Origin of the sequence: Pseudarthrobacter sp. NamB4 (genome assembly GCF_005796185.1) — a bacterium.
In the GTDB taxonomy this organism is placed as follows: domain Bacteria; phylum Actinomycetota; class Actinomycetes; order Actinomycetales; family Micrococcaceae; genus Arthrobacter.
The window spans coordinates 1-93,695 of sequence record NZ_VAHM01000016.1; the positions used below are offsets into that span (position 1 = coordinate 1).

Below are 93,695 nucleotides of genomic sequence, written 5' to 3' on the forward strand. Positions count from 1 at the left end.
GGTCCCGCTCGGACGCCGTTGCCTCGAACGGAATCAGGTCGTTGTCGTGAAAGGTGATGCCGTACGCGCCGAGTTCGCTGAGCCGGTGTACGGCCTCAACCGGATCCAGCGCCGCACGGGTGGCGACGCCGAACGGGTCGGCGCCCGTCCAGCCAACGGTCCAGAGGCCGAAGGTGAACTTGTCAGCGGGAGTGGGGGAGAGAGCCATGATGCATCCTTGCAGTCAGTGCCGCGGTTGCGACGATTAGTTTATTGCCTGAACTATATGCGGGAAGTAGGGTGGGGTCAAGACCCCTGGGCCCCCGCGGCCCGAAGTATTGGCAAGGAGAGCTGTAATGGTGATGCCGGCATCTGCGGTGGCGGTGCCTGAGTCCGGAGTGCCCGGCAGTATGGGCGATGTCCGCCGGAGCAATCTCTCATTGGTGCTGGGCAGGATCGCGGAGGCGCCTCCCGGTGTCCATCCAAGCCGGGCGCAGGTGGCCGCTGCGACGCGGCTCACCAAGGCCTCGGTTTCGAGCCTCGTGCTGGACCTTTTGGAGGCCGGACTGCTCCGGGAAGTGGGGCTCAACCAGCAGGGACGCGGCCGGCCCAGCGTCGGACTGGAACTGAATCCTGCCCGGTCCGTCATGGGCATGGAAATCAATGTCGACTACATTTCGGCCGGCGTTACGGACCTCGCGGGCAACCTGCTTGTGCGCGAGACGCAGGAGAGGGACAACCGGTCCGGCGGCCACGTCCCGGTGCTGGCAGCACTTGCCGGACTCGCAGCAAAGGTGCGCGCCGCGGCGGGAGATGGGGGTGTCCAGGTGCTGGGGGGAGGGCTGGCAGTGCCCGGGTTGGTGGAGCCCGCGGCCGCGCGCGTCCTGACCGCCCCCAACCTGGGCTGGACCAACGTGGACCTTGACCTCGGCGCACTGCTGCCCGATGTGCCGCTGGGCGTTGAGCTGTTCAACGAGGCGAACGCCGCTGCCCTGGCTGAGCTGCGGCACCGTCCGGACGGCGCGTCCGACTTTGTTTTCGTCTCGGGCGAAGTAGGCGTCGGTGGCGGGCTGGTTGTTGGTTCTGAACTCTTCACCGGTCCTGGAGGGCATGCCGGCGAAGTTGGCCACGTCGTGGTGGATCCCGAGGGCGTCCGCTGTTCCTGCGGCGGAACGGGCTGCCTGGAAACAGTGTCGGGCCAGGATGCCATTCTTGCCGCTGCCGGCATTGCGGCGGGGTCCCGGACGCGGTCCGAATCCATTGAGGCGCTCGTGCAGGCACTTCACGAGGGGCAGCCGCGCGCGCTGTCGGCGGTGGAACGCGCCGGGCAGTACCTCGGTGTTGCCCTGGCCTCAACCGCCCGCGTGATGAATGTTGGTTCGCTGGTGCTCGGCGGCCACTTTGCGGTCCTTGACCCGTGGCTAAGGGCCCCCCTTCTGGACAGCCTGGAGCGGTATGCCCCCGGCAGGTTCGCTCCGGAACAGGTGGGGCTTTCCGCGGTGGGGCAGGCCGGGGCGCTCCTTGGTGCGGCCGGGAGCGTGGTCCGGTCCCTGGTGGATGCGCCGCACCGGCTGCAGTACTAGGCGTCGGGGCGTCCGCAGTTGCCGCTGTCACCCATCGTTGCTTCCATGACGTTAGGGACGGCAGCTGATAGGGCATTGAAGGAGAAAGCCGCGCCCCGGTCCATCGACCGGGGCGCCAACCCACGTGGTGCCCCAGGAGGGAATCGAACCCCCGACCGGCGGATTAGAAGGCCGCTGCTCTATCCCCTGAGCTACTGAGGCAGTGGTTTCCGGAGCTGAAATCCGGCGCCTCAAAAAGTCTACATTGCCCGCACTGCGGGCGCTGTCATTGACTCCACGCTCCACTGATCCTCCACAAGCGGCTACAGCTGCGGGTTGTGCACATAGACCCATTGCTACCTCCCCGGGGGTTGTCGTCGGCGCGAAGCTGGTCTTGCCTGCAAAGGCATAACCATTGAAGACAGGACGTAGAGATGAGCGACACCATAACGATCCGGGGCTTTGTTGCCACCGAGATCAAAAGCACTACAACGACAGGGGGAGTGGCCACCGCCTCTTTCCGGATAGGATCCACCACCCGGCGCTATGACAGGGCAACCGGCACCTGGGCAGACGGCCATACCAACTGGTTCCTGGTCCAGGGCTACCGCCACCTTGCGGGCAGCATGGGCTGCAGCATCAGGAAGGGCCAGCCCGTCATCGTGGTGGGCAAGCTGAAAATCCGCAGCTGGGAAAGGGACGGCAGGGTCTACTACTCACACACCATTGATGCCGAGGCCGTAGGCCATGACCTCACCTGGGGCACGGCCAACTTCATCCGGTCCTCCACCAAGCCCCTGCTCTCGCTGGTGGAACAGGAACCGTCCTTCGACGGCGGCCATCAGCCCGGCCCGGACGGAACCTTCGAGGAGCCTGAGGACACTGGAGAGGAAGGGGCCGAGGGCGACGATCCGGCTGCAGCGTACGTCGAGGACAGAAACGGTGACTTGGTAGCCCTGGACCTCGAAACGGGGGAACTGGCCGAATCCGGAGTTTAGCGAATCCACGTCCCGATCCGGACTCTTGGACATCTGATCCGGAGTAAGGCAAGTCCTGCTGTCAACGCTTACTGGTTTCCTGGCGGGCAGGGGGCGGCATCCCCCCGGCCGCGACCTGCCCGCGCAGGATGTAACCGGCTACAGGTCCGCGTGGCAGAATGGCACCATGCGGCGCACCCCCGACCACCGGCAGAACACTGCGGCCGGTGCCCCACCCGCTGCTTCTTACGCTTCCAATATATTTTTCGCACCCCGCCTCCTGGCGATGCTGGCCGGAGCCGTGCTGGTCACCTCCCTGGCCGGCTGCGGCGGCGGGATCCCTTTGGATAACCGGGCAGCGCCGGCTGGGCGGGAAACGGCAGCCCCATCTGGTGACGTCCCGGCCACGGATACTGCTGCGCCCGGAGCTCAGCCTGCAGGCCCTCTGGTGGACACCTCTCCGACCGCGCCAGTTTCGGGCGGCGCAGCCGACGGCGGCGCGTCCGGTGCCGGAGCCGCCGCCGCTGAAGCTGCCGCTAGCGAAACAGTGCGGCAGACGGTGACGGAAACGCTCGGCAGGCTGGCGGCCGGTACGCCCAAGCCGTCCACGGCACAGGTAAGTGAAGCGCTGACTGGAGCGGGGATCGCGCCCGGAGTACTTGAGGTGTCGCAGAGCCGGACACCCACCGGCCTGGAGGCGGACGCGATCGAGGCGGCCGTGCTGCAGGGGAGGGACTGCGTAATCGGCCAGGTGCGCGACGGCGCCGTGGCAGTGACGGTCCTTCCGGTACTGGCGAGCGGCAAGTGCTTTGTAGGCTCGTGAGCCTGCTGGCCGGAATGTGAGATATGCCCGCCAACCCACTAGATTTGGAATCATGGCGGAATTTATCTACACAATGACCAAGGCCCGCAAAGCCGTTGGCGAAAAACTTATTCTTGATGACGTAAGCATGTCCTTCTTCCCCGGTGCCAAGATCGGCGTCGTGGGCCCGAACGGTGCCGGTAAGTCCACCATCCTAAAGATCATGGCAGGGCTGGACACCCCCTCGAACGGCGAGGCGCGGCTCAGCCCCGGGTACACGGTGGGCATCCTGCTCCAGGAACCCCCGCTCAACGAAGAAAAGACCGTCCTGGGCAACGTCCAGGAAGGCGTGGGCGAGATCTACGGCAAGATCCAGCGGTTCAACGAAATCTCCGAGGAGATGGCCAGCCCCGACGCTGACTATGACACCCTCCTTGAAGAGATGGGCAAGCTTCAGGAAGCCATCGACGCTGCCGACGCCTGGGACCTCGACTCCCAGCTTGAACAGGCCATGGATGCACTTCGCTGCCCGCCGGCAGACGCCGACGTCACGAACCTTTCCGGCGGTGAGCGCCGGCGCGTCGCACTCTGCAAACTCCTCCTGCAGAAGCCTGACCTGCTGCTGCTGGACGAGCCCACCAACCACCTGGACGCAGAAAGCGTTCTGTGGCTGGAGCAGCACCTCTCCAACTACCCCGGCGCAGTCCTCGCCGTGACCCACGACCGCTACTTCCTTGACCACGTGGCGGAATGGATCGCCGAGGTTGACCGCGGCCACCTGTACCCCTACGAAGGCAACTACTCCACTTACCTGGAGAAGAAGCGTGCCCGCCTGGAGATCCAGGGCAAGAAGGACGCGAAGCAGGCCAAGCGCCTCGCGGAAGAACTCGAGTGGGTGCGCTCCAACGCCAAGGGCCGCCAGACCAAGTCCAAGGCCCGTCTGGCCCGGTACGAGGAAATGGCCGCGGAGGCGGACCGGACCCGCAAGCTGGATTTCGAAGAAATCCAGATCCCGCCGGGACCCCGCCTGGGCGGTCTGGTCCTGGAAGCCAAGAACCTGCAGAAGGGCTTCGAAGACCGGGTCCTGATCGACGGTCTGTCCTTCAGCCTGCCCCGCAACGGCATCGTGGGCGTTATTGGCCCTAACGGCGTCGGCAAGACCACCCTGTTCAAGACCATCGTCGGCCTGGAACCGCTGGACGGCGGCGACCTGAAGATCGGCGATTCGGTCAAGATCTCCTATGCGGACCAGAGCCGCGGCGGCATCGACCCCAACAAGACCCTCTGGGAGGTCGTGTCCGATGGGCTCGACTTCATCCAGGTGGGCAACGTTGAAATGCCGTCCCGCGCCTACGTTGCCGCCTTCGGCTTCAAGGGCCCCGACCAGCAGAAGAAGGCCGGGGTGCTGTCCGGTGGTGAGCGCAACCGCCTGAACCTCGCCCTGACCCTTAAACAGGGCGGTAACCTCCTGCTCCTTGACGAGCCCACCAACGACCTCGACGTTGAAACCCTCAGCAGCCTGGAAAACGCGCTGCTCGAGTTCCCCGGCTGCGCCGTGGTGGTCTCGCACGACCGTTGGTTCCTGGACCGCGTGGCCACGCACATCCTGGCCTACGAAGGCGACGAGGAAAACCCCTCCAAGTGGTACTGGTTCGAGGGCAACTTCGAATCCTACGAGGAGAACAAGGTGGAACGGCTGGGACCGGATGCAGCCAAGCCGCACCGTGTCACGCACCGCCGCCTGACCCGCGACTAGGACATAGATCGGCCAGGGAACAGCGCAGGGAAAAACCGGAGGCGGGCACCCCATCCATGGGGTGCCCGCCTTTTGCGTAATCTGCTAGTTCCGGCCCGCCTTGCGGATCTGGTGCTCCATCACCTTGGACTGGAAGGCACCCACTACCTTGCTCTTCACATCCGTGGGCACCCGGACCATGCCCTCCTGGGCAACCGATGCAACGTGCTGGCCCGCCTGGTTGAAGATTTTGCCTGTGGCCAAGCCGCGGGCACCCTGGGCGCTGGGCGATTCCTGGACGTACAGCAGCCACTCGTCCACCCGGGCGGGGCGGTGCCACCACATTGCGTGGTCAAGGCTGGCAACGGTCATCCCCGGCGTGATCCAGCTCAGCCCATGGCGCCGCAGGACGGACTCAAGCAAGGTGTAGTCACTCGCGTATGCTAGGGCGGCCCGGTGCAGGTTGGGGTTGTCCGGCATGGGCCCAAAGGTCTTCATCCAGACAGCGTTGCGGGCTTCTTTCGGCCCTTTGGCTGAAACGTACAGCGGGGCATCCACGTGCCGAATGTCGAAGGGCCGCTCGTAGGCCCAGTGCCGTGCCACGGGGTGGTCGAACTTGCCCAGGAGGTCGGCGGTGCTGGGCAAGGATTCGGGGTCGGGAATGCCGGCGGGCATCTCGGATTCGTGCTCGATGCCTTCGTCCTCGCCCTGGAACGAGGCGATCATGGACAGGATGGGAAAACCTTCCTGGTAGGCGTGCACACGGCGGGCGGAAAAGGAGCGGCCGTCACGCAGGCGCTGGACGCCGAAGGTGATGGGCTTGTTCGCATCGCCCGGGCGGAGGAAGTATCCGTGCATAGAATGCACAAAACGCCCGGGGTCCACTGTCCTCATGGAAGCGATCAGTGACTGGGCCAGTACCTGGCCGCCGAAGACCCGGTGGTGGGGCTGCTGCTGGGAAGGACCAAGGAAGATGTCCTCGTCCGTCCGGGCTCCCTCCAGCTGGCCGAGGTCGAGGAGCGAGATAAGCGAGGCAGTGGGGTCTGCGCTGGGTAGCGCCAGGAGTTCGGCGTCGGCTTCAGTCATGGTTCGACTCTAGACGGCACCCCCGGACTGCTCAACAAAGCTCCAGCCGGTAGTGTTCTTGGTGTGACTGACTTACTCACCTCGTCTTTCCGGTTCGCCGATCCGCGGGACCTCGCTGATCTTCGAACATTCGCCACCCGGGCGAAGGCCATCGACGACGGCGCCATCCGGCTCCAGGCTGCGGGTTCCGTTCTCGCCGCGTACGTCTGCGTCCTGAGGCCAAGAGTGCTGGGTGAGTCGACCCCCACCATCCTCGGGCTTCGCACGATGGCACTGGCAACGCCCTCCGGGACGGATGTCACGGTGGCTTTGTCCGCCGTCCTGGACCGCCTGGCGCGCTCCGCCGGGGACGACGTGGAACTGCCGGTGCCGCCGTCGACCGTCACCGAATCGTGGACAGGAGTGGGTGCCCCCCGGAGTGGGTGGGAGCTCGTGGGCCAGCGAAGCGACGCAGGACTCCGGAAGGCCGCCGAGGCAGGGATCGCGGAAGTGGCAGGAATCGTACCGGACAAGCCGGGCGCGCTGATCGTCAACAACGCCCGTGCCGCTGTATGGGGGAGGGAGCTGGACGAGTCAGGCCTGCCGGCCGGAGCCGCTTTCGCCGCCCTGGCCCTGGGGTTCCTCGCCGACGGGGACCAGAAGCTCTACCGGGCCGGCCGCTGGTTCCGGCTCAGCGGCACCCGCGGCCACGTGCTCGCGCGCACCGGGAGCGGGCTGCTCTAAGGCCGGGCGCCATCAGCAGCGGTGTCCAGGGACAGCTGCTGCACGAGCGGTTAGGGCGTTGACGGGCTGTTCACCATGGACAGTGCTGCGCGCTCCATGTAGTCCCACAGCGTTCCCTCGTAGAGCGGCGGCAATTCCAGGGCGTCGACGGCGGCACGCATGTGGAAGAGCCAGCGTTCCTTCGCCTCGGGCGTCACTTTGAAGGGCATGTGCCGCATGCGCAGCCGTGGATGCCCGCGCTCTTCGCCATATGTGGTGGGCCCGCCCCAGTACTGTTCCAGGAACATCAGGAACCGGCGCTTCGCCGGCGCCAGGTCCTCCTCGGGGTACATGGGACGCAGCAGCGGGTCTGTTGCAACCCCGTCGTAAAAGACGTCGATCAGCTTCACGAACGTCTCATGGCCGCCGACGGCCTCGTAGAAGTTGTCGGTGTAGCCGGGCTTGCTGAACGGATCGTTCTGCATCAGCTGCGGGCGCTGCGGCTCGATGGGGATGGTCATGGTCAGTCTCCGGCCTTCTGCTCGGTCTTTTTGGTTTCGGCGCCCTGGTCACTGCCCTGGTCCGTGGTCCCGTCCGGCAACTCGTGCGATGGGGTGTAGTTCCCCTGTGAGCGGTTGCCCACCCGCAGGATCTCCCCGTTGCGCAGGTACCAGATGGCGCCGTCGTCGGAGCGTACCCGGGTGATGCGCAGCCCCATGGATTCCACCACGCCCACAACCTCGCTGGTTTCAATGACGTCGCCGATTCCGTACTGGTCTTCAATGGTAATGAAGATTCCAGCCAGGAAGTCGCGGATCAGCTGCTGGGCACCGAAACCGATGGCGACACCCAGGATGCCTACGCTGGTGAGGAGGGGTGCGATGTTGATGTCCAGGTTCTGGAGTACGTACATGCCCGTGATGATGACCACCAGTACTCCGACGACGCTGTTCAACAGGGAACCGATTGTCTCGGCGCGCTGGACGCGCCGTTCATGGTCCAGGGCACGCAGCGCCGGGGCCACCCACTTGAACGTGGGCCTCTTGAACAGGCTGCTGCCCGAGGCCACCCGCCGGGTGATGCGGGAAATGATGAACGTGGCTACAAGCCAGACCGTGACGCCCACGCCGAGGCTGATCACGATGCCCGTGATGCTTACGCCGCCCGGATCACTGGCGGCGGAAGGAAGGACTGACAACATGCTGACCATAAGGGGGAAATACTCCTGGGTTCTCCGGCCGGTGCCGGGGATCGTACACCGCCGCGCAGGCTAAGCCCGGCGCGGAAGCTCTGTTCTCTTTTAACCCTAGCGCCGTAGCGTGTTCACATGCGCATCCTGGTCCTAGGCGGAACCGCCTTCCTGTCAGCAGATGTAGTCCGCCAGGCGGTGGCAGCCGGCCACAAGGTCACGTGCCTGGTTCGGGGTTCCGCGGCTGAACCACCGGCAGGCGTGGTGTGGCTGAAGGCCGACCGTGCATCGGGCCGTATCGCCTACGAAGGTGCTGGCGGTGAGTGGGACGAAGTGGTTGGCAACCATCAGCTCCGGAGAATTACGGCGAGTCCAAGGCTGCGATCGAGGTAGCCACGCTACGGGCTGCAGCCGGGAAGGCACATCTGTGCCGTGCCGGACTCATCGGCGGCCCCGGCGACGGTTCCGACCGCTACTGCCGCTGTGGCTCCCGCCGGCGCACGAAGGCTTCACGGCACGGAGCAACCGGGCCGCCGTCGGGGCCGGTCTCCAGCTCCGGCCGTGGCAGGACACTCTGGCGGACGACCGCCGCCGCGGACGACCGCCGCCGCGGACTGGACCGGGCCCGAAAAGCCGGGTGTGACCCCGGAACCGAGGCAAGACTCGTTGCGCTCCTGCAGCCAGGAGCCTGAGTCGGCCGGGCTACAGCCGTCCAACCACCGTCACCGGCTGGTGCTCCACGGGAAAATTGACGCTGCGGGCAATGAAGCAGAGCCGGTTCGCCTCATGGTGCATCTGCCCGGCCAGCTCCACGTGGTCCGCGTCCGTCACCGCCACCTGCGGGCGCAGCGTCACGCGCTCGAACTGGCCGCTTCCGTCCCGGTTCAGGCTCATGATCCCGGAGGCATCGTCGCGGTACTCCGTCACCACCACCCCGTGCTTCACCGCCACGTGCAGGAACGAGAGCATGTGGCACTGTGCCAGCGCGGCCAGGAGCAGCTGCTCCGGGTTGTAGCGCTCCTTGTCGCCGCGGAAGGTGGGGTCCGCGGAGCCCTTGAGCACCGGCAGTCCGGGAATCAGGATGTCGTGGTCCCGGGAATAGCCGCGGTAGGACGAGGTCCCGCCACCCAGGTTTCCCGTCCACTGGACCGCCAGCGCATAGCGGTGTTCACCCAGGCCCATGCGTCCCGCCTACGCTTCCCCGGGAAGGACATCCGCTGCACGTGCCCGCAAAGCCCGGGCTACGCCGTCGCGGTTTTCCAGCATCATCCGCCGCAGCGCGGCACTCGCCGGCGGAAGCGCCGCCAGGAAGCCGTCCGTCCGGTCGATGGTCGCCTGGGTGGTCAGCAGCGCGGGGTAAAGCCCGACGACGATCTGCTGGGCCAGCGCGTGCGTGCGGTTCTCGACGATCCCGGGTACCGCCTCGAAGTACTTTTCCGCGTACGGCTCAAGGAGGGACCGGTCCAGCACCCGCATGAAGCCGGTGACAGCCGAACCCTGCAGGGCGTTGGAGAGCTCGCCCTTGACCACGATGGACTCCCAGGCAGCCGCTTTCGCCTCAGGAGTGGGGATGGCAGCCTTGGCCAGGGCAGCGGCGTTCTGCCCGCTGGAAGTGTTGTCCCGCGCGAGCTCGGCGTCAATGCCGTCCTGTCCCATCCGCCCGCCGGCAACCAGGGACGCCACCAGCTCCCACCGCAGATCCTGGTCCACAGCCAGCCCGTCCAACGCCAGCGAACCATCGAGCAGCCCGGCTACCCTGTCCAGCTGGGACTCGCTGCGGGCCAGCAGCGCGAAGGACTTAACGAACTGCAGCTGGGCGTCAGAGCCCCCGGGAACCCCGGACGCGAGGTCCCATAGCCTGTCCACCGCTGCCACCGTTGTTGCGTGCCGGTGTTCCTCAGCCACGTAGAAGTTCAGCGTGGTGGCCAGCTGGCGGAGCTGGACCAGGATCACAGAGGAGTCGGACTCTGCGCCCACATTGGCCAGGATCAGTTCCACGTGCTTCCTCGCCGGGGTCTCTCCGTCCCTGGCGGCGTCCCACGCCGAGTTCCAGACAAGTGTCCTGGGCAGGCTCTGGCTGAAGTCCTTCAGGTGGGCCGTTGCGGTTGCCAGAGATTTTTCGTCCAGCCGCACCTTCGCGTAGGCAAGGTCGTCGTCGTTGACCAGGACCAGGTCCGGCCGGACCATGCCCACCAGCGCAGGCACCTCAGTGCGTCCGCCGTCGACGTCCAGTTCCTCCCGGTGCACCCGCTCAAGCCTGCCGGCGCCGGTCAGGTTGTAGAAGCCCACGGCCAGGCGGTGCGGCCGGATGGTGGGCCACTCGTCCACCGCGGACTGCAGGATCGAGAAGGAAGTAAACCGGCCGCCGCCGTCCACCTCGAACTCCGGCTTGAGCGTGTTGACCCCGGCAGTTTCCAGCCACTGCCTTCCCCAAGTGTCCAGGTCGCGGCCGCTGGCCTTTTCCAGCTCCACCAGCAGGTCGCTGAGTTCGGTGTTCTGCCAGGAATGCTTGGCGAAATACTCGCGCACGCCTGCCATGAACTGCTCCGGACCCACCCACGCCACCAGCTGGCGGAGCACCGAAGCGCCCTTGGCGTAGGTGATTCCGTCGAAATTGACCTCCACGTCCTGCAGGTCATTGATCTCCGCGAAGATCGGATGCGTGGTGGGCAGCTGGTCCTGGCGGTAGGCCCAGGACTTTTCCACTGAGGCGAACGTGGTCCAGGCACTGGTGAAGGACGTGGCCTCCACGGCGGCGAGGTGCGACATGTACTCGGCAAAGGACTCGTTGAGCCACAGGTCATTCCACCAGCGCATGGTCACCAGGTCGCCGAACCACATATGGGCCAGCTCGTGCAGCACGGTGATGGCGCGGCGCTCGATCTGGGCATCCGGGACCTTGCTGCGGAAGACGTAGCCTTCCAGGATGGTCACGGCCCCGGCGTTTTCCATGGCACCGGCGTTGAATTCCGGCACGAAGAGCTGGTCGTATTTCTCGAACGGGTAGGGGCAGCCGAACTGCGCCTCGAAGAATTCGAAGCCCTGCCGGGTCAACTCGAAGATGTTGTCTGCGTCCAGGTACTGCATCAGCGACCTGCGCGCGAAGACCCCCAGCGGGATGGTCCTGCCGTCCGAACTGGCCACCTCGCTGCGCACGCACTGGTACGGACCGGCGATCAGGGCAGTGACATAGGAGGAGAGCCGCGGGGTGGGGGAGAAGGACCAGACGGAGCGCGCGCCGCCGTCGCCGCCCGGGGTGGTTTCCTGCTGCACCGGGGTGGGGGAGTTGGAGACGACGTCCCAGTGCGAGGGCGCCGTGACGGTGAACGTGAAGGTTGCCTTCAGGTCGGGCTGTTCAAAGACGGCGAACATCCGGCGTGAGTCCGGAACCTCGAACTGGGTATAGAGGTAGACCTCGCCGTCCACCGGGTCCACGAAGCGGTGCAGGCCCTCACCGGTATTCATGTAGGGCGCATCAGCCACGACGGTCAGCTCGTTGTGCTCCGCAAGCTGCGGCAGCTGGATCCTGACGCCGTCCGCCACAGTGGCAGGGTCAAGGCTCCGGCCGTTCAGGGTGACGCTGTGCACCGCCTGCGTCACGGCGTCGATGAAAGTGGAAGAGCCCGGCCTGGCACTGAACTTCACCGTGGTGGTGCTGCCAAAGACCTCCCCGCCACGGGTGAGGTCCAGGCTGACGTCGTAGGACTCGACGGCGATCGTTTCGGCACGTTCACGGGCTTCGGCGCGCGTCAGATTCATACCTGGCAAAGTGGGGCCTCCAGAAAGATTGCGTCTGCCGGCTGGCGGTGCCCAGCGGCGGCTCTGATCATTCTTGCATTCCAGCACCCCCGGCAAGTAGCGCGGCTCACAGTGGGTAGGGAAAGGGGTAGGAACACAGCGGCAGCGGCGGGAGTAGCGTTAAATCATGGGCAAGTTCATGGGATCGGTGGACAGCAAAGCCCTGCGTTTTGTTGCGGGCTTTCCGGTGGTTGTGGCGGCAGCCTTCGTGGTGTGCGCCTTCCTTCTGCGCCCGGACCTTCCCGAGCCGCTCGCCGTCCGCTGGACGGACGACGGCGGTGCCTCCTTTGCGCCCTTCGGCGCCTACGTCAGCGTTGGCGCCGTGATGATCGTGGCTGCCGGATGGCTGATCCTCTATCAGGCGGTGCCTATTAACAGGCCCGTCCTGATGCGCCGGATCATGATGGGCGCCGGGCTGTTTGTCACCCTTTTCGTCACCACGGTACTCGCTGCCGGCCTCCTGGGTCAGACGGGACTGGCGGACGCCCGGGAATCCCGGGTGGACACTACTGTCCTGGCCCTGGGCAGCGGTGCGGCTGTGTCGCTGGGGGTAATCATGTCTTTCGTCTTCAAGGCCGACGAGCAATGGTCTCCGGATGACGACCGGGCGCTCCAGCTCGCCATTGCCAGGGAAGCGGACCCGGACCTGGCGCGGGACAACATCCGGCTCTGGGTCCATGCACGCAGCTCGGTGTTTGTCATGATCGCCATCGCGTCCGTGTTTCCCTCGGCGCTCATCGCCATTGTGGTGCCGTGGCTCGGCGGGCTGCTCGTCGTCGTTGCCATCGTGGGGGCAGCGTTCCTGTGCGCCCGTGTCAAGGCCGACCGGGCCGGCCTGAAAGTCCTGCTGGCGGGCCTCGTGCCTGTCATGAACGTCCCGGCGGGAGCCATCTCCGAGGCCACCGCCGCGGACATCAAGGCCGCAGACTACGGCGGGTGGGGCTACCGGCACCACGACGGAACCGCGGCGATGCTGGTCAGCAGCGGCCCCGCCGTCGTGGTCAGCAAGACGGACGGCCAGCGCCTTGCGGTGAGCGGCGGCAGCCCGGCGTCGGCTGCCAGGCTCGCTGAAGTCCTGACCCGGGTCTCCGCCCGGGCGCGGCGGACGGGTGGCCCCTCAGAAGCCCCGGGCCAGCCCGAGTCCTAGTATTCTTTACCCTGTTGTCCTGACCCTGCCTTCGCCTTAACGGACGGCAGCCGGCGCCCCCAACCGAACGGATTCTTGCTCGTGACTTCTTCCCCTGCCTTCCCGCGGGTCCACATCGCCACCGACCACGCTGGCATGGAGCTCAGCGCCCACCTGGTATCCCACCTGACTGGCAAGGGGTACGAAGTGGTGGACCACGGACCCAAGGTCTACGACGCCCAGGACGACTACCCGTCCTTCTGTATCAATGCCGCTTTGGCAGTGGTTGCTGACCAGCAGGCAGGGGTCCACGCCCTGGGCATCGTCCTCGGCGGCTCGGGCAACGGCGAGCAAATCGCGGCCAACAAAGTTAAAGGCGTCCGGGCTGCCCTGGTTTGGAACCACTCCACGGCCACCCTGGCCCGGGAGCACAACGACGCGAACGTCGTAGCCGTCGGCGGCCGCCAGCACACGGTGGAGGAAGCCACCGAACTGATCGAAGCCTTCCTGACGGAGCCGTTCAGTAACGACGAGCGCCATGTCCGCAGGATCGGCAAGATCGCCGCCTACGAAACCACCGGCGAGGTCATCGAGTAGTGCCTGAAGGGCACTCCGTCCGGCGCCTGGCCCGGCAGTTCGATGACGTTTTCACTGGCCGGCAGCTTGCCGTGTCCAGTCCGCAGGGCAGGTTCAGCGCGGGGGCGGCGCTCCTGGACGGGCACACGATGGTGGGCGCGGAAGCCCACGGAAAACACCTCTTCCTGAACTTCGACAACGCCCTGGTGCTGCACGTCCACCTGGGCCTCTACGGCGCCTGGAGCTTTGGCGGCGACAGCACCTTCACCGGGTCCTCCAGCATTGGCGCGCCGCGGCGGGTGGGGGAGCGGGAGAGCTTTGCGGAAGAGGATGACGACGGCGGCGTCCCCTACGCCGGACCGCCCGCCCCTGTGGGCGCGGTCCGGGTGCGGCTGGCCTCCAGCAATGGCTGGGCGGACCTCCGCGGCGCCACCACCTGCGAGACGATCACCGGCGCAGAGGCCCAGGCGGTGCTGGCGCGGCTCGGCCCCGACCCCCTGCGCAACCTTCGTGGCGACGCCGGCCGCTTCACCCGGAACCTGCAGCGCCGCAACGTTCCTGTGGCCGCGCTGCTGATGGACCAGAAGATTATTGCGGGCGTTGGCAACGTCTACCGCGCAGAGGTTCTCTTCCGCCTGCGCCTTGACCCCTGGCTGCCCGGAACAGCCGTGCCGGACACCTCGGCACGCAAGCTGTGGCGCGATATCGTCAGCGTCATGAACGACGGCGTGGCCCACGGAAGGATCATCACCACGCCGCCCAAGTACTGGACGCTCGATGGCACTACGGCAGCCAAGGCGGCTGCCGCCGGACTGCCCGTCCCGCCCACAAGCGAAAGCTTCCCGGCGCGGGATGACGCCCATTACGTGTACAAGCGGCAGGGGCTGCCGTGCCGGGTCTGCCGCACGGCTGTACTGACCGCGGAGCTGGCGGGACGCAACCTCTACTGGTGCCCTTACTGCCAGCAGAAGTGAGACGAAAAAAGCCCCTCATTCGAGGGGCTTTTTTAGTTTATTGGAGGGGACGACGGGAATCGAACCCGCGTAATCAGTTTGGAAGACTGAGGCTTTACCATTAAGCTACGTCCCCGAAAGAAGCTGCATCTGCAATATTAGCAGGCCGGCGACTTCGGGCTGGCTGTCCAAGCCGGATACAACTAAACCTAATCCATGGCCTACGTGTCAAATGTGCAAACACGGCGCGTATCACCGTAGACTTGCCTGTGCACTAACGGGGTGTAGCTCAGCTTGGCTAGAGCGCCTGCTTTGGGAGCAGGAAGTCGCAGGTTCAAATCCTGTCACCCCGACTCTGCGGCCCGGACCACTCGGCCTGGACAAAACATTGCGTTTGCAGAAATCCATCCCACAAACCCAGGAGTACTTAGACCGTGAAGAGCGCTGTCGAGAACCTCACCCCCACGCGGGTCAAGCTCAACGTTGAGGTTCCCTTTGAGGAACTGAAGCCCAGCATCGACTCGGCTTACAAGACTGTTGCTTCGCAGATCCAGGTCCCTGGGTTCCGTAAGGGCAAGGTGCCCGCCAAGCTCATCGACCAGCGCGTCGGCCGCGGCTACGTTCTCGAGACCGCCATCAACGATGGCCTCAACGGCTGGTACCAGGCAGCCGTGCAGGAGTCCGGCATCCGCCCGCTGAGCCGTCCCGAGGTTGAGATCACCGAGGTTCCGGACCCGTCCGCCACCGACGGCGGCCTGAAGTTCGCCGCCGAGGTCGACGTCCGCCCCGAGATCGAACTCCCGGATTACGCCGGCATCAAGGTCGAGGTTGCCGCTGCCCAGTCCTCCGAGGAAGATGTGGACAAGGCCCTGGACGAGCTGCGAGGCCGCTTCGGTACGCTCAAGTCCGTTGACCGTCCGGCCGCCGAGGGCGACTTCCTCACCATCGACATCACCGCCACCATTGACGGGGAAGAGGTGGACTCCGCTTCCGGCCTGTCCTACCAGGTTGGCGCCGGCACCATGCTCGAAGGCATGGACGAGGCCGTCACCGGCCTCAGCGCTGAAGAGGACGCCATCTTCAACACCACCCTGGTTGGTGGCGACCACGCCGGTGAAGCCGCGCAGGTCAAGGTGGTTGTGAAGGCCGTTAAGGAGCGCGAGCTCCCCGAGGCGAACGACGACTTCGCCCAGCTCGCATCCGAGTTCGACACCCTTGCCGAACTCCGCGAAGACCTGGCCAAGCAGGCCGCCGACTCCAGGATCGTGGAGCAGGGTGTGGAAGCCCGCGACAAGGTCCTGGACAAGCTCGTTGAGATGGTAGAGGTTCCCGTGCCGGATTCCGTTGTCGAAGAGCAGCTCGAAGCCCACTTCAAGGAGGGCAACGGCCACGGCGAGGGCGAGCACGACACCGAGGAACACCGCGAAGAGGTCCGCGCCAACACCGCCCGTGCCTTCCAAAACGAGATTATCCTTGACGCGATTGCCGAGAAGGAAGAAGTCAACGTCAGCCAGAACGAGCTGATCGACTACATTGTCACCACCGCCAGCCAGTACGGCATGGACCCCAACCAGTTCGCCCAGATCATTGATCAGAGCGGCCAGGTTCCCATGATGGTTTCCGAGGTCCGCCGCCGTAAGGCCCTGGCTGTTGTGCTGGGCCAGGCCGAGGTCACCGACACCGAGGGCAACAGCGTTGACCTGAGCGACTTCGTGCGCCCCGGCGGCGAGGAGGAAGCCCCGGCAGCGGAGCCCGTTGAAGCGGAGAAAGCTGGCGCCGGCGCAGCAGAGGCAGAAGGTGCCGAAACCCCTGCCGAGGACGACAAGGCCGAGGCTAAGGCCTAGTCCTTCCACGTTTGATGAACGGCCCCCGGATCCAACGATCCGGGGGCCGTTCGCGTCTGACAGGGACCCCGCGTCCGGCGGTTCGGCGGATCGTGCGCCGTCAGCGAACAGCCGCAGGGGCGCGAACAAATTGCCGCTGAAACCGGTTAGTGTCCAAGTAGTGATTTTCAGTGATGTCACCGTCACCAGCGAGAGGTAAGTAAACATGTCACAGCACCCAGAGGCCCCCCGGATGGCGACCGTCGATCCTGCAACCCAGGACAACTACATTTACAACCGCCTTCTCAAGGAGCGGATCATCTGGCTCGGCTCGGAGGTGCGCGACGACAACGCCAACGCCATCTGCTCGCAGCTGCTGCTCCTGTCGGCGGAAAACCCGGACAAGGACATCTACCTCTACATCAACTCCCCTGGCGGTTCAGTGACCGCCGGCATGGCCATCTACGACACCATGCAGTTCATCCCCAACGACGTCGTCACCGTGGCCACCGGCCTGGCGGCCTCCATGGGCCAGTTCCTGCTGTCTTCCGGCACCAAAGGCAAGCGTTACGCCACGCCCAACGCCCGTGTCCTGATGCACCAGCCCTCCGGCGGCATCGGCGGCACCGCCTCGGACATCAAGATCCAGGCTGAACTGATCCTTCACATGAAGAAGGTCATGGCCGAGCTGACTGCCGAGCAGACCGGCCAGACCGTTGAGACCATCCTCAAGGACAACGACCGCGACAAGTGGTTCACCGCAACCGAGGCACTCGAGTACGGCTTCTTCGACAAGATCGCCGCGCATGCAGGCTCCGTGTCCGGCGGCGGCGGAACCGCCAACGGCACCTCCGGCGAGACTGCCTCGCAGAACTAGACCCGGCATCAAAGAACACTCAGATCAGGAGCAATTAACATGAACTACAACTTCGGGTGGTCTGCCGGTAATCTTCCGTCCAGCCGCTACGTCCTGCCGCAGTTCGAAGAGCGCACCCCGTACGGCTTCAAGCGCCAGGACCCCTACACGAAGCTGTTCGAGGACCGCATCATCTTCCTCGGCGTGCAGGTGGACGACGCATCGGCCGACGACATCATGGCCCAGCTGCTGGTGCTTGAGTCCACGGACCCGGACCGCGACATTACGCTGTACATTAACTCGCCGGGCGGCTCCTTCACCGCCATGACGGCGATTTACGACACCATGCAGTACATCCGGCCGGAGATCCAGACCGTGTGCCTCGGCCAGGCCGCCAGCGCCGCTGCTGTACTGCTGGCTGCCGGTACGGCCGGCAAGCGGCTGGCCCTGCCCAACGCCCGTGTCCTGATCCACCAGCCTGCGCTGTCGGGCGGCCAGGGCGGGCAGGCCTCTGACCTGGAAATCCAGGCCGCAGAGGTGATGCGCATGCGTTCCTGGCTCGAGGACACCCTGGCCCAGCATTCCGGCCGTACGTCGGAGCAGGTCAACAACGACATCGAGCGCGACAAGATCCTCACCGCCGACGAAGCGCAGGCCTACGGGCTCATCGACCAGGTGCTGGATTCACGCAAGATCAAGCCTCAGGCAATCACGAGGTAGCAGAACGGGAAGCCGGTGCAGGCCAGTTCATTTGGCCGCACCGGCCTTTTCTTTCCACCCTTGGGGGCGAATGTGACCTAGAGTGGAAGATGTCACAAACCGGGCCGCTCTGGCCGGTGAAGATTTCAGCGACGGTGCAAGGCTGCCTGGCAGCAGGATACTAAGGGGTTCACATATGGCTCGGATTGGCGAGAGCACGGATCTGCTGAAGTGCTCTTTCTGCGGAAAGAGCCAGAAGCAGGTGCGCAAGCTCATTGCCGGGCCCGGTGTCTACATCTGTGATGAATGCATCGAGTTGTGCAACGAAATCATTGAAGAGGAGCTGGCGGAGGTAGCTGACCTGGGCAGCTTCGAACTGCCCAAGCCGCGCGAGATTTTCGACTTCCTGCAGGAATACGTCATCGGCCAGGAGCCCGCAAAGCGTTCCCTCGCCGTCGCGGTCTACAACCATTACAAGCGCATCCAGGCGGGCCACGCGCCCAAGTCCGGCAGCCTTGGCGATGGCGGGCACCACGACGACGTCGAGATCGCCAAATCCAACATTCTCCTGATCGGCCCCACCGGCTGCGGCAAGACCTACCTTGCGCAGACGCTCGCGCGGCGCCTGAACGTGCCGTTTGCGGTGGCGGACGCAACAGCCCTCACCGAAGCCGGCTACGTGGGCGAGGACGTGGAGAACATCCTCCTGAAGCTCATCCAGGCAGCTGACTACGACGTCAAGAAGGCCGAGCAGGGCATCATCTACATCGATGAGATCGACAAGATCTCGCGCAAGAGCGAGAACCCCTCCATCACCCGGGACGTCTCGGGCGAAGGTGTCCAGCAGGCGCTCCTGAAAATCCTGGAAGGAACCGTCGCCTCCGTGCCGCCCCAGGGTGGCCGGAAGCACCCGCACCAGGAATTTATCCAGATCGACACCACAAATGTCCTGTTCATCGTGGCGGGCGCCTTTGCCGGGCTCGAGGAGATCATTGGCTCCAGGTCCGGGCGGAAGGGTATCGGGTTCGGGGCACCCCTCAACGAGGCCAGCAAGAAGGTGGACTCCTACGGCGAAGTGATGCCCGAAGACCTGCTGAAGTTCGGGTTGATACCGGAATTCATCGGCCGCCTTCCCGTCATCACCACTGTCTCGAACCTTGACCGCGATGCGTTGATCCAGATCCTGTCTACGCCGAAGAACGCGCTGGTCAAGCAGTACCAGAAGATGTTCCAGATCGACGGCGTAGAGCTGGTCTTCGACGACACCGCGCTCAATGCCATCGCGGACCAGGCTTTGGAACGCGGCACCGGCGCCCGCGGACTGCGGGCCATCATGGAGGAAGTGCTGCTTCCCGTGATGTTCGATCTTCCCAGCAGGGAAGATGTGGCCAGCGTGGTGATCACTGAGGACGTGGTGCTCAAAGGCGCGGAGCCCACCATGATCCCGCACGTCACCAAGCGCCGGAAGTCCGCCTGACCGCCAGGATCGTCCTGGCCCCGGCCTTGCCCCGCACGTTGTGGCTGCCGCATGCGCAGCCGACCACCCGGAAGGATTTTCCATGACTGAAGCCGCCACGACCGAAGCTGTAAAGAACAGGGCCGACTTCTGGTTTGACCCGCTGTGTCCCTTCGCCTGGATCACCTCGCGCTGGATCGGCGAGGTGGAGGAAGTCCGCGAGATCGAAACGGTCTGGCATGTGATGAGCCTGGCCGTTCTTAATGAGGGCCGCGACCTCGAACCAGCCTACCGTGAATCCATGGACAACGCCTGGGGCATGGTCCGCGTAATCATCGCGGCCCAGCAGCAGCACGGCCAGAAAACGGTCAAGGCGCTGTATGACGCCATGGGCACCCTGATCCACGAGGGCGGTGAAAAGGACCGCGACGTCGTGATCGGCAAAGCACTCGCCGATTGCGGTCTTCCCGCCTCGCTGGCGGAGGCTGCAAGCATGGACGCCCATGATGACCAGCTCCGGGCCAGCCACGAGGAGGGGATCTCCCTGGTGGGCCAGGACGTCGGCACACCCGTTGTGGCCTTCAACGGAACAGCGTTCTTTGGCCCGGTCCTCACCCGGATTCCCCACGGTGAGGAAGCGGGCAGGCTGTGGGACGCCACCACCGCCATCGCCTCCTACCCGCACTTTTTCGAGCTGAAGCGCAGCCGGACCGAACGGCCTGAATTCAACTGAAGCTGACACTGCCGCAGTGCCGGCAGGAGTGTGAAGAGCCCCGGCAGAACTACTCACTTGTAGTTCGGCCGGGGCTCTTGCGCTCCAGGACGGGCAGGACAAAAATTGGATTTACCCACTTCGAAAGAAGCGGGACGCAGAAACCAAGGATTCAGTGATAGGCAACTGGCGCAGCCACCGGCAAAGTCAGTATGCGGCTACCAGTGACGAGGTAGGAAGACCTGAAAGTCTGAGGATTCTGCCAGACCATCAAGGCGTCACCAGATGGCCGAAAAGTCGAAGCCCCACCAACGGCAAAACGCTGATGGGGCTTCCCCTTTGCCCGAAAACAGTGCGAAGGGCCTGTTTTTCGCGGATCTGTCCGGCTACGCCTTCGCAGGCTCCTCGGTGGCGGCCAGTGCCACGTCGCTGACGCTGAGCTCGCCCTCACCCACCAGCAGGGAGATCTCGCGGGCGTTGGACGCGGCCTTCAGGTCGGCAAGGCCGGCCCTCAGCTGGCTGATCTGCGCTTCCGTCGCTGTGATGGCGGCGGAAAGTACCTCGGTGCGCTGCTTGACCTTGGCTTCGGACTTGGCCTTACGCACGCCGCTGAGCGCGACGCCTACGGTGGCGAGCATGGCGGTGTCCCCGCCCGGCACTTCCAGCGCAGAGGGCCACTCGGCGCGGTGGACCGAGCCCTTGCGCCACCAGCTCCACACCTCTTCAGTGGCAAACGGCAGGAAGGGCGCGCAGAGCCGCAGCAGGGTGTCCAGGGTGGTGGCCAGTGCCGCCAGCACGGATGCCTGCTCGGTTTCACCGGAGGCTCCGTACGCCCTGTCCTTGATGAGCTCCACGTAGTCGTCAGTGAACTGCCAGAAGAAGCTTTCCGTGATCTGGAGTGCCCGCGCGTAGTCGTAGTTTTCAAAGGCCTTGGTGGACTGGGCCACCACCTCGGAGAGTTGCGCCAGTACCGCCCGGTCCAGGGGATTGGTCAGCACTGAAAGGTCAGCGGACACCACCGAGTCCTCCGTAGCGCCCAGGTTCAGCACGAACTTGGAGGCGTTGAGCAGCTTGATGGCCAGGCGGCGGCCGATTTTCATCTGGGCAATCTCGTAGGCCGTGTCCGCACCGAGCTTTGCGGACGCTGCCCAGTAGCGGACGGCGTCGGAGCCGTATTCCTCCAGCACGTCGGTGGGGACCACCACGTTGCCCTTGGACTTGGACATTTTCTTGCGGTCCGGGTCCAGGATCCAGCCGGAAATTGCGGCGTGCTTCCACGGCGCGCTGTTCTCCAATGCATCCGCACGCACCACGGATGAGAAGAGCCATGTCCGGATGATGTCGTGGCCCTGCGGCCGGACGTCAAACGGGAACACCTTGGCGAAAAGGTCCTCGTCCCGCTTCCAGCCGCCCACGATCTTTGGAGTCAGCGAGGACGTGGCCCACGTGTCCAGGATGTCGGCGTCACCGGTAAAGCCGCCGGGAACATCGCGCTGGGCTTCCTCGAACCCGGGTGCGGCGTCAGCTGCCGGATCCACAGGCAGCTGGTCGTCAGACGGAACGATGGGGGAGTTGTAGTCGGGGTTGCCGTCGCCGTCGAGCGGGTACCAGACCGGAATGGGCACGCCGAAGAAGCGCTGGCGGGAGACCAGCCAGTCGCCGTTGAGGCCGGCAATCCAGTTCTCGTAGCGGGAGCGCATAAAGGCGGGGTGGAAGTCGATCTCGTGTCCGCGTGCAATGAGCCGTTCCCGGCGGTCCTCGTCGCGGCCGCCGTTGCGGATATACCACTGGCGTGACGTGACGACTTCCAGGGGCTTGTCGCCCTTTTCGTAGAAGTTCACCGGGTGCATGATCTTCTTGGGTTCGCCGTCAAGCAGCTCGGCCTCGGTGAGGAGCTTGACTACCTCTTCCTTGGCGCTGAAGACGGTCTTGCCGGCGAGCGCGGCGAAGGCTTCGCGTCCGATGTCCGTGGTGATCCACGCGGGTGTCTCGCTGACGATCCTGCCGTCCCGGCCCACGATGGCGCGGGTGGGCAGCTGGAGTTCGCGCCACCAGGTGACGTCGGTGAGGTCGCCGAAGGTGCACACCATGGCAATGCCGGAGCCTTTGTCCGCCTTGGCCAGCGGGTGGGCCATAACCTCAACCTCGACGCCGAACAACGGGGACGTCACCTTCTTGCCGAACAGCGGCTGGTACCGTTCGTCGTCGGGGTTCGCCACCAGGGCGGCGCAGGCCGCCAGGAGTTCGGGACGGGTGGTCTCGATATAGATCTTTTCCCCGTCCTCGGTGAAGAACGGGTAGCGGTAGTAGGCACCCGGCATCTCGCGGTCCTCAAGTTCCGCCTGTGCCACTGCAGTGCGGAACGTGACATCCCACAGGGTGGGGGCCTCGGCCATGTAGGCGTCGCCCGCTGCAAGGTTGGCAAGGAACGCGCGCTGGGAAACCGCACGCGAGTTGTCGTCGATGGTCCGGTAGGTCAGCTCCCAGTCCACTGACAGGCCGAGCGTCTGGAAGAGGTTTTCGAAGACCTTCTCGTCCTCGACCGCCAGCTCTTCGCACAGCTCGATGAAGTTCCGGCGGGATACGACGTCGAAGTCACGCTGGTTCTTTGCCGGTTGTGCAGGCGGCCGGTACTCAGGGTTGTAGGGAATGGACGGGTCGCAGCGGACACCGTAGAAATTCTGCACCCGGCGTTCGGTGGGCAGGCCGTTGTCGTCCCAGCCCATGGGGTAGAAGACGTTCTTGCCGGTCATCCGCTGGTAGCGTGCCAGCACGTCGGTCTGGGTGTAGGAGAACATGTGCCCCACGTGCAGCGATCCGGAAGCGGTGGGAGGGGGAGTGTCGATCGAGTAGACCTGGTCCCTGGTGGTCTCGCGGTCGAACTTGTAGGTCCCCTCGGCAAGCCAGCGCTGCGTGAGGGCGGCCTCCAGGCCTTCGAGGGCCGGCTTGTCCGGGACGTTGATGGGGGTGGTGGTGGGCGTGTCTGTACCCTGATTGTCTTCAGCCATCTGCCAATTGTTTCATGTCCAGCGGCTTCCCTTGGCCCGGGGCCCCAGCGGCCGGCTTTGTCCCGGTTCATTCACGGACCTGCGTGCGGCCAGCCCCGCTAGGGTGGTGCCATGACAGACGTTTCGCAGAAAAAAGCAGCTTTGGTGACCGGCGCAAGCAGCGGGATCGGGGAGGCGACCGTCCGTGCCCTGGCAGCGGACGGGTGGACAGTTTTCGCAGTGGCGCGCCGTGCAGAAAGGCTCGCCGCACTCGGGAAGGAGACAGGCGCCGTCGCAATACCTGCCGACATCGCCGAGGACGACGACGTGTCCCGGCTGGCGGCGCAGGTTGCCGAGGCGGGGGGCATGGACACGCTGATCAACATCGCCGGCGGTGCCAGGGGCGCCGACACGGTGGGCTCAGCGAGCACCGATGACTGGGAGTGGATGTACCGGGTGAACGTGCTGGGCACCATGAAACTCACCAGGGCTTTCCTCCCCATGCTCCGCGCCAACGGCGAAGGGACCGTCCTCAATTTGACCTCCACGGCAGGGCTCGCGGCGTATGAAGGAGGGGGCGGCTACAACGCGGCCAAGTTCGCCCAGCACGCCATGACCGTGGCGCTCCGCCTCGAGGAGGCCGAACACAACGTGCGTGTGATCGAGGTGGCGCCCGGACTGGTCCAGACCGAGGAGTTCGCGCTGAATCGGCTCGGCGACCGGCAGGCCGCGGACAAGGTGTACCAGGGCGTGGAGAAGCCGCTCACGGCCGAGGACGTGGCTGATGTTGTCCGGTACGCGGTCAGCGCCCCGCACCACGTCAATCTGGACCAAATCGTGGTCCGGCCGGTGGCCCAGGCAGCCAACTACAAGCTCATCCGGAAGGGCTAGCGCTTACCGCGGACCACGCCTACGCCACCCTGATACTAAGGGTGGCCAGTACTGCAGCGTGGTCCGTTCCCGCCACCCTGCGGACAGCGTAGTCGGAGCCGGTGATGTCCGGACTCGTGACCAGATGGTCCAGCGTCACGCCGGGAAGGCTGTAGCCGTGCATCGGCCAGGTAGGGACCAGCCGGCTTCCCACTGCCGTGGCCACGTCCACCAGGGGTCGCCTTCCGCTGCCTCCTGCCAGCAGCTCCCGGAATTCCCTGTGGTCGAAGGTGGCATTGAAGTCGCCGGCCAGCAGCAGCGGCCCGGACCCGGCGTCGATCCGGTCCAGCGCTGCGAGGTCATTGCGCCATTGCTCCAAACCGTCTTCTACCGGTGCGAGGGCATGGACAGCGACCACCCGCAGGGCCGCCTCCTGTCCAGCCTGCGACAGATCCACGCTGACCACAGGCATGCTGAACGGGGTATCGGGGACGACTCCCACCTCACGCAGCCCCAAAGAGGAATAGACGGCTGCGCCTCCCGCCCCGCGTTCGGGATGCGCCACCTGGTGGGGGAGCAGAGCAGGCAGCCCCGCGGCGGAAAGCCTGTCAGCCAGTTCCTGCGTATATTCCGCGATGACCAGCAGATCCACCCGGTGTTCGCGGACCAGCTCCACGATCCCTTCGGCGTCCGCTCCGCCCAGCTCCGCATTAACGGCCATCGCCTTCACCTGTACCGCGGGCTGGCCGGCGTGCGCTGCTTCAGGAATGGCTGGGGCCGGCGGGAACAGCCACAACACCTGGAGGACGAGCAGCGCCGCAGTCAGCAGTTGCAGCAGCCTGCTACGTGCGGGAAGGGACAGCAGGAACGCCGCGATGGCCGGCACGGTAAACCACGGAACAAAGGCCAGCAGCTGCACGGCCAGGACAGGCCAGTCAGCGGGCGCAGCGCGCAGAAAGGCGATCCCGGTCACGGGTGCGGCGGCCACGCCCGACAGCCAGCGGAATGCCAGGACCTTCCGCGTGGGAGCTTTGCGGGTATTACGACGGCGGAGGCCGCCCCGGGGGCGGCCGGCTGGATGCATCAGACCTCCCCGGCGAAGACGCGGTGCCGCCGGGGCCGGGAACCATGCAGTCATGCCTTAAGATTCTAGGCAGCGGCGCCTTGAAGTGGGCAGGGCTGAATGGAAACCTGTGCGGGAAAAATAGTAGAATCGAAACCGGCTATGACCCGGCAATCACCGGTGAGCTTCCGGAAGAACACGCGAACTCCCATATCGCACCGATCCATGGGGTACGCGCCAGTAGAACCGGACGGGTAAGCCCGTCACAGCAGTAATGAGTGGCCGTCGTCGCGCCCGTTCCTCCGGGGACGCGCAACGCGGTAAGTGAGGTGGTACCGCGGTGAGCGTGGAGTCCGGCGGACGACACGGTAACCGTCCTCGCATCCTGAACGGAACAGAAGGCGCAAGCCGGCAGTTCGCCAAGCTCAACCCAGGATGTCGATATGACGTATTACCCGAAGGCCTCAGCCAGTACTTCCACCAGCGCGCCATCAAGCGGCGGTGCCGCTGTATCCGCCTCCGTGAAGTTCCCGGAGATTGAAGAGCGCATCCTGAAGTACTGGGACCAGGACGGCACCTTCCAGGCCAGCATCGACCAGCGCAGCCCTGACGCTCCCGGCGGTGAGCCCGGCAGCAACGAATTCGTCTTCTACGACGGCCCACCCTTCGCCAACGGGCTGCCGCACTACGGCCACCTGCTGACCGGCTACGCGAAGGATCTGGTGGGCCGTTACCAGACCCAGCGCGGCAAGCGCGTGGAGCGCCGCTTCGGCTGGGACACCCACGGCCTCCCCGCCGAGCTCGAGGCCATGAAGCAGCTGGGCATGACGGACAAGACCCAGATTGAAGCCATGGGCATTGACAAGTTCAACGACGCGTGCCGTGCCTCCGTGATGAAGTACGCCGATGAGTGGCGGAACTATGTCACGCGGCAGGCGCGCTGGGTGGACTTCGACAACGACTACAAGACGCTCAATGTCGAGTACATGGAATCGGTCCTCTGGGCCTTCAAACAGCTGCACGAGAAGGGCCTGACCTACAACGGCTACCGCGTGCTTCCATACTGCTGGAAGGACGAGACGCCGCTGTCCAACCATGAGCTGCGGATGGACGACGACGTCTACAAGAACCGCCAGGACCAGACCGTCACCGTGACTTTCCCCATCAAGGCCGGGGAGTCGGAGCTGTCCAGGCAGCTCGCAGGCGTCCAGGCCCTCGCCTGGACCACCACGCCCTGGACCCTGCCCACCAACGCCGCGCTCGCCGTCGGGCCGTCCATCACGTATGCCGTGCTGCCGGCCGGGCCGAACGGGATCAAGGCCTCCTCCGCGGATGCACCGGTCGCGGGAAGCTTCCTGCTGGCCGCGGACCTGATCGGCAATTACGCCAAGGACCTGGGCTACGACGATTTCGAGGCAGCCCAGGCCGCCGTGGTATCCACCCACACAGGCAGTGAACTGGAGGGCCTGGCCTACGAGCCGCTGTGGCATGACTTTGCCGACAACGAAAAGTACGGCATGGAGAACGCCTGGCGGTTCCTGGTAGCTGACTACGTGACCACCACCGACGGCACCGGCCTCGTCCACCAGGCCCCGGCCTACGGCGAGGACGATCAAAAGGTCTGCGAGGAAGCCGGCATCCCCGTCATCCTTTCCGTTGACGAGGGCGCCAAGTTCCTCCCGCTCTTCAAGCATGGCGACCTGCACGACATCGTGGGCCTGCAGGTGTTCGAAGCCAACAAGCCCATCACGCAGGTGCTGCGCGCGCAGGGCCGGCTGGTGCGCCAGGCCAGCTATGAGCACAGCTACCCGCACTGCTGGCGCTGCCGCAACCCCCTGATCTACCGCGCCGTGTCCTCCTGGTACGTGGAGGTCACCAAGCTCAAGGACCGCATGTCCGAGCTGAACCAGGAGATCAACTGGATCCCCGGAAACGTTAAGGACGGCCAGTTTGGCAAATGGCTGGAGAACGCCCGCGACTGGTCCATCAGCCGCAACCGCTACTGGGGCAGCCCCATCCCCGTGTGGCAGTCCAGCGACCCCGAATACCCGCGCACGGACGTGTACGGATCCCTCGCCGACATCGAGGCCGACTTCGGCCGGCTGCCGCGGAACAAGGACGGCGAGGTGGACCTGCACCGGCCGTTCATCGATGACCTGACCCGCCCCAACCCGGACGATCCCCGCACCCCGGAAGAAGGCCAGTCCGTGATGCGCCGCGTGGAGGACGTGCTGGACGTCTGGTTCGACTCCGGCTCCATGCCCTACGGCCAGGTGCATTACCCATTCGAGAATGAAGCCTGGTTCGATACCCACAACCCGGCCGACTTCATCGTGGAGTACATCGGACAGACCCGTGGCTGGTTCTACATGCTGCATATCCTGTCCACCGCGCTGTTCGACCGGCCGGCGTTCCGCAACGTCATCAGCCACGGCATCGTGCTGGGCTCGGACGGGCAGAAGATGTCCAAGAGCCTGCGCAACTACCCGGATGTATCCGAGGTCCTGGACCGTGACGGCTCCGACGCCATGCGCTGGTTCCTGATGTCCAGCCCCATCCTGCGCGGCGGCAACCTGGTGGTGACGGAGCAGGGCATCCGTGACGGTGTCCGCCAGGTCATCCTGCCGCTGTGGAACGTGTACAGCTTCTTTTCGCTTTACACCAACGCTGCCAACGGCGGGGCCGGCTACGATGCGCAGCTCCGCTATGACGGCTACGGCGACACCCTTGACCAGTACCTGCTGGCGAACACCGGCGAGCTCGTTTGCACCATGACCGAACGCCTGGACGAGTACGACATCTCGGGAGCCTGCGACGCCCTGCGCAGCTACCTGGACATGCTCACCAACTGGTACGTGCGCCGCAGCCGCCAGCGGTTCTTTGACGAGGACCGGGACGCCTTCGACGCGCTCTTCACGGCGCTGGAAACCGTCTCCCGGGCGGCCGCCTCGCTGCTGCCGCTGGTTTCCGAGGAAATCTGGCGAGGCCTCACCGGCGGACGTTCAGTGCACCTGGCCGACTGGCCGGACGCGGCGCTGTTCCCCGCCAACGCGGACCTGGTCCAGGCCATGGACAAGGTCCAGCAGATCTGCTCCACCGGCTCCTCGCTGCGCAAGGCCGCAAACCTGCGCGTCCGCCTGCCGCTGCAGGAACTGACGGTGGTGGCACCCGGCGCCGACGCGCTGGAAGGTTTCGCCGCCGTCGTCGCGGACGAGCTCAACCTGCGCTCCGTTCGGCTGCTGGATGCTGCCACGGCGTCACCGGAGGAATTCGGCATCCAGCAGAAGCTGGTGGTCAACGCCCGTGCCGCCGGCCCGCGGCTCGGCAAGAACGTCCAGCTGGCCATCAAGGGTTCCAAGTCCGGCGACTGGTCACTGGACGACGACGGTGTGGTCACCGCCGGCGGTCTGCAGCTCGAACCGCAGGAGTACACGCTGGAGACCGTAGTGGCAGAGTCCGAAGGCGGTGAAGCCTCCAGCAAGGCCGTGGCAGTCCTGCCCGGCGGCGGCTTCGTGGTCCTGAACACCGAGGTCACCCCCGAACTGGAAGCGGAGGGACTGGCCAGGGACATGGTCCGCGCCATCCAGCAGGCACGCAAGGACGCCGGGCTCAACGTGAGCGACCGCATCCGGACGTCCGTCACTGCCCGGCAGAACGTCGTCGACGCCCTGCTCGCCAACGCCGGCCTCGTAAAGGGCGAAACTCTGACCGTGGACCTCACGGCGGAACCTGCAGACGTCGCCGAGCCCGCCGTCGCCGTGGAAAAAGTGGAGGCGGCAGCATGACCGATCATTTCTCGGTGGAAAGTGTCTACGCCGAACTGCTGGGCAGGGCGCCGGAGAACAAGATGGAGCCGCGGCTCGCACCGCTGTTCCGGGCCATGGATGTGCTGGGGGAGCCGAACAAGGCGTTCCCGATCATCCACGTGACCGGGACCAACGGCAAGACCTCCACGGCGCGCATGATCGAGTCCGTCCTCCGCGCCCACGGGCTGAGCACCGGCCGGTACACCAGCCCGCATCTGTCCAAGGTCACTGAACGGATCAGCATCGACGGCCACCCGGTCTCCGACGAGACATTCGTCCGCATCTGGGACGAGATCCGTCCCTACCTGCAGATCGTGGATTCGGAGCTGGAGGCCGAGGGCCAGCCGCGCCTCACCTACTTCGAATGCCTCACCATCCTGGGTTTTGCCATCTTCGCGGACCAGCCGGTGAACGTGGCCGTCATCGAGGTCGGTTTGGGCGGCATCACCGATGCCACCAACGTGGGGGACGGCCAGGTATCCGTGATCACGCCGATCTCCCTGGACCACACCGACCTGCTGGGTGACACCACAGAAGACATCGCTTACGAGAAAGCCGGCATCATCAAGCCCGGCGGCTACCTGATCAGTGCCGCCCAGCCGCTGGACGCCGCCCAGGTCCTGCTGGAGAAGGCCAAGGACGTGGGCGTGCCCTTCCGCTTCGAAGGCGTGGAATTCGGCGTCGAGTCCCGGACCGTCGCGGTAGGCGGCCAGATGGTCACTGTTCAGGGGATCGCGGGACGCTACCCGGATCTCCTGGTGCCGCTGCACGGAGCCCATCAGGCCCAGAACGCCGCGGTGGCCGTGGCTGCCCTGGAAGCCTTCTTCGGCGGCGAAAAGGAACTCGATTTCGCGGTCCTGCAGGAAGGCTTCGCCAACGTGTCATCGCCGGGCCGGCTGGAGGTGGTGCGGACCGCGCCCACCATCATCGTTGACGCTGCCCACAACCCGGACGGCATCAAGGCCTCCGCCGCCGCCCTCCAGGAGGCCTTCACGTTCACCAGGCTGGTCCCGGTGGTGGGGGTACTCCAGGAGAAGGATGCAGAAGAGATCCTCCGCCAGCTAAAGGAATCCCTGGGAGGGGTGGCCGAAGAGTTCTGCTTCACGCAGTCGAACTCTCCGCGCGCGGTCCCGGCGGCCGAACTCGCCGAACTGGCGGTCGACCTGGGTTTCGGCGAGGACAACGTCCACATCGCCGAAAACCTCGACGATGCCCTGGAATGGGCGGTGGAACGGGCCGAAGCCAACGACGACCTCTCCGGCGGCGTGCTGGTGACAGGCTCCATCACCCTCGTGGCGGAAGCGCGGATCCTGCTCGGAAAGACGGAGGCGTAGGCAATGGCCAGGCTGACCAAGGCCCAGCGCGAATGGCGCCCGGGCATGCCGAAGAAGCGCCGCTCCACCAAGGTCATGTTCGCTTCCACGGTGCTCCTCCTGGAAGCCTTCGTCATGTTCTTCGCCACCCTGGTGGTCTTCGGACTGCGCCGCGGTGAGTTCCCGCCGTCGGTCATCCTGGGGGTTGGCCTTGCGCTGAGTGCGGTGATGGTGGTGGCGTGCGCCTTCCTCACCAGACCCTGGGGCATGGGGCTGGGCTGGATCCTGCAGCTAGTCCTGATCCTGACCGGCATCTTCGAGCCCGCCATGTTCCTGGTGGGGGCCCTCTTCGCCGCCGCCTGGTGGTACGGGATCCGCACCGGAATCCGACTGGACCGTGAAGCCGGGGAACGCGCCCGCGAGCAGGCCGAGTGGGAGGCAGCGCATCCGGACCAGGCCGCCGGGCCGGGCGAGCAGCAGCAATCCCCGTAAGGCGAAGTCCACGTAGACTTGTCCCCGAAACCCAACCCAACGCATTGGAGCAGTTGTGACCACTGAGCGCACCCTCGTCCTGATCAAGCCTGACGGCGTCGCCCGTAACCTCACCGGCGCCATCCTGGCCCGCATCGAGGCCAAGGGGTACACCCTCGCTGAGCTGAAGAAGGTTGACGCCTCCCGCGAACTGCTGGAGCAGCACTACTCGGAGCACGTGGGCAAGCCCTTCTACGAGCCGCTGGTGGAGTTCATGCTGAGCGGTCCTGTCGTCGCGGCCATTTTCGAAGGCCACCGCGTCATTGAGGGGTTCCGTTCACTGGCCGGCACCACCGACCCCACCACTGCCGCTCCCGGCACCATCCGCGGCGACTTCGGCAGGGACTGGGGGCTGAAGGTGCAGCAGAACCTGGTTCACGGCTCCGACTCCAGCGATTCCGCAGAGCGCGAGATCAAAATCTGGTTCCAGGAGTCCTGACCACGCAGGGAATCCGCGGTTTGGAATTGCGGGCTAGAACCCTGACGTTCCCGCGAACACCTGGATGAACGCGAAGAAGATGGTGGCAATGACCGCAACGTACAGCAGCGCGGTGATGATCCAGCCGGAGTCGCCGAGGACACGGGCGGCCTTGGCGGGAACCGGGATGACGCCGGCCGTGATGTTCCGGATGGTCACCCAGACGAAGAGCGGAATCATGGCTGCCCAGACGATCATGCAGAACGGGCACAGGATGTGGATGTCGTAGAGTGCCTGGGACCAGAGCCACACCACGAAGACGAAACCAAGCGTGACGCCCGTCTGCAGACCGATCCAGAACCAGCGGGCAAAGGTTGCACCCGACAGCAGCGCCATGCCCACGGTGATAATGACGGCGAAGGCAACGATCCCGATGAACATGTTGGGGAACCCGAACAGCGAACTCTGCCAGGTCTTCATCACGTCGCCGCAGGAAATCCACGGATTCACGTCGCACACTGTGGTGTGGTTGGGATCCTGGAGTACGGCCAGTTTTTCCAGGACCAGGGTTCCGGACGCGAGCCAGCCGATGGCGCCGGTAATAACGAGCAGCCAGCCGAAGGGCCGGTTCCGGGTCATCGCCGGGACAGAGCCTGCCGCACCGGCCGCGGGACCGGTGTCCTGGTTCAGGCTCCGTTCCGGGGCCGAAGTGCCGCTGGGTGGGGAAATGCTGGGCATGGGCTAGGCGTCCTTTTCATCGGGTGCTCCTTGCCTGATTGTAACGCCGGTGGCTGGGAAGACCTTCCAGGCAGGGGAACAGGTGCAGCAGCCTCCGCCGCTAAATAGCCCTTGTATGAGAGAATGAACGTGGCTGGAAGCCGAACCACACTTCGGACTCCGGTCCGGTGGCTTGTTTGCAAGACCGCCAATGATGAGCAGGGCAGGCATCGGCTTCACCGACGCAGCCTCCCGCACTCCATTGGGCGGCACCTGGTTGTGGCACTTCGAACAACGGGTTTCAGAACATCCCGCCGGCCTCCACGGGCTGCCGCACCCCACTGCCGGTGCGAACCTGGAGGTATCCACTTGACTTCTGTCAACGCCTGCGGGTTTTGACAATATGTGCCCCAATGGGTGCCGGATGTGGCGGTACGTCAGGGGCAGGAGCGTTGCCACATATGGATAATGAACACGTTTTAGCCGTTAACGATGAAGCAGCGGGTGCGGAAGCTGCTACCGCGCCGAAGAAGGCCACGAGGAGCCGGCGGAAGCCGGCAGGGAAGGCCGACGACGGCCTGACCGCCCCAGCAGTGGCCGGCACCGGAGCGGACACTTCGTCAGAAAACCTTCCGGCAGGGGAGGTGCCCGCAGACCAGGCCACGGCCGAGAACGCCGAGGCCGCTGCTGCAGAAACGAAAGCACCTGCCCGGCGCACCCGTGCCCGGAAGAAGGCGGAAACCGCCGAGCCGCTGCCGGCCTTTGCGGACGAAGCAGCAGCCGCTGACGCAGATGTCGCAGCGGACGCAGGCCGAGCACAGGACAGCGCCGAGGGTGCGAACCCCGCAGTGGAACCGGAAACGGAAACAAAACCGGTCCGCCGCCGCCGCGTTGCCACCCGGAAGGCGTCAGCCCCGGTTGCGGCTCCCGAGGTCGCAGCGCCGGCCGCAGAGCCGCTGCCCTTGGAACAGCCGGCCCCGGCCGCAGCCGGAGAAATGGCCGAAACGCCGGCTGCGGGGGAAGAGCCAGCCCCGGAAGAACAGGCAGTTGCCGAAGCACCTGCGCCGTCCGGGGACCAGCCAGCCGCGGCAGTAGCTCGAACGGAAGATCCAGTACCCGCCGCCGCGGCAGAAGCTCCGGAGACCGCGAGCGTGACTCCGGAAGCCGGACAAGCGCCGTCGGCCCCCGCCACAGCAGCACCTGAAGCTTTTGCTGCTCCCGCCAGCCCCTTCGGGTCGCTGTTCATGGAGCCCGGTTCGCCCACATCCGTGCTGTTCCAGGCTCCCGACCTCAGCACCGTTGTGCGGCCCGCGCCGGCCCCGGCGGAAGAAGCTGACGAAGACGATACGGAAGATGATTCGGAGGACGCCGGCAGCCGCCGGAGGCGCCGGGGCCGCGGCCGCCGGAGCCGCAGCCGGCTGGGCGAGCGTGACGTTGAGGCCGACGCGGAAAGCAGTGACGACGCCGATGTCGATGCCGCTGACGAGACTGACGGGGAGTCCCCCGGTCAGGCGGACGACGTCGTGACGTCCCGCCGTCGCCGCCGCCGCCGCCGCGGAGACCAGGACCTCGAACTGACGGGCGGGGCTGAGGATGATCCGCCCAACACGGTGACGCGCGTCCGCGCACCGCGGACTGTGAGTGAGGCGCCCGCCAGCAACCGCGTCACCAGCGTCAAGGGTTCCACCCGCCTGGAGGCAAAGAAGCAGCGCCGCCGCGAATCGCGCGACACCGGCCGCCGCCGCACCGTTATTACCGAAGCGGAGTTCCTGGCCCGCAGGGAGTCCGTTGACAGGCAGATGATCGTCCGCCAGCGTGACGACAGAATCCAGATCGCCGTCCTCGAGGACGGCGTCCTGGCCGAGCATTTTGTCTCCAAGACGCAGCAGGACTCGCTGATCGGCAACGTCTACCTGGGCAAGGTCCAGAACGTGCTGCCGTCCATGGAAGCTGCTTTCGTGGACATTGGACGCGGGCGCAACGCCGTCCTGTACGCCGGCGAGGTCAACTGGGAGGCCGTGAACCTCGAGGGCAAGCAGCGCCGGATCGAAAACGCGCTCAAGTCCGGGGACACCGTCCTGGTCCAGGTCACCAAAGACCCGGTGGGACACAAGGGCGCACGCCTCACCAGCCAGATCTCGCTGCCTGGCCGCTACCTCGTCTACGTACCCGGCGGCTCCATGACCGGCATCTCCCGCAAGCTGCCCGACGTCGAACGCAACCGCCTCAAGCGGATCCTCAAGGACCGCCTCCCGGAGCAGGCAGGCGTGATCGTCCGCACCGCTGCCGAAGGCGCATCCGAGGAAGAGCTGACCCACGACATCAACCGGCTGCGCGCGCAGTGGGAGGGCATCGAAAGCCAGTCCAAGTCCACCAAGGTCCTTGCCCCTGAGCTGCTCTACGGTGAGCCGGACCTCACCATCAAGGTGGTCCGCGACGTCTTCAACGAGGACTTTTCCAAGCTGATCGTTTCCGGCGAGGAAGCCTGGGACACCATCGAGGCCTACGTCACCTACGTGGCCCCGGACCTGGTAGGCCGGCTTGAGAAGTGGACCAAGGACCAGGACATCTTCGCAGCGTGGCGGATCGACGAGCAGATCCACAAGGCCCTGGAGCGGAAGGTCTTCCTCCCCTCCGGCGGCTCACTCGTGATCGACCGCACCGAAGCCATGACCGTGGTGGACGTCAACACGGGCAAATTCACCGGCAGCGGCGGCAACCTCGAAGAGACGGTAACCAAGAACAACCTTGAGGCCGCCGAGGAAGTGGTGCGCCAGCTTCGCCTGCGGGATATCGGCGGCATCATCGTCATCGACTTCATCGACATGGTCCTCGAATCCAACCGCGACCTGGTGCTGCGCCGCCTGGTGGAATGCCTGGGCCGGGACCGCACCAAGCACCAGGTTGCCGAGGTCACGTCCCTGGGCCTGGTCCAGATGACCCGCAAGCGCATGGGTACCGGGCTCCTGGAAGTGTTCGGCGAGCAGTGCGAGGCCTGCGCCGGCCGCGGTGTGGTGACCCATGACGATCCCGTGGAACACCGCCGTGCCAACATTGTTGCGGCCGAGCACCACGTGCAGCGTTCGGACAGCAGGCCGGAGGCACGCGCCGAAGTCTACCGGAACGAGGGCCAGCGGACCGACAGCAGCCAACCGGGCGGCCGTCCGGACCGGAAACGGCGCCGCGGCCGCGGCGGCCAGCAGCCCGATGTTGCCCCGGCCCCCGCAGTCCAGGTGCACACGATCCACCCGGACCCAGCCGACGCCGAGCGGCATGCGAAAGCAGAAGCCACCAGGCTGGCCCTTGCCAACATCGCTGCGGCTGCACATGCTGCCCACCTGCATGACGACGAGGTGGCCGCGGCCCGCCAGGCGGCGCCTGCCCAACCGGCAGTTCCCGCCGAGGCAGCGGCGCCGGCGCTAGAGAAGCACGACGGCGAGGCCCCCCGGCCTGCCGCAGTCCTGACCTTCGGCGGGGAGAAAGTGGTCCTGCCATTCGTGGAGCATGCCGGGGAGCAACAGCCGAAGCCGGCCCTCACACTCGACCGGCTCGCCGAAGCCTTCGCCCACCTGGGCGAGCCCGCTGCCGCCGAAGAGAAGGCTGACCAGCCCGCCGAGCGGGAACCGGGGCAGGTCCGGGCCACACAGGCGGAGCCGGATCAGGCGCAGCGGGACCAGCCGCAGCAGTGGACGGCTCCTGCCGTGGCGGCTAAGGACTATTCCGACCACACCCTGGAGCAGTCCCGCCCACGCCGGGCACGCCGCAACCGCAGTGCCAGCCGTGCGCAAGGGGCAGCCAACGAGACGGCGGTGGAGCAGCACGAGAATGTTCCGGCAGCGGCAACCGGACATTCCCACTCTGCGAAGGCACCTGAGCCTGACCAGGCGGCTGCCGCCAAGGCAAGCAGCAGCAAGCCCGCAGATGCGCCCATCATCCTCGGTGTCGGGGTTCCTGCCTCGGAGCTTTAAAGCCGCAAATATCCGGAATGCCCGGCCGGCCACGAAATAGTGGACGGCCGGGCATTCGGGTTTGAGGGAGCAGGCAGCGGTGCGGTAGCAATCCGTCACTTTCGCCGCGCCCTGGCAAAAGAGCTAGGCTGGGAAACGACACGGGGTGCCGCGCACAGGGCGGCTGAGATCCAGACCCGTTGAACCTGTCCGGTTAGCACCGGCGAAGGGATGTCTCTTGTCTTCGACTCTTGAAATGCCCACTGCCATGAAACAGGCGATTGCCATCCAGGGCAAGCCTGCACCCGCCGCATCAACCCAGGGCCGCCAGGGCCGGGATGTACCCCGGGTCCTCTCCATTGCCGGCTCCGATCCTTCCGGCGGCGCCGGCGTGCAGGCAGACCTCAAAAGCATCGCTGCCCACGGCGGTTACGGCATGGCTGCCATCACCGCACTCACCGCGCAGAACACCTGCGGCGTGCGTGCCGTCCACGTTGCGCCCGCCGCCTTCCTCACCCAGCAGCTTGAGGCCATCAGTGAGGACATCAGCATCGACGCCGTGAAAATCGGGATGCTGGGCGGCACCGAGGTGATCGAAGCTGTCCGGGCCTGGCTCGACAAGGTGCGTCCCGGCGTCGTGGTCCTGGACCCTGTCATGGTAGCCACCAGCGGGGACCGGCTCCTCCAGGAGTCCGCGGAGGAGGCGCTTCGCGGGCTGCTTCCACTGGCCAACCTCATCACCCCCAACCTTGCTGAACTTGCCATGCTGGCCGGCGGGAAGGTGCAGGAGAACTGGGAAGGCGCACTGGAACAGGGCAGGCAGCTTGCCGCTGCCACTGGAACCACCGTCCTGGTCAAGGGCGGCCACCTGGCGGGGGAGGAGTGCCCCGACGCGCTGGTCAACACTTCCGGCCTGCTTAGCCAGGAAGTCGTGGTGGTTCCCGGCAAACGGGTGGCCACGCGGAACAGCCATGGCACGGGCTGTTCCCTTTCCTCGGCCATGGCCACCGTGCAGGCGCGGGTGGGGGACTGGGAAGCAACCCTTCGGGAGGTCAAGCCCTGGCTCGCAGGCGCCCTGGACGCCTCCGGACGGCTGGAGGTGGGACAGGGCAGCGGGCCCATCCACCACTTCCACCACCTGCACACGGATGCTGGGGAGGGCAGCTTCGCAGCACAGCTGTGGACTGAAGCGGAAAAGGAACTCGAGGCGATTTACGGCCTGGCCTTCATCCAGGACCTGGCCTCCGGCAGCCTGCCCGAACACCAGTTTGCCTACTACCTGGCCCAGGATGCCATCTACCTCAACGGCTATTCCCGAGTCTTGGCGCGCGCAAGTGCGCTCGCGCCGACGGAGGCAGAGCAGCTGTTCTGGGCCCGTTCCGCACAGCAATGCCTGGAAGTCGAGTCGGAACTGCACCGCTCCTGGCTGAGCACCCGCCCTGCCCGGACGGAACTGGGCCCCGTTACCAAGTCCTACGTCGACCACCTGATGGCGGCTTCGGCGTCGGGCAGTTACGCAGTGCTGGCCGCGGCAGTCCTGCCCTGCTTCTGGCTTTACGCCGAAGCCGGCACCACACTGCATGCGCAGTTCCTCGCTGCAGGCGAACCGGCGAGTCACGCCTACGCCGACTGGCTGCGCACCTACGCCGACGAAGGCTTCGCCGAGGCAACCCGGACGGCGATTGCCATCGTGGACCGGGCCGGGCGGGCGGCATCGGATGACCAGAGGGCCGCCATGACCACGGCGTTCAGGCAGTCCTGCCGCCTGGAAACGGAATTTTTCGACGCGCCGCGCCTTCATTCCTGACGGCTGGACCGATGCGCTGCCGGTAATATGGTGGGGCGCCCTCCGGGGATGGTGAAGTCCTGTGGTTCTTATCACAGACCACCCGCCGGAACCAGCCTCATTTGCGGCCGAAGACAAAACTAGCGTATTCTGGATCTTCGGTGCTTACGCCAACACTTGGGTTTATGACCCCACGGCGTTGAGGCACAGCGAGAGCCCAGCCAATTATTGAGCAGGGTTCCGCACGCAAATTTGTAATAAACGTCGAGAGAAGTGAGTTCCCAAGTGGTGTACGCGATTGTCCGCGCAGGCGGCCGCCAAGAGAAGGTTTCTGTTGGAGACTTCGTTACCCTGAACCGCGTCGCCGGTGGAGCTGGCAGCACCATTCAGCTGCCCGCACTGCTCCTGGTAGACGGTGACAAAGTCACCTCCGCCGCTGCTGACCTGGCCCAGGTAACCGTTACGGCTGAAATCCTCCAGGACCTCCGCGGTCCTAAGATTGTCATCCAGAAGTTCAAGAACAAGACCGGTTACAAGAAGCGCCAGGGTCACCGCCAGGAACTGACCAAGGTCAAGATCACCGGCATTCAGTAACTTCCGGTTACTGTTCAGGTTTTTCAGCAAATTCCCCAGAATTTAGAGGCAGGCATTTCAGATGGCACATAAAAAGGGCGCGAGCTCCACTCGCAACGGCCGTGACTCCAACGCTCAGTACCTCGGCGTCAAGCGCTTCGGCGGCCAGGTAGTTTCCGCCGGCGAGATCATCGTCCGCCAGCGCGGCACCCACTTCCACCCGGGCGCCGGCGTTGGCCGCGGCGGCGACGACACCCTGTTCGCACTGACCCCGGGAGCCGTTGAATTCGGCACCCGCCGCGGTCGTCGCGTCGTCAACATCGTTGCTGCTGCAGCTGCAGAGTAACAACCAGTTCTGAAGCGGTGGAGCGGACCTGATGGTCCGCTCCACTGTTCTTTAACCGCACTACAATCGATGTGGCGTCCCTGCACGCCGCGAATAACAGCACTGAGGAGATCCACGTGGCCAGCTTTGTAGACCGGGTAGTACTGCACGTATCCGGCGGTACCGGCGGCCACGGGTGCGTCTCGGTCCACCGGGAGAAGTTCAAGCCGCTGGGCGGTCCCGACGGCGGCAACGGCGGCAATGGCGGCGACGTCATCCTCCGCGTTGATCACCAGACCACCACCCTGCTTGACTACCACCACGCACCGCACCGCCACGCAACAAACGGCGGCCCCGGCATGGGTGACTGGCGGGGCGGCAAGAACGGCGAGACCCTGGTCCTGCCCGTCCCCGACGGCACCGTGGTCAAGTCCAAGGACGGCGCGGTCCTGGCTGACCTCGTGGGTGAAGGCGCCGAGTACGTTGCTGCAGCCGGCGGCATCGGCGGCCTGGGCAACGCGGCCCTCTCCTCCCAGAAGCGCCGCGCTCCGGGTTTCGCGTTGCTGGGCATCGAAGGTGAATCCAGGGACATCGTCCTGGAACTGAAGTCCATCGCCGATATTGCACTGGTCGGCTTCCCGTCTGCAGGCAAGTCAAGCCTCATTGCCGCCATGTCCGCCGCCCGGCCCAAAATTGCCGACTACCCGTTTACCACGCTGGTTCCCAACCTTGGCGTGGTCCAGGCCGGCGATATCCGGTTCACCATTGCCGATGTGCCCGGCCTCATCGAGGGCGCCAGCGAGGGCAAGGGCCTGGGGCACCACTTCCTGCGGCACGTGGAGCGGTGCGCCGCGCTGGTCCACGTCCTTGACTGCGGAACGCTCGAATCGGACCGTGACCCCCTCTCGGACCTCGCCGTCATCGAGGCCGAGCTGGAGAAGTACGCCGTGGACATGAGCTACGCCGGCCAGGACGGTGAAGTGGTTCCGCTGAACCACCGCCCCCGCCTGGTGGCGCTGAACAAGGTGGACCTGCCCGATGGCAGGGACATGGCCGATTTTGTCCGGCCGGAGCTGGAATCCCGTGGCTACCGCGTGTTCGAGGTCTCGGCCACCAGCCATGAAGGCCTCCGCCAGCTGGGCTTTGCCATGGCCGAGATCGTCAAGGACGCCCGTGACGCCGTGGCTGCCGCTCCGCCGAAGGTGCAGCCCGCCGTGCTGCGGCCCCGTGCTGTCAACGAGACAGGGTTCAAGATCCGTCGCGAGGAGAAGAACCTCGAGCCGCTCTTCCGCGTCCTCGGGGAAAAGCCCGAGCGCTGGGTCAAGCAAACAGACTTCACCAACGAGGAAGCTATCGGCTACCTGGCTGACCGGCTGGCCAAGCTGGGAGTTGAAACCGAACTGTTCAAGATGGGAGCCAAGCCCGGCGATACCGTCGTGATCGGCGAAGACGACGGCGTGGTTTTCGATTGGGAGCCCACCATGATGGCCGGTGCTGAACTCCTGGCTTCGCCGCGCGGCACGGACGTCCGCTTCGCCGACATTGGCGACCGGCCGACCCGGAGCCAGAAGCGTGAGGAACAGCAGGAGCGCCGCGAGGCCAAGGCTGCCGCCCGCGCCGAGCTTGAGGCTGAGCGGAAAGCCGGCATCTGGACTGAGTCCGTCAGCGGCCGGCGTGCTGCCAAGCCCCTCAAGGAGAGCGGACTGGACGTCGACGATGACTTCTAGGACTGCAGCCGCGGCACCGCTGACCCGGGGCGTGGACAGGAGCGTGCTGGCAAGCGCGCGCCGGATTGTGGTGAAGGTTGGCTCGTCGTCGCTGACCAGCATCAAGGGCGGCATCTCGGAAGAATCGCTGACTGCCCTTGCGGACGCCCTGGCTGCCAAGCGCAACACCGGGACGGAAATCATCCTGGTTTCGTCCGGCGCCATTGCCGCCGGCCTCGCCCCGCTTGGCCTTGCGAAGCGTCCCCGCGACCTTGCCACCCAGCAGGCTGCTGCGAGTGTGGGCCAGGGCCTGCTGATGGCCCGGTACACCCAGGCTTTCGGCGCGCACGGCGTCACCGTCAGCCAGGTATTGCTGACGGCAGAAGACCTGATGCGGCGAAGCCAACACACCAACGCCTTCCGCGCCCTGGACCGGCTGCTCAACCTCGGCGTGGTCCCTGTGGTCAACGAGAACGACACCGTGGCCACCCACGAGATCCGCTTCGGCGACAACGATCGGCTGGCCGCACTGGTGGCCCACCTGGTCCGCGCCGACGCGCTCGTGCTGCTTTCCGACGTCGACTCCCTCTACGACGGCCCGCCGGCCCAAGGCGCACAGCGGATACCGCTGGTTGAGGGTCCGCAGGATCTTGAGGGCGTTTCCATCGGCAAAACCGGCAAGGCCGGCGTCGGCACCGGCGGCATGGTCACGAAGGTGGAAGCAGCCACCATGGCTGCCGGCAGCGGCATCCATGCCCTGGTCACCTCCACACCCAACGCCGCTGCGGCGCTTAACGGCGAGGACGTGGGCACATGGTTCACCGTCAATGGCGCCCGCAAGCCAGTACGCCTGCTGTGGCTGGCACACGTCGCCTCCGTCCAGGGGCGCCTGGTCCTCGACGACGGCGCCGTCCGGGCAGTGCGGCACCACCGCACTTCGCTGCTCCCCGCCGGCATCTCCGCCGTTGCCGGCGAGTTCGAAGCGGGCGACGCCGTTGAAATTGCCAGTGCGGATGGCACAGTGGTGGCGCGCGGCCTGGTGAATTACTCATCGCAGGAACTGCCGCGGATGCTGGGCAGGTCTACGCGCGAGCTTGGTGAGGAACTCGGCACCGGCTATGACCGCGAAGTTGTTCATGTTGACGACCTGGTGCTGGTCTCAGTCCCGCCCTCGCCTAAACTTGAACCATGACTGAGGCCTTGATTCACACAACTGCTGAAAATTCCGGAGACACTGTTGCCGCCTCCGGGGCGCAGCAGCCAGCCCCCGCAGCAGTGCCGGGATCAGCAGCCGGTGCCCTGTCCGAGGCTGGAATCCAGGACGCGGTCCATGCGATTGCAGACCGTTCCCGGCAGGCAGCCCGGCGCATGTCGATGGCCAACAGGGCCTGGAAGGACCGGGCGCTGCGCGCCGTCGGTGCTGCCCTGCAGGAGAGCACCCAGGCCATCCTGGCTGCCAACGCCAAGGATGTCGCTGCCGGTAAGGCGAACGGTACCTCTGCAGCCCTGCTGGACCGGCTCACGCTGACCGAAGCCCGGATCGCCGGGCTGGTGGCCGCCCTGGAAAACCTGGCCAACCTGCCCGACCCCGTCGGCAACGTAGTCCGCGGCCAGACCCTGCCCAACGGCCTGCGCCTCCGGCAGGTCAATGTGCCCATGGGCGTGGTGGCCGCCATCTATGAAGCGCGCCCCAACGTCACCGTGGACATCGCCGGCCTGGCCCTCAAGAGCGGCAACGCCGTGATCCTGCGCGGCGGCAGCGCTGCCGAGGCCACCAACGGCGTACTGGTCCGGGTGCTGCGCGAGGCCCTGGAATCGGTGGGCCTGCCGGCCGACGCAGTACAGACGGTGGACCAGTACGGCCGCGCCGGCGCCAACGCGCTCATGCGCGCCCGTGGCCGGGTGGACGTGCTCATTCCCCGCGGCGGCCGTGACCTCATCCAGACCGTGGTCAATAACTCCGCCGTCCCCGTCATCGAAACCGGCGAGGGGAACGTTCATATCTTCATTGACGAGTCCGCGGGCGAGGACATGGCCGTGGAGATCCTCCTCAACGCCAAGACGCAGCGGCCAAGTGTCTGCAACACGGTGGAGACACTCCTGGTCCACTCGGGATCCACGGTGTTCCCTGCCGTGGCAACTGCCCTTGCGAAGGCCGGTGTCAGGCTGCACGTGGACGAACGCATCCGGGCCGCGCTGCCCGCCTCCATCGAGTCCTCGCCTGCCACGGACCAGGACTGGGGAACCGAGTACATGGACCTCGACCTCGCTGTGGCCATGGTGGACAGCCTGGACGAGGCCGTCAAGCACATCCGCACCTGGACCACAGGCCACACCGAGGCGATCCTGACCAACAATCTCGCGAATGCCGAGCGGTTCATCGCCGAAGTCGATTCCGCAGCTGTCATCGTCAACGCTTCCACGCGGTTTACCGACGGCGGGGAGCTGGGCCTGGGTGCCGAAGTGGGTATTTCCACCCAGAAACTGCATGCGCGCGGGCCCATGGGGCTCACGGAGCTCACCACCACCAAGTGGATCGTGCAGGGCGAGGGCCAGGTCCGCGGGTAGCGCGCGGTACCATAGACCAGAAGCCATAAGCAGCGGGAACTTCCGCTGCCACAAACTTTTCAACCCTAGGGGAGAACATGCTGTTCCAGCAGATCGCCATGACCGTCGCCGAAGGCGAAGAACACGAACTCGCGCCGCTGTGGGCTGAGCCGTGGGTCTTCGGCGTCGTCATTTTCGCCATCCTGCTGGTACTGATGTTCATCACCCTGTCCTACTCCAACCTGGGCAACCGGCATGCGGCCACCGAGGAACACGCGGACCCGCACCGCCAGCACCCGAACAAGCACGATCACGGGCAGGGCCACTAACATTTCCCGCGTTCTGCACCGTAACGGTGCCAAAGGCAGGCTGCGGCTTGGCGTGATGGGTGGGACCTTCGATCCCATCCATCACGGCCACCTTGTCGCGGCCAGTGAAGTGGCTGCCGAGTTTGACCTGGATGAAGTCGTTTTCGTTCCTACTGGACAGCCGTGGCAGAAGTCGCACAAAAAGGTCAGCGAGGCCGAACACCGGTACCTCATGACGGTCATTGCTACGGCCTCCAACCCGCGCTTCACCGTGAGCCGGGTGGACGTTGACCGTCCAGGGCCCACCTACACCATCGACACGCTGCGGGACCTTCGCGCCCAGCGCCCGGACGCGGACCTGTTCTTCATCACCGGTGCGGACGCGCTGGCGCAGATCCTGTCCTGGAAGGACATCGACGAACTGTGGTCGCTGGCCCATTTCGTCGGGGTCACGCGGCCCGGCCACGAGCTGGACGGGATGGGGCGCGACGACGTCAGCCTCCTGGAAGTGCCGGCCATGGCCATCTCCTCCAGCGACTGCCGCGCCCGCGTGGCAGCAAATGATCCCGTCTGGTACCTGGTGCCGGACGGCGTGGTCCAGTACATCGCCAAGTACGGCCTTTATATCGAGGCGCCGGCAGCCGGGAATGAAGTACTTTCCGAAGCACGTGAACCAGCCAGTACTGAATGAGTTCTCAATGAGTCAGGAACAGCCCCCCATCCGCAGCCGCCGGGAACTACGGAAGGCCAGGGATGCCCAGCAGGCCTCCGTGCCTACGGGCGCGGAACAAGTTTCCCCTGCCGCAAAGTCGACGGATGCCAAGCCTTCCGTCGCAACCACGCCTGCGGCAACGCGGCCGGCAGGAACGCCGCCTGCTGCAACGCCGCCGGGGCCCCGGGCAGCCGGCGCCGCGGCCGGGCAGGCCGCCGCCCAGCGGTCCTCCCAGATCCGGGCACGTGACCGGGCAGCCCTTCGCACCATCAAGGAGCTGGAGGAAAAGGAGGGCCAGCTTGCTGCCGGAGGGCCGCCCACCCGCCGCCAGCTACGCCTGCAGCAGCTCAAGGAACAGGCGCTGACTGCCGCCAATCCGATTGTCCCCCCTGCTTCCGGTGCTTCGGATTCCGCACCGGCTTCAGCTCCCGCCGCCCCTGCGGCCTCTGGCGCTCCGGCGGAACCGCGAAAGAGCAAGCCCCGGTCCGGAGGGAAGAAGGGCGACGGCGCCGGGGAGGCCGGGTCCCAGGACGGCAAGCTCCCCTCCCAGCTTGGAGCGGGTTCCCCGGCTCCCGAAGGCATGACGGTGGAGCAGGCCTTGGCGGCGCGGGCGCTGATCGCAGAGCAGGCCAAGAACCAGATTGCCAAGATGGAGCACATCGCCTCCCTGGACCCGGAAGCTGTTGATCCGGAGATCCTGGCTGAGCAGATTGCACTGGCCGAACGGGCGGCCGTCATGAACCGCCGCGCCATGGCCAAGCAGAAACTGGCAGAGCAGGCGGGGGCTCCACTGCCTGCCAAGGATCCTGCCCCGGCCCCTGGCCGGGAAGCGGGTAAGAAGGACCAGCGCAGTAGCACAGCCCCGGGTGCAGGTCAGCGGCCGGGTCCCTCCACGGCCAACAACCTGGCCATGGTCACCCCGCTGGAGTTCGTGCAGGTTCCAGGAATTGACCGGCCTGTCATGAAACGGCCTGCCACCTCGCACGTGCCGGTGACTACCCGTCCCGGAACCAAGGTGACGCCGTCCGCCACCAGGAAGCCGCGCCCCTCAGCGCCCAAGCGCCCTGCTCCCGCGGACGCCGCGTCAGGCCGTTCCAACGTCATTGCCAGGGCTGAAGCTGCTGCGCGGGCGGCTGCCCGCCCGCAGACACTGCGGACGGAAGAGAGCGTCGGAGAGGACCTTTTCGAGGAGCTGCCGCGCGTTCCCGCCAGCTCCGCCTATGGGCTGGAACCCCTGGACGCAGCCACTGCAGGACTGGCCCGGGCAAAGCGGAACAGGGTCCTGCAGCTCTCCATCCTGGCATTCGGAGTGGTGGCCCTGATCTCGGGGATCCTCCTGATCATCAGCGGCATGTCCAGCTGACTGCTGCGGCCGGCCGTACATTTTCTCACCCAACAAGGAGTCACGTGACTGCATCGGAATCATCCCTCGCCATAGCCCGCACCGCCGCCAAGGCAGCTGCGGACAAAATTGCCCAGGACATTGTTGCCCTGGATGTCAGCGAGCGGCTCGCCCTGGCTGACGTCTTCCTTATCGCATCGGCCCCCAGCGAACGCCAGGTCAACGCCATCGTTGACGGGATCGAGGAGGAGCTCCTGAAGCAGGACCTGCGGCCCGTCCGCCGCGAAGGCCGTTCCGGCGGCCGCTGGGTACTGCTCGATTACTCGGACATCGTCATCCACGTCCAGCACGAGGAGGACCGTGTGTTCTACGCACTGGAACGCCTGTGGAAGGACTGCCCGGTAGTGGACCTGCAGCTTGGAGACGACGCCTCGGCCAAGGCCGCTGCTGTGTCCGAGAACGAGTAAATTCGCGTCACCACGGGGAATATGCCCGATTTGGAATTTTTGGAATTGCTGTTCTAAGATATTTGAGTTGCTTCGGGGAAGCCCGAAAAAAGTTCTTCAAGGGCAGCAACAATCCGGGGCTGTGGCGCAGCTGGTAGCGCACCTGCATGGCATGCAGGGGGTCAGGGGTTCGAGTCCCCTCAGCTCCACCGGGAAGTCCGCCGGAATCGTATGATTCCGGCGGGCTTTTTTGTTGTGCCGGCTGTGTGCAGCGGGCACAACAGCAGGAGTGGGTTCTTGGAGAACGGGCCGTTGAGTCGACAGGGCCGGAGCGCCGATTGGCGCCGCGGACGAAAGTGCATTAGGCTGGTCGGGTTGCTCCGGGGAGTCGGTCCGGAAGCGGCAAAGTACGGGGCTGTGGCGCAGCTGGTAGCGCACCTGCATGGCATGCAGGGGGTCAGGGGTTCGAGTCCCCTCAGCTCCACCGGAAGATGCACTGCATAGTGTACGAAAGGGACGGTCCCCAAGGGACCGTCCCTTTCGGTTTAACTCCGGGCGCCCGTTACAGCCAGGCCGTCCGGCGCAGCGGTGGCTGTTCGCCTCCCGGCCGTTGGACCAGGACCTGGTTCACGCCGGTGAGGCCGTTTTCAAAGCCCAGGGCGCTGGAGGCCATGTACAGCCGCCATACCCTTGCCCGCCCCTGGCTGGTCAGCTGGACGGCCTGGTCCCAGTTGTCCTCCAGCCTGCTGACCCAGGCGCGCAGGGTCAGCGCATAGTGTTGCCGCAGCGCCTCCACGTCAAGAATTTCAAACCCGGCAGTTTCCAGGGCCGACACCATCTCGCCAAGGCTGATCATCTCCCCGTCCGGAAAGACATAGCGGGGAATGAAGGAGTCCGGATCCGGCTTGGTGGGGCCTGCATTCCAGGAAATCGCGTGGTTCAGCAGCCGTCCGCCCGGCTTCAGCAGGCCGAGCAGCGCGGCGGCGTACCCGGCGGTTTGCTCCCGCCCCACATGCTCGGACATTCCGATGGAGCTGATGGCATCGAAGGGCCCGTCGAGGACGTCCCGGTAATCCTGTACGCGGATATCCACCCGTTCTGTCAGCCCTGCGTCTGCCGCCCGTTTCCGGGCGAGGATTGCCTGCTCGGTGGATAGGGTCACTCCCACGACCGTTGCCCCGTACTTCCCGGCCGCGTGCAGGGCAAAGCTGCCCCAGCCGCAGCCTACGTCCAGGACCCGCATCCCCGGCCGAAGCCCCAGCTTGCGGCACACGAGGTCAAGCTTTGCCTCCTGGGCAGCGTCCAGGCCGACGGCGAGGCTGTGGCTTCCGTCAGTGCGTTCGCTGCCGTAGCCTGCCTCTGGCCATACGGCACAGGAATAGACCATCGACGGCCCCAGCACCAGGGCGTAAAATTCATTGCCCACATCGTAATGATGGGAGATGGCCGCCACGTCACGGCGGCGCGAGTGCAGCCGTCCCTTGCGGACGACCCTGGCCTCTTCCGGTGGAGGTGCGGGATTGGGGCCAAGGGCTCCCAGCCGGACGGCGGTGCGCAGCAGCGTCCAGATTTCGGCAGCCGTCAACGGTCGGAAGGGGCCAGGCTCGGCGAACTTGCCGGCGGAGCTCAACGCACTGAATGCAGCGAAGATGTTTCCCGGAGAGTCGATGTCGCCGGCCACGTAGGCCCGGCTCAGGCCCAGCTGGCCCGGGGACCACAGGATCCGGCGCAGCGCGCGCCGGGACCGGAACTCCAGGATGGGAGCCCCCTCCGGCCCTGCCTCCGAACCATCCCACGCCCGCAAGCGCAATGGTATCTCCGGGGTACCCAGGACAACTGCCAACGCCTTGGCCAACCGCGCCGCCTTCCCGTTCCCTGTGCCTGTGCCTGAGCCCTTGCCTCTGCCTGTGACCTTGCCTGCCGTCATGATGCTCCTCCCGTCGCCATGGGCCAAGACTAAGGCCGGAACCCCCGGCGCGACTATCATGGGGGAGTGAATTCTGCCCGAACCGACGTCGTGGTCATCGGCGCCGGTCAGGCCGGGCTTTCCGCTGCCTACCACCTCCAGCGCCGGGGCCTGGACTACGTAGTTCTCGACGCCGAGAGCGGCCCCGGAGGTGCGTGGCGCCACCGCTGGAAGAGCCTGCGAATGGAAACAGTCAACGGCATCAGCGACCTGCCGGGCATCGCCAAGCCTGCAGTAAATCCCCGGGAGCCCAGCTCGGAGTTCCTGACCCGGTATTTTGGCGGCTATGAAGAGGAACTGGGCCTGGCCGTCCAGCGCCCGGTCAAGGTGACGTCCGTCAGCCGCGAGGACGACGACCCTGACGGCCGGCTGGTGGTCAGTACGTCCCGCGGTGATTGGACAGCCCGGGCTGTCATCAACGCCACTGGAACGTGGACCCGCCCCTTCTGGCCACTCTATCCCGGCCAGTCAACGTTCCGCGGGCGGCAGCTGCATGTGGCGGACTACGTCTCGGCAGATGAGTTCACAGGCCGGCACGTGACAGTGGTGGGCGGCGGCATCTCCGCCGTAGGCCTCCTCGATGAGATCTCGCGCGTCACGACCACAAGCTGGTTCACCCGCCGGGAACCGGTGTGGCGCGAGGAGGAGTTCGACGCGAAGGCAGGACACGACGCCGTGGCCCTGGTGGAGGAGCGGGTCCGCCGGGGACTGCCGCCGCAGAGCGGGGTTTCGGTGACCGGGCTGATCTGGACGCCGACGCTCAGGTCCGCCGCTGCCAGGGGTGTACTCGACCGCAAGCCGATGTTCACGTCCATAGAGCCCCATGGCGTCCGGCTGGCCGATGGCGGATTCCTGCCGGCGGATGTCCTCCTATGGGCCACCGGATTCCGCCCGGAGATCGAACACCTCGCACCATTGCACCTGCGGGGACCCGGTGGCGGCATACTCATGGATGGAACACAGGTGGCGCAGGAACCTCGCGTCCATCTGGTGGGATACGGCCCGTCGTCGTCCACTATCGGCGCCAACCTGGCAGGACGCGCGGCGGTGTCCGCCATCCTGAAACTGCCAGGGATCGATCCGACAGCGGCACCGGCAATCTGGGGCTGAGCACCGACCGGCGCGACAGCCGCGGGATGCGGCAGCGGCACAATCACAAGCAGAAAAGAAAGCGGCAGGAACAGTTGGCATCAGACACCCTTGAGCACGTCTTCGGCGCCCTCAGGCGGCGGCCCGACGTCGAAGCTGCGAACCTGCAGGCATGGGACGCCACGGACCGCCTCCTGCTGGAAACAGCTGCGGGAGTCGTGCGCAGCGGGAGCACAGTGGCCGTCGTGGGGGATCGCTACGGCGCCCTGACCCTCGGCACTCTTGCCACCCTTAGCCCCGGTGCCGTGCGTGTGCATCAGGACCTCATCACGGGTGAACGTGCGCTCCAGCTCAACGCGGCTGCGCTCCGTCAGGCCGCTGTCCTGCCTGGCACCACAGCAGGCACGGCGGGCAGGGGGACGGGAGTGGAACCCGGCTTCACGCAGCTGCCGTTCGGGCCGGACCTCCTGGCCGGCGCGCAGACGGTGCTTTTGCAGCTGCCCAAGACCCTCGCGGAACTGGACGAGATCGCTGCCGCGGTGGCCAGGCATGCGGCATCTGACGTAAAACTTTTGGCCGGGGGCCGGGTAAAGCACATGTCCCTTGGCATGAACGCGGTTCTGGAACGTCACTTCGGCTCCGTCCAGCCGCAGCTCGCCAGGCAGAAATCACGCGTGATCCTGGCCAGTGAACCGCAGGGGGACAGCCGGCCGGAACGGTACCCGGTGATGGAGCACATCGCTGAGCTGGACCTGAACGTGGCTGCGCACGGGGCCGTCTTCGCCGGAACCAGGTTGGACATCGGTACCCGGTTCCTGCTGACGTTCCTTCCGGAGATGAAGGAGGCCCGGCACGCCGTGGACCTCGGCTGCGGCACCGGGATCCTCGCCGCCATGTATGCACGCCGGCACCCCGCCTCCGCTGTGACCGCCACCGACCAGTCAGCAGCCGCAGTGGCGTCGGCGCAGGCGACGGCACGTGCCAACGGACTGGAGGAGCAGATTACGGTCCTCCAGGACGACGCCCTGGGTACCATGGCGGACGGCAGCGTGGACCTGGTCCTGCTCAACCCGCCATTCCACGTGGGAGCCGGCGTGCACGCGGGGGCAGGCCTGAAGCTGATCGAAGCGGCAGGCCGGGTGCTGGTGCCGCACGGCGAGCTTTGGACGGTGTTCAACAGGCACCTGCCCTACCTGCCGGCGCTGGAACGGCAGGTGGGACCCACCTCTGTGAAGGGACGGAACCCCAAGTTCACGGTGACCCTCAGCACCCGCCGCAGCCCCAGGTGATCCGGCGTAAGCACCGCTGCGGGCGAGCTCCTGCCCCTGCGGAACGGGCGGAAGGAGCGGCACCCGTCCTGCGCCGCGCCGTCGTTCCGGCATGTGGGTCTGGGCCCCGGCGTAACGTACGATTCAAGCATCACCATAAGTACTTGGGGGACGACGTTTAGGGGACGCTGTGACTGAGATCCGCCAATCCTCACCGAGGCGCGGAACCAACCTGCCCCGGATGGGGGACTTCAACCTCACGGTGATCCTGGACGCCATCCGCAGGTCCTCCGGGGGACTGAGCCGGGTGGAGCTGGCACAGATCGTGGGCCTGTCGCCGCAAACCATCTCCAACATCTCCCGCCGCCTCCTGGATCAGAACCTCATTGTGGAAGCCGGCAAGGAAGGCAGCGGCCCCGGCAAGCCCCGCACCATCCTGCGGCTCAATCCCGGCGGCGTCTTCGCCCTCGGCGTCCACCTCGACCCCGCCGTCACCACCTTCGTGGTCCTTGACCTGGTGGGGGCAGTGGTACGGCACTCCCGGATCAAGACCCCCGGCGGCAATGACCCTTCTGCCGTCATCGCCACCATTGCCGACGAAATTGCCCAGCTGGTGGCGGATTCCGGCGTGGACCACGACAGGATTTCAGGCCTGGGCCTCGCCGCGCCCGGCCCCATCGACCTGGACAACGGCACCGTGGTGGATCCGCCGCTGCTTCCTGGCTGGGACCGGGTGGAACTGCGCACCGCCCTTTCGGAGGCCACCGGATATTCGGTGCTGATGGACAAGGACGTCACCAGTGCAGCCGTCGCCGAGACATGGGCAGGCGGTGCCAGCGGCTCCGGCAGCTTCATCTTCATGTACATGGGCACCGGCATTGGCTGCGGGATCGTGCTCAATGACGAGGTGGTCCGGGGCACCTCAGGGAACGCCGGCGAGATCGGCCACGTCGTGGTGGACCCGGACGGCCCCCCATGCGACTGCGGCCTCCGCGGCTGTGTGAAAGCCACCTGCATCCCGCAGGTGTTGGTGGCGCAGGCGCAAGCTGCAGGCATTCTGGAAGGCTCGCGTGGAGGCAACAGCGGCGCGGAAATCCAGCAGAGTTTTTCCCGGCTGTGCGACCTCGCGGACGAGGGAAACGAACAGGCGCTGGGCATCATCGACAAATCGGCGGTGCTCGTGGCGCGGGCAGCGTCCGTGGTCACCAATACCCTGGACGTGGAGCGGGTGGTGTTTGGCGGGCCGTTTTGGAGCCGCCTTGCCGGGCGCTACCTGGATAAAATTCCGGCGCTGCTGGACGCCCACAGCGACACCCGCCTCATCCATCCCATCGAGGTGGTGGGCACCGGGGTGGGGGATGACGTTGGCGCCATCGGGGCTGCCTCCCTGGTGCTGGAGCACACGCTGGCCCCGCGCGCCCAGCGGCTGCTTTTGGAAAGCTGAACTGCTGAAACGGCGTTTCCGGCTTGCTTGCCGAAGGCCGTCCATCTAGGCTTTGCGTATTGCCGCGGCTGGGGACCCGCTGACATAGGGGCGCCGCAGCCATTGACCGAATGGAGCACCATGCGCTGCCGGGCCCTGAAGACCATGTCCCTGATCGCCGCGGCAGCGGTTGTCCTGACGGCGTGCAGCCCGGACGATCCCGGGGACGCTTCAAAAACCCTGAAAGTGGCGTACCAGAAAACGGACTCCTTCACTGCCCTGGACACCATGCTCCACGCGGCGAAACAGGAATTCGAGGCGGCAAACCAGGGCGTGAGCGTCGAACTGCAGCCCATCCAGGCCAACGATGACGACTACGGCACCAAGCTGGCCCTCGCCCTGCGCTCACCGTCCACCGCGCCCGACGTCTTTTACGAGGACACCTTCAAAGTCCGCTCCGACGTGGACGCCGGCTACCTCCTGAAGCTGGACAGCCACCTTCAGGGCTGGGAGGACTGGGACAAGTTCGACGACGGCGCCAAGGCGGCAGGGCGGGCGGACGACGGCGGCACATACGCAGTGCCGCTGGGTACCGATACCCGGGCCATCTGGTACAACAAGAAAGTCTTCACGAACGCCGGGATCAGCGTCCCGTGGGAGCCGCGGAGCTGGCAGGACATCCTGGACGCGGCACGGAAGATCAAGGCCAATGACCCCGGAGTAGTGCCCTTTAACATGTACGCCGGCAAGGGCACCGGCGAGGGCACCGTCATGCAGGGCTTCTATGAGCTGTTGTATGGAACCGGCGCGGAGCTTTACGACGAAGAAGCCGGGAAATGGGTGGTGGGCTCTGCCGGTTTCACCGACTCGCTGGCTTTCCTGAAGACACTCTATGACGAGCAGTTGGCGGTTTCTCCGGCCGAAGCCCTGGACGCCAACATTTGGAAAAAAGTGTTTGGCGAGTGGTTCCCGAATGCCAAGCTCGGAGCCACTGTGGAAGGTTCCTACGCGCCGTCGTTCTGGCAGGAAGGCGGAAGCTACGAATGGCCGGGCTACGAACAGGACATGGGCGTCGCCCCTTTCCCCACGCGTGACGGCCAGGATCCGGGTGCGGTGAGCATGTCCGGCGGCTGGACACTGGCTCTCGGGGCAAGCACCAAGGACCCGGACCTCGCGTTCAGCTTCCTTACCACTGCATTGAACGAGAAGAACTCCCTGGCTTTCACCGTTGAGAGCTCGCAGATTGCGGTCCGGCAGGACGTCGCCGCTGACCCCGGCTACCTGGGCGGCCATCCCTTCGTCAAGGAAGTTTCCGAACTCGTGTCGGTAACGCGCTACCGTCCTGCAACATCCGACTATCCCCGGATTTCCGCTGCCGTCCAGGAAGCCACCGAGGCTGTCATCACCGGCAGCCGGTCACCGGAAGAGGCAGCGGCAGATTATGATGCCGCAGTCACGGAGATCGTCGGCAGCGACAAGACCATCCGGAAGTAGCCCGTGCCTGTTCCCGCGGCGGCAAGGCAACTGATTCGGTACCTGCCGGTCCTCCCCGCTGTCCTGCTCCTGCTCGTCTTCCTGGCCGGCCCGGTGTTCTGGGCCTTCAACGCCTCCTTCACCAATGCCGGCCTCACCGGCCGCAGCGCGCGCGACCCTTCCTGGGTAGGCCTGGACAACTACCAGCGGCTGCTGGCCGATCCGGTGTTCCCGCTCTCCCTCCTGCTCACCGTAATGTTCGTGGCAGGCTCCGCCGTGCTGGGCCAGAACCTGCTCGGGCTGGTCCTGGCCCTGCTGATGCGCCGGGCACGGCCGGCGGTGTCCGCCGTCGTCGGAACCACTGTGGTGGCCGCCTGGGTACTTCCGGAGATCGTGGCGGCCTTTGCCGCCTATGCCTACTTCAGCGGCGACGGCACCCTGAACCAGCTGCTGCGCGTCCTGGGACTCGGCGGGCAGGACTGGCTGTACGCCTTTCCCATGATGGCCATCATGCTTGCCAACGTGTGGAGGGGGACCGCGTTTTCCATGCTCGTCTACCGGGCGGCACTGAACGACGTCCCGGCCGAGGTGACCGAAGCTGCCCAGATGGACGGGGCACACGGCTGGCAGCGGCTCGCCTTCATCACCCTGCCCATGATCCGGGGGAGCATCACCACCAACCTGATGCTGGTCACGCTGCAGACCCTTGCCGTGTTCACGCTCGTGTGGGTCATGACCGCCGGCGGACCCGCCAACGCCAGCACCACGCTGCCGGTCCTCGCCTACCTTGAGGCGTTCAAGTTCGGAGACATTGGCTACGGGACGGCTGTGGCGTCGGTGCTCATCCTTATCGGCGCCGCCTTCGGACTGGTGTACATCCGGCTGCTGAAGGATTCCAGGTCATGACCGCCACCGCCAGGACAGCCCGTCCGCTTCCTGCCGGCACGGGCGCCACAGCCCGGCCCGGCAGGAGCAGCACGCCGGCCGACGCAGTGCTGCTGCTGATCGGCGCCTCCTTCCTGCTGCCCCTGCTGTGGCTCATCCTGGCTTCGCTGGACACCAGGGCCGGACATGAGCTCCAATTTCCTGCTGCGCCGGGCCTGGGCAACTTCGCCGCCATCGCAACTCCGGAACTGCTGCTCCGGCCGCTCTGGAACAGTGCGGTGCTCTCCGGGGGAACGGCCGCGGTGACCCTGGTGGCGGCAGTCCTCGCCGCCTACCCGCTGTCCCGGTACAGCTCACGGTTCAACCGGCCGTTCATGTACACCATCCTCTTTGGCACCTGCCTGCCCATTACCGCCATCATGGTGCCGGTGTACGGGCTTTTCGTCCAGTTCGAGCTCCTGGACTCGATGCCGGCCACCATCCTGTTCATGGCCACCACCGCCCTGCCCATGGCCATCTGGATGACCCGGAACTTCATGGACGGGGTGCCGGTGTCGCTGGAAGAGGCAGCCTGGGTGGACGGCGCGTCGCGGATGACCGCACTGCGCACCATTGTCCTGCCGCTGATGAAGCAGGGGCTGGGGGTGGTGTTCATCTTCGTGTTCATCCAGGCCTGGGGGAACTTCTTTGTCCCGTTCGTGCTGCTCCTGTCCGAGGCACGGCAGCCGGCAGCGGTGTCCATCTTCAGTTTCTTTGGACAGCATGGCGCAGTGGCGTACGGCCAGCTGGCCGCATTCTCGATGGTGTATTCGCTGCCGGTGCTTGCTCTCTACGTCATTGTGGCCAGGGGTGGCGGCAGTTCCTTCGCCCTGTCCGGAGCGGTGCGCGGCTAGTCGATGTCCTCGACCACCACACCGAAGGGGAGGCTGTCATCGAGGTGGGCCTGGTGGCCGGTGGATCCGGGGTTGTACGTAACCCGGACACCGTGCAGCTTGTCCGCGGCCGATTGCTGCAGGACAGGCTTCACAGTGCTGATGAACATCTCGCTTTTGTCGGCGAGAAACTCCTTGTAACTGGCTGGAAGCTCGCTCATGGCAAAAGGATAGACCTCGCGCCCCTTCATGGGGAGGGGTCCCATTGACTGGGGCAGGACCCGGGAGCCGGATCGGAAGGGCGAGTGCGGCGAAGAATATTCTGCCGGGCTCCAAGACAGGGCGTAAGACTGCGTCTTAATTCGGGAAGCAACTTGAATGCTCTCACCGGCGCTCCTAGAGTCTTATACAAGTTACCGCGGTAACGTGTCAGCGACCCTCCGGATTGGAGGGTGTGGGTGCCCCCATGTGGGCCTGACATTTGCTCACGGGGAACTTCGTTCCAGGCGTAACAGTCGCGGCTGCGTCCTGTGGAGTTTCCCTGTGTGTTCCCTAAACTCAAATTCATTGCCGGCAGCCGTCGCCTTCGACGGCCAGCCACAATGGCCCAAAGCCAAGGACGCAAATGTCACCACCAAGCCTTATTGACACCCATCCCAACCTCTCCGACACCGCTCCCGTCGCCCTCTCCTACGAGCTGTTCCCGCCGCGCTCCCCGGCGGCGGCAGAAACCCTTTGGACCACCATCAGGGAGCTGGAAACCACCGAGCCGGACTACGTCTCGGTCACCTATGGTGCCAGCGGTTCAAACCGGGACACCGCCGTCGAACTCATCAACCGACTGCTGCTGGAAACCACCCTCCGGCCGCTGGCCCACCTGACCTGCGTGGGAAACACGCCTCAGGAACTGGCGGGAATCATCGGTGAACTTCTGGACACCGGGGTGCGCGGTATCCTGGCGCTGCGCGGAGACCTTCCCAAGGATGGCGGAGAACCTGCCCCCGGGGCACTGCGCTACGCGCAGGACCTGATTGAACTCGTCCGCCGGGTAGAGCAGCGCCGTTCGGCCCTCCTCTGTGCCGGAAAGATTGCAGTGGGTGTGGCAGCCTATCCCACGCGTCATCCCGAATCGCCCAGCGAGGAGCACGACGTCGAGGTGCTGCTGGCCAAGCAGCGTTCCGGCGCCGATTTCGCCATCACCCAGGTGTTCTTCCGCGCTGAACAGTATGCGGATCTGCTGACCCGGGCACGCCGGGCCGGCGTCACCATCCCGATCATTCCCGGTGTCATGCCGCTCACCAGCCTTCGCCGCCTGAAGCGGCTGGGCGAACTCGCAGGTGTGGAACCGGCTCCGGAACTGATCGAACGGCTCGCGGCCGCGGACAGCGATCTGGACCGGCTCCACATCGGCGTCAACGCCACGGTGGACCTGGCCAACGCCGCCCTCGAGGCGGGGGCGCCGGGCATCCATCTCTACACCTTCAATGAACACCAGAGCGCCCTCGAGGTGCTGGACAAGCTGGCCCTCCCGCGTCGCACCCATTCCAGCAGCGGCCGGAATATCGCGGCCCGCCAACTTGCCGGCTGAGCATCGCCTCAGCCGAACCTTCAACAGACCATTCATACAAGCTCCAACCTTCCGGGAGACCTCCATGCCTGAACTGACCGCGCCCAAAAACACCCCCTTCCCCTCCGCCTCACTGCTGGGCTACCCCCGCATCGGCCGCCGCCGCGAACTCAAGAAGGCCGTTGAAGCCTACTGGGCCGGCAAGATTGACGCCGCTGCCCTGGACGCCGCCGCCAAGGCCATCCAGCTGACCACCGCCAGGCGCCTGCAGGAGCTCGGGCTGACCGAAGCCGCCGCCGTTCCCGGCACGTTTTCCTACTACGACCAGGTCCTGGACACCACGGCCCTCCTCGGCGCGGTCCCGGCCCGCTTCGGTGAGCTCCTGAACGCTGAGGGACAGCTGGACATCGACGGCTACTTCACCCTTGCCCGCGGCAACAAGGAACAACAACCGCTGGAAATGACCAAGTGGTTCGACACCAACTACCACTACCTGGTGCCGGAAATCGGTCCGGAGACCGCATTCACGCTCGCCTCCACCGCAAAGGTGGACGAGTTTGCCTTCGCTCTCGCCAACGGCATCGAGACCCGCCCGTACATAGTTGGACCGGTCACCTACCTGCTGCTCTCCAAGGCTTCCGACGACGCCCCGGCCGGCTTCGCACCGCTGTCCCGCCTCGAAGACATCCTGCCTGTCTACGTCGAGCTGCTCAATAAGTTTGCAGCCGCCGGCGCGAGCTGGGTCCAGCTTGACGAGCCTGCCCTCGTGGTGGACCAGGAAACACCGGCCGCGGAAATCGAGGCAGCCGTGGCACGCGCCTACGAAGTCCTCACCGGCGCAGCCAACCGCCCTCAGATCCTCGTCTCCACCCCCTACGGGTCCCTCGACAACCAGCTCGGCACCCTAGGCGCCACCAACATCGATGCCCTGCACATCGACGTCTTCAAGGGCGCCGTTCCTTCCGCTGCCGCACTTGCCGGCCTGGGCAACAAAACCCTGGTGGCCGGCGTCGTGGACGGCCACAACATCTGGCGCAACGATCTCGCCGCGTCTGCCGCAAAGCTGGAAGCCTTGAAGGCTGCCGCCGGCAAGGTCACCGTCTCCACCTCCACCTCCACCCAGCACGTGCCGCACGATGTTGCCGAGGAAACCCAGCTCTCCGAGCAGCTCCGCAGCTGGCTCGCGTTCTCGGACCAGAAGGCCGTGGAGGTCAAGACCCTCGCCTCTTACCTGGCCGATCCCGCTTCCGCCAAGGGGGCCATCGACGAGGCAACCGCAGTCATCGCCTCCCGCGCCGGCGCCGAAGGCGTCCGCCGCGCTGAGGTACGGGCCCGCACCGAAGCGTTGACGGCGGCGGACTTCAGCCGCTCCGAGTACTCCGTCCGCGAAGCAGCCCAGGAAGCGGCGCTCCACCTGCCGCCGCTGCCCACCACCACCATCGGCTCGTTCCCGCAGACCTCCGAGATCCGCTCCGCCCGGGCCCGCAACACCAAGGGCGAGCTGAGCGATAAGCAGTACCGGCAGCTGATGAAGGACGAGATCAAGCGCGTCGTGGACCTGCAGGAAGAGCTCGGTTACGACGTCCTGGTGCACGGCGAGCCCGAGCGCAACGACATGGTGCAGTACTTCGCCGAGAACCTCGAAGGCTTCGACGTGACCGTCCACGGCTGGGTCCAGTCTTACGGTTCGCGCTGCACCCGCCCGTCCATTCTCTGGGGCGACGTCACCCGCAGCGCTCCGATCACCGTCGAGTGGGCCCAGTACGCGCAGTCACTCACCAGCAAGCCCATGAAGGGAATGCTCACCGGCCCGGTGACCATCCTGGCGTGGTCCTTCGTCCGCGACGACCAGCCCCTCGCCGAGACCGCCAACCAGGTTGGCCTGGCATTGCGCGACGAGATCGCCGACCTGGAGGCAGCCGGCATCAAGGTAATCCAGGTGGACGAGCCTGCACTCCGCGAACTCCTCCCGCTGCGCAAGGCTGACCACGCGGACTACCTGAAGTGGTCCGTGGACTCCTTCCGCCTGGCCACCGCCGGCGCTGCGGACGCCACCCAGATCCACACCCACCTCTGCTACTCCGAGTTCGGCGTGATCATCGACGCGATTGACGGGCTGGACGCGGATGTCACTTCCATTGAGGCCGCCCGCTCCCGCATGGAGGTGGTCCACGACCTGGAGTCCCACGGCTTCGGCCGCGGCGTTGGCCCGGGCGTCTACGACATCCACTCGCCGCGCGTTCCCGGCGAGCAGGAAGTCACCGAGCTGCTGGCAACCGCCGTCAAGCACGTCCCGTCCCGCCAGCTCTGGGTGAACCCGGACTGCGGCCTGAAGACCCGCGGCTACGCAGAGACCGAAGAATCCCTGCGGAACCTGGTCAAGGCAACCCAGACGGTGCGCGCGAACCTGCTGGCAGCAGCCAAGTAAACGCAGCTAAAAACGCGGCGGCCGGTCACTTCAGGTGACCGGCCGCCGTCCGCCGTTAAGCAATCAGCTCAGGATTCCCAAAGAATCTCGTCGTCCACCACGCCGTCCTCGTCCGCGGAGGCCACAAGAACCTCATCGGTAAAGTGCTGGCCGAGGGTGAAGTCCATCACGAAGTAGCGCTCGGGCTGGCCCGGGTAAATCCCTACGTGTCCCAGTTTCAGGGCCTTAAGGAACACGTCCTTGGTGAGCTGGCTGCGGTCCTCCACACCGAAGACCTTGTGCAGGTGCTCATCCTTAAGGGCGTTGCAGTGGAAGTGCAGGTATTCCTGCGGGGTTGTGCCTTCCTGGTCGAGCTCCTCGGCAATCATGTCGCGGACCTCGTCCACCAGTTCCGGCAGGAACCGCAGGCGGTAGTCCACCTTGCGCAGCGCGGCTTCATCGAAATGGTCGTGGGCGGTGACGTTCAGGTCGAGTTCCAGCGGGTGGCCGCGCAGCTCATGCTTGACGGCGATGAAGTGATCCCTGCCGTGATTGAGGTCGATCTCTCCAAAGTACTGGCTCGCTACCTTGCTCATAACTTCAAACATAGACCTGTACTGCAGTGCATTCCAGCCGCCAGAGCCTTTTCTGGGCCATCGTGCCTGGCTATACGCCGCTGATGAACCGCTCGATAAGGTGATGGCCAATGTTTTTCACGCGAACAGTGCAGGCTCCTGTCGTCTTAGCCCGCTGGCTCCTGATTGTTTTCAAGTAGTGACGGAGAGTGATACGAGTACTAAATACTCGGGACGCCCACTTAGGACCTGCATAAAGTAGGTGATCTCGTGGGTGGTGCGGACGCTATTGTCCTAAGTCGCCGGCGAGGCTAAATGGAGATGATAAAAGAGGTGTCTCTGTGATTTCCGTCTACCCGTTGCTTATTGTGCTTCTTGCTGGTCTTCTATCGGCTTCCTTGGCTGGAAAAGCGATTCTTCACCGTAGGTTTCGCCACCCCGAAGGACTAAGAAGGCTAGCGGTCACCATCACCGCTCTGCTGCTAATTGCAAATGTTGTTGCTTTCAGCATGGATCTGCAGGGACATTGGCAATCTGCGCATCTCACCGCAACCGTTGCGGCGTTGACGGCACTTGTTATCCCGATGGTGCTCTGGCGAGTTCCTATCACTCATGCAAGCAATGCACGCCGAGTTTTGGCAATCGGTGCCCATCCGGACGACATTGAACTTGCCTGTGGCGGGACGCTGGCTAAATTTGTGGATTCTGGCCATGAAGTTGAGGTTGTAGTTATGAGTGATGGCATGCGAGGTGGTGACGGAAAGGCTAGATCTGAAGAAGCACTTCGGGGAGCGTCCTATATCGGGCTGATTGGGCTTCGTCATTACAGATTTGCGGATGCTAATCTCGCCGCTCACGGGCAAGAGATGATCCAGGTCATAGAAGGGGCTCTAGCACGTTTTGATCCGGATATCATTTTGACGCATTCTCAGCACGACAGCCACCAGGATCACCAAGCAGTTCACGCCGCAACCCTGCGGGCTGCTCGCAGGCATCATTCCATCCTCTGTTTCGAAAGCCCCTCGGCTACCCGCGAGTTCGATCCGAGCGTGTTCGTCGACATCGAAGATTACATGGAGGCAAAAGTTCAGGCAGTCAGAATGCATGCCGACCAGAAGGAAAAACCCTACATGGCCCCCGAGCGGTTACGAGCAGTCGCGCTCTTCCGGGGAGCACAAGCGAGACGGAGGGTGGCCGAAGCGTATGAGCCCGTGAGGATGCTTAGTTCAGAATTAGGTAGCTTCGAATCGCAACATTCCAGCTACCTCGAGAGGCCCAATGAAACATACACCTCCAGCAGTGCAAGCTGAAATAGGCAAAAGCTGAATAAATAGAAATGCGCATATTCCTTGTGTTCTAGAAACCCATAAGCAGTGTTTATAGAAGTCCAATGTGTCAAGAAGTCGGCGCGAAAAGGTTCTACCAAAGGATTAAGTGGTGACTTTTGTGTCCATTCCCAATCACGCATCAAGTTTCCCCTCAAAGGTGGATCATCCCAGGATCCCAGCCTCGGTCAGCGTGGTCATACCCACGCTGAATGAAGCGAAGAACCTGCCATGGGTTTTGCGCCGTATGCCTTCTTATGTGGACGAGGTTGTTATTGTCGACGGGCGATCGCAAGACCGGACTGTCGAGGTCGCCAAGGCTCTCCGCGTTGACATCGTAGTTGTGGTGGAGCCGCGCAAAGGGAAAGGTATCGCTGTCCGTTCCGGGTTTGCGGCTGCATCCGGCGACTTGATTGTCATGTTGGACGCCGACGGCAGTATGGACCCGCAGGAAATTGGCTGGTTTCTGTCTCCGCTTCAACATGATTTTGACTTCGTTAAGGGGTCACGATATGTCACCGGAGGCGGGTCCGAAGACCTGACTCGATTGCGAAACGTCGGAAATAAGGCACTTACGAATCTGGCCAACGCGGTGCTTCGCAGCAATTACTCCGACCTTTGTTACGGGTACATTGCATTGCGCAGGGAATGCCTCGACATATTGGAACTGGAATCTGACGGTTTTGAAATCGAGACTGAGCTGATCGTCCGCGCTGCCCGTGCCGGCCTTCGGATTGCAGAGGTCCCGAGCGTTGAGCTTGCCCGTATCTCGGGGGCATCAAACCTACAGACTTTCCGGGACGGCTGGCGGGTACTCCGCACGCTGGCACGTGAATGTAGTGTTTGGGATGCTCCCACGGCAGGGGCCCGACCGGAGGCATTACGGAGAGTAAAGTACACCTACCCAAACGTCCGGTGTACACGCACGCCTGCAAATCCACAGTCGATCTTAGCACTCGTGAAAGAGGTCTAGCCGTGTCCCGCTCCTCGAGTTATCCAACCATTTCGGTCGTTATTTGCTCATATACCCAGGAACGGTGGGACCTCTTAATAAACGTTATTGACTCTGTCCAGGATCAGACCCGCTGCCCACAACAACTGATTGTTGTCGTGGACCACAACGTGAGCCTCTACAAGCGGCTTGTGGCGACGCTGCGGGACGTCACACTCGTAGAAAGCGCAGGGCCGAAGGGCCTCTCTGGCGCGAGAAACACGGGAGTCAGCATCGCTACTTCCGATGTCGTCGCATTTCTGGACGATGATGCCCTGGCAGCTCCAGACTGGCTGGAACGTTTGGCAGACATGTACGACGACCCAGATGTTTTGGCTGTTGGCGGAAGAGTTGAACCGGTCTGGGAGAGGGGGCGCCCCGGCTACTTTGGCGAAGAACTGGACTGGATTGTGGGGTGCAGCCACCGCGGGTTGCCTCGGATCGCGTCTCAGGTCCGTAACGTTATAGGAGCTAACATGTCGTTTCGACTGGAGGTTCTTCGTCGGGTCGGCGGCTTCAGCCCTGTTCTGGGACGACAAGATGCACAACCGCTTGGGTGCGAGGAAACGGAGCTATGTATTCGGGCCACCAGCGGCGAACTTGGCTCACGCATAGTCTATGAACCTGCTGCTCTGGTTTTCCATCACGTGCCAGCCCACCGCGGGACCTTGCGGTACATGTTGGCACGATCCTGGTCGGAAGGCCTCTCCAAAGCACAAGTTAGTCATCTTGTTGGCCAGAAACGGGCTCTTAGAGCGGAACGGCGCTATGTTCGGAGCGTATTGCCGCGCGTTGTTCTCTCCGGATTGTACGGCTGGGCACGTGGGGCTGAACCCCAAGGGATACGCCGGGCCGGAGCAGTCATGGCAGTCCTTGCGGTCACGTCGGCAGGCTATGTACGCGGGCGCTTCCTGGCCCACCAAGCTCATACTCATGGAGGGCTACATGCTGACTTACTGGTGAAACCAGTAGGGGAGACGGAGGAAGGAAAATGAATACATCCCGAGGCGGGAAACAAGATGCGGTTGAAGTTGGTGTCCTCGAGGTGTCACCTGCCATGTCCGGCCTTACTCCCCCCGAATGGCCGGGCGCGATGTGGACAGGATCCATAGACGTGGCAAGCATCTTTGAGTACTCCTGGTTCAAGCTGCAGGGTTCGAAGGGATATCGGCGCGCGAAGCTTCTCGTGCGTGAGGGGTCGTCCGTTCGAGGCTTTGTTGAGGTGGACTCCCCGGAAGGGATGATCGAATGCACCGCACTGAGGACCAAAGTGGCTCTGCTACCCAAAGCGCCAACGGTACCGGCCGGAACAAAAAGCACGCCGCCGATCACAGTCGTGGTATGTACGAGGGATCGTGCCGCGCACCTGCGGGGCTCGCTTAGCGCGATACTAAGGCTTGATTATCCCAACTTTAATGTCGTCGTGGTGGATAACGCATCGCGGACTTCAGCCACCCAAGACCTGGTGCGAGAGGAGTTTAGTGATCCACGCCTCAAGCTTGTCCTAGAACCTGTTCCGGGACTTGCCCAGGCACGCAACACAGGACTCCTGGAAGCAAGGGGGGATATAGTCGCGTTCACCGACGACGATACTGCCGTGGACAGGGACTGGTTACGCGAAATTGCGGCAGGCTTCGAACGGGATCCAGGTACAGCCTGCGTGTCGGGGCTTGTGCCAAGCGGTGAGCTGCGTTCGCGTTACCAAGCGTACTTCGACGGCCGCGTAAGTTGGTCAGAAAACGTCGAACCCAAAATATTTTCACTCGCCGAACCCCCTGCTGATTTGCCAATGTTCCCATTTACAAGCGGTGCTTTTAGCACGGGGGCCAATTTTGCGCTCAAGCGGAAAACTGCACTTAGTATAGGCGGTTTTGACACCGCATTCGGCGCAGGAACCCGTACGGGAGGTGCAGAGGATATAGACATGTTTACCCGAGTGATTCTGGAGGGCCATTCGATTGTAATCCAACCTTCTGCCATCGTTTGGCATCGCCACCGCGATGAATTTCCCGAGCTGCGAAGCCAGGCATGCGCCTACGGCAAGGCTCTTGGCGCATGGATTACAAAAGTCCTCACGAACCCCCAAACTGCTCGTATGGCTCTCGCGCGTAGCCCACACGCTGTACGTCGTTTACTTTCGTTGGGTCGGCCGCATCGGCAGTTCGGACAGGAACCCGCGGACCAGTGGGATCGTGAAATGGCACGCCTTGGACGCCTGGAGCTCATCTCAGTCCTGCGCGGGCCCATCAACTACTTCATCCAGCGTCTATCTGGTAAGGGCGTGATCAGATAAATGCGGCTGCGAAATTGTAACCACGCTGAGAAACTGGCGCCCCGTGTATTCCCCGATCGTAAAGACATGTTCCGACAAGGTTTGAGGACGGGCTAGACATGAGGCGAGCTGAACGGATGCAGTGGCATGAGTGCCATTAATGATGAAGCAAAGCTAGGGCCTTCGCGGCCAGCGCACTCCGGACTGTTTGGCCGGGGCATGCTCTATGTAATTGGGTGGTCCTCTCAACTCGTCGTGGCCGCACTCGTCTCCCCGGTCCTCGCGCATATGTTACCCCCCGCCGAATTTGGGGCCTTGGCGCTGGGGATAACTCTCCACCAGATTGTTCTGGTATTCGCCTTACTGGGACTTGACCAAGCAATTGTGCTTCAACGCGCAAGTGACGGAAATGCCCATGCTGCCCGCGGTCTCATCGCAGTCAGCATCATGGTTGCAGGCTTGGTAACACTCTTATTTTGTGTCACCTCCCCGGTTTGGCGGTCTGCCGTTGGATTTGCCGAGCATGCAGAACTCGTTTATATGGTGATTCTTTGGACCGCTCCCGCGGTGTCCGTTCAGGTTATGTTGGCACTGCTCTTGACCGAGGATCGCCTTCTTCAATTTGCTCTTGTGGTCGGACTCTCAACCGCAGGCGGACAGATCTTGGGACTCATATTGCTTGTCGCCGTACACAAGGACGCCACGACCTACTTCATGGGGGCAGCCGTGTGTCAGTTCGCCGCTATGTTGCTGGCTGTCGTGTTCACGCGTCCGCGAATAGGTGGGCTCGTCAGTTGGTCTGTGACTAAGCACGCCGTGAGGCTAGGCCTACCGCTAACTGCAGCAAGTATCGCCCTCTTCCAACTCAGCAGTGGAGACCGCTTTATCATCCAGGTGCTCCTGGGCACGGAGGAAGTAGGCCGGTATCAAGCTGCCAATATCATGGGATCGATTGTGATCCTCCTATTGTCGTTTGTTAGTGGCGCATGGACCCCACGCTTCGCTGCTGTTCGCGACGAGACCGAGCGGTGGGCCCTCGCTACGGATTCGCGAGACGAGCTTTACCGCATCCTCTTGCCAGTCACCGTCGGGATGACCTTGGCCACGCCCCTCACCCTCCAAGTGATCCTGCCGGAGAGCTTCCGACCAGATTCCCTTGCGATCGTGGTGTTCCTCATCTCGCTGTCGGCATTCCCCGTAGCCGCTGGCGACGCAACCGGTCGATTGCTGATTATCCAAAGGAGGGGCAAGACAATCGGCATCCTGACAAGCGTCTCGGCCGTTGCAAGCGTGATTCTGAATATCATACTTGTACCGATGTGGGGGATTGTGGGGGCGGCTGTAGCGACGCTTGCAACATATGCACTTCTCGCGGGGATGCAACAGCGGGCACTTCCCGCGTCCCCAGTCTGGCAGAAGGTGCCCGGGCGGTTAGCGTCCGCAGTTCTGGTGGTCATATCAGCCTCGGCCGCTTCTATCCTTCTGCCACAAACTCTCGAGTGGAACTTGCTTCGCTTCGCGGCGGCTTTGATGTGTCTGCCCTGGCTCATGGTCGCACTGAGGCGCGCGCGGGGGGCGGTTCAGGAGGCCCGAACAGGATGAATGCACTTGTTGAAGACAAGACGCTCACGGCCCGGCTGGTCGTCACATCGCGACCACTGGATTGCCTTCTCGTATTCTGCGGGCTTGTTACCGCTGTCCTCATCGCCATTGGTGATAGCACCTCAGCCGTCGCCGCCTTCAAACTTGTCGTTTGGCTGACAGTTCCTGGCTGGGCCGTGGTTCGCCGACTCCCTGTTATCGATCCCGCCGCACGCGTGGCTTGGACCGGGGTAATTGGAGCCAGCGTCGCTGCACTAGCTGGTCTCGCCATGGCATGGACAGGTCAATGGCACCCGCAACCGGTGGCAGTAGCGATACTAGTCCTAGCAACCGCGTACATCTGTTTCTCTCCGGGTGGCGCCTCGCCAAATCGCGATCACGCCCGTTGGTGGCCGGGTGCTCGCTCGCGAAGCTTTTCCGATTTTGTTCCTTGGCTAATTCTTGGGCTCGCCGCGTTCATGTGGGTTTTCGCTCTGACGATTACCGATACGGGCCCGCTGGACGATCTCGGCTTACTCTCCAAGTTCCCGGCGGTTTGGTACGTAGCCGTGTCCCTGGTTTTTGCCACGTGCGTCTGGGGAGTGGTGGCACGACAAGTCGCTTCAACCTTGATGATGAGTGCGGCAATCACGCTGCTTGTCACTATCCTCTATGGGTCAGCGGGTCTGCTCACCAACGTTCCTCGACTGCCGTGGACGTACAAGCATATAGCTGTAACGGACTATATCGGTGCTGCCGGTCGCGTAGATCCATCACTCGATATCTACAATCGGTGGCCGGGGTTTTTTTCGGCAAGCGCATTTCTCGGTGAGGTGATGGGGCACCCTGATGCCCTCGCTTATGCTGCATGGGCTGAACCCGGATTCGCGCTCGTCAATGTCCTGCTGGTGCTGGCAGTCGTCCGTGCCATCTCCAGGAAACCGCGGATTTACTGGACAACGGTGCTCGTATTCGTTCTCGCGAACTGGGTAGGCCAAAACTACTATTCGCCCCAAGCGTTTGCCTACTCGCTTCACCTGACTATCTGCCTCACGGCGCTCACATTCCTTGGCGCTACACCTATCCAGCCGGTCAGGGCAATAGAGTGTTGGTGGATGCGGCGGCGCGAGCAGGCGGTAGAGATAGAAAAAACCCGGTTCGTCGCCGGCCGCCTGGCCGGGCAGGTCACCGCAACCGTAGCCATTCTTGTTCTCCAGGGAATAGTAGCTGCAAGTCACCAACTGACCCCGTACATCGCGGTCCTAGGACTACTTCCACTGTTTGGACTCGGCTTCTTCAGGCCCAGGTGGATCGGTTTCGCGCTGCTAGCAATCCCGCTTATCTACCTTATTCCGAACTGGGACTACGTGACTACTACGTTCGGTTTGTTTGATGGATTTAGCTTTTTTGCTAATGCCACATATAGGACTGAGGATCAAGTTCCCCTAACTGATGTGGGTAGGTTGCAGGAGGCAGGAATAATGGTTCTCTCAGCGCTAGTCGGGATATTAGCCTGCTTGGGCTACATTCGCCGCTTTCTCAACGGTGAGGTGAGGACGACATTGATAGTTTCTTGGCTCGCCATCTCTCCTCTCTTTGTATTGCTAGGGCAGTCATATGGTGGTGAGGGACTGATTCGAATTTATCTGTTTGCCTTGCCTTGGTTGGCCATAGGAGTTGCTTGGTTTTTCTGGTCTGGTCCTATTCCTATGCGAAGGGCCCCGCTTATGGCCACTGCCTCGCTGGCAGCAATGGCTTTCCTGTTCACCGGGACATATTTCCAACCCGAGTTGGAGCGCCGAGTTTCGGAGGATGAGGTTATTGCGGCTAAATGGCTTGACGCGAAAGTACGGCCGGACGACCTAATAATCGAGGTGAACTCTGGGTTTCCCCGGTTCCCGCTGAAAATTGGTCCGAATTATCCTATATACGAGACCGCCTCTCTGGCAGATCTACTCAAATCTCCACGGAACATTTTAAGTGTTTCCGCAATTGAAAAACATCTAGCAAACGACATCCCTAGCACGGCAAAGGCGTACGTTGTTTTTTCTGAAAGCCAAGAGCGATGGGCAATTGAAAAAGACCGACTTGACCCTGCTGTATTTCCGCGGGCCGAGCGAGAATTGTCCCAGGACCGAGTAGAAAAAGTGGTTGACGAAGGAACGGTTCGGGTTTATCTACTGCTACGAGAAGTAGAATCGCAGCCGGCGGCCCCATGAGAGTATCCCACATTAGCAGGGGTGCGTTGCTTTCATTTCCACTTGTCAAGACGCTGGAGTGTACGGTCATGAACTACAGATCAAAGCTAATCCCAACGGTTGCCCTGTGCGCAACTGCAACATTTCTGCTGACTTTCGCTGCGGCGATCCCGGCAGGTATGCCGGTTGGCGACCTTCCGGGGTGGAAACAGACATTCGTCCAGAACTTTGATTCCCCGGCCAGCTTAGGCCAAGTAGAGGACGTTTATGGAAAAGAAATGCGTTTTTACTCCGGCCATACTGATACCTCGGGCAACGGGACTTACGATCCTCGCTCGGTTTTGTCAGTATCGGATGGAAAACTGAACTATCTTCTCCACACTGCAAAGGGCAAACCAAGAGTAGCGACTGTTGTGCCTTTCGGTTACCAGGGGCAGACATACGGACGATACTCGATCAGATTCAGAACGGATCACCTGCCCGGCTATAAAATCGCATTCATGCTTTGGCCGGTTAGTGACGACTGGAACGAGGGGGAGATTGACTGGCCCGAAGGCGAATTGAGCAAAATGATGATGTATGCCAACTCGAAAGTCAAAGGATCATTGGATGAAGGCGGGATGTCGGCCGACCCGCCGGAGTTTGCACACGCGCCGACCGACTCCGCGGATTGGCATGTAGCGACTACGGAATGGACCCCAGGAAAAGTGAAGTGGTTTTGGGACGGCATTCTTATAGGGGAGACAACTTTGCCTTGGGGCGTTCCGGACACAGACTTCCGCTGGACGCTGCAAGCTGAAACCGAGGTCGGCGAGGGCGCTCGCATTCCCAATTCTCGTACAGCTGGGCTTATCCAAGTAGATTGGGCGGTACAGTACGCTTACGCGCCTGCAGATTAGCGGGGCGTTGAAGCGTTGGATTCCGACATGTAGGGCACAGTTTTCCATACATCACCTAAAACCGTTCATTCCTGACCGTAATGCTGAATGTGCCTATAAGTTTGCGGTGATCGAACCATAGGATTTTGCGATGATCGGTAGGTCGCATAGGAGTTTTGACGCCATAACCAAGCCGAGGGGTAGGTTGCCGCTGTTTGTCTTGGTCGAGAAAGACAAGCGCAATCCGGCCGGCGTTTGTTAGCGGCACCGCAAGAGTGAGGTCAATGGGAGTGGTCCGGCCTCTGCCCCCGGCTTCTATCAAACCTCCCGGCCTACCCCAATGGCCAAGCATAAAGTGACAGGAGCTTTGTAGTCCCCCTTCGGTTCTCTTATCAATGGACAGCAGCAACTTGTTTTCGCTGTCGCCGGTACTGTCGGAACTCCTCGGAACACTTAGAGTAAGGAAATTCTATCGTGGTACCACGAAAAATATTCGTCCTTTGGCTGCAGGGCGAAGCTGCGGCGCCGCCCCTAGTAAAAATGTGTCTTCTTCGCTGGCGCAGGCTCAACCCCGGCTATGAACTAAAAGTTCTAGATCTGTCCGACGCTAAGCGGATTTTGAGTGGGTTTCCGATGGACGTGAGTAAAATGCGACCGCAGGCCTTGTCGGACGTTCTCCGCATAAGGCTTCTAAGGGATCAGGGAGGTGTGTGGGCGGATGCGACGACCTTCCCGATACTTCCCCTGGATTATTGGCTTCCAGATGCCACAAGTACCGGATTCTTCGCATTTCAAGGGCACCGGCGGCCTCTTGATGTTGATAGCTGGCTCATCGCCGCTGAAATGAACCACATCATCCCTCGTCTCTGGTGGCAGGAGATAGAGAGATACTGGTCCCGCCCACGGAAGCTCATTACATTCTCCTCTTTTGAAGCCAACTACAACTTCGACCCTCTTAGTTTTTTCCGTTCCGACCGGCAACTGAGTACAGAAACGTATCCTTACTATTGGGTTATGTACATCTTTTCGCATCTTTTGCTTTCGGATTCTGATTTTCGTTCGGCCTGGGCGCGGGTTCCTAAAAGGTCTAGTACCGAATGCCACGCTATACAGCTAGCGTCCAGCGATGAACCGGAGGTGTCCGATCGAGAACTGGTACAGGCCAGCTTAAGGACGCCTGTTCAGAAGCTGTCGCATAGATCTTCGGAAACGTGGCGATGGCTCCGGCTTGACGCAGCTTTCCACGAACACGATTTAGAATTTCCAATTAATGCTACCCAATACGAGCCGTACCAGAATGATTGTGGCGAAATGACGCTGTATGATAGAGCGAAGTGGTCGGTGCGGCAGCAAGTTGGCGTATTGGGCAGCAGAATTCCATGGTACCTGCGTCCCCCTTGGCAATGATGATAGTAATTCAAACTTCATTCAATCGCGCTAACGCTCAAAAACGAGGCCCGCGGCTCTTCTAAGGTGGGCCGCGGGCGACGCCTACTTGGGCCACGGGCCGAGTCATCCGCCGCTACGAGCACAAGAAGCGCAGAACTTGGTCCACGTGGACATGGAAACCGGAACGAGACAGAAGCCGATGCCAACCGGCGGCCGGGTTACGCCTACCTTCACAACGCGGTCGATGAACATTTCCGGTTTTCCTGGCTCTTCACGGTTCGTGGTGAATGTTCTGCCGTGATGGGTGTTCATGCCGCTGTTCTGGCGGCACTGCGCAACAGGATACGTGTTTTGTAGTTGCGGGCGTTGGTGAATCCCCGGCCTGTCCTTTTGACCCTACCGGACCCGATCACGGCAGCTACCAGGGCGTCACGGAGCCGGCTGGTGGACCGTGCCCGGCGAGGGACTTGGACAGTCTCTTCGGTGAGTGTCTGCCACGGGCACAGGTACTCATCACAGAAGAATCGCCTCTTCGTCCAGAGAACTTCGAGCGGACCGACTACAGGTATATCGCGCAGCCGTTGCTGCCGCCGCGAATGCACCCGGCTGCTGATCACGCCGCAGGAGGGGCAGCCGGCCTCTGCTGTTGAACCGACATGGATCCGCCGCTGCCCGAAAGCAAGGACCTCAGTGCCAGTGACACGGTAGTCAGGCAGGTTGAAAATGGCGGTGGCGGCATCGGGACGCGGCGAAGTAGGCTCGATCAAGGCTCGTAGCTCCTGACTTAGATGAATGCGTAGAGAACATCCATCACAGCAGGGCTACGAGCCCTTCAGCTTTCAAGACACGAGACGTGATTCACCATCAACCGTGAAGAGCCGCTTTGCTGCGCGCGGCGCCCTTGAAAGACGCCGCCGCAGTGAAGAACGAACTTGAGGAACTGGTCAAGGCAGCTGCACGGCCGGAGACGAACAGGCTCTACCGCACCGTCTACACGTGGTGGAAAGAGATCGAGGTGCTGATCGAAACCGGCGCCACCACCGGCAAGGTCGAGGCCGTGATCAAGAACATCCAGCGAAATGCCCGCGGTTACCGCAACGCCGCCAACTACAAATCAGTCATTCTCTTGAGAAGTGCGGTCCGGACGGCGGCATGACGCTCAGTCCAAGGATCGTTTTCCCATAAACCGTGAAGAGCCGTCAATGCTGTCCGCGGTGGTCCTTGACCGGCATGAAGGCGCCAGCCGCGACGGCTAGGTGCCAATTACTACCGCAAGGGCAGCGATCTGCGAGCCGTCGTACTGGCAAGGCGAGTAGGTAAAAGGAAGTGCTTGTAAAATTTTTGCATTGACTGACTCGCGGAGCCCATGGTTGGCCGGATTTGCCTCACTTGCCGCCGACTTGGAGCTCGACATGCCAAGATATTGCGGGATTACGGTCCCGCTACTATAAACGTCGAAGGGCACTACGTGATCAACCCTATTCACCTGCGCACGCTCCTAGAGGTCACGAGGCTGGGTTCATTCGCGGCCGCCGCGACCCGTCTCGGATACACTGCATCGGCAGTCTCCCAGCAAATGTCAGTTTTGGAACGGGACACCGGGGTGCCCCTTTTTCGGCGCTCAGCTCGCAGCATCCAGCCTACTGAGGCTGCCATGGTCATGACCCGCTACGCAGCCAAGGTGCTCACGGACATTGATGCTCTTATGGCCGCCGCCTCCCGCACCCAAAACTTGCCCAATCAAGAGCTTCGGTTAGGCATCTTCCCCAGCCTGGCGACCTACGTGTTGCCACTAATTCTGCAGAAACCCGCGTGGAAAAAGCTTGGGTTAGATTTGCAGCTGTCTGTAGCGGAGCCTGACCAGACCATCAGGGGTCTACGTACTGGAGACGGACTCGACCTCGCGCTTGTTTATCAGGTGGGACAGTCTGGGCTCGCTTGGCCCCACAGCTTTAGCCGGCAGTGGATTGGCGACGATGAATTTCGAGTCGTGCTCCCAGCCCAGTGGGGCATCGGTACGAACTCCAAAGTGGCCGCGGACCATCTTTCCGACATGCCATGGATCGTCCACCATCCAGGCACCAGTGACGCCGCCGTGATCGATCGCCTTTTCGCCAGCTGTAACCTGCATCCACGTGTGGTGGCCTACAGCGATGATTTCCATTCCAGCCTAGCAATGGTGTCGGCCGGACAAGGTGCGGCGCTAGTGCCCGAGCTTGCGCTTCTTCACCGCCCGGCCGGAGTGGTTGTGCTTGACGTTCCGGACATCCGGCTAGCGCGCAACATTTTTGGTCTGTTTATCAATGGGAAGCAGACTGCCCAGGTTCAGCTCTTTGTTGAGATGCTCGCCGAGACCATGGGCCAGTTAACGGAAACTGCGAGAACGGCAACGAACTAGGGCGTGTCTCTCAATTCACGTGGTTGCTGATTGAAATGCTTTTAGGGGTGTCCGAGCATCTAGGGGCTGCCCCCGGTTTTGTTGACTCCTCGACCTAACGAGCTTGTGCTCGTGGAAGGATGTTGACCATGCCCAGGCCTTATGGGGCGGAGTTCCGCCAGGATGATACGAAGTAGCCAGCAAGGGCGAGCCACCGTGGACGCAGGTCGCGAAGGCGTTGGGGCTCTCGGTCACGACGCTGAAACGATGGATTGCCATTGCCGAACGTAAAGAATCCGGGGCCGGTCCAGCGGCTGGGGAGTCGGCCGTGATACGGGAGTTGAAGAAACGGAACCGCCTGTTGGAACAGGAGAATGGGACCCGCGCCGGGCGGCCGCCAATCTTGCCAGGGACATCACCCAAAATGATCTACCCGCTGGTCACGGATCTTGCCGCCGACGGTGTTCCCGTCGGGGTGACCTGCAGGGTGTTGGGATTCAGCAAGCAAGGCTACTACCGGTGGAAGACGAATCCGGTGTCGGAAAGGGACTGGGTCGATGCCCACCTGGTCAACGCCGCCCTGGACATCCACGCGGACGATCCGGCGTTCGGGTACCGGTTCATCGCCGACGAGCTCCCGGAGATGGGCATCCTGGCGAGCGAGAACAGGGTCCAGCGCGTGTGCAGGGACCACGGCATCTGGTCGGTTTTCTCGAAGAAGCGTGCCTGAACCGCAGACCTAAACCGCCGATCCACGACGACTTGGTCGAGCGGAACTTCGCCGCCGCGGCACCGAACCAGCTGTGGCTGACAGACATCACCGAGCACCACCGGGAACGTCCGATCGCGTGGGGCGGTTCGATGCCGTGTTTCATGTGCATCGACGAAGAGGCGACCCAATCAAGGTCTCCCGAGGTCTCCGGTGGCTCTGGACGTTGGCGGACATAATGTCGTGTCGTTGACGCTGTCGGCAGCAAAGGACGGGGGAGAGCATCCGCCCTTTGCTGTTGGTGGCCATGCGCAGCTTGGACATCAGGTCACCGTGGGCGCCCGCCAGCGTTCCGCAACAAGGCCTGCAAACGGGGTAACGTCGTCGAACATGGCTCTAATCGACTCAACAACTGGGGGCCTCACACGAGATCGAACATAACGGCACGCAAATACCCAAACTCGCTGCATGGCTCCTCTGGCTAAAAGCCCAGCTACAGCGACACGCCTCAGGGGAAGGAGGGTTGCGACGTGTCGCCTCTAAGTCCTAAGGTCTTTGCGCTTTTTGCCTAAACCGGTCGCTGCTTTTAGCTTTCGCTGCTGCCTGACGAATCTGCCCTACACCTTTCAACGCGGAACGAGCTGCGGTTCTCAATCGTGGATTGCCTAGCACTAGCTGCAGCACAGCACGTTTCGGTCCTTGCTGGACCTGACGCAATAGAGCAGCAGGGGAACGACGCTGGATCCAGCCTTCGGCCACCTGATCGTCGAAGTTCTTAAACCACTGCTTGTAGGCCTCGCTGCCCTTGCCCAGGTCTAAGCGACTAAGCCCATCTTTGGCGGCTGCCTCAGCAAGGTTAATGAGGCATATACTGCCCGGTGAATATGACGCGAGACTTGTATCATAAGCGGGAAACCAATGCGCCAGCCGATCGGGAGCCCTGAGAGAGAGACAGAGTGCAGCTGTGCGGTCACCTGCCTGCAGTCGAGCTAAACGTAACTGGAAGTCGCCTGTGCGGGTGGCGAACAATTCTTCAACGAAGCCGCGAAAACGCGGGTTAGCGAAGCGGTCACTTCGTCCAGTCCGTACGTATTGAGCCGATTTCCAAGCCATCAATTGCGCGAAGTCAGCGGGCTCTGGCGAATCATACACGAAGTTAATTGAACCGATTTCGTGATGGAGTTTCCGTTGTTTCCGAGTCGCTTGTTTGATGTTGGACGACGTCTGCCTTTTGTCCTTCAGCCACTCCTCAAAATTGCCAGTTAGGTCGATTACAGGTGCGGGCAGCAGGTCGACCCGCCCGGCCTGCGAGAACTGAAACGACTGGTGTCCCACGATGTGATCGAATTCCAACACCGCAACCCCGCAGGCTTGAAGTAGCTCAATTGGATCGAATTGGAATCCGGCGCTACAAATCACCGCTTGGGTATCGGAGAAGTTGTACGCCAAAGTCGTTCCCACCCCCAGAGGGCGCTTCTCATATGGGAAGAACCCAACGATGTTCGCTTCGTCCTCAAGGACAGCCACCCGGGCTGCCTCAAAGTGATTAGCAAAGGCGATAGCGAACTCGGGAGCCAGGAACGGGCTGGCAAGCCGAGGGTCGGCCTTCTGCCAATTGCGCCAGAGGCTCAATTCACCGAAACCGAGTTCATGTGGTTTGCAGATAGTGACCTTCACACAATCAACATACAGAGAACTGCACAGCATGGCCATACTGTTCGCGGGAATAATGGCCAAAAGCGATAGTCGGTGTGGCTGCGTCCTTACGGAATGAAATTGGACTACATAATCCAGAACCTCCCGCTGCTTGCCGGTACCAAAACATTGGCTACTCCCTGTAGCAATATTGTTTACATCCCAAGCCTCACGCAAGCTATTTCGAGGCTTGCGTTGAAGCCCCGCCCGTGCGCAGCCCCGGATGGTCCGGCGCTGTTCCGCCACGGAGACTTTCCAGCTCAATGCCTAGGTTTCTCCATGCAAAGTTCTCAAAATCCTTCGTAGGACGGTTGCCAGGCTGGGGAAGGTGCCGCCTTAGTTCCTGGTTGGCCGTGTGCTGGGTTTTGGAGGCTGCGGCCATCAGTGCCTCCATGTCCGCGAGCACCTTTTGCGCGCGTGGCGGTTACCACGACGGCGGCCTCCGTGGCACCACGCTGCGCGCGGGCGCTGGAAGAGGAAAACGCCGTATCCCGGCTCAGCGCAGCCATCTTTTGGGGGACAGCCGAAGCGGTGTAGCCCAGGGTTGATGCGGTGGATGCGAACAAACCGAGCCGCGTGACCTCCAAATGGGTCTTACAGTCTGCCGGATGTACCACCTGCCAGCCGCGAGGACGACGTCACCCTTGGAAGCGGACCCGCGGCTGGGCGGGCATGCCCAGACAGCGGACGGGGCTGTGCTACCGATGCTACTCCCGGCCAGGGTTCCAGTCCGGCTCCCTTTAGGTGCAGCAGATTGTGCTGTACCGCCGAGGGTTCCAGCTCTAGCAGCAGCCGGAGGTGCCGGCGGCCGACCTGGGGTCAGTGGGATTAGTCACCACAGGCTGTTCCAAATTTCACTCAGGAGCCCCTGTGTGGTGCCTGGAATCGTCTGCAGCAGTGCCGCGACACGCCGTCTTTTCCCCGACACGCTGGGCCTTAAATGTGGCTAAGTACTCCACAGGATGTGGATTCCGTCTGCAAAATCAGCGGGATTCCGGACATTTTGAGGGGGCCTGCCTGTGGATTAAAGGTGCATTAAATGACATACTTGTAATACATCATCTTGGGGTTCCAAAGAGGCGTCTGCACTAGATGTAGTATCTAGGTACAGCTTGGGCGGGAACACCGGACCAGCAAGTTTTCCAGAAAAGGGGACAGGAACCATGACCGTAACGGTTTACACGAAGCCTGCTTGTGTTCAGTGCAACGCCACCTACCGGGCGCTCGATAAGAAGGGCATCACCTACCAGAGCGTTGACATCTCCCAGGACGCCGAGGCCCTTGAGCGGCTGAAGGCACTGGGCTACATGCAGGCTCCCGTTGTGGTCACCGACCAGGACCACTGGTCAGGCTTCCGTCCGGACAAGATCGAGGAACTGGCGCTCTCCGCCGTTTCCTCCGTGGCTTAAGGATTATTCCTTCCCCTGCCAACCATCAACCAGCTGAGGTGACTCCCACGGCAGCATCAGCAGTCCAGGATTCCCGCGCGGCTCAGCGCGTGGTGATTCCTGAGCAGGCGGCAGCGGCGTCCACCACCAGTCAGCTCATCTACTTCTCCTCGGCATCCGAGAACACCAGTCGCTTCGTCGCGAAGCTTGGCCGTGAGGCTGCGCGGATCCCGCTCTATGCAAAGGACGCGCCACTCGTTGCCACCCTGCCGTTCGTGCTGGTGGTGCCCACCTACGGCGGCACCGGGGGAGAGGGGTCCGTCCCCAAGCAGGTCATCCGGTTCCTGAACAACCCGCAGAACAGGCAGCTGCTCCGCGGCGTCATCGGTGCCGGCAACACAAACTTCGGGGACAACTACTGCCTGGCAGCGGACATCATAGCCGCCAAATGCCAGGTGCCCCACCTTTATAGATTCGAACTTATGGGAACGCCGGAAGACGTCACCCGGGTCAACCAAGGATTGGATACGTTTTGGACACGACTGTCGCAGACACAGAAGTAACCAGGGCCCAGAAGCCCGAGATGCCCGCCGCCTACAAGGGGCTTGGCTACCACGAGCTGAACGCCATGCTGAACCTGTACGGTCCCAACGGCGAGATCCAGTTCGAGGCGGACCGCGAGGCCGCGCACCAGTACTTCCTGCAGCACGTGAACAACAACACCGTGTTCTTCCATGACCTGGAAGAGAAGCTGGAGTACCTGGTCAAGAACGACTACTACGAGCGCGAGACCCTCGACCAGTACACGATGAACTTCATCCGTGAGCTGTTCAACCGTGCCTACAAGAAGAAGTTCCGGTTCGAAACCTTCCTGGGCGCGTTCAAGTTCTACACGTCCTACACACTGAAGACGTTCGACGGCAAGCGTTTCCTGGAGCGCTACGAGGACCGCGTTTGCATGGTGGCGCTGCACCTGGCCCGAGGCAACGAGCAGCTGGCCACCCAGATGGTGGACGAGATCATCGAGGGCCGCTTCCAGCCGGCAACCCCCACGTTCCTCAACGCGGGCAAGAAGCAGCGCGGCGAGCTGGTCTCCTGCTTCCTGCTCCGCATCGAAGACAACATGGAATCGATCGGCCGCTCCATCAACTCCGCCCTGCAGCTGTCCAAGCGCGGCGGCGGCGTGGCGTTCGCGCTGACCAATATCCGTGAAGTGGGCGCGCCCATCAAGCAGATCGAGAACCAGTCCTCCGGCGTCATTCCTGTGATGAAGCTCCTTGAAGACAGCTTCTCCTACGCCAACCAGCTCGGTGCCCGCCAGGGTGCCGGCGCAGTGTACCTGCACGCCCACCACCCGGACATCTACCGCTTCCTGGACACCAAGCGCGAAAACGCCGACGAGAAGATCCGCATCAAGACCCTCTCCCTGGGCGTCGTCATCCCGGACATCACGTTCGAGCTGGCCAAGAAGGACGAGGACATGTACCTGTTCTCGCCGTACGACGTCGAGCGCGTCTATGGCATGCCGTTCTCCGACGTCTCGGTCACCGAGAAGTACTACGAGATGGTGGACGATTCCCGGATCAAGAAGACCAAGATCAAGGCCCGCGAGTTCTTCCAGACCCTCGCCGAGATCCAGTTCGAATCCGGCTACCCGTACATCATGTTCGAGGACACCGTGAACCGGGCCAACCCGATCGACGGCAAGATCATCATGTCCAACCTGTGCTCGGAGATCCTCCAGGTTTCCCAGCCCACCACGTACAACGATGACCTCTCCTACGCGGACACCGGCAAGGACATCTCCTGCAACCTGGGCTCGCTGAACATCGCCAAGACCATGGACTCGCCGGACTTCGGCCTGACCATCGAGACCGCCATCCGGTCGCTCTCGGCAGTGTCCGACATGTCCAACATCACCTCGGTGCCGTCCATTGCCAAGGGCAATGACCAGAGCCATGCCATTGGCCTGGGCCAGATGAACCTGCACGGCTACCTGGCACGGGAGCGGGTCCACTACGGTTCGGAAGAGGGCCTGGACTTCACCAACATCTACTTCTATGCGGTGGTGTACCACGCCGTCCGGGCCTCCAACCTGCTGGCGATTGAGACCGGCCGGACCTTCGGCGGCTTCGAGAAGTCGAAGTACGCCTCCGGGGAGTACTTCGACAAGTACACGGAGCAGGAGTGGGTGCCGCAGACCGAGAAGGTCCGCGAACTCTTCAAGAACGTGCACATCCCCACGCAGGCTGACTGGCTGGCGCTGAAGGCTTCGGTCATGGAGCACGGCATCTACAACCAGAACCTGCAGGCTGTCCCGCCCACCGGTTCGATCTCCTACATCAACAACTCCACCTCCTCCATCCACCCGGTGGCGTCCAAGATCGAGATCCGCAAGGAAGGCAAGATCGGCCGCGTCTACTACCCGGCGCCGTACCTGACCAACGACAACCTGGAGTACTACCAGGATGCGTACGAGATCGGCTACGAGAAGGTCATCGACACCTACGCCGCTGCCACCCAGCACGTGGACCAGGGCCTGTCCCTGACGCTGTTCTTCAAGGACACCGCCACCACGCGCGACATCAACAAGGCCCAGATCTACGCCTGGAAGAAGGGCATCAAGACCATCTACTACATCCGTCTCCGCCAGCTCGCGCTGGAAGGGACTGAGGTTGAGGGCTGCGTCTCCTGCATGCTTTAGTTTTCAACTAATCGTGCCAGTACGACGGCGGGTGCCCGCCCGCCGTCGTACCCTTTAACTTAGAGAAACCCACCCAACTTTTAGGGGATGACATGACCGAGAAGGTCAAGCTGCTGAGCCACGTCGAAGCCATCAACTGGAACCGCATCCAGGACGACAAGGACGTGGAGGTATGGAACCGGCTCGTCAACAACTTCTGGCTTCCGGAGAAAGTGCCGCTGTCCAACGACGTCCAGTCGTGGAACACGCTGACGCCGGCCGAGCAGCAGCTCACCATGCGCGTGTTCACCGGCCTGACCCTGCTGGACACCATCCAGGGCACCGTCGGTGCAGTCTCCCTGATCCCGGATGCGCTGACTCCGCACGAGGAAGCCGTGTATACGAACATCGCCTTCATGGAGTCCGTGCACGCCAAGAGCTATTCCTCCATCTTCTCCACGCTGGCCTCCACGAAGGAGATCGACGAGGCGTTCCGCTGGTCCACCGAGAACTCGAACCTTCAGAAGAAGGCGCAGATCGTCATGGACTACTACCAGGGCGACGACCCCCTGAAGCGGAAGGTTGCCTCCACGCTGCTGGAAAGCTTCCTGTTCTACTCGGGCTTCTACCTGCCGATGTACTGGTCCTCACGGGCCAAGCTGACGAACACCGCTGACCTGATCCGCCTGATCATCCGCGACGAGGCCGTGCACGGCTACTACATCGGCTACAAGTTCCAGCGCGGCCTGGAGACCCTGTCCGAGGAGCGCCGCCAGGAGATCAAGGACTACACGTTCGAGCTGCTGTTCGAGCTGTACGAGAACGAGGTCCAGTACACCCACGACCTCTACGACGGCGTGGGCCTGGCCGAGGACGTCAAGAAGTTCCTTCACTACAACGCCAACAAGGCCCTCATGAACCTGGGCTACGAGGCGATGTTCCCGTCCTCCGTCACCGACGTGAACCCGGCCATCCTCTCGGCACTGTCCCCGAATGCTGACGAGAACCATGACTTCTTCTCAGGGTCCGGCTCGTCCTACGTGATCGGCAAGGCTGTTAACACCGAAGATGAGGACTGGGACTTCTAGTCCTCCACGCGGCCACACGCAAGTCCGCAGCGCCGTCAACCGACGTCGCGCGGGCGGCTGCACAAAATGCCCACAGGAAGAGGCGTCGCTGCGGGACAACGAAAGAACACCCGACGGCGCCAAGGCTGGGACAAGCGCATCCCTTCTTAACGGGCGGACGCCAGCCGGTTCCCCGTGGGTCATCGAACTGGACCGCCTCGACATGAAACGGCTACCTGACAGAGGAGTGCGTGGTAACCTACCACACTGGGATTCACATGGGGGAAGCCCGCTGATTCTTCTCCCTGTAGGTCATCAAGCCCATAGCCTGTGTCGCTGCCAAGCGTAGGCATGCCGTGGTCTCTGATGTCTCCAGCATTGAGCTGTACTTAAACCTTATTTCGCTCTGCAACGGACGGCCGAACCGAGGCCTGCCGGCCGACTTCACGGGAGACAAATCAGCGCGGAGGATGGCCTCTCCTATCGGCTAGGGCTGGAGGGTGGCCTGTAGTGCTTTCCTGAGGATGTCGATGTCCTGTTGAGTGGTGCCGCCGGAAATCCCTACTCCAACTTTCTCACCTTCTGTGAGACGGATTGGTGCGCCACCGCCGAAGGCAATGAGTTTGCTTCCTGAATTGACGGCGAGTCCATATAGTGGCTGGCCGGGCTGTACCTGATCGGTGAGTTCCTCGGTTGCGACGTCGAAGGATGCTGCTGTGTAGGCTTTGCGGAATGCCATATCCAGGGAGTGCAGGGGTGCCCGGTCCATTCTGTGCAGGAGGACCGGGTTTCCGTGCATGTCTACGATGCTGACGACAATACTTAGGCCCGCCTCTTTGGCTGCTTTTTCGGCGGCTGCGGCGATCTGCTGTGCTTCTTCGATCATGTGGATTTCCTTGCCGGTGTGGACGATTTATAAGTGAGGGCAGGCGTGGGGACATTCGGATCCAGCAGACCTTCGGCGGTTAGCTGGTTCCATAGCTCTGAGGGGATGTCCTGCTCGAGCCAGGAATAGTTTTGGTTCTGTTGTTCGAGGCTGCCTGCTCCCATGCAGATGTTGGTGATGGCCGGGTGGGCTGCGGCGAACTGGGCGGCCACGGCTCCCAAGGGTACGTTGTAGCTGCGGCATACATCTTCGATAGGCCGTACCTTGGCCATGATGTCAGCGCTGGCGGGAGCGTAGTTGAAGCGGGCGTTTGGCTGGGTTCCTGTGGCGAGGATGCCGGATCCGAAGATCCTGCCGTTGATGACTGCGATGCCGCGTTCCCTGCATAGGGGGAGGAGATGATTATCGGCCTGCTGATCCAAGAGGTTATATGTTCCGGCGATGAGTACGCAGTCGATGTCGGCGGCGTTGGCTGCTGCAATGCAGATGTCTGTCTCGTTGACCCCGATTCCAATGGCGGAGACGACCTTCTGATCGCGCAGTGCTTGGAGTGCCTTGAATGCACCGTTCACTGCGTCATGGAACCGTTGCAGGTACTGGTTCCCGTGGGTCCATCGGTCGGTGTCGTGGACGAGCAATGCGTCGAAGCGGTCGGTGCCCATTCTCTGTAGGCTGTCTTCGACCTGTCTCATGACACCGTCGTAAGAGTAGTCGTATTCCATCCGCATCGGCGGTGTTTCCAGCCAGGGTCCCGTGTCGAAGGTCCCTTTGGGTGCGGGGTGGAGGGTGCGGCCTACCTTGGTAATGAGGGCGTAATCATTTCGGTCCCGATCCATTAGCTCGTCAGCGAGCCGGTATTCGGCGAGCCCGTGGCCGTACATGGGTGCTGTATCGAATAGGCGCACTCCGTAGTCCCAAGCATGCCGGATCAGGGAGCGGGCCGTATCCGTGGTCATTACCTTGCCCATGTTCCCGAGGGCCACGGAGCCGAAACCTGCCAGTGAGGTGGACCAGCCGGCACGGCCGAACTTGCGTCGTTCTGTGACGTGGAAGGGTCCCAATGCCTTTCCTTTCGTGGAGCTGGGAGTCAGTGGTACACGGATGGACAAGTGGAGTCGGGAGGCGGCGACCCGTGTGATGGAGTCACCTGCGTCCATGGTCTGACGCAGGTGACTCCGGTGGTGGTCTAGCGTGCGGCGCTGGTCAGCTGTTCGCCCGACTTTGTCTGGGCTGCGGAAGAGCGCTCAACCAGGGCGGCGAATTCGTCGCTGGACATCACATCGGCGTACTGGGCCTGGATGTTACGGAGGGATTCCCAATACTGGCCGTACCCTTCAGGGGTTTCCTTGTCGAATTCAGGGTTGCGGCCGTGGGTGTTGAGTGGGATGGCCGTGCCGCTGTCCGCGACAACGATCACCTTGTAGCCCCTGTCGAAACCGTCACGAGCGGTGGTGGGCACGCAGTTGGCGGTGGAGGATCCAACGATGACCAGGTACTCGGCGCGATCCTGCATGAGATATTCGTTGAAGGCGGTTCCGTAGAAGCTGCTGTTGCGGTGCTTTTGGAACACGGGTTCGCCCTTCTGGGGTTCAAACCCCTCCACCAAAGCGCCGTTCCATGTTCCGTGGTTGAAGGGTGAGTTCGGTTCCCGCCATGAAGGGTATTTCAGGCCCCAAATGCCGATGTCTGCTCCTTCCGGATGCATGCCCCAGAGGGACCAGATGACCTTCATGCCCTTTTCCCGGGCGAGCTCAATCAGCCTCTTGGCCGGGCCGAGGGATTCAGCGCCGGAGGGAGCACCGCCGACGCTTTCAATGTAGTCCGCGCCATTGGGATCCAGGCAGAGGTTCTGGATGTCCAGGGCGTGAACGACGGTCTTGCTCAGATCAATGGTGTCCGGAATGAAGCTGTTGGACCGGTCGACGTACTTGTTCAGCTTGTCTTCAAAGGCGGTCATTGTCTTTTCCTCTCAGTGTGTTTTTTGGTGCTGCGAATAGGGATGCTGGCCTATGCATCGCCAGGGCTTCCGGCGGTTTCTGATTCCTGGCCATGCTTGAAACCAGGTACGAGGTCTTCCCAGTCGTACTCCTGAACAAAGAACTCGGCGGTGCTGTAGGTTCCGTCCATGGTGTCTTTGAGGGATTTGGGACCGACGAAACCAACCATTTTCCACCCCATCTGGTCCTTGTTTCCGCCATAAACCGGATCTGCGTAGAACCCTTGGCGGACATGGAGGCAGAGTGTGTCGAAGAAGCTCTTGTCTTCGTCCGTATTCCCCTGAAGGCGGGAGTAGTACACCTCCCGCGAGGTCAGTGAGACGGGAACGGGTTTCGACAAGCCGCTCACCTGCTCGAGAACCTGGTCCTGGACCTGTTCCGATGCCTCGGCGAAGGATGGTGCACGCAATTCCCGTGCCTTACGGTCGAGTTCGCGGACCCCCTCCCGGTACAGGCGCTGCATGTTCGCGTTGCGGGCCCGGGCGGCGTGGGCGTCCTTGCCCGACAGTTGAAGGAACCCGCTGCCGTCGGCAGCAGCGTAGAGGTAGTCGATGCCGGAGAGATACCTGTCGATGAAGACAATAACGCGGGCTTCCCTGGCCCCCGGATCATGGTCCGTAGGCATAATCCTTGCCGCTGCCGCTTCAACGGTGTCCCACTCGTGGTCGGTAAAGAACAGCTTTTCAGTTGAATCCGGATCGATACGGATAGGGGCGATTTCCCAGTCAGCTTTTGAAACCATTGTGGGCTCCTCCTTCTAGGATTTCTTGATGGGGGGCAGGGCGAGCCGTTCGCTGCGGCCCTTCATGTAGGTGTTGGCGATGTAGTCTGCGCACCGCCAGGAGTGGGCCATGATGGTAAGGGTCGGATTTACGCCCATAGCAGTAGGGAATCCGGCACCGTCCACAACGAACAGGTTTTCCACCGAGTGGGCTTGGCCCCATTCATTGAGCACCGATTTGGCCGGATCGGTGCCCATCCTGACCGTGCTTTGCTGGTGACATGCGTTGCCGGTGAACTCATCCCCGAGGTAGACAGGGGTGGTCTTGGTTGCTCCGGCGGCCTGAAGGATCTCTACGTTCTTGTCGATCTGCCATTTGCTCATTGCAATGTCATTAGCGTGCGGCTTGTTGGTGATGCGGGCTACCGGCATCCCCCAGGCATCCTTGACGTTGGGGTCAAGATCCACGCGGTTCGTTTCCTGGGGCATGTCCTGGAGGATGAACCCGATCTTCATGGAGTAATTGAAGTAGTCTCGGTCGGCGTCCTTCATCGCCTGCCCCCAGACGGGACGTCCTGGAAGAATGGCGTTGATTGCTTGACCGATTTGGGTGGTGGCGATTATTCCGCCGCCGATGTGTCCGCGGTTTTCATCTGTTTCATAGAAGTGCGTGGAACCGCCGCTCTGGTAGTTTCCTGTCCATCCGTTCAGCGGGTCCTCGATGTCCTTATCGAAGAGGCCAACGGCGAAGATGTATTCGTGGAAGGTCGCGTTTTTTCCCACGAGTCCCGAGTCGTTGGCCAAGCCATCGGGGAACCTGTTGGATGAGGACAGCAACATCAACCGTGCCGATTCGATGGCGCCGAGCGACAGGACTACGACTCGCGCTTCCTGCTCGATTTCGACCCCGTCCGGGTCGATGTAGATGACACCGGTCGCCTTTCCGTCCCTGCCCACCTTCACTTCCTTGACGTAGCTGTCGGCGCGGACCTCAAAGTTGCCGGTGGAAAGTGCCTCCGGGATATAGGTGGTGGCGACGCTGGACCGGGTTAGGGTGGGGTCCCCGTATTGGTTCCAGAAGCTTGTGCGGTTCACCGCGGGCCGACCCAGGGCGTTGTCTTCGGTCAGGTGTGACATTGGTAGCGGGAACGAGTTGATCCCCAACTTATTTGATCCCTCATAGAATTTCTTGCCAAATTGGGTCGGCGGCAGGGGACCGCTCGGGTAGGGCTTGCTTCGGAAACCTTCACCCCGGTCGGCGCCGGCCAGTCCGGAGATTCCGTAGCTCCATTCAACTTTGGTCAGGTACGGTTCCAGGTGCTCGTACCGGTAGGGCCAGTCGGCAAGGCTGGCTCCTTCAAGATCGCCGTGCAGGGAATGGAAGATGAAGTCCGACACCCGCGGGCGGGGCATCCATCCGGCCATGTGGCTGGTTCCGCCACCGACGTTGGAGGGGACCGGGGAGAAGTTGAAGATCCGGGCTTCTGAGTTCTCGTCACTTCGCACTGTGCGCGGCATCAGATTAACGTCGGGCCACAGGTAGCTGCGGTTCTGAAATTTCAGTTCGTCGCCCGAGTAGTGTTCTTCGGGCCTCAGCCAGGGGCCTTTGTCGAATCCCACAACCTTGTAGCCGGCTTCGCTGAGCACTTTGGCTGCGGGGCCGCCACCTGCGCCGAGCCCTACGATTACTGCGTCTACCGGGTCCATTTTTCGCTTCATCGCAGGAACCTTTCTGCTATGTGTTCGACATGTGTTTTCGGACTGGGATGGTTTCCCGGTCCGGATTCAACTGCACCCGGGCCGGGAGTGTGCGGTGCTGCGTCAGTACTTGCCGGGTCCGTTGAGGACGTTTTGGAGTACGCCCTGGTGCCAGTCGACGTTGGACTTGTCAACAACACCGGTGGGGATGCGGATGAACTGGTTGACTTCCTGGTTCAGGAATTCGTGCGCGAAAAGTGCATCGATCATCTCAGTGCCCATTTCGGCGCTGTTGACGTCCACCGTGGCGGTGAGTTTGCCTGCCTTGATGGAGTCCATGCCGGATACCAGGCCGTCGGCGCCGATGGTGATGATGCCGGATTGGCCGTCCCAGTGCTTGAGGCCGCGGGCATCGATAGCCTGGGATGCGCCAAGTGCCATGTCCTCGTTTTCCCCGTAAATTGCCTTAACATCAGGGAACTTGGTCAGAAGGTCCTGGGCCGCGGTGAGGCCTTTGTCCCGGACATAGCCGCCGTCGGCTTCTCCAACAATCGTCATTCCGGGGTATTCGGCGATGGCTTTCTTGAAGCCCTGTTGGCGGAGTTTGGTCCAGTCAGACCCTGACGGGCCCATAATCTGGATGATGGAGCCTTGTCCTTTGAGCTGCTCCGCAATGTACTTTCCAGCGAGGTAACCGGACTGCCAGCGGTCGTCATAGCCGATGTTGGAGACGGTTGCGAGTCCACCGGTCGGGTCTTCTGCCTGGGAGGGATTGGCGAGTTCTTCTGTGGAGTTGAACTGGTAGAAATCGATGCCCTGGTCGGAGCCCTGCTTGTACAGTGTCTGCATTGTTGAGGCGTTAGCTGCCGAACAGACAAATACCGCGTCGAATTGGCGGGCTATGTATCCCTGGACAATGCCCAGGGTTTCGGTGCCGGAGTGGGCGTCGTTCAGGGCGCCCTGGCGCTCCCACGTCCATTTGACTCCGAAGCGGTCCTCGTATTCTTTCATCCTGTTATGGGCGGCCTTTTCGACCTGGGTGTAGAACTCGGAGAGGATGGGAGGGGCAAAACCGACTTTGACTTCCCGGCCGTTGACGATCTTCCTAACGGCTTCATCCGGAAGGTAATCGGTCCCGCCGCCGCTTGAGCCGGCGTTGGTTCCTCCTGCAGGAGCGTTCACGGTGGTGCAGCCGCTAAGGAGGAGACCTGCCGCTGTCGCGGTCGCTGCCAGGGCGAGGCGGGCCTTCCTGTAGCTGCGGCGGCCCGCGGTCACGGGGGCTGTGTTTGAGCTCATTGTTGTGTCTTCTTTCGCTTGTGATGTGTCTTGCCCTTGCCAAACTGTCGTCTGGCGGTGGTGGGTCCTAGGCGGGGATTCCTTCCAGGACCAGGGCCCTGCGCTGTCGGACGATGCCGCTGACGATCGCGCTGATGCGGTTAGCCAGAACGGCGAGGATCAGGATCGCGCCGATGACAATCTTTTGATAGCTCGACGGGACGCCGACAAGATTGATCAGGTTGACGGTCGCCGCCAGGGTAATGGCACCGAGGATGGCTCCAAGGATCCTTCCCCGCCCGCCGGAGAGTGCTGCCCCGCCGATTACTGCCGCGGCAATCGCTTGAATCTCGTAACCGTTTCCCAGATCGGCGGGGACGTTGGTGTTCCGGCCGGCCATGATAATGCCGGCAACAGCAGCGCTGAGTCCGCTGACGATGTAGGCCTGCGTCCTGATCCGGTCGACGCGGATGCCCGACTGCATCGCACCGGTTTTGCTGCTTCCGACCGCGAAGAAATATGTTCCAAGCCGGGTGGAGCCAAGAACCCCGCCCAGTACGAGTGCGACCAGAAGGGCGATAATCATCGGCAAGGTCAGCGAAGCCAGCAGGGGGGTGAGGCCGCCGATGACATAGAACTCGGGCACCATGTAGCCGATGATTGGGACGCCTTTGGTCCAGATGTACAGGATGCCGCTGGCGAAACCGAGCATGGCCAAAGTGGCAATGAAGTCCGGCAGGCCGAGCCGGGTGATCAGCAGCCCGTTGCCAATTCCGACCAGCGCTCCGGTTGCCAGGGCGGCAATGAGTGCTGCGAAGAGCGGTAGCCCGAACTTCATGCTGGTGGCCGCAACGCCGGCGCACAGCGCCATGGTGGTTCCGATGGAGAGATCGATTCCCCCGGAAATCAGGACTACCGTCATGCCCATGGCAAGGATCATGACCACGAGGCTGGTGTTGAGCAGATTGTAGAGATTCGATGGCTCAAGGAACACTGGCAGAGTGAAGGCGGATACGAGGCAAATGAGGATGAGCAGTGCCAACACTCCGAGAGTGGGGTCCACCAGTAGCCTGGCACCGACGCGATCCACCAGGGAGTTCTTTTTGGGTGCTGTCGCTGCGGTCGTTGACATTGCTCAGTCCTGCTTTCCTGTGCGAAGCAAATGGGCTTCCTGACTCGTATCAGGCGGAGGCGGCGCCGAACCTGTCCTGCGGCGCTTCCTTATGCCGCTGAGTGCAAGCTGCTGGATACGGCGGTCGAAGACGACGCCTGCGACGATGCACAGCCCGGTGACGATGCTGAAGTACACGGGGTCCACGCCATTGAGGCGGAGGCCTTGCTGGAGTGTGGCAAGCATGAGCCCGCCGGCTACGGCAGCCCAAACGGAACCACGGCCGCCGGCGAGGCTTACTCCGCCGAGAACGGCACCTGCGATGGCAATAAATTCGTACCCGCTGCCCAGGAATGCCTGGACCGAACCCAGCCGGGATGCCAGCAGGACGCCGGCGGCACCGGCAAGCACTCCAGACAGCACGAAGGTTCCAAGCCGTACCCGCTCCACGTTCACTCCGGCGACGTTCGCTGCTGAAGGCGCGATGCCGATTGCAAAAATTCGGCGCCCAAAGACGGTCTTGACGAGGAAGAACTGCATGAGCACGAAAATGATGGCTGCAATCCAAAAGGCGCTGGGAATGCCGAACACGTTGCCGTAGACGATGTCAGAGAAGCCAGGCGTGGTCACGCCCTGCAAGGGCACCTGTTCAGTCAGGACAATCAGTAGCCCCCCGGCGATATTCAGCGTGGCAAGGGTGACGATGAAGTCATTGATACCGAACCGGGTGATCATTAGCCCGTTGAAGAGTCCAAAGACCAGCCCGGTGCCAACACCTGTCAGGACTGCAACCAAGGTCGGTGCCCCGTTTACCAACGTCCACATTGTTGTTCCAGCGCTAAGGCCAGCAACGGTTCCGACTGAAAGGTCAATGCCTCCAGCCACGATGACGATAGCCACGCCGACAGTGAGCAGGAGGATGGGGATGGCGTTGTTGATGTAGTCTCGGACACTTCCCGGCGTGAGGAAAACAGGGGACATGATCTGAAAGATGATGACGACGATAACCAGCGCGATGGCGATGGGGACGCCGTTGACTGAAAGGATGCGTGAGGCGGTCCTTTGGAAGTTCATGACTCGGTCCTGCCTGCGGAGATTGCAAGGATTCGGTTTTTGACGGCTTCGAATTGCCCCGAAAGGAGGGCGTGGGGGATGTTGTCAACTGAGCCGACCAGCCGGCCCTTTTTCATGACGACGACCCTGTGGCTCAACTCGAGAAGTTCGGCCAGTTCTGACGCGATGACGATGGCTGCACCGCCTTTGGCGGTGAATTCCCGGATCAGGTTATGGACTTCGACTTTGGCCGAGACGTCTATTCCTTGTGTGGGTTCATCGAAGATGAGCAGGTCGGGGTTAGTGTTCAGGCATCGGGCCACGATTGCTTTTTGCTGGTTGCCGCCGCTGAGGTTTCTGATCTTCTCCTTTACGTCGGAGGTCTTGATGCCCAGGCGGCGGCGGTAGGTTTCTGCCTGGTTTGTTTCGTCCTTGTTCTTGAGCACAAAGCCGAATTGCGAAACTTGGTCAAGGCTGGAAATGGAGATGTTTTCCGCCACTGAGAGTTCAGGCAGTATCCCCAGTTGCTTCCGGTCTTCGGGCAACATGGCGAGTCCCTTTTGGTATGCGGTGCTGGAATCCCTGAACCTGACTTGCTTGCCTTTCAGGTGCACTGTTCCGCTGCTGATCTTGTCGATGCCCATGATGGCGCGGGCGAGTTCCGTCCTGCCTGCACCAGCAAGGCCGGATATACCCAGGATCTCGCCTTTGCGTACGGTGAGGGAGATGTCCCGCAGGACAAAGCTCCGGTTTACGTTGTTGAGCCGGAGGACCTCGTCGCCGGTTTCGTCGTCCGTTTCCGACAGCGCTGGTGGATTGGTCGTAGCCCCGAATTCTCCGGCGGCGATTCCGAACATCAGGCCCAGCAGGTCATCAACAGTGGTATCTGCGACGCCGACAGTACCCACGCGGCGTCCGTCCCGGAACACGGTGGCCGTGTCTGCCAGGCCATAAAGTTCCTCAAGGTGGTGGGTAACCCAGATCAGGGAAACCCCCTTTTCGCGCAGCCGGCGCATGTGTTCAAAGAGGTTGAGGCGTTCTTCTTCCTCCAGCCCTGATGTGGGCTCATCAAGAATGAGCAGCCTTGTGTCGAAAGCCAGGGCCTTGACGATCTCAACCACCCGCTTCTTCAGCGCTCCGAACTCCCCCACGGGCAATCGGAGGTCTTCCTGGGAGAGGCCGAATTCGGCTGCAAGTGTCCGGACGCGTTCCTCCATGTGGCGGCGGTCCAGCTTCACCTTCAAACCCAGGAACCTGGAGTTCACCTCGCGGCCAAGAAAGATGTTGTCCAAAGTGGTCAGTGCCGGAACCAGAGAGAGCTCCTGATGAATGGTGTTGATTCCCCGTGCCAGCGCATCACTGGGGCGCTGAAGCTCGAGCGGTTGATCCTCGAAAGTGATGGTGCCGGCGTCCGGGGTGGTCAGGCCGGACAGGATATTGATCAGCGTTGATTTACCTGCCCCATTGCCACCCAGCAGAGCATGGATTTCCGCCGGGCGCACATGGAGCCCCACTCCGTCCAGTGCAGTCACGCCTTCGTAGTGCTTGCTGACTCCTTCAGCGTTGAGCAGGAAACCATCACCATTGGGGGTTGGGTGTTGTGTCACGCGTGAGCTCCTTCTCATCCTTGAAAACAGAGTTGTTGCGATTCCCCCAAGAGTGATGCAAGTCACTTGCAACCAATATAGCCGGGTCTAACAACAAAAAGCAATGACCACTTCCGTTACCCCAAGGTGGGTCTGTGCTGTGGCTCCAGGCTCTCAAGCATGGGGAAAGGCCCTGATAATCCGGGTGACTCCGGCAGTTACAGGGCTTGAATGAGTTCTACTGCAGACAGGTCGAGCGGTGCTTAGGCGAGTCGGAGTCTCACTGGAACGGCAGCAGTAGGGTTTAAGTTGCGAGTAACGACGATTCAGCCGTGTAGGCCGGGCGCCTTACTGCTGGAGCTGCAGAAGCGGTAGCTGGTTGAGGCACCCCGTGATCGGGGTTGAATCAGCGGATGCGGAACCGGTAGCAGCTGGTATGCAGGTACTCGCCCCCTGGCATCAGGACGATAGAGGGGAATCCGGGAAGAGACGTTGAGTCCGGAATCCGTTGGGGCTCGAGACATAGAGCCTGGCCTGCAGCGATCAGGCTGTCATTGCGCCCGTGCAGGTTCGGCAGACGGTTTGCGCTGTAGACCTGTAGCGAAGTCTCGGTCGTAAGCAGCTCCATGCTGCGACCAGATTCAGCGTCGTACAGGGCGGAGTTCGCAACGGGGGCGACCGCGCCGGTGGATATGAGGTCCGCATCTGTAACTAGTACTGACGACGCATTGATCATGAGTGGTGCTCGATAACACCGTGCAGGTGGTGCTTCCCCTCGTTGCGGCCCAATTGAAAATCCAGCCCTGGGGACAGAAACCTTCCGTCCTTGATTCGGCCGGCAACCCGTCCAATGGTTGCCCCAAGATACAAGTTGGGATGCTGCTTATAGGAGGACGCTGCGTCGAAGCCCAGAACGACGTTGTCCTGTGTTCCGCTTCTATCAGGCACCTGGAGCTCGATGAGCCGGGCGCCGTAGCTGCTAACGGTCATGGAAATGCCGTTGTTGTTCTGAACAGTGAACTCACGGGGAATCCAATTGGTGTTCCTTTAGCTGGAGCTCTCCAGGGAACGGCCGGCCTCTATCGTTGCTAGGCCTGCAGGGTCGGCGAGGATTGCGGCGAAGGCCAGCTCAGCTGCACCCACCATGAGGATGTTTGCCCCCAATTCGGGCCGACAGATGTGTACATCGCTCCAGGATGCAGGGAGGGCCTCCTGTGCCACGACTTTGTGAAGCCGCTCCGGGTTAAGTGCGTAGAGTGATCCGAGGAAGCCTCCGAGCACGACCAGACGGGGGTTAAGGACGTTTATCGCGCCACCGAGCGCCACTCCGAGAAAATCCAGCTGTCGGTTGGCCTCAGATCGCACCGCAAGGGACGATGAGGCCAGTAAAGCTTGCTCAAATTCGTTAACGTCTGCTGAAGCCAGGCCCAACACTTCGAGCAGCCGCTCCCGCTTGACCTCCGACTCCAAGGTCCCGCGTGAGCCCGCGCTATCCGGGTGGCCGTTGCTGCGCACGCGCATATGTCCTAGCTCGCCTGCGTAACCACTCGTTCCCCCAAGCGCTACACCGCCTGAAATAACTCCGCCACCGACACCGCTGGCTCCGCCATTTAGGTAAACCATGTCTTGAACACCGCGACCGGCGCCGAAAGTGCGCTCAGCAAGCGCACCAAGGCTGGCGTCATTCGCGGCCGAGGTGGGATACCCTGTCGCTCCTGCCAGCATCTCGGTGACAGGTTCATCCTTCCAGCCCAAGTGGGGCGCAAGCCGGACGATCCCGTCGCGTTGTGACACCAAGCCGGGAACGGCGACTCCAATGCCGGCAATTCGTGTATCTTCCTGAAGCGCTCCCTGTATGCCCGCAATAATGGCCGCAGCGATGTTTACTGCCTCCTTCGCCGTGGGTGGACCTTCGGTGGGGTATCGGATCCGGTTCTGGACTCTTCCGCCCATGCCCACAACCCCGACAGTAACGGCGTCCAGTTCGGGATTAACGGCGACTGCTATGGTGCCGGAATTGGAGCGGACAACGGAGCTTGGCCGCCCCACCTGCGTTGTGGCCTCCGCAGCGGATTCGATCACCAATCCCAGTTGGCATAGTTCACCCACCAGGGCGGCGACGGTGGAGCGGTTGAGCCCCGTTCTGCGGGTTATCGTGGTCCGGGGAAGGCTCCCGGCGTGATGCACCATGGTAAGGATGGTGGACAGGTTGTGTTGTCGAACGCTATCCAGATTGTTGCCCGTTCTTGAACCGGTTGGGCTGGTCCCTGGTTCGCTCCGAAAAGGTACCTTCGTCGTTGGCAGAACGTCAGCCGATGATGGTCGCGACGATTTTTCCATGGAACAACGTCCTTTCCGGCATGCACCAAAGCCCGCCTTCAGGAGACTTCACCACGGCCTCCGGCGACCCGGTCGAGGCACAGCACGTATATGTGGTTTGCTTGAACAAATTATTGCCGGGGGCGTATCCTGCCTCTATGACTTCCATCACGACCTCAGCCCCCGAACGTCCAATCAGGACCGCGGTCATCGGATATGGTCTTGCAGGGAAAGTATTTCACTGCCCGTTCATCGAAGCCAGCCCCGATTTCTCCCTCGATTACATAGCGACAAATGATCCCGAACGGCGCACTCAGGCCCGAGCAGAGCACCCCAACGCGCAAATTGTTGCTGACTCCAACGAACTTGCAAGCAAAGCGGACCAGCTGGATTTGGTAGTTCTTGCCAGTCCTCCTGGCGTCCACTTGGAGCAGGGCCTTTCCTTCTTGGGCAGGGGAGTGGCACTAGTGGTGGACAAGCCATTTGCAGCCTCTGTCGCGGAGGCTGAAAAGCTGATCCAGCGTGCCCAGGAGGTGGGCAAGGCGCTTTGCGTCTTTCAGAACCGGCGGTGGGACGGGGATTTCCTGACGGTGAAAAAACTGCTCGACTCTGGCGAGCTTGGGGACGTATATCAATTCGAATCAAGCTTCGAGCACTGGGCACCTAAGGCGAACTCCAGATGGCAAGATCTGACACCTGCATCCTTGGGCGGAGGGGTCACGTTTGATCTGGGAAGCCACTTGATCGATCAGGCACTCATGCTATTCGGGCCCATTGCCGACCTCCGGTCCGACCTGCGCACGATCCGGGAGGGCGGGGGTAATGACGATGCTAGTTTCGTGGAACTGCATCACCAATCCGGAGTCCGATCCAGGCTCTGGATGAGCAGGATTGGAGCACTGCCGGGGCCGAGGTTCCGTGTCTTGGGGACAAAGGCCGCCTATGTCTCCTACGGGCTTGACGGTCAGGAGCCTGCCTTGGCGTCGGGGATGCTACCCACTGACGAAAGATACGGAACTGCGCCGGAGGAGACTTGGGGAATGCTGGGAGTTTCTGCTGCCGGGCATCCGGCGCCATCCCGAATCCCAACTGAACGCGGCAACTACCCAGCGTTCTATGAAGGCGTTGCCGCGGCCCTTCGAGGCTCCGGAGCCGTCCCTGTTCCCCCCGAAGACGCTCTAGAGGTTCTGAGAATACTCGAAAACATCCGCAACAGCACCTACTAACTCCGAGTGTCTGCCTCAGCTTGTCCCTGGTCGATGCAAACGCTTAAGGACGCGCATTCGAGCCGAAGAAAATATACATCAACCTATCCAGCCCAAAGAGGTGCCAACGATGACTGTAAACCCCACTCCCGCTGATAAATTCACTTTTGGTCTGTGGACCGTTGGCTGGACGGGCGCCGACCCGTTCGGTGTCGCCACCCGTGCGGCGCTGGATCCGGTTGAGGCCGTACACCGGCTCAGCGAACTCGGCGCGTACGGCATCACCTTCCACGACAACGACCTGATCCCCTTCGAAGCCACCGCCTCGGAACGTGACG

At 62.8% G+C, this 93,695-nt stretch carries 78 protein-coding genes, 5 tRNA genes, 5 pseudogenes and 1 riboswitch; of the genes and pseudogenes, 60 read left to right on the plus strand and 28 right to left on the minus strand.

The annotated features are described in order from the left end of the window. Nucleotides 1-208 (minus strand): annotated as a pseudogene (locus tag FDW81_RS14375) (xylose isomerase); the annotation flags it as partial. Nucleotides 209-335: 127 nt separating this feature from the next. Between FDW81_RS14375 and FDW81_RS14380 the strand changes: the two are divergent. Next, a complete protein-coding gene (locus tag FDW81_RS14380) occupies nt 336-1,562 on the plus strand; it encodes an ROK family protein (RefSeq protein WP_240720301.1) in 1,227 nt (408 codons plus the stop codon). Between the two features lie 125 nt (nt 1,563-1,687). Here the strand turns inward: FDW81_RS14380 and FDW81_RS14385 are convergent. Further along, nucleotides 1,688-1,763: transfer RNA gene (locus tag FDW81_RS14385), tRNA-Arg, on the minus strand. Nucleotides 1,764-1,975: 212 nt separating this feature from the next. Here FDW81_RS14385 and FDW81_RS14390 point away from each other — a divergent pair. The 3 genes from FDW81_RS14390 to ettA all read left to right on the plus strand — a co-directional run bounded on the left by FDW81_RS14390 (nt 1,976) and on the right by ettA (nt 5,076). Then, the gene (locus FDW81_RS14390) at nt 1,976-2,539 is read left to right on the plus strand and encodes a single-stranded DNA-binding protein (protein WP_138134898.1); all 564 of its coding nucleotides are present in this window, start codon (nt 1,976-1,978) and stop codon (nt 2,537-2,539) included. 166 nt (nt 2,540-2,705) lie between these two features. Continuing rightward, the gene (locus tag FDW81_RS14395) at nt 2,706-3,341 is read left to right on the plus strand and encodes a hypothetical protein (protein ID WP_138134900.1); all 636 of its coding nucleotides are present in this window, start codon (nt 2,706-2,708) and stop codon (nt 3,339-3,341) included. Nucleotides 3,342-3,393: 52 nt separating this feature from the next. After that, entirely contained in the window at nt 3,394-5,076 is a 1,683-nt protein-coding gene (gene ettA / locus FDW81_RS14400; RefSeq protein WP_138134902.1) for an energy-dependent translational throttle protein EttA, read from the plus strand. An 84-nt stretch (nt 5,077-5,160) separates the two neighbouring features. On the opposite strand, the gene FDW81_RS14405 is transcribed toward ettA, so the two are convergent. Continuing rightward, complete coding sequence (locus FDW81_RS14405; RefSeq protein WP_138134904.1) at nt 5,161-6,141, minus strand: acyl-CoA thioesterase II; 981 nt, start codon at nt 6,139-6,141, stop codon at nt 5,161-5,163. Nucleotides 6,142-6,204: 63 nt separating this feature from the next. Here FDW81_RS14405 and FDW81_RS14410 point away from each other — a divergent pair, with 63 nt between their 5' ends. After that, nucleotides 6,205-6,864, plus strand: a complete 660-nt coding sequence (locus FDW81_RS14410; RefSeq protein WP_138134906.1) for a hypothetical protein — start codon at nt 6,205-6,207, stop codon at nt 6,862-6,864. A gap of 50 nt (nt 6,865-6,914) precedes the next feature. Here the strand turns inward: FDW81_RS14410 and FDW81_RS14415 are convergent, their stop codons facing one another. Both FDW81_RS14415 and FDW81_RS14420 read right to left on the minus strand, forming a co-directional pair. Further along, nucleotides 6,915-7,364, minus strand: coding sequence for a globin (locus tag FDW81_RS14415; RefSeq protein WP_138134908.1), 450 nt, complete (start codon nt 7,362-7,364; stop codon nt 6,915-6,917). 2 nt (nt 7,365-7,366) lie between these two features. Beyond that, the gene (locus FDW81_RS14420) at nt 7,367-8,053 is read right to left on the minus strand and encodes a mechanosensitive ion channel family protein (RefSeq protein WP_138134910.1); all 687 of its coding nucleotides are present in this window, start codon (nt 8,051-8,053) and stop codon (nt 7,367-7,369) included. Nucleotides 8,054-8,170: 117 nt separating this feature from the next. Between FDW81_RS14420 and FDW81_RS14425 the strand changes: the two are divergent. Beyond that, nucleotides 8,171-8,724 (plus strand): annotated as a pseudogene (locus FDW81_RS14425) (hypothetical protein). Nucleotides 8,725-8,734: 10 nt separating this feature from the next. Here FDW81_RS14425 and FDW81_RS14430 read toward each other — a convergent pair. Both FDW81_RS14430 and pepN read right to left on the minus strand, forming a co-directional pair. Then, on the minus strand, nt 8,735-9,214 hold the full coding sequence (locus tag FDW81_RS14430; RefSeq protein WP_138134912.1) for an OsmC family protein: 480 nt from the start codon (nt 9,212-9,214) through the stop codon (nt 8,735-8,737). A gap of 9 nt (nt 9,215-9,223) precedes the next feature. Further along, entirely contained in the window at nt 9,224-11,791 is a 2,568-nt protein-coding gene (pepN, locus tag FDW81_RS14435; protein WP_138134914.1) for an aminopeptidase N, read from the minus strand. A 166-nt stretch (nt 11,792-11,957) separates the two neighbouring features. Here pepN and FDW81_RS14440 point away from each other — a divergent pair, with 166 nt between their 5' ends. From FDW81_RS14440 to FDW81_RS14450, 3 genes are all read left to right on the plus strand, one after another. Then, nucleotides 11,958-12,977, plus strand: a complete 1,020-nt coding sequence (locus FDW81_RS14440) for a hypothetical protein (protein WP_138134917.1) — start codon at nt 11,958-11,960, stop codon at nt 12,975-12,977. A gap of 81 nt (nt 12,978-13,058) precedes the next feature. Further along, nucleotides 13,059-13,553: a ribose-5-phosphate isomerase gene (locus tag FDW81_RS14445; RefSeq protein WP_138134919.1), complete on the plus strand. Its 495-nt coding sequence runs from the start codon at nt 13,059-13,061 to the stop codon at nt 13,551-13,553. Continuing rightward, nucleotides 13,553-14,506 (plus strand): Fpg/Nei family DNA glycosylase, encoded by a 954-nt coding sequence (locus FDW81_RS14450; protein ID WP_138134920.1) that lies wholly within the window; start codon nt 13,553-13,555, stop codon nt 14,504-14,506. Before FDW81_RS14445 ends, FDW81_RS14450 begins: the two co-directional genes overlap by 1 nt. Before the next feature lie 41 nt (nt 14,507-14,547). Here the strand turns inward: FDW81_RS14450 and FDW81_RS14455 are convergent. Beyond that, a tRNA-Gly gene (locus tag FDW81_RS14455) sits at nt 14,548-14,621 on the minus strand. 142 nt (nt 14,622-14,763) lie between these two features. Here FDW81_RS14455 and FDW81_RS14460 point away from each other — a divergent pair. The 6 genes from FDW81_RS14460 to FDW81_RS14485 all read left to right on the plus strand — a co-directional run bounded on the left by FDW81_RS14460 (nt 14,764) and on the right by FDW81_RS14485 (nt 20,052). Continuing rightward, nucleotides 14,764-14,838 (plus strand) — tRNA-Pro (locus FDW81_RS14460). An 81-nt stretch (nt 14,839-14,919) separates the two neighbouring features. Continuing rightward, a complete protein-coding gene (gene tig / locus FDW81_RS14465) occupies nt 14,920-16,329 on the plus strand; it encodes a trigger factor (RefSeq protein ID WP_138134922.1) in 1,410 nt (469 codons plus the stop codon). Between the two features lie 232 nt (nt 16,330-16,561). After that, nucleotides 16,562-17,185 carry an ATP-dependent Clp protease proteolytic subunit gene (locus tag FDW81_RS14470; RefSeq protein WP_138134979.1) on the plus strand — a complete coding sequence of 208 codons (624 nt, stop codon included), beginning with the start codon at nt 16,562-16,564 and terminating at the stop codon, nt 17,183-17,185. A 39-nt stretch (nt 17,186-17,224) separates the two neighbouring features. Further along, nucleotides 17,225-17,884: an ATP-dependent Clp protease proteolytic subunit gene (locus tag FDW81_RS14475; protein ID WP_138134924.1), complete on the plus strand. Its 660-nt coding sequence runs from the start codon at nt 17,225-17,227 to the stop codon at nt 17,882-17,884. 175 nt (nt 17,885-18,059) lie between these two features. Then, nucleotides 18,060-19,340 (plus strand): ATP-dependent Clp protease ATP-binding subunit ClpX, encoded by a 1,281-nt coding sequence (gene clpX, locus FDW81_RS14480; RefSeq protein WP_138134926.1) that lies wholly within the window; start codon nt 18,060-18,062, stop codon nt 19,338-19,340. Between the two features lie 82 nt (nt 19,341-19,422). Further along, complete coding sequence (locus tag FDW81_RS14485; RefSeq protein WP_138134928.1) at nt 19,423-20,052, plus strand: DsbA family protein; 630 nt, start codon at nt 19,423-19,425, stop codon at nt 20,050-20,052. A 365-nt stretch (nt 20,053-20,417) separates the two neighbouring features. On the opposite strand, the gene valS is transcribed toward FDW81_RS14485, so the two are convergent. Continuing rightward, nucleotides 20,418-23,039 carry a valine--tRNA ligase gene (gene valS / locus FDW81_RS14490; RefSeq protein ID WP_138134930.1) on the minus strand — a complete coding sequence of 874 codons (2,622 nt, stop codon included), beginning with the start codon at nt 23,037-23,039 and terminating at the stop codon, nt 20,418-20,420. Nucleotides 23,040-23,150: 111 nt separating this feature from the next. Here valS and FDW81_RS14495 point away from each other — a divergent pair, with 111 nt between their 5' ends. Further along, on the plus strand, nt 23,151-23,909 hold the full coding sequence (locus tag FDW81_RS14495; protein ID WP_138134932.1) for an SDR family oxidoreductase: 759 nt from the start codon (nt 23,151-23,153) through the stop codon (nt 23,907-23,909). Nucleotides 23,910-23,928: 19 nt separating this feature from the next. Here FDW81_RS14495 and FDW81_RS14500 read toward each other — a convergent pair whose 3' ends face one another. Next, nucleotides 23,929-25,026, minus strand: coding sequence for an endonuclease/exonuclease/phosphatase family protein (locus FDW81_RS14500; RefSeq protein WP_240720303.1), 1,098 nt, complete (start codon nt 25,024-25,026; stop codon nt 23,929-23,931). A gap of 368 nt (nt 25,027-25,394) precedes the next feature. On the opposite strand from FDW81_RS14500, the gene ileS reads away from it, so the two are divergent. Genes ileS through ndk form a run of 4 tightly spaced genes read left to right on the plus strand, consistent with a single transcriptional unit; the run spans nt 25,395 to nt 31,040 of the window. Beyond that, nucleotides 25,395-28,736: an isoleucine--tRNA ligase gene (gene ileS / locus FDW81_RS14505; protein WP_138134934.1), complete on the plus strand. Its 3,342-nt coding sequence runs from the start codon at nt 25,395-25,397 to the stop codon at nt 28,734-28,736. Next, a complete protein-coding gene (locus FDW81_RS14510) occupies nt 28,733-30,091 on the plus strand; it encodes a folylpolyglutamate synthase/dihydrofolate synthase family protein (RefSeq protein ID WP_138134936.1) in 1,359 nt (452 codons plus the stop codon). The genes ileS and FDW81_RS14510 overlap by 4 nt, the downstream gene beginning before the upstream one ends. A gap of 3 nt (nt 30,092-30,094) precedes the next feature. Beyond that, nucleotides 30,095-30,562, plus strand: coding sequence for a DUF4233 domain-containing protein (locus FDW81_RS14515; protein ID WP_138134937.1), 468 nt, complete (start codon nt 30,095-30,097; stop codon nt 30,560-30,562). Between the two features lie 55 nt (nt 30,563-30,617). Beyond that, nucleotides 30,618-31,040 (plus strand): nucleoside-diphosphate kinase, encoded by a 423-nt coding sequence (gene ndk / locus FDW81_RS14520; protein WP_138134938.1) that lies wholly within the window; start codon nt 30,618-30,620, stop codon nt 31,038-31,040. A 33-nt stretch (nt 31,041-31,073) separates the two neighbouring features. On the opposite strand, the gene FDW81_RS14525 is transcribed toward ndk, so the two are convergent. Beyond that, complete coding sequence (locus FDW81_RS14525) at nt 31,074-31,757, minus strand: vitamin K epoxide reductase family protein (RefSeq protein WP_138134939.1); 684 nt, start codon at nt 31,755-31,757, stop codon at nt 31,074-31,076. A 190-nt stretch (nt 31,758-31,947) separates the two neighbouring features. Between FDW81_RS14525 and FDW81_RS18165 the strand changes: the two genes are divergently transcribed. From FDW81_RS18165 to FDW81_RS14590, 14 genes are all read left to right on the plus strand, one after another. Further along, on the plus strand, nt 31,948-32,109 hold the full coding sequence (locus tag FDW81_RS18165) for a hypothetical protein (RefSeq protein ID WP_171027225.1): 162 nt from the start codon (nt 31,948-31,950) through the stop codon (nt 32,107-32,109). Between the two features lie 88 nt (nt 32,110-32,197). After that, nucleotides 32,198-35,704, plus strand: coding sequence for an Rne/Rng family ribonuclease (locus FDW81_RS14530; RefSeq protein WP_138134940.1), 3,507 nt, complete (start codon nt 32,198-32,200; stop codon nt 35,702-35,704). A 131-nt stretch (nt 35,705-35,835) separates the two neighbouring features. Beyond that, nucleotides 35,836-35,932, plus strand: a riboswitch (TPP riboswitch). Nucleotides 35,933-35,951: 19 nt separating this feature from the next. Then, nucleotides 35,952-37,490, plus strand: a complete 1,539-nt coding sequence (gene thiD, locus FDW81_RS14535; RefSeq protein WP_138134981.1) for a bifunctional hydroxymethylpyrimidine kinase/phosphomethylpyrimidine kinase — start codon at nt 35,952-35,954, stop codon at nt 37,488-37,490. Between the two features lie 264 nt (nt 37,491-37,754). Next, complete coding sequence (gene rplU / locus FDW81_RS14540) at nt 37,755-38,063, plus strand: 50S ribosomal protein L21 (RefSeq protein ID WP_138134982.1); 309 nt, start codon at nt 37,755-37,757, stop codon at nt 38,061-38,063. A 61-nt stretch (nt 38,064-38,124) separates the two neighbouring features. Beyond that, nucleotides 38,125-38,388 carry a 50S ribosomal protein L27 gene (gene rpmA, locus FDW81_RS14545; protein ID WP_009372867.1) on the plus strand — a complete coding sequence of 88 codons (264 nt, stop codon included), beginning with the start codon at nt 38,125-38,127 and terminating at the stop codon, nt 38,386-38,388. Nucleotides 38,389-38,504: 116 nt separating this feature from the next. Continuing rightward, the gene (obgE, locus tag FDW81_RS14550) at nt 38,505-40,094 is read left to right on the plus strand and encodes a GTPase ObgE (RefSeq protein ID WP_138134941.1); all 1,590 of its coding nucleotides are present in this window, start codon (nt 38,505-38,507) and stop codon (nt 40,092-40,094) included. Further along, nucleotides 40,084-41,265 carry a glutamate 5-kinase gene (gene proB / locus FDW81_RS14555; protein ID WP_138134942.1) on the plus strand — a complete coding sequence of 394 codons (1,182 nt, stop codon included), beginning with the start codon at nt 40,084-40,086 and terminating at the stop codon, nt 41,263-41,265. The genes obgE and proB overlap by 11 nt, the downstream gene beginning before the upstream one ends. Beyond that, the gene (locus tag FDW81_RS14560; RefSeq protein ID WP_138134943.1) at nt 41,262-42,641 is read left to right on the plus strand and encodes a glutamate-5-semialdehyde dehydrogenase; all 1,380 of its coding nucleotides are present in this window, start codon (nt 41,262-41,264) and stop codon (nt 42,639-42,641) included. The genes proB and FDW81_RS14560 overlap by 4 nt, the downstream gene beginning before the upstream one ends. A 77-nt stretch (nt 42,642-42,718) precedes the next feature. Then, nucleotides 42,719-42,949, plus strand: coding sequence for a hypothetical protein (locus FDW81_RS14565; RefSeq protein WP_138134944.1), 231 nt, complete (start codon nt 42,719-42,721; stop codon nt 42,947-42,949). After that, on the plus strand, nt 42,876-43,619 hold the full coding sequence (gene nadD, locus FDW81_RS14570; protein WP_370279077.1) for a nicotinate-nucleotide adenylyltransferase: 744 nt from the start codon (nt 42,876-42,878) through the stop codon (nt 43,617-43,619). Before FDW81_RS14565 ends, nadD begins: the two co-directional genes overlap by 74 nt. 7 nt (nt 43,620-43,626) lie before the next feature. Continuing rightward, on the plus strand, nt 43,627-45,003 hold the full coding sequence (locus FDW81_RS14575) for a hypothetical protein (RefSeq protein ID WP_138134946.1): 1,377 nt from the start codon (nt 43,627-43,629) through the stop codon (nt 45,001-45,003). Between the two features lie 44 nt (nt 45,004-45,047). Further along, the gene (gene rsfS, locus FDW81_RS14580) at nt 45,048-45,449 is read left to right on the plus strand and encodes a ribosome silencing factor (protein WP_138134947.1); all 402 of its coding nucleotides are present in this window, start codon (nt 45,048-45,050) and stop codon (nt 45,447-45,449) included. A gap of 115 nt (nt 45,450-45,564) precedes the next feature. Continuing rightward, nucleotides 45,565-45,637 (plus strand) — tRNA-Ala (locus FDW81_RS14585). A gap of 202 nt (nt 45,638-45,839) precedes the next feature. After that, nucleotides 45,840-45,912: transfer RNA gene (locus FDW81_RS14590), tRNA-Ala, on the plus strand. Nucleotides 45,913-45,990: 78 nt separating this feature from the next. On the opposite strand, the gene FDW81_RS14595 is transcribed toward FDW81_RS14590, so the two are convergent. Further along, nucleotides 45,991-47,355, minus strand: coding sequence for a class I SAM-dependent methyltransferase (locus FDW81_RS14595; protein WP_205754623.1), 1,365 nt, complete (start codon nt 47,353-47,355; stop codon nt 45,991-45,993). Nucleotides 47,356-47,421: 66 nt separating this feature from the next. Here FDW81_RS14595 and FDW81_RS14600 point away from each other — a divergent pair, with 66 nt between their 5' ends. The 6 genes from FDW81_RS14600 to FDW81_RS14625 all read left to right on the plus strand — a co-directional run bounded on the left by FDW81_RS14600 (nt 47,422) and on the right by FDW81_RS14625 (nt 54,425). Next, the gene (locus tag FDW81_RS14600) at nt 47,422-48,504 is read left to right on the plus strand and encodes an FAD-dependent oxidoreductase (RefSeq protein WP_138134948.1); all 1,083 of its coding nucleotides are present in this window, start codon (nt 47,422-47,424) and stop codon (nt 48,502-48,504) included. 74 nt (nt 48,505-48,578) lie between these two features. After that, the gene (locus tag FDW81_RS14605) at nt 48,579-49,772 is read left to right on the plus strand and encodes a methyltransferase (RefSeq protein WP_240720305.1); all 1,194 of its coding nucleotides are present in this window, start codon (nt 48,579-48,581) and stop codon (nt 49,770-49,772) included. A gap of 220 nt (nt 49,773-49,992) precedes the next feature. Further along, nucleotides 49,993-51,195, plus strand: coding sequence for an ROK family transcriptional regulator (locus FDW81_RS14610; protein WP_138134984.1), 1,203 nt, complete (start codon nt 49,993-49,995; stop codon nt 51,193-51,195). Between the two features lie 120 nt (nt 51,196-51,315). Next, nucleotides 51,316-52,668 carry an extracellular solute-binding protein gene (locus FDW81_RS14615; RefSeq protein WP_138134985.1) on the plus strand — a complete coding sequence of 451 codons (1,353 nt, stop codon included), beginning with the start codon at nt 51,316-51,318 and terminating at the stop codon, nt 52,666-52,668. A gap of 3 nt (nt 52,669-52,671) precedes the next feature. Then, nucleotides 52,672-53,553, plus strand: a complete 882-nt coding sequence (locus FDW81_RS14620; protein ID WP_138134950.1) for a carbohydrate ABC transporter permease — start codon at nt 52,672-52,674, stop codon at nt 53,551-53,553. Beyond that, the gene (locus FDW81_RS14625; RefSeq protein WP_138134951.1) at nt 53,550-54,425 is read left to right on the plus strand and encodes a carbohydrate ABC transporter permease; all 876 of its coding nucleotides are present in this window, start codon (nt 53,550-53,552) and stop codon (nt 54,423-54,425) included. The genes FDW81_RS14620 and FDW81_RS14625 overlap by 4 nt, the downstream gene beginning before the upstream one ends. Here FDW81_RS14625 and FDW81_RS14630 read toward each other — a convergent pair. After that, a complete protein-coding gene (locus tag FDW81_RS14630; protein WP_240720306.1) occupies nt 54,422-54,625 on the minus strand; it encodes a hypothetical protein in 204 nt (67 codons plus the stop codon). The two genes, FDW81_RS14625 and FDW81_RS14630, sit on opposite strands and share 4 nt — an antisense overlap. Before the next feature lie 404 nt (nt 54,626-55,029). Here FDW81_RS14630 and FDW81_RS14635 point away from each other — a divergent pair, with 404 nt between their 5' ends. Next, complete coding sequence (locus FDW81_RS14635; protein WP_138134952.1) at nt 55,030-55,992, plus strand: methylenetetrahydrofolate reductase; 963 nt, start codon at nt 55,030-55,032, stop codon at nt 55,990-55,992. 64 nt (nt 55,993-56,056) lie between these two features. Next, nucleotides 56,057-58,399 carry a 5-methyltetrahydropteroyltriglutamate--homocysteine S-methyltransferase gene (metE, locus tag FDW81_RS14640; RefSeq protein WP_138134953.1) on the plus strand — a complete coding sequence of 781 codons (2,343 nt, stop codon included), beginning with the start codon at nt 56,057-56,059 and terminating at the stop codon, nt 58,397-58,399. Between the two features lie 68 nt (nt 58,400-58,467). Here metE and FDW81_RS14645 read toward each other — a convergent pair whose 3' ends face one another. Then, the gene (locus FDW81_RS14645) at nt 58,468-58,974 is read right to left on the minus strand and encodes a DUF2004 domain-containing protein (RefSeq protein WP_138134954.1); all 507 of its coding nucleotides are present in this window, start codon (nt 58,972-58,974) and stop codon (nt 58,468-58,470) included. Nucleotides 58,975-59,294: 320 nt separating this feature from the next. On the opposite strand from FDW81_RS14645, the gene FDW81_RS14650 reads away from it, so the two are divergent. From FDW81_RS14650 to FDW81_RS18760, 9 genes and pseudogenes are all read left to right on the plus strand, one after another. Continuing rightward, complete coding sequence (locus FDW81_RS14650) at nt 59,295-60,263, plus strand: PIG-L deacetylase family protein (RefSeq protein ID WP_138134955.1); 969 nt, start codon at nt 59,295-59,297, stop codon at nt 60,261-60,263. A gap of 127 nt (nt 60,264-60,390) precedes the next feature. After that, nucleotides 60,391-61,251 (plus strand): glycosyltransferase family 2 protein, encoded by an 861-nt coding sequence (locus FDW81_RS14655; protein WP_240720308.1) that lies wholly within the window; start codon nt 60,391-60,393, stop codon nt 61,249-61,251. Nucleotides 61,252-61,253: 2 nt separating this feature from the next. Continuing rightward, nucleotides 61,254-62,264: a glycosyltransferase family 2 protein gene (locus FDW81_RS14660; protein ID WP_240720311.1), complete on the plus strand. Its 1,011-nt coding sequence runs from the start codon at nt 61,254-61,256 to the stop codon at nt 62,262-62,264. Beyond that, nucleotides 62,261-63,562 (plus strand): glycosyltransferase family 2 protein, encoded by a 1,302-nt coding sequence (locus FDW81_RS14665; RefSeq protein WP_138134956.1) that lies wholly within the window; start codon nt 62,261-62,263, stop codon nt 63,560-63,562. The genes FDW81_RS14660 and FDW81_RS14665 overlap by 4 nt, the downstream gene beginning before the upstream one ends. Nucleotides 63,563-63,760: 198 nt before the next feature. Next, the gene (locus tag FDW81_RS14670) at nt 63,761-65,143 is read left to right on the plus strand and encodes an oligosaccharide flippase family protein (protein ID WP_171027226.1); all 1,383 of its coding nucleotides are present in this window, start codon (nt 63,761-63,763) and stop codon (nt 65,141-65,143) included. Further along, on the plus strand, nt 65,140-67,341 hold the full coding sequence (locus FDW81_RS14675; protein ID WP_138134958.1) for a hypothetical protein: 2,202 nt from the start codon (nt 65,140-65,142) through the stop codon (nt 67,339-67,341). Before FDW81_RS14670 ends, FDW81_RS14675 begins: the two co-directional genes overlap by 4 nt. 68 nt (nt 67,342-67,409) lie before the next feature. Next, nucleotides 67,410-68,219 (plus strand): glycoside hydrolase family 16 protein, encoded by an 810-nt coding sequence (locus FDW81_RS14680; RefSeq protein WP_171027227.1) that lies wholly within the window; start codon nt 67,410-67,412, stop codon nt 68,217-68,219. A gap of 453 nt (nt 68,220-68,672) precedes the next feature. Then, on the plus strand, nt 68,673-69,605 hold the full coding sequence (locus FDW81_RS14685) for a capsular polysaccharide synthesis protein (RefSeq protein WP_171027228.1): 933 nt from the start codon (nt 68,673-68,675) through the stop codon (nt 69,603-69,605). A gap of 92 nt (nt 69,606-69,697) precedes the next feature. Then, a pseudogene (locus FDW81_RS18760) lies at nt 69,698-69,839 on the plus strand (IS481 family transposase); the annotation flags it as partial. Nucleotides 69,840-69,895: 56 nt separating this feature from the next. Here FDW81_RS18760 and FDW81_RS18625 read toward each other — a convergent pair. Beyond that, on the minus strand, nt 69,896-70,354 hold the full coding sequence (locus FDW81_RS18625; RefSeq protein ID WP_255467118.1) for a transposase family protein: 459 nt from the start codon (nt 70,352-70,354) through the stop codon (nt 69,896-69,898). A gap of 152 nt (nt 70,355-70,506) precedes the next feature. On the opposite strand from FDW81_RS18625, the gene FDW81_RS14695 reads away from it, so the two are divergent. The 3 genes and pseudogenes from FDW81_RS14695 to FDW81_RS14705 form a co-directional block, all read left to right on the plus strand. Further along, the gene (locus FDW81_RS14695; RefSeq protein ID WP_171027229.1) at nt 70,507-70,743 is read left to right on the plus strand and encodes a transposase; all 237 of its coding nucleotides are present in this window, start codon (nt 70,507-70,509) and stop codon (nt 70,741-70,743) included. A gap of 312 nt (nt 70,744-71,055) precedes the next feature. After that, nucleotides 71,056-71,985: a LysR family transcriptional regulator gene (locus FDW81_RS14700; RefSeq protein ID WP_138134962.1), complete on the plus strand. Its 930-nt coding sequence runs from the start codon at nt 71,056-71,058 to the stop codon at nt 71,983-71,985. A 128-nt stretch (nt 71,986-72,113) separates the two neighbouring features. Continuing rightward, nucleotides 72,114-72,801: pseudogene (locus FDW81_RS14705) on the plus strand (IS3 family transposase); the annotation flags it as partial. Between the two features lie 418 nt (nt 72,802-73,219). On the opposite strand, the gene FDW81_RS14710 reads toward FDW81_RS14705, so the two are convergent. After that, nucleotides 73,220-74,350, minus strand: coding sequence for a GNAT family N-acetyltransferase (locus tag FDW81_RS14710; RefSeq protein ID WP_171027230.1), 1,131 nt, complete (start codon nt 74,348-74,350; stop codon nt 73,220-73,222). A 1,181-nt stretch (nt 74,351-75,531) separates the two neighbouring features. Here FDW81_RS14710 and nrdH point away from each other — a divergent pair. The 4 genes from nrdH to nrdF all read left to right on the plus strand — a co-directional run bounded on the left by nrdH (nt 75,532) and on the right by nrdF (nt 79,527). After that, nucleotides 75,532-75,777, plus strand: coding sequence for a glutaredoxin-like protein NrdH (gene nrdH, locus FDW81_RS14715; protein WP_013601222.1), 246 nt, complete (start codon nt 75,532-75,534; stop codon nt 75,775-75,777). An 89-nt stretch (nt 75,778-75,866) separates the two neighbouring features. Next, on the plus strand, nt 75,867-76,319 hold the full coding sequence (nrdI, locus tag FDW81_RS14720; RefSeq protein ID WP_138134990.1) for a class Ib ribonucleoside-diphosphate reductase assembly flavoprotein NrdI: 453 nt from the start codon (nt 75,867-75,869) through the stop codon (nt 76,317-76,319). 20 nt (nt 76,320-76,339) lie between these two features. Continuing rightward, entirely contained in the window at nt 76,340-78,460 is a 2,121-nt protein-coding gene (nrdE, locus tag FDW81_RS14725; RefSeq protein WP_138134989.1) for a class 1b ribonucleoside-diphosphate reductase subunit alpha, read from the plus strand. A 92-nt stretch (nt 78,461-78,552) separates the two neighbouring features. Continuing rightward, nucleotides 78,553-79,527, plus strand: coding sequence for a class 1b ribonucleoside-diphosphate reductase subunit beta (gene nrdF / locus FDW81_RS14730; RefSeq protein ID WP_138134964.1), 975 nt, complete (start codon nt 78,553-78,555; stop codon nt 79,525-79,527). Nucleotides 79,528-79,993: 466 nt separating this feature from the next. On the opposite strand, the gene FDW81_RS14735 is transcribed toward nrdF, so the two are convergent. From FDW81_RS14735 to FDW81_RS14790, 12 genes are all read right to left on the minus strand, one after another. Then, nucleotides 79,994-80,392 (minus strand): heme-binding protein, encoded by a 399-nt coding sequence (locus tag FDW81_RS14735; RefSeq protein WP_138134965.1) that lies wholly within the window; start codon nt 80,390-80,392, stop codon nt 79,994-79,996. Further along, nucleotides 80,389-81,453: an aldo/keto reductase gene (locus FDW81_RS14740; RefSeq protein ID WP_205754624.1), complete on the minus strand. Its 1,065-nt coding sequence runs from the start codon at nt 81,451-81,453 to the stop codon at nt 80,389-80,391. The genes FDW81_RS14735 and FDW81_RS14740 overlap by 4 nt, the downstream gene beginning before the upstream one ends. Nucleotides 81,454-81,578: 125 nt before the next feature. Further along, nucleotides 81,579-82,349: a cysteine hydrolase family protein gene (locus FDW81_RS14745; RefSeq protein ID WP_138134967.1), complete on the minus strand. Its 771-nt coding sequence runs from the start codon at nt 82,347-82,349 to the stop codon at nt 81,579-81,581. Between the two features lie 50 nt (nt 82,350-82,399). Continuing rightward, on the minus strand, nt 82,400-83,131 hold the full coding sequence (locus FDW81_RS14750) for a gluconate 2-dehydrogenase subunit 3 family protein (RefSeq protein ID WP_138134968.1): 732 nt from the start codon (nt 83,129-83,131) through the stop codon (nt 82,400-82,402). Nucleotides 83,132-83,146: 15 nt separating this feature from the next. Beyond that, on the minus strand, nt 83,147-84,829 hold the full coding sequence (locus FDW81_RS14755) for a GMC oxidoreductase (RefSeq protein ID WP_138134969.1): 1,683 nt from the start codon (nt 84,827-84,829) through the stop codon (nt 83,147-83,149). Nucleotides 84,830-84,931: 102 nt separating this feature from the next. Continuing rightward, nucleotides 84,932-86,104 carry a sugar ABC transporter substrate-binding protein gene (locus FDW81_RS14760; RefSeq protein WP_138134970.1) on the minus strand — a complete coding sequence of 391 codons (1,173 nt, stop codon included), beginning with the start codon at nt 86,102-86,104 and terminating at the stop codon, nt 84,932-84,934. A 67-nt stretch (nt 86,105-86,171) separates the two neighbouring features. Then, nucleotides 86,172-87,215, minus strand: coding sequence for an ABC transporter permease (locus FDW81_RS14765; RefSeq protein ID WP_138134971.1), 1,044 nt, complete (start codon nt 87,213-87,215; stop codon nt 86,172-86,174). A 3-nt stretch (nt 87,216-87,218) separates the two neighbouring features. Next, nucleotides 87,219-88,268, minus strand: coding sequence for an ABC transporter permease (locus tag FDW81_RS14770; protein WP_138134972.1), 1,050 nt, complete (start codon nt 88,266-88,268; stop codon nt 87,219-87,221). Next, entirely contained in the window at nt 88,265-89,854 is a 1,590-nt protein-coding gene (locus FDW81_RS14775; protein ID WP_171027231.1) for a sugar ABC transporter ATP-binding protein, read from the minus strand. The genes FDW81_RS14770 and FDW81_RS14775 overlap by 4 nt, the downstream gene beginning before the upstream one ends. 385 nt (nt 89,855-90,239) lie before the next feature. Then, nucleotides 90,240-90,569: a hypothetical protein gene (locus FDW81_RS18765; protein ID WP_138134974.1), complete on the minus strand. Its 330-nt coding sequence runs from the start codon at nt 90,567-90,569 to the stop codon at nt 90,240-90,242. Beyond that, complete coding sequence (locus FDW81_RS14785) at nt 90,566-90,865, minus strand: hypothetical protein (RefSeq protein ID WP_255467120.1); 300 nt, start codon at nt 90,863-90,865, stop codon at nt 90,566-90,568. Before FDW81_RS14785 ends, FDW81_RS18765 begins: the two co-directional genes overlap by 4 nt. Nucleotides 90,866-90,880: 15 nt before the next feature. Then, the gene (locus FDW81_RS14790; RefSeq protein ID WP_240720313.1) at nt 90,881-91,915 is read right to left on the minus strand and encodes an ROK family protein; all 1,035 of its coding nucleotides are present in this window, start codon (nt 91,913-91,915) and stop codon (nt 90,881-90,883) included. A 395-nt stretch (nt 91,916-92,310) separates the two neighbouring features. On the opposite strand from FDW81_RS14790, the gene FDW81_RS14795 reads away from it, so the two are divergent. Both FDW81_RS14795 and FDW81_RS14800 read left to right on the plus strand, forming a co-directional pair. Continuing rightward, entirely contained in the window at nt 92,311-93,378 is a 1,068-nt protein-coding gene (locus tag FDW81_RS14795) for a Gfo/Idh/MocA family oxidoreductase (protein ID WP_138134977.1), read from the plus strand. 109 nt (nt 93,379-93,487) lie between these two features. After that, nucleotides 93,488-93,695: pseudogene (locus tag FDW81_RS14800) on the plus strand (xylose isomerase); the annotation flags it as partial.

Coding starts and splice junctions, on each gene's coding strand:
- FDW81_RS14380 (WP_240720301.1), top strand. CDS start 336: ATGGTGATGCCGGCATCTGCGGTGGCGGTGCCTGAGTCCGGAGTGCCC.
- FDW81_RS14390 (WP_138134898.1), top strand. CDS start 1,976: ATGAGCGACACCATAACGATCCGGGGCTTTGTTGCCACCGAGATCAAA.
- FDW81_RS14395 (WP_138134900.1), top strand. CDS start 2,706: ATGCGGCGCACCCCCGACCACCGGCAGAACACTGCGGCCGGTGCCCCA.
- ettA (WP_138134902.1), top strand. CDS start 3,394: ATGGCGGAATTTATCTACACAATGACCAAGGCCCGCAAAGCCGTTGGC.
- FDW81_RS14405 (WP_138134904.1), bottom strand. CDS start 6,141: ATGACTGAAGCCGACGCCGAACTCCTGGCGCTACCCAGCGCAGACCCC.
- FDW81_RS14415 (WP_138134908.1), bottom strand. CDS start 7,364: ATGACCATCCCCATCGAGCCGCAGCGCCCGCAGCTGATGCAGAACGAT.
- FDW81_RS14420 (WP_138134910.1), bottom strand. CDS start 8,053: ATGGTCAGCATGTTGTCAGTCCTTCCTTCCGCCGCCAGTGATCCGGGC.
- FDW81_RS14430 (WP_138134912.1), bottom strand. CDS start 9,214: ATGGGCCTGGGTGAACACCGCTATGCGCTGGCGGTCCAGTGGACGGGA.
- pepN (WP_138134914.1), bottom strand. CDS start 11,791: ATGAATCTGACGCGCGCCGAAGCCCGTGAACGTGCCGAAACGATCGCC.
- FDW81_RS14440 (WP_138134917.1), top strand. CDS start 11,958: ATGGGCAAGTTCATGGGATCGGTGGACAGCAAAGCCCTGCGTTTTGTT.
- FDW81_RS14470 (WP_138134979.1), top strand. CDS start 16,562: ATGGCGACCGTCGATCCTGCAACCCAGGACAACTACATTTACAACCGC.
- FDW81_RS14475 (WP_138134924.1), top strand. CDS start 17,225: ATGAACTACAACTTCGGGTGGTCTGCCGGTAATCTTCCGTCCAGCCGC.
- clpX (WP_138134926.1), top strand. CDS start 18,060: ATGGCTCGGATTGGCGAGAGCACGGATCTGCTGAAGTGCTCTTTCTGC.
- FDW81_RS14485 (WP_138134928.1), top strand. CDS start 19,423: ATGACTGAAGCCGCCACGACCGAAGCTGTAAAGAACAGGGCCGACTTC.
- valS (WP_138134930.1), bottom strand. CDS start 23,039: ATGGCTGAAGACAATCAGGGTACAGACACGCCCACCACCACCCCCATC.
- FDW81_RS14495 (WP_138134932.1), top strand. CDS start 23,151: ATGACAGACGTTTCGCAGAAAAAAGCAGCTTTGGTGACCGGCGCAAGC.
- FDW81_RS14500 (WP_240720303.1), bottom strand. CDS start 25,026: ATGACTGCATGGTTCCCGGCCCCGGCGGCACCGCGTCTTCGCCGGGGA.
- ileS (WP_138134934.1), top strand. CDS start 25,395: ATGACGTATTACCCGAAGGCCTCAGCCAGTACTTCCACCAGCGCGCCA.
- FDW81_RS14510 (WP_138134936.1), top strand. CDS start 28,733: ATGACCGATCATTTCTCGGTGGAAAGTGTCTACGCCGAACTGCTGGGC.
- FDW81_RS14515 (WP_138134937.1), top strand. CDS start 30,095: ATGGCCAGGCTGACCAAGGCCCAGCGCGAATGGCGCCCGGGCATGCCG.
- FDW81_RS14525 (WP_138134939.1), bottom strand. CDS start 31,757: ATGCCCAGCATTTCCCCACCCAGCGGCACTTCGGCCCCGGAACGGAGC.
- FDW81_RS18165 (WP_171027225.1), top strand. CDS start 31,948: ATGATGAGCAGGGCAGGCATCGGCTTCACCGACGCAGCCTCCCGCACT.
- FDW81_RS14530 (WP_138134940.1), top strand. CDS start 32,198: ATGGATAATGAACACGTTTTAGCCGTTAACGATGAAGCAGCGGGTGCG.
- thiD (WP_138134981.1), top strand. CDS start 35,952: ATGAAACAGGCGATTGCCATCCAGGGCAAGCCTGCACCCGCCGCATCA.
- rpmA (WP_009372867.1), top strand. CDS start 38,125: ATGGCACATAAAAAGGGCGCGAGCTCCACTCGCAACGGCCGTGACTCC.
- proB (WP_138134942.1), top strand. CDS start 40,084: ATGACTTCTAGGACTGCAGCCGCGGCACCGCTGACCCGGGGCGTGGAC.
- FDW81_RS14560 (WP_138134943.1), top strand. CDS start 41,262: ATGACTGAGGCCTTGATTCACACAACTGCTGAAAATTCCGGAGACACT.
- FDW81_RS14565 (WP_138134944.1), top strand. CDS start 42,719: ATGCTGTTCCAGCAGATCGCCATGACCGTCGCCGAAGGCGAAGAACAC.
- nadD (WP_370279077.1), top strand. CDS start 42,876: ATGCGGCCACCGAGGAACACGCGGACCCGCACCGCCAGCACCCGAACA.
- FDW81_RS14575 (WP_138134946.1), top strand. CDS start 43,627: ATGAGTCAGGAACAGCCCCCCATCCGCAGCCGCCGGGAACTACGGAAG.
- FDW81_RS14595 (WP_205754623.1), bottom strand. CDS start 47,355: ATGACGGCAGGCAAGGTCACAGGCAGAGGCAAGGGCTCAGGCACAGGC.
- FDW81_RS14610 (WP_138134984.1), top strand. CDS start 49,993: ATGGGGGACTTCAACCTCACGGTGATCCTGGACGCCATCCGCAGGTCC.
- FDW81_RS14615 (WP_138134985.1), top strand. CDS start 51,316: ATGCGCTGCCGGGCCCTGAAGACCATGTCCCTGATCGCCGCGGCAGCG.
- FDW81_RS14625 (WP_138134951.1), top strand. CDS start 53,550: ATGACCGCCACCGCCAGGACAGCCCGTCCGCTTCCTGCCGGCACGGGC.
- FDW81_RS14630 (WP_240720306.1), bottom strand. CDS start 54,625: ATGAGCGAGCTTCCAGCCAGTTACAAGGAGTTTCTCGCCGACAAAAGC.
- FDW81_RS14635 (WP_138134952.1), top strand. CDS start 55,030: ATGTCACCACCAAGCCTTATTGACACCCATCCCAACCTCTCCGACACC.
- metE (WP_138134953.1), top strand. CDS start 56,057: ATGCCTGAACTGACCGCGCCCAAAAACACCCCCTTCCCCTCCGCCTCA.
- FDW81_RS14645 (WP_138134954.1), bottom strand. CDS start 58,974: ATGAGCAAGGTAGCGAGCCAGTACTTTGGAGAGATCGACCTCAATCAC.
- FDW81_RS14665 (WP_138134956.1), top strand. CDS start 62,261: ATGAATACATCCCGAGGCGGGAAACAAGATGCGGTTGAAGTTGGTGTC.
- FDW81_RS14670 (WP_171027226.1), top strand. CDS start 63,761: ATGCTCTATGTAATTGGGTGGTCCTCTCAACTCGTCGTGGCCGCACTC.
- FDW81_RS14675 (WP_138134958.1), top strand. CDS start 65,140: ATGAATGCACTTGTTGAAGACAAGACGCTCACGGCCCGGCTGGTCGTC.
- FDW81_RS14680 (WP_171027227.1), top strand. CDS start 67,410: ATGAACTACAGATCAAAGCTAATCCCAACGGTTGCCCTGTGCGCAACT.
- nrdH (WP_013601222.1), top strand. CDS start 75,532: ATGACCGTAACGGTTTACACGAAGCCTGCTTGTGTTCAGTGCAACGCC.
- nrdE (WP_138134989.1), top strand. CDS start 76,340: ATGCCCGCCGCCTACAAGGGGCTTGGCTACCACGAGCTGAACGCCATG.
- nrdF (WP_138134964.1), top strand. CDS start 78,553: ATGACCGAGAAGGTCAAGCTGCTGAGCCACGTCGAAGCCATCAACTGG.
- FDW81_RS14735 (WP_138134965.1), bottom strand. CDS start 80,392: ATGATCGAAGAAGCACAGCAGATCGCCGCAGCCGCCGAAAAAGCAGCC.
- FDW81_RS14745 (WP_138134967.1), bottom strand. CDS start 82,349: ATGACCGCCTTTGAAGACAAGCTGAACAAGTACGTCGACCGGTCCAAC.
- FDW81_RS14750 (WP_138134968.1), bottom strand. CDS start 83,131: ATGGTTTCAAAAGCTGACTGGGAAATCGCCCCTATCCGTATCGATCCG.
- FDW81_RS14755 (WP_138134969.1), bottom strand. CDS start 84,829: ATGAAGCGAAAAATGGACCCGGTAGACGCAGTAATCGTAGGGCTCGGC.
- FDW81_RS14760 (WP_138134970.1), bottom strand. CDS start 86,104: ATGAGCTCAAACACAGCCCCCGTGACCGCGGGCCGCCGCAGCTACAGG.
- FDW81_RS14765 (WP_138134971.1), bottom strand. CDS start 87,215: ATGTCAACGACCGCAGCGACAGCACCCAAAAAGAACTCCCTGGTGGAT.
- FDW81_RS14770 (WP_138134972.1), bottom strand. CDS start 88,268: ATGAACTTCCAAAGGACCGCCTCACGCATCCTTTCAGTCAACGGCGTC.
- FDW81_RS18765 (WP_138134974.1), bottom strand. CDS start 90,569: ATGATCAATGCGTCGTCAGTACTAGTTACAGATGCGGACCTCATATCC.
- FDW81_RS14795 (WP_138134977.1), top strand. CDS start 92,311: ATGACTTCCATCACGACCTCAGCCCCCGAACGTCCAATCAGGACCGCG.